Source organism: Pseudomonas sp. NBRC 111131, from assembly GCF_001320525.1.
Lineage (GTDB): Bacteria > Pseudomonadota > Gammaproteobacteria > Pseudomonadales > Pseudomonadaceae > Aquipseudomonas > Aquipseudomonas ceruminis.
Genome location: NZ_BCBH01000022.1, coordinates 1 through 97,922, shown reverse-complemented (window position 1 = coordinate 97,922; position 97,922 = coordinate 1). Strand labels below are relative to the sequence as shown.

83 protein-coding genes, 1 rRNA gene, 1 other RNA gene and 1 pseudogene are annotated in these 97,922 nt (G+C 62.2%); 24 read left to right on the top strand and 62 right to left on the bottom strand.

Annotated features, from left to right (window positions below; genetic code table 11):
- Nucleotides 1–43 precede the first annotated feature (43 nt).
- The 15 genes from APH34_RS19300 to APH34_RS19230 form a co-directional block, all read right to left on the bottom strand.
- Nucleotides 44–1,033 carry a sulfate/molybdate ABC transporter ATP-binding protein gene (locus tag APH34_RS19300; RefSeq protein ID WP_008093195.1) on the bottom strand — a complete coding sequence of 330 codons (990 nt, stop codon included), beginning with the start codon at nt 1,031–1,033 and terminating at the stop codon, nt 44–46.
- 3 nt (nt 1,034–1,036) lie between these two features.
- On the bottom strand, nt 1,037–1,909 hold the full coding sequence (gene cysW / locus APH34_RS19295; RefSeq protein ID WP_054902496.1) for a sulfate ABC transporter permease subunit CysW: 873 nt from the start codon (nt 1,907–1,909) through the stop codon (nt 1,037–1,039).
- Nucleotides 1,910–1,921: 12 nt separating this feature from the next.
- Nucleotides 1,922–2,740: a sulfate ABC transporter permease subunit CysT gene (gene cysT, locus APH34_RS19290; protein WP_051098159.1), complete on the bottom strand. Its 819-nt coding sequence runs from the start codon at nt 2,738–2,740 to the stop codon at nt 1,922–1,924.
- A 100-nt stretch (nt 2,741–2,840) separates the two neighbouring features.
- Nucleotides 2,841–3,848 (bottom strand): sulfate ABC transporter substrate-binding protein, encoded by a 1,008-nt coding sequence (locus APH34_RS19285; protein ID WP_054902495.1) that lies wholly within the window; start codon nt 3,846–3,848, stop codon nt 2,841–2,843.
- A 47-nt stretch (nt 3,849–3,895) separates the two neighbouring features.
- Entirely contained in the window at nt 3,896–4,078 is a 183-nt protein-coding gene (gene oscA / locus APH34_RS19280; RefSeq protein ID WP_054902494.1) for a sulfur starvation response protein OscA, read from the bottom strand.
- Nucleotides 4,079–4,321: 243 nt separating this feature from the next.
- Nucleotides 4,322–7,375 carry an efflux RND transporter permease subunit gene (locus tag APH34_RS19275; RefSeq protein WP_054902493.1) on the bottom strand — a complete coding sequence of 1,018 codons (3,054 nt, stop codon included), beginning with the start codon at nt 7,373–7,375 and terminating at the stop codon, nt 4,322–4,324.
- Nucleotides 7,372–8,439 (bottom strand): efflux RND transporter periplasmic adaptor subunit, encoded by a 1,068-nt coding sequence (locus APH34_RS19270; protein WP_054902492.1) that lies wholly within the window; start codon nt 8,437–8,439, stop codon nt 7,372–7,374. The genes APH34_RS19275 and APH34_RS19270 overlap by 4 nt, the downstream gene beginning before the upstream one ends.
- Nucleotides 8,436–9,524 (bottom strand): efflux RND transporter periplasmic adaptor subunit, encoded by a 1,089-nt coding sequence (locus tag APH34_RS19265; RefSeq protein ID WP_054902491.1) that lies wholly within the window; start codon nt 9,522–9,524, stop codon nt 8,436–8,438. The genes APH34_RS19270 and APH34_RS19265 overlap by 4 nt, the downstream gene beginning before the upstream one ends.
- A gap of 234 nt (nt 9,525–9,758) precedes the next feature.
- Nucleotides 9,759–10,652 (bottom strand): ABC transporter permease subunit, encoded by an 894-nt coding sequence (locus tag APH34_RS19260; protein ID WP_054902490.1) that lies wholly within the window; start codon nt 10,650–10,652, stop codon nt 9,759–9,761.
- Nucleotides 10,649–11,569, bottom strand: a complete 921-nt coding sequence (locus APH34_RS19255) for an ABC transporter permease subunit (protein ID WP_054902489.1) — start codon at nt 11,567–11,569, stop codon at nt 10,649–10,651. The genes APH34_RS19260 and APH34_RS19255 overlap by 4 nt, the downstream gene beginning before the upstream one ends.
- Nucleotides 11,566–12,708 (bottom strand): polyamine ABC transporter ATP-binding protein, encoded by a 1,143-nt coding sequence (gene potA, locus APH34_RS19250; protein ID WP_054902488.1) that lies wholly within the window; start codon nt 12,706–12,708, stop codon nt 11,566–11,568. The genes APH34_RS19255 and potA overlap by 4 nt, the downstream gene beginning before the upstream one ends.
- A 59-nt stretch (nt 12,709–12,767) precedes the next feature.
- Nucleotides 12,768–13,862 (bottom strand): polyamine ABC transporter substrate-binding protein, encoded by a 1,095-nt coding sequence (locus APH34_RS19245; RefSeq protein ID WP_054902487.1) that lies wholly within the window; start codon nt 13,860–13,862, stop codon nt 12,768–12,770.
- Between the two features lie 159 nt (nt 13,863–14,021).
- Nucleotides 14,022–15,119 (bottom strand): polyamine ABC transporter substrate-binding protein, encoded by a 1,098-nt coding sequence (locus tag APH34_RS19240; protein WP_054902486.1) that lies wholly within the window; start codon nt 15,117–15,119, stop codon nt 14,022–14,024.
- Nucleotides 15,120–15,288: 169 nt separating this feature from the next.
- Complete coding sequence (locus tag APH34_RS19235) at nt 15,289–16,650, bottom strand: aspartate aminotransferase family protein (protein ID WP_054902485.1); 1,362 nt, start codon at nt 16,648–16,650, stop codon at nt 15,289–15,291.
- A gap of 48 nt (nt 16,651–16,698) precedes the next feature.
- Nucleotides 16,699–18,057 carry a glutamine synthetase family protein gene (locus APH34_RS19230; protein ID WP_054902484.1) on the bottom strand — a complete coding sequence of 453 codons (1,359 nt, stop codon included), beginning with the start codon at nt 18,055–18,057 and terminating at the stop codon, nt 16,699–16,701.
- 574 nt (nt 18,058–18,631) lie between these two features.
- On the opposite strand from APH34_RS19230, the gene APH34_RS19225 reads away from it, so the two are divergent.
- Nucleotides 18,632–20,008: a glutamine synthetase family protein gene (locus tag APH34_RS19225; protein WP_054902483.1), complete on the top strand. Its 1,377-nt coding sequence runs from the start codon at nt 18,632–18,634 to the stop codon at nt 20,006–20,008.
- Nucleotides 20,009–20,084: 76 nt separating this feature from the next.
- On the opposite strand, the gene argA is transcribed toward APH34_RS19225, so the two are convergent.
- Both argA and argE read right to left on the bottom strand, forming a co-directional pair.
- Entirely contained in the window at nt 20,085–21,383 is a 1,299-nt protein-coding gene (argA, locus tag APH34_RS19220) for an amino-acid N-acetyltransferase (RefSeq protein ID WP_054902482.1), read from the bottom strand.
- 126 nt (nt 21,384–21,509) lie between these two features.
- The gene (gene argE / locus APH34_RS19215; protein ID WP_054902481.1) at nt 21,510–22,652 is read right to left on the bottom strand and encodes an acetylornithine deacetylase; all 1,143 of its coding nucleotides are present in this window, start codon (nt 22,650–22,652) and stop codon (nt 21,510–21,512) included.
- Nucleotides 22,653–22,767: 115 nt separating this feature from the next.
- Here argE and APH34_RS19210 point away from each other — a divergent pair, with 115 nt between their 5' ends.
- The gene (locus APH34_RS19210; RefSeq protein WP_054902480.1) at nt 22,768–24,144 is read left to right on the top strand and encodes an inorganic triphosphatase; all 1,377 of its coding nucleotides are present in this window, start codon (nt 22,768–22,770) and stop codon (nt 24,142–24,144) included.
- Nucleotides 24,145–24,218: 74 nt separating this feature from the next.
- Here APH34_RS19210 and APH34_RS19205 read toward each other — a convergent pair whose 3' ends face one another.
- The gene (locus APH34_RS19205) at nt 24,219–24,689 is read right to left on the bottom strand and encodes an Lrp/AsnC family transcriptional regulator (RefSeq protein ID WP_054902479.1); all 471 of its coding nucleotides are present in this window, start codon (nt 24,687–24,689) and stop codon (nt 24,219–24,221) included.
- Nucleotides 24,690–24,816: 127 nt separating this feature from the next.
- Between APH34_RS19205 and APH34_RS19200 the strand changes: the two genes are divergently transcribed.
- From APH34_RS19200 to APH34_RS19190, 3 genes are all read left to right on the top strand, one after another.
- Complete coding sequence (locus tag APH34_RS19200) at nt 24,817–25,122, top strand: hypothetical protein (RefSeq protein WP_054902478.1); 306 nt, start codon at nt 24,817–24,819, stop codon at nt 25,120–25,122.
- A gap of 102 nt (nt 25,123–25,224) precedes the next feature.
- Nucleotides 25,225–26,910 (top strand): GspE/PulE family protein, encoded by a 1,686-nt coding sequence (locus tag APH34_RS19195; protein WP_054902477.1) that lies wholly within the window; start codon nt 25,225–25,227, stop codon nt 26,908–26,910.
- Nucleotides 26,911–26,999: 89 nt separating this feature from the next.
- Entirely contained in the window at nt 27,000–27,314 is a 315-nt protein-coding gene (locus tag APH34_RS19190) for a DUF2388 domain-containing protein (RefSeq protein WP_054902476.1), read from the top strand.
- A 117-nt stretch (nt 27,315–27,431) separates the two neighbouring features.
- Here the strand turns inward: APH34_RS19190 and gcvP are convergent, their stop codons facing one another.
- From gcvP to APH34_RS19140, 10 genes are all read right to left on the bottom strand, one after another.
- The gene (gene gcvP, locus APH34_RS19185) at nt 27,432–30,305 is read right to left on the bottom strand and encodes an aminomethyl-transferring glycine dehydrogenase (RefSeq protein WP_054902475.1); all 2,874 of its coding nucleotides are present in this window, start codon (nt 30,303–30,305) and stop codon (nt 27,432–27,434) included.
- 130 nt (nt 30,306–30,435) lie between these two features.
- Complete coding sequence (gcvH, locus tag APH34_RS19180) at nt 30,436–30,819, bottom strand: glycine cleavage system protein GcvH (protein ID WP_054902474.1); 384 nt, start codon at nt 30,817–30,819, stop codon at nt 30,436–30,438.
- 47 nt (nt 30,820–30,866) lie between these two features.
- On the bottom strand, nt 30,867–31,949 hold the full coding sequence (gene gcvT / locus APH34_RS19175) for a glycine cleavage system aminomethyltransferase GcvT (RefSeq protein ID WP_054902473.1): 1,083 nt from the start codon (nt 31,947–31,949) through the stop codon (nt 30,867–30,869).
- 123 nt (nt 31,950–32,072) lie between these two features.
- Nucleotides 32,073–33,695 (bottom strand): iron ABC transporter permease, encoded by a 1,623-nt coding sequence (locus APH34_RS19170; protein WP_054902472.1) that lies wholly within the window; start codon nt 33,693–33,695, stop codon nt 32,073–32,075.
- Between the two features lie 105 nt (nt 33,696–33,800).
- Nucleotides 33,801–34,802 (bottom strand): extracellular solute-binding protein, encoded by a 1,002-nt coding sequence (locus APH34_RS19165; protein ID WP_054902471.1) that lies wholly within the window; start codon nt 34,800–34,802, stop codon nt 33,801–33,803.
- Nucleotides 34,803–34,899: 97 nt separating this feature from the next.
- Nucleotides 34,900–36,117, bottom strand: coding sequence for a 2-octaprenyl-3-methyl-6-methoxy-1,4-benzoquinol hydroxylase (locus APH34_RS19160; protein ID WP_176513847.1), 1,218 nt, complete (start codon nt 36,115–36,117; stop codon nt 34,900–34,902).
- A 9-nt stretch (nt 36,118–36,126) separates the two neighbouring features.
- A complete protein-coding gene (locus APH34_RS19155) occupies nt 36,127–36,609 on the bottom strand; it encodes a DUF4442 domain-containing protein (RefSeq protein ID WP_054902469.1) in 483 nt (160 codons plus the stop codon).
- Entirely contained in the window at nt 36,606–37,805 is a 1,200-nt protein-coding gene (gene ubiH / locus APH34_RS19150; RefSeq protein ID WP_054902468.1) for a 2-octaprenyl-6-methoxyphenyl hydroxylase, read from the bottom strand. The genes APH34_RS19155 and ubiH overlap by 4 nt, the downstream gene beginning before the upstream one ends.
- Nucleotides 37,802–39,136, bottom strand: a complete 1,335-nt coding sequence (pepP, locus tag APH34_RS19145) for a Xaa-Pro aminopeptidase (RefSeq protein WP_054902467.1) — start codon at nt 39,134–39,136, stop codon at nt 37,802–37,804. The genes ubiH and pepP overlap by 4 nt, the downstream gene beginning before the upstream one ends.
- A 22-nt stretch (nt 39,137–39,158) precedes the next feature.
- On the bottom strand, nt 39,159–39,713 hold the full coding sequence (locus APH34_RS19140) for a YecA family protein (protein WP_054902466.1): 555 nt from the start codon (nt 39,711–39,713) through the stop codon (nt 39,159–39,161).
- Between the two features lie 182 nt (nt 39,714–39,895).
- Here APH34_RS19140 and APH34_RS19135 point away from each other — a divergent pair, with 182 nt between their 5' ends.
- The 4 genes from APH34_RS19135 (at nt 39,896) to APH34_RS19125 (ending at nt 41,270) form a co-directional block, all read left to right on the top strand.
- Nucleotides 39,896–40,078: a TIGR02449 family protein gene (locus APH34_RS19135; RefSeq protein WP_033693939.1), complete on the top strand. Its 183-nt coding sequence runs from the start codon at nt 39,896–39,898 to the stop codon at nt 40,076–40,078.
- Nucleotides 40,075–40,395, top strand: a complete 321-nt coding sequence (locus APH34_RS19130; protein WP_054902465.1) for a cell division protein ZapA — start codon at nt 40,075–40,077, stop codon at nt 40,393–40,395. Before APH34_RS19135 ends, APH34_RS19130 begins: the two co-directional genes overlap by 4 nt.
- Before the next feature lie 17 nt (nt 40,396–40,412).
- A non-coding RNA gene (gene ssrS, locus APH34_RS28800) (6S RNA) lies at nt 40,413–40,592 on the top strand.
- Between the two features lie 57 nt (nt 40,593–40,649).
- A complete protein-coding gene (locus APH34_RS19125; protein WP_054902464.1) occupies nt 40,650–41,270 on the top strand; it encodes a 5-formyltetrahydrofolate cyclo-ligase in 621 nt (206 codons plus the stop codon).
- An 18-nt stretch (nt 41,271–41,288) separates the two neighbouring features.
- On the opposite strand, the gene APH34_RS29580 is transcribed toward APH34_RS19125, so the two are convergent.
- A complete protein-coding gene (locus tag APH34_RS29580; protein ID WP_176513816.1) occupies nt 41,289–41,438 on the bottom strand; it encodes a hypothetical protein in 150 nt (49 codons plus the stop codon).
- A gap of 178 nt (nt 41,439–41,616) precedes the next feature.
- Here APH34_RS29580 and APH34_RS19120 point away from each other — a divergent pair, with 178 nt between their 5' ends.
- The 4 genes from APH34_RS19120 to APH34_RS19105 all read left to right on the top strand — a co-directional run bounded on the left by APH34_RS19120 (nt 41,617) and on the right by APH34_RS19105 (nt 46,958).
- Nucleotides 41,617–42,066, top strand: a complete 450-nt coding sequence (locus APH34_RS19120) for an EVE domain-containing protein (protein WP_054902463.1) — start codon at nt 41,617–41,619, stop codon at nt 42,064–42,066.
- Between the two features lie 95 nt (nt 42,067–42,161).
- A complete protein-coding gene (locus tag APH34_RS19115; protein WP_054902462.1) occupies nt 42,162–43,121 on the top strand; it encodes an HlyD family secretion protein in 960 nt (319 codons plus the stop codon).
- The gene (gene rbbA / locus APH34_RS19110; protein ID WP_054902461.1) at nt 43,118–45,844 is read left to right on the top strand and encodes a ribosome-associated ATPase/putative transporter RbbA; all 2,727 of its coding nucleotides are present in this window, start codon (nt 43,118–43,120) and stop codon (nt 45,842–45,844) included. Before APH34_RS19115 ends, rbbA begins: the two co-directional genes overlap by 4 nt.
- 1 nt (nt 45,845) lies before the next feature.
- On the top strand, nt 45,846–46,958 hold the full coding sequence (locus APH34_RS19105) for an ABC transporter permease (RefSeq protein WP_054902460.1): 1,113 nt from the start codon (nt 45,846–45,848) through the stop codon (nt 46,956–46,958).
- On the opposite strand, the gene APH34_RS19100 is transcribed toward APH34_RS19105, so the two are convergent.
- Entirely contained in the window at nt 46,959–47,363 is a 405-nt protein-coding gene (locus APH34_RS19100; RefSeq protein ID WP_054902459.1) for a flagellar basal body-associated protein FliL, read from the bottom strand. It abuts the gene before it with no gap.
- Nucleotides 47,364–47,520: 157 nt separating this feature from the next.
- On the opposite strand from APH34_RS19100, the gene APH34_RS19095 reads away from it, so the two are divergent.
- Nucleotides 47,521–48,498, top strand: a complete 978-nt coding sequence (locus tag APH34_RS19095) for an NADPH:quinone oxidoreductase family protein (RefSeq protein WP_054902458.1) — start codon at nt 47,521–47,523, stop codon at nt 48,496–48,498.
- A 111-nt stretch (nt 48,499–48,609) separates the two neighbouring features.
- On the opposite strand, the gene APH34_RS19090 is transcribed toward APH34_RS19095, so the two are convergent.
- The 5 genes from APH34_RS19090 to trxA all read right to left on the bottom strand — a co-directional run bounded on the left by APH34_RS19090 (nt 48,610) and on the right by trxA (nt 53,963).
- A complete protein-coding gene (locus tag APH34_RS19090) occupies nt 48,610–49,260 on the bottom strand; it encodes a gamma-glutamylcyclotransferase (protein WP_054902457.1) in 651 nt (216 codons plus the stop codon).
- A 247-nt stretch (nt 49,261–49,507) separates the two neighbouring features.
- Nucleotides 49,508–50,476, bottom strand: coding sequence for a CDP-6-deoxy-delta-3,4-glucoseen reductase (locus APH34_RS19085; RefSeq protein ID WP_054902456.1), 969 nt, complete (start codon nt 50,474–50,476; stop codon nt 49,508–49,510).
- Nucleotides 50,476–51,942 (bottom strand): 4-hydroxy-3-polyprenylbenzoate decarboxylase, encoded by a 1,467-nt coding sequence (gene ubiD, locus APH34_RS19080; protein ID WP_054902455.1) that lies wholly within the window; start codon nt 51,940–51,942, stop codon nt 50,476–50,478. The genes APH34_RS19085 and ubiD overlap by 1 nt, the downstream gene beginning before the upstream one ends.
- A gap of 203 nt (nt 51,943–52,145) precedes the next feature.
- Entirely contained in the window at nt 52,146–53,405 is a 1,260-nt protein-coding gene (gene rho / locus APH34_RS19075) for a transcription termination factor Rho (RefSeq protein WP_003253661.1), read from the bottom strand.
- A gap of 228 nt (nt 53,406–53,633) precedes the next feature.
- Entirely contained in the window at nt 53,634–53,963 is a 330-nt protein-coding gene (gene trxA / locus APH34_RS19070) for a thioredoxin TrxA (protein WP_009684153.1), read from the bottom strand.
- A 243-nt stretch (nt 53,964–54,206) separates the two neighbouring features.
- Between trxA and ppx the strand changes: the two genes are divergently transcribed.
- Complete coding sequence (gene ppx / locus APH34_RS19065; protein ID WP_054902454.1) at nt 54,207–55,709, top strand: exopolyphosphatase; 1,503 nt, start codon at nt 54,207–54,209, stop codon at nt 55,707–55,709.
- On the opposite strand, the gene ppk1 is transcribed toward ppx, so the two are convergent.
- Nucleotides 55,696–57,933, bottom strand: coding sequence for a polyphosphate kinase 1 (gene ppk1 / locus APH34_RS19060; RefSeq protein WP_054902453.1), 2,238 nt, complete (start codon nt 57,931–57,933; stop codon nt 55,696–55,698). The two genes, ppx and ppk1, sit on opposite strands and share 14 nt — an antisense overlap.
- Nucleotides 57,934–58,149: 216 nt before the next feature.
- Here ppk1 and APH34_RS19055 point away from each other — a divergent pair, with 216 nt between their 5' ends.
- Nucleotides 58,150–58,794, top strand: coding sequence for a DedA family protein (locus tag APH34_RS19055; RefSeq protein ID WP_054902501.1), 645 nt, complete (start codon nt 58,150–58,152; stop codon nt 58,792–58,794).
- Here APH34_RS19055 and APH34_RS29990 read toward each other — a convergent pair.
- Nucleotides 58,791–58,913, bottom strand: a complete 123-nt coding sequence (locus tag APH34_RS29990; RefSeq protein WP_256215742.1) for a hypothetical protein — start codon at nt 58,911–58,913, stop codon at nt 58,791–58,793. The two genes, APH34_RS19055 and APH34_RS29990, sit on opposite strands and share 4 nt — an antisense overlap.
- A 140-nt stretch (nt 58,914–59,053) precedes the next feature.
- Here APH34_RS29990 and elbB point away from each other — a divergent pair, with 140 nt between their 5' ends.
- Nucleotides 59,054–59,719, top strand: a complete 666-nt coding sequence (elbB, locus tag APH34_RS19050) for an isoprenoid biosynthesis glyoxalase ElbB (protein ID WP_054902452.1) — start codon at nt 59,054–59,056, stop codon at nt 59,717–59,719.
- On the opposite strand, the gene APH34_RS19045 is transcribed toward elbB, so the two are convergent.
- From APH34_RS19045 to APH34_RS19005, 9 genes are all read right to left on the bottom strand, one after another.
- Nucleotides 59,720–60,172 carry a YaiI/YqxD family protein gene (locus APH34_RS19045; protein ID WP_054902451.1) on the bottom strand — a complete coding sequence of 151 codons (453 nt, stop codon included), beginning with the start codon at nt 60,170–60,172 and terminating at the stop codon, nt 59,720–59,722.
- A gap of 123 nt (nt 60,173–60,295) precedes the next feature.
- Entirely contained in the window at nt 60,296–62,221 is a 1,926-nt protein-coding gene (locus tag APH34_RS19040; RefSeq protein WP_054902450.1) for an FTR1 family protein, read from the bottom strand.
- A 298-nt stretch (nt 62,222–62,519) separates the two neighbouring features.
- Nucleotides 62,520–63,416: an RHS repeat-associated core domain-containing protein gene (locus tag APH34_RS28795; protein WP_256215745.1), complete on the bottom strand. Its 897-nt coding sequence runs from the start codon at nt 63,414–63,416 to the stop codon at nt 62,520–62,522.
- A 225-nt stretch (nt 63,417–63,641) separates the two neighbouring features.
- Nucleotides 63,642–65,060, bottom strand: coding sequence for an efflux transporter outer membrane subunit (locus tag APH34_RS19030; protein ID WP_054902448.1), 1,419 nt, complete (start codon nt 65,058–65,060; stop codon nt 63,642–63,644).
- Entirely contained in the window at nt 65,057–65,932 is an 876-nt protein-coding gene (locus APH34_RS19025) for an HlyD family secretion protein (RefSeq protein WP_054902447.1), read from the bottom strand. Before APH34_RS19025 ends, APH34_RS19030 begins: the two co-directional genes overlap by 4 nt.
- Nucleotides 65,929–66,141 (bottom strand): DUF1656 domain-containing protein, encoded by a 213-nt coding sequence (locus tag APH34_RS19020; protein ID WP_054902446.1) that lies wholly within the window; start codon nt 66,139–66,141, stop codon nt 65,929–65,931. The genes APH34_RS19025 and APH34_RS19020 overlap by 4 nt, the downstream gene beginning before the upstream one ends.
- Entirely contained in the window at nt 66,138–68,225 is a 2,088-nt protein-coding gene (locus APH34_RS19015; protein ID WP_054902445.1) for an FUSC family protein, read from the bottom strand. Before APH34_RS19015 ends, APH34_RS19020 begins: the two co-directional genes overlap by 4 nt.
- A complete protein-coding gene (locus tag APH34_RS19010) occupies nt 68,222–68,674 on the bottom strand; it encodes a MarR family winged helix-turn-helix transcriptional regulator (RefSeq protein ID WP_054902444.1) in 453 nt (150 codons plus the stop codon). Before APH34_RS19010 ends, APH34_RS19015 begins: the two co-directional genes overlap by 4 nt.
- 151 nt (nt 68,675–68,825) lie before the next feature.
- On the bottom strand, nt 68,826–69,620 hold the full coding sequence (locus tag APH34_RS19005) for a tetratricopeptide repeat protein (RefSeq protein WP_054902443.1): 795 nt from the start codon (nt 69,618–69,620) through the stop codon (nt 68,826–68,828).
- 206 nt (nt 69,621–69,826) lie between these two features.
- Between APH34_RS19005 and APH34_RS19000 the strand changes: the two genes are divergently transcribed.
- On the top strand, nt 69,827–70,384 hold the full coding sequence (locus APH34_RS19000) for a WYL domain-containing protein (protein WP_054902442.1): 558 nt from the start codon (nt 69,827–69,829) through the stop codon (nt 70,382–70,384).
- Nucleotides 70,385–70,435: 51 nt separating this feature from the next.
- Here APH34_RS19000 and APH34_RS18995 read toward each other — a convergent pair whose 3' ends face one another.
- The 13 genes from APH34_RS18995 to bcsE form a co-directional block, all read right to left on the bottom strand.
- Nucleotides 70,436–71,299 carry an ABC transporter permease gene (locus APH34_RS18995; RefSeq protein ID WP_054902441.1) on the bottom strand — a complete coding sequence of 288 codons (864 nt, stop codon included), beginning with the start codon at nt 71,297–71,299 and terminating at the stop codon, nt 70,436–70,438.
- Nucleotides 71,300–71,313: 14 nt separating this feature from the next.
- Nucleotides 71,314–72,177, bottom strand: a complete 864-nt coding sequence (locus tag APH34_RS18990) for an ABC transporter ATP-binding protein (protein WP_054902440.1) — start codon at nt 72,175–72,177, stop codon at nt 71,314–71,316.
- Nucleotides 72,178–72,183: 6 nt separating this feature from the next.
- Complete coding sequence (locus APH34_RS18985) at nt 72,184–73,203, bottom strand: ABC transporter substrate-binding protein (RefSeq protein WP_054902439.1); 1,020 nt, start codon at nt 73,201–73,203, stop codon at nt 72,184–72,186.
- A gap of 16 nt (nt 73,204–73,219) precedes the next feature.
- Nucleotides 73,220–74,119 (bottom strand): TauD/TfdA family dioxygenase, encoded by a 900-nt coding sequence (locus APH34_RS18980; protein WP_054902438.1) that lies wholly within the window; start codon nt 74,117–74,119, stop codon nt 73,220–73,222.
- 210 nt (nt 74,120–74,329) lie between these two features.
- Complete coding sequence (gene bcsC / locus APH34_RS18975; protein ID WP_054902437.1) at nt 74,330–77,851, bottom strand: cellulose synthase complex outer membrane protein BcsC; 3,522 nt, start codon at nt 77,849–77,851, stop codon at nt 74,330–74,332.
- Nucleotides 77,839–78,951 carry a cellulose synthase complex periplasmic endoglucanase BcsZ gene (gene bcsZ, locus APH34_RS18970; protein ID WP_054902436.1) on the bottom strand — a complete coding sequence of 371 codons (1,113 nt, stop codon included), beginning with the start codon at nt 78,949–78,951 and terminating at the stop codon, nt 77,839–77,841. The genes bcsC and bcsZ overlap by 13 nt, the downstream gene beginning before the upstream one ends.
- Nucleotides 78,952–78,953: 2 nt before the next feature.
- Nucleotides 78,954–81,233, bottom strand: coding sequence for a cellulose biosynthesis cyclic di-GMP-binding regulatory protein BcsB (gene bcsB, locus APH34_RS18965; RefSeq protein WP_054902435.1), 2,280 nt, complete (start codon nt 81,231–81,233; stop codon nt 78,954–78,956).
- Nucleotides 81,233–83,842, bottom strand: coding sequence for a UDP-forming cellulose synthase catalytic subunit (gene bcsA, locus APH34_RS18960; protein ID WP_054902434.1), 2,610 nt, complete (start codon nt 83,840–83,842; stop codon nt 81,233–81,235). The genes bcsB and bcsA overlap by 1 nt, the downstream gene beginning before the upstream one ends.
- Nucleotides 83,839–84,555 (bottom strand): cellulose biosynthesis protein BcsQ, encoded by a 717-nt coding sequence (gene bcsQ / locus APH34_RS18955; protein ID WP_054902433.1) that lies wholly within the window; start codon nt 84,553–84,555, stop codon nt 83,839–83,841. The genes bcsA and bcsQ overlap by 4 nt, the downstream gene beginning before the upstream one ends.
- Nucleotides 84,552–84,770, bottom strand: coding sequence for a cellulose biosynthesis protein BcsR (gene bcsR, locus APH34_RS18950; RefSeq protein WP_054902432.1), 219 nt, complete (start codon nt 84,768–84,770; stop codon nt 84,552–84,554). The genes bcsQ and bcsR overlap by 4 nt, the downstream gene beginning before the upstream one ends.
- Nucleotides 84,767–86,377, bottom strand: coding sequence for a cellulose biosynthesis protein BcsG (gene bcsG / locus APH34_RS18945; protein ID WP_054902431.1), 1,611 nt, complete (start codon nt 86,375–86,377; stop codon nt 84,767–84,769). Before bcsG ends, bcsR begins: the two co-directional genes overlap by 4 nt.
- Nucleotides 86,370–86,555 carry a cellulose biosynthesis protein BcsF gene (gene bcsF, locus APH34_RS18940; protein WP_054902430.1) on the bottom strand — a complete coding sequence of 62 codons (186 nt, stop codon included), beginning with the start codon at nt 86,553–86,555 and terminating at the stop codon, nt 86,370–86,372. The genes bcsG and bcsF overlap by 8 nt, the downstream gene beginning before the upstream one ends.
- On the bottom strand, nt 86,552–88,042 hold the full coding sequence (bcsE, locus tag APH34_RS18935) for a cellulose biosynthesis protein BcsE (protein ID WP_054902500.1): 1,491 nt from the start codon (nt 88,040–88,042) through the stop codon (nt 86,552–86,554). Before bcsE ends, bcsF begins: the two co-directional genes overlap by 4 nt.
- 293 nt (nt 88,043–88,335) lie before the next feature.
- Between bcsE and APH34_RS18930 the strand changes: the two genes are divergently transcribed.
- Nucleotides 88,336–88,674, top strand: coding sequence for a hypothetical protein (locus APH34_RS18930; protein WP_054902499.1), 339 nt, complete (start codon nt 88,336–88,338; stop codon nt 88,672–88,674).
- A gap of 13 nt (nt 88,675–88,687) precedes the next feature.
- Here APH34_RS18930 and lapD read toward each other — a convergent pair whose 3' ends face one another.
- Entirely contained in the window at nt 88,688–90,634 is a 1,947-nt protein-coding gene (lapD, locus tag APH34_RS18925; RefSeq protein ID WP_054902429.1) for a cyclic di-GMP receptor LapD, read from the bottom strand.
- Nucleotides 90,635–90,644: 10 nt separating this feature from the next.
- Nucleotides 90,645–91,407: pseudogene (gene lapG, locus APH34_RS18920) on the bottom strand (cysteine protease LapG).
- Between the two features lie 199 nt (nt 91,408–91,606).
- Here lapG and APH34_RS18915 point away from each other — a divergent pair.
- The 5 genes from APH34_RS18915 (at nt 91,607) to APH34_RS18895 (ending at nt 97,698) form a co-directional block, all read left to right on the top strand.
- Nucleotides 91,607–92,296 (top strand): GntR family transcriptional regulator, encoded by a 690-nt coding sequence (locus APH34_RS18915; RefSeq protein ID WP_054902427.1) that lies wholly within the window; start codon nt 91,607–91,609, stop codon nt 92,294–92,296.
- Between the two features lie 85 nt (nt 92,297–92,381).
- Entirely contained in the window at nt 92,382–92,885 is a 504-nt protein-coding gene (locus APH34_RS18910; protein WP_054902426.1) for a sigma-70 family RNA polymerase sigma factor, read from the top strand.
- Nucleotides 92,886–93,845 (top strand): FecR domain-containing protein, encoded by a 960-nt coding sequence (locus APH34_RS18905; protein ID WP_256215739.1) that lies wholly within the window; start codon nt 92,886–92,888, stop codon nt 93,843–93,845.
- A gap of 230 nt (nt 93,846–94,075) precedes the next feature.
- On the top strand, nt 94,076–96,430 hold the full coding sequence (locus tag APH34_RS18900) for a TonB-dependent siderophore receptor (protein ID WP_054902497.1): 2,355 nt from the start codon (nt 94,076–94,078) through the stop codon (nt 96,428–96,430).
- Between the two features lie 83 nt (nt 96,431–96,513).
- Nucleotides 96,514–97,698, top strand: a complete 1,185-nt coding sequence (locus APH34_RS18895) for a PepSY domain-containing protein (protein WP_054902425.1) — start codon at nt 96,514–96,516, stop codon at nt 97,696–97,698.
- 54 nt (nt 97,699–97,752) lie between these two features.
- Here the strand turns inward: APH34_RS18895 and rrf are convergent.
- Nucleotides 97,753–97,868, bottom strand: a 5S ribosomal RNA gene (rrf, locus tag APH34_RS18890).
- Between the last annotated feature and the right edge of the window lie 54 nt (nt 97,869–97,922).

Sequence of the window (97,922 nt, the reverse complement as noted above, 5' to 3'; positions counted from 1 at the left end):
AAAAAACCCGGGACCATGCCCGGGTTCTTCATTGACCGACGAATCAGATATCCGCCACTTTCTGCCAGACTTTCGGCCTGAAGAACAGCGTCTCACCACGCGCCAGCCCGGTCAGGCTGTCGTGATCCTTGACCACCTCGGCCTCGATCAGCTCGCTTTGCCCTTCCACCTTCAGGGTTACGCGGGTCGTCGCACCCAGTGGGCGAATGTCACGCACCTCGGCCGCATGGTGGCCTTCGGTTTCATGGCGCGACAACGAGACCTCGTGCGGGCGGAACAACACGTGATGACCTTCGCTCAACGCCAGACGGTTGGAGTCGCCGAGGAAGTGGTAGACAAAGTCGTTGGCCGGCTTCTCATACACTTCGCCCGGCGAGCCAATCTGCTCGATCACGCCTTTGTTCATCACCACGATGCGGTCTGCCACTTCCATGGCTTCTTCCTGGTCGTGGGTGACGAACACCGAGGTCAGGTTGATGTCCTCGTGCAACCGTGCCAGCCAACGGCGCAGCTCTTTGCGCACCTTGGCGTCCAGCGCACCGAACGGTTCGTCGAGCAGCAGCACCTTGGGCTCCACCGCCAGGGCGCGCGCCAGGGCGATACGCTGGCGCTGGCCACCCGAGAGCTGCTCGGGGTAGCGGTCGGACAACCAGTCCAGTTGCACCATGTTCAGCAACTCGTGGACCTTCTCGGCAATCTTGCTCTCGCTCGGGCGCTCACCCTTGGGCTTCATGCGCAGGCCGAAGGCGACGTTGTCGAACACGCTCATGTGGCGGAACAGCGCATAGTGCTGGAACACGAACCCGACGTTGCGATCACGCACATCGTGGCCGGACACATCCTCGCCGTGGAACACGATGCTGCCATCATCCGGCGTTTCCAGGCCGGCGATGATGCGCAGCAGGGTGGTTTTGCCGCAGCCGGACGGGCCGAGCAAGGCCACCAGCTCACCGCTGTGGATATCCAGGTTGATGTTGTCCAGGGCCTGGAAGCTGTTGAAGCGCTTGCTGACGTTACGAACTTCGATCGACATGAGTTATTCCTCCGCTGCGCTTTGGCGCAGGCGGTTAATACGGTTCTCGCTCCACTGCTTGAGCAGCAGGATGAAGAGCGCCAGGATCAGCAGCAGGCTGGCCACGCTGAAGGCTGCGACGTGGTTGTACTCGTTGTAGAGGATCTCCACATGCAGCGGTAGGGTGTTGGTCACGCCGCGGATGTGGCCCGACACCACCGACACCGCGCCAAACTCGCCCATGGCTCGCGCAGTACATAGCACCACGCCGTAGATCAGGCCCCATTTTATGTTCGGCAAGGTCACGTGCCAGAACATCTGCCAGCCGTTGGCGCCGAGCAGCCGCGCGGCTTCCTCTTCCTGGGTGCCCTGCTCCTGCATCAGCGGAATCAGCTCACGGGCAACGAAGGGCACGGTGACGAAGATGGTCGCCAGCACGATGCCAGGCAAGGCGAAGACGATCTGGATATCGTGATCCTGCAGCCAAGGCCCGAACAGGCCCTGCGCACCGAACATGAGCACGTAGACCAGGCCGGCAATCACTGGCGACACCGAGAACGGCAGGTCGATCAGGGTGACCAGTACACTTTTGCCGGGGAAGGTGTACTTGCTTACGCACCAGGCGGCGCTGACGCCGAACACCAGGTTCAGGGGCACGGAAATGACCACCGCCAACAGCGTCAGCTTCAGCGCCGACAAGGCATCGGGCTCGAAGATCGCCTCGAAGAAGGTACCGAAGCCGTTTTTCAAGGCCTGCGACACCACGATCACCAGCGGCAGCAGCAGGAACAGCGCGAACACCAGCCAGCCAAGGCCGATCAGGATGCGTCGCGAAGTGGCACTGCCACGGCGGGCTGCATTGGCGGCGGCGGTAGCGCTCAGGGATGAACTAGACATGACCGGCCTCCTTCAAGGGGTTTCGATGCGGCGCTGCAGCAGGTTGATCAGCAGCAGCAGGATGAAGGAAACCACCAGCATCAGCACGCCGATGGCAGTCGCGCCGGTGTAGTCGTACTGGTCCAGCTTGACCATGATCAGCAGCGGCAGGATCTCGGTCTTCATCGGCATGTTGCCTGCGATGAAGATCACCGAACCATACTCGCCGACGCCGCGGGCGAAGGCCAGGGCAAAGCCGGTGAGCCAGGCAGGCAGCAAGGCCGGTGCCAGCACATGGCGGAACACCTGCAGCGGTTTCGCGCCCAGGCAGGCGGCGGCCTCTTCGACTTCACGCGGGATGTCGGCCAGCACCGGCTGTACCGTGCGCACCACGAACGGCAAGGTGACGAAGGTCAGCGCCAGGGTGATACCCAGTGGGGTATAGGCGATCTTGAAACCCAGGTCGGTGGCGAATTGACCGACCCAACCCGCCGGGGCGTACAGAGCAGTCAGGGCGATACCGGCAACGGCTGTGGGCAGGGCGAACGGCAGGTCGATCATCGCATCGATGATCTTGCGCCCCGGGAAGGTGTAGCGCACCAGCACCCAGGCCAGCAGTGTTCCGATCACACCGTTGATGATGGCGGCAAACAGCGCTGTACCGAAACTCAGCTTGAGCGCGGCGAGCACCCGCGGCGCACTGATGATGTTCCAGAACTGCTCCCAGGTCAGCTGAGCGGCATGCACGAACATGGCTGCCAGCGGTATCAGCACGATCAGGCTGAGGTACACCAAGGTGTAGCCCAGCGTCAGCCCGAAGCCGGGTATGACGGGGGAAATGCGACGTGACATAAATATCCCTGGTTGAACGCACGAAGCCCGGGATCGATCCCGGGCCGGTGCAGGCTACTGAAGGGTGTTGCTCCTGAGGCTGCACAGCAGCCCCTGCGTTCTACTGTGCCTGGTAGATCTGGTCGAACACACCGCCATCGTTGAAGAACTTGGGTTGTGCAGTCTTCCAGCCACCGAAGTCTTTGTCGATGGTTACCAAATCCAATTTCGGGAATTGCTTGCCGAATTCGGCAGCGACTTTCTCGTCACGTGGGCGGTAGAAGTTCTCGGCAGCAATTTTCTGACCTGCCGGGCTGTACAGGTACTTGAGGTAGGCAGTAGCGATTTCCGTGTTGCCCTTCTTCTCGGCGTTCTTGTCGACCACGGCCACCGGTGGCTCGGCAAGGATCGACAGCGAAGGCACGACGATGTCGAACTTGTCGGCGCCACCGTCTTCCTTCAGCGCCAGGAAGGCTTCGTTTTCCCAGGCCAGCAGCACGTCACCCTGGCCGTTGTTGACGAAGGTAATGGTCGAACCGCGGGCACCGGTGTCCAGCACAGGCACATGCTTGAACAGCTCCTGCACGTATTCCTTGGCCTTTTCTTCACTGCCGCCTTGTTTCAGGCCATACGCCCAGGCAGCAAGGAAGTTCCAGCGGGCGCCGCCGGACGTTTTCGGGTTGGGGGTAATCACCGAGACATCTTTCTTGATCAGGTCGCCCCAGTCCTTGATGCCTTTCGGGTTGCCCTTGCGCACCAGGAACACGATCGTCGAGGTGTAAGGGGTGCTGGCATCCGGCAGGCGCTTCTGCCAGTCCTCTGGCAGGGTCTTGCCGAGCTTGGCGATTTCGTCGATGTCACCGGCCAGGGCCAGGGTCACCACGTCGGCGCGCAGGCCGTCGATCACGGCGCGGCCCTGTTTGCCCGAGCCACCGTGGGACTGCTGGATCTTCACTTTGTCGTCCGGATGAGCTTGCTGCCAGTGCTTGATGAACTCGGCGTTGTACTGCTGGTACAGCTCGCGGGTCGGGTCATAGGACACGTTCAACAGTTCGTAGTCCTTGGCGATCGCGGAACCGGCAAAAACGGCACTGGCCAGGGCGGCGAGCGCATAACGGCGGATGGACATGGTGAAGCTCCCGATTGGCATTTTTCTAATTTTGGTGTGATGCGGTATCAGCTGGACTTGTTGCCGGGCTGCTGCAGGCGGAACTTTTCCTTGCGCTCGATCTGCACGACCTGAGCGTTATGCACGGTAATCTCCACCGCACCGAAACGCAGATCGCGCAGGGCGCTCTGGATCTCACGCAGAATGGTGGCTTCGTCCTGACCGTCGATGCTACGCAGAGATGCACTCATGCTCGTTCTCCTGTGAGTGAAGTGCCGGGCAGAGGTTTGAAGGGGATTTGCGCCTGGCTTGAGGGCAATAGTAGTGAGGCGCGGATATTCTTAAAAATACTGTTTAAGAATGTTTATATAACTAATTTAATCATAGGGCCCGATGGCCCTGTCGCGGGCAACCCGGCTCCTACAGAAACCACACCGTTATCACGCCGTGTGGTGTATGCGGAGCCGGCTTGCCGGCGATAGATCCAGTGAGCGTCAGCGTTGTTGCTGCGGCTCTTGGATCTTGTACCAGGCCACATAGAGCGCCGGCAGGAACAGCAGCGTCAGCAGCGTTGCACTGATGATGCCGCCGATCATGGCGTAGGCCATAGGCCCCCAGAACACTTCGCGGGCAATCGGGATCATGCCCAGGCTGGCCGCTGCGGCGGTCAGCAGGATCGGTCGGCGCCGGTGGTTGGTGGCTTCCATCACTGCATCCCATGGCGAATAGCCTTGGGCTTCGAACTCGTCGATCTGCGTCACCAGAATTACCGAGTTACGAATGATGATGCCGGCCAGGGCCAGAATCCCGAGGATCGCCACAAAGCCCATCGGAGTGCCCGTGGGCACCAGCGCCAGCACCACCCCGATCAACCCCAGGGGCGCTACGCTGACGACCAGGAACAGCTTCTGCACGCTTTGCAGCTGGATCATCAGGAAGGTCGCCATCAGGAACAGCATCAGCGGGATGACCTTGGCGATCGGGCCTTGCGCCTTGCCGCTCTCCTCCACCGTACCGCCGGTGGCCACTTCGTAGCCAACGGGCAACTTGCTGGAGAACTCGTCGATCTTCGGCTTGAGCTGCTCCACCAAGTCAGTAGGCTGCAGGTCTCCGTTGACCGAGGCCTTGATGGTGATGGTCGGCTTGCGGTCGCGGCGCCACACCAGCGGCTGCTCCAGCTCGTAACGCACTGTGGCGAAGGCCAGCAGCGGTATCGAGGTGCCACTAGGAGTGACGATCTGCAGGTTCTGCAGGGTGTCGGGCGAACCTCGCTCGCTGTCCACGGCACGGGCGATGACATCGACCAGGTAGATGTTGTCGTTGACCTCGGTGACCGGCGCACCGCTGACGATGCTGTTCATCACGTTGGCCACGTCCTCGGACGACAGCCCCAACTGGCGCGCCTTGTCCTGGGCGATTTCCACCCGCAATACCTTACCGGGCTCGTTCCAGTCGTAGATCATGTCGCCGATGTGTTCGTTGCTGTTGAGCATGGTCGCCAGGTCGATGGCGTGCTTGCGCACCTGGTCGATGTCCTTGCCACTGACCCGGTACTGGATCGGCCGCCCCACTGGCGGGCCCATTTCCAGCGACTGAACGTTGCTGCCGATGCCGACGAACTCCTCGTGCAACAGCTTCTGCAGCCGACCGATCAGGGCGCCGCGTTCCTCCAGGCCTTTGCTGACGATCACCAGCTGAGCGTAGTACGGGTTCTGCAACTGCTGGTCGAGCGGCAGGTAGAAGCGGATGGCCCCCTGGCCAATGTACGTGCTCCAGCGCACCAGGTCCGGGTCGTCCTTGATCTTGGCTTCCAGGCGGTCGACGACCTTGCGCGTCTCTTCGATCGAGGCGTTCTGCGGCAGGTTGAGGTCGACGAGGATTTCTGGCCGGTCGGACGACGGGAAGAACTGGTTCTGCACGAAGCGCATGCTGAACAGCGCCAGGGCGAAAAGCACGATGGTGCCGATGATGGTCAGCCAGCGGTGGCGCATGCACCACACCAACCCGCCTTCGAATGCCCGCCCGACTCGCCCGGGCTCGGCATCATGCGCTTTGAGCTTGTCGACCTTGAGAATATGCACGCCCAGCACCGGGGCGAAGAACACCGCCACCACCCAGGACACGAGCAGCGCCACGGCGATCACCGCGAACAGCGTAAAGGTGTACTCGCCTGCGGAACTGGCATTGAGCCCGATGGGCACGAAGCCGGCCACGGTCACCAGGGTCCCGGTGAGCATGGGGAAGGCGGTCGAGGTATAGGCGAAGGTGGCCGCCTGCTCCTTGCTCTCGCCCATTTCCAGGCGTGTGACCATCACTTCGACCGTGATCATCGCATCGTCCACCAGCAGCCCCAGGGCAATGATCAGCGCGCCCAGGGAAATCCGCTGCATGGTGATACCGCTGTACTCCATGAACACGAACACCATGGCCAGCACCAGCGGGATCGAGCAGGCCACCACCAGGCCCGCGCGTACCCCCAGGCTGACGAAACTTACCGCGAGCACGATCACCACAGCCTCGAACAAGGCACTGGTAAAGCCACCAACCGCCTCCTTCACCACCACCGACTGGTCAGACACGGTGTGCACGCCTACGCCCACTGGCAATTCGCTGACCACGCTGTCCATTTTCTCTTTCAGCGCGGCGCCGAACTCCTGGATGTTGCCGCCCGCCTTCATGCCGATTGCCAGGCCGATCGCGGTCTGGCCGTTGTAACGGAACATCGGTGAGGGTGGGTCGACATAGCCACGCTCGATGTCGGCGATATCGGACAGGCGGAAGAAACGGTCATTGATGCGCAGGTTTACGGTCTGCAGGTCCTTTTCCGAGGCGAACTGCCCCGTGGTGCGCACCGAAATCCGCTCCGGGCCCGCCTCGATCACCCCGGCAGGGGTTACCGCGTTCTGTTGCTGCAAGGCCTGCATGACCTGGCGCTGGTCGATGCCCAGGGACGCCAGCTTGCGGGTGGAGAACTTGAGGTAAAGCACTTCGTCCTGGGTGCCTACCAGCTCGATCTTGCCGATGTTAGGGACTTCACGCACCTCGGCCCGGGCCTGCTCCACGTAGTCACGTAACTGGCGCAGGGTCAGGCCATCGGCGGTGAAGGCGTAGATCGAGCCGAACACGTCACCGAACTCATCGTTGAAGCCCGGCCCCTGGATACCCTGGGGGAACTCGCCACGAATGTCCTGGATCTTCTTGCGCACCTGGTACCAGATCTGCGGAATGTCACCCGCTTTGGTGGTGTCACGCAGGTAGACGTAGACCGTGGACTCGCCAGGGCGGGTGTAGCTCTTGGTGTAGTCGAGGGAGTCGAGTTCCTCGAGCTTTTTCTCGATGCGGTCAGTGACCTGGTAGAGCGTTTCGTCCTGCGTGGCACCCGGCCAACGGGTCTGGATCACCATGGTCTTGATGGTGAACGAGGGGTCCTCCTCACGGCCCAGGTTGAAGTAGGAGAAGATCCCCATCAACAGGCCAACGAACATCAGGTACCAGACGAAGGATTGGTGGCGCAGCGCCCATTCGGACAGGTTGAAGCTTCCTTTCATTGCCCTTCCTCGTCGAATGTGACCTTCTGGCCAGGCTTGAGACTATTCACACCGGCGGTAACCACCCGCTCGCCGGCTTTTACCCCGGAAGCCAGCACAATGCTGTCGCGCGTGCGCTCGAGCACGGCTACATCACGGGTGGCAACCGTCTTCTGCTGTGGGTCGACGACCCACACCTGGGTCTTGCCATCGCGCTCCAGCAGCGCACTCAGCGGCAATTCGCTGCGTGGGGTTATCGCCGAGGTCAGGGTGACGCTGATGGCAGTCCCCAGGTGGAACGCGTTCGGGGTACTGGCAAGGGTCAGCCGCGCACGCCGGGTGCGGGTGGCGGCGTCGGCCTGCGGTTCCAGTTCACGCAGGGTGGCGGTGGTGTTGATGCTGTTGTCCAGCTGCGAGGCAACGGTGAAGGTGAGGTCTTTGGTCAGTTGTTCGGCAACGCTGATTGGCAGGTCGATCACCGCCTCCTTGACGTCTGGCCGGGCCAGAGTCACCACGGCCTGGCCGGCGGTGACAGTCTGCCCGGCCTCGGCCTGCCAGGCGGTGATCACCGCCGCGTGGTCGCTGCGCAGGGTGCTGTAGTCGAGTTGGTCGCGGGCCTGGCTCAGCGCCGAGCGGGCTTGCTCAAGGCTGGCGCCGGTGGTTTTCAGGTCGGTCTGGGCGATGTCCAACTGGGCCTGTGCGCCGACGCCGCGGTCATACAGCTGCTGCTGGCGACGGGCGTTGGCCTGGGCATTGATCCACTGCGCCTGAACCCTGGCCAGGTCGCCTTCGGCGGCGCGCAGCTGGTTTTGCTGGTCGGTAGGGTCAAGGGTGGCCAGGGTATCGCCGGGTTTCACCTGGGCCCCTACATCCAGCCAGCGGCGGGCAATACGCCCGGACACCCGAAAGCCCAGGGTGCTTTCGTAGCGTGCCTGGACAGTGCCGGCGAAACGGCCCAACTGCGACTGCGCCTGGGCCTCGACCAAGGTCGAAAGCACGGGCCGCACGGCTTCGGGCTGCTCTTCTTCACTGCCACAGGCGGTCAACAACAGGCCAGCCGCACATATCATCAGCATTCGTTTCATGGCGCGGCACCTCCATCCTTGGCATCGACCTTTTCAACCTGCATGCCTGGATGCAACAGCTGGCCGCCACTGACCACCACGGTCTCGCCGTCCTTGATGCCCTGGGCGACCACCACCTTGCCGGTGAGGTAGCGAGCGACCTGGACCTTGCGCAGTTCCACCTTGTCGCCCTCGCCCACCACCCACACGGCCGGCTCATGCAATGCTTTGGTCAGGGCTGCCCAAGGCAACTCGATACTTGGCCGCCCCTGGGCATTGGCGGTGGCGGTCACCGGCGAACCGAGCTGCATGCCTGCCGGCACGTCGCGCAGGGCCACCTTGACCTGCACCGTACCGCTCTGCGCCGACACGGTCGGGGTGATTTCACGGACATGGCCCTGGGCCTGGACCTTGGGGTTGTCGAGCAGGCTGACGATGACGCCGGCGTCACTGGGCGGCGCCACCAGCAAGGATTCGTACACGTTGAACACTGCATCGCGGTCGCCATCGCGGGCCAGGCTGAAAATCGGCATGGTCGCCTGCACCACCTGGCCAACCTCGGCCTGACGCTCGGTGATCACCCCATCGGCCTCGGACACCAGCGCGGTGTAGCTCAATTGCTCGTTGGCATTGGCCAGCTGTGCCTGGGCAGCCTTGAGCGCGCTCTGGCTGCTGCGCAGTGCAGCCTGGGCAGAATCGTATTCGCTTTGACTGGTGTAGCCCTTGGGCAACAGTTTTTGCTGGCGGACGAAGGCCGCGCTGGTCTGGGTGACCCGCGCCTGGGCGGCAAACACCTCGGCCTTGGCCGAGTCGACATTGTTCTGCAGGTCTTTCGGGTCCAGCCGTGCGAGCACCTGGTTGGCCTTGACGTGATCGCCCACATCGACGCTGCGCGAGATGATCTTGCCACCCACGCGGAACGACAGGTCAGTCTGCACCCGCGCCTGGACGTCACCGGTCAGGGTGACCTTGGCAGCAAAATCGGTGGGTTGAACCTGCAACACGCCGACCCGCGGCATGACCTCGGGGGTTTCTTCCTTGCTGCAGCCTGAGAGCATGCCAAACAGCCCCAAGCCTACGACCAACAGTGAACGCGTCACCCTCATGCAGGCTCCTAGCTTGCGCACAAATGATTCGTGGGATGCGACTGTTAGCGTAGATCAGGGTTCAGAAAAAACACTGATGAGGCCCGTTGGATAACCTCTGAGGCACTTCCTCCAAGGAAAGTACTTACGGTGAGTAGGCCCTTGCACGGGCAAGCCCGCTTCCACTGAGTACTGTGCAGACGTCATGATCTGCGCAGTACCTGTGAAAGCGGGCTTGTCCGCGAGCAGGCCGGGTCAGGCCGACGCAGCGACCTGCGTCGGGCGCTTGACCTGTGGTTGCGACACGTTGGCCGCGGCACCCTCTTCGATCGCCTGCTGGATGGCCTTGCGGCGACGCTCTTCTGCACGGCGGCTGAAGAACCAGACCAGGAAGGTGACCAGCGACACCGACAGCAGGATCAGGCTGGCCACGGCGTTGATCTCTGGCTTCACACCCAGGCGCACGGCAGAGAACACTTCCATGGGCAAGGTGGTGGAGCCAGGGCCTGACACGAAGCTGGCCAGTACCAGGTCATCGAGCGACAGGGCGAACGACATCATGCCACCCGCCGCCAGCGACGGCGCGATCATCGGGATGGTGATCAAGAAGAACACCTTCCACGGCTTGGCGCCCAGGTCCATCGCCGCTTCCTCGATCGACAGGTCCAGCTCACGCAGGCGCGCCGACACCACCACCGCCACGTAAGCAGCGCAGAACGTGGTGTGGGCGATCCAGATGGTGACGATGCCACGCTCCTGCGGCCAGCCGATCATCTGTGCCATGGCCACGAACAGCAGCAACAGCGACAGGCCGGTGATGACCTCGGGCATTACCAGCGGCGCGGTGACCAGGCCACCGAACAGCGTGCGGCCCTTGAAGCGGGTGACCCGGGTCAGCACGAAGGCCGCCAGGGTGCCCAACGCAACCGCTGCCACCGCCGTGTAGCAGGCGATTTCCAGCGAGCGCATCACCGACCCCATCAGCTGGGTGTTGTCGAGCAGGCCGACGTACCACTTCACCGACCAGCCACCCCACACGGTCACCAGCTTGGAGGCGTTGAACGAGTAGATCACCAGGATCAGCATCGGCAGGTAGATGAACAGCAAGCCGAGCACCAGCATCAGCTTGGAAAAACTGAAGCGCTTCATGCCCTGCCCTCCATTTCTTTAGCCTGGCTGCGGTTGAACAGCAGGATCGGCACAATCAGGATCGCCAGCATCACCACCGCCAGGGCGGATGCCACCGGCCAGTCGCGGTTGTTGAAGAACTCCTGCCACAACACCTTACCGATCATCAGGGTTTCCGGGCCGCCCAGCAGTTCAGGGATGACGAACTCGCCCACCACCGGGATGAACACCAGCATGCAGCCGGCGATGATGCCGTTCTTCGACAGCGGCACGGTGATTTTCCAGAAGCTGTTGAAGGCTCTCGAACCGAGGTCCGATGCGGCCTCGAGCAAGCTCGGGTCATGCTTCACCAGGTTGGCGAACAGCGGCAGGATCATGAACGGCAGGTACGAGTAGACCACGCCGATATAGACCGCCAGGTTGGTATTGAGGATCTGCAACGGCTGGTCGATCAGCCCCGTCCACATCAGGAAACCGTTGAGCAGCCCGTTATTGCTGAGGATGCCCATCCAGGCATAGACGCGGATCAGGATCGCGGTCCAGGTCGGCATCATGATCAGCAGCAACAGCACGGTCTGGGTTTCCTTGCGGGCGTTGGCAATGGCGTAGGCCATGGGGTAGCCAATCAGCAGGCAGAGGATGGTGCTGAAGAAGGCCATCTTCAGCGATCCCAGGTAGGCCGAGATGTACAGCTCATCCTCAGTCAACAGGCCGTAGTTGGCCAGGTTGAGCACCAACTGGATCTTGTCTTCGACGTAGCTGTAGATTTCGGTATACGGCGGGATGGCCACGTCGGCTTCAGCAAAGCTGATCTTCAACACGATGAAGAACGGCAGCATGAAGAACAGGAACAGCCAGATGAACGGCACGCCGATCACCAGGTGCCGCCCCTGCGGGGTCAGGCGCTGGAAGGCTCGCTTGAGCTTGCGCAGTTTCATGACCGCAGTACCACGCCGCTGTCGTCTTCCCACCACACGTACACTTCATCACCCCAGGTAGGGCGTGCGCCCTGGCGCTCGGCGTTGGCGACGAACGACTGGACGACCTTGCCACTTGGCAACTCGACGTAGAACACCGAATGGCCACCCAGGTAGGCGATATCGTGGACCTTGCCGCGCGACCAGTTGTGCTCGAACTCCGGCTGCGTGGTGGTCACCAGCAGCTTTTCCGGACGCAGGGCGTAGGTGATGTGTTTGTCTTCCACCGAGGTGGTGATGCCGTGGCCGACGTAGATCTTGCGCTCCAGTTCCGGGCTGGCAATGATCGCATGGCCTTCGGCGTCGTCGACCACGTCACCCTCGAACAGGTTGACGTTGCCGATGAACTCACACACCAGGCGGCTGGTGGGGGTCTCGTAGATGTCCACAGGCGAACCGATCTGGGCAATCCAGCCCAGGTGCATGATGGCGATGCGCTGGGCCATGGTCATGGCCTCTTCCTGATCGTGGGTCACCATCACGCAGGTCACGCCCACGCGCTCGATGATCTCGACCAGCTCCAGTTGCATCTGCGAGCGCAGCTTCTTGTCCAGCGCCCCCATCGGCTCGTCGAGCAGCAGCAGCTTGGGGCGCTTAGCCAGCGAACGGGCCAGGGCCACGCGCTGACGCTGGCCACCAGAGAGCTGGTGCGGCTTGCGCTTGGCGTACTGGGTCATGTGTACCAGCTTGAGCATCTCGGTCACACGGGCGTCGATCTCGGCCTTGGGCATCCGGTCCTGCTGCAGGCCAAAAGCGATGTTCTGCGCCACAGTCATGTGCGGGAACAGCGCGTAGGACTGGAACATCATGTTGATCGGCCGCTCGTAGGGCGGCATGTCGGTGATGTCGACGCCATCGAGGAAGATCCGCCCTTCGGTCGGGCGTTCAAACCCGGCCAGCATGCGCAACAGGGTCGATTTGCCAGAACCGGAGCCACCCAGCAGGGCGAAGATCTCGCCTTTGCGGATTTCCAGGGACACATCGTCCACAGCTACCGTTTCATCGAACTTTTTCGTGACCCGGTCGATCTTGACCAGCACCTGCTTGGGTTGCTGGCCACCCTCGAGGGCTTTCTTATAGGCACCGGAGGCAACTGCCATGAGTGAAACTCCCAACAAGATTTGTGTGCCCGCCCTACGTTTGCGGCGGGCCTGGATTGTTACTTGCCCGACTTGACCTTGGTCCAGCTGCGGGTCATCAAACGTTGCACCTTGGGTGGCAACTCACTGTTGACGAACATCTTGTCCAGCACTTCCTGCGGTGGGTAAACCGCGGCGTCAGTCCTCACGGCCTGGTCCATCAGGTCGCCAGCCTTGGGGTTCGGGTTGGCGTAACCGACGTAATCACTGACCTGGGCGATAACCTCAGGTTTCAGCAAATAGTTGATGAAGGCGTGGGCCTCCTTGACGTTCTTGGCGTCCTTGGGAATCGCCAGCACGTCGAACCAGAGGTTGCCGCCTTCCTTGGGAATCGCGTAGGCCAGTTTCACGCCCTTCTTTGCCTCTTCGGCACGGGCCTTGGCCTGGAATACATCACCCGAGAAACCTGCCGCGACGCAGATGTCGCCGTTGGCCAGGTCGGTGATGTATTTGGACGAGTGGAAGTAGGTCACGTACGGGCGTACCGCCAGCAGCTTCTTCTCGGCCTTTGCATAATCCTTGGGGTCGGTGCTGTTGGGGTTCAGCCCCATGTAGTTGAGCACCGCCGGAAGCATCTCGTCGGCCGAGTCGAGGAACGCCACACCGCACTTGGAGAGCTTCTTCATGTTCTCGGGCTCGAACAGCACAGCCCAGGAATCGATGGTGTCCACGCCCAGCGCCGCCTTTACCTTCTCGACGTTGTAGCCGATGCCATTGGTGCCCCACAGGTAAGGCACGGCGTATAAGTTACCCGGGTCGTTCTTTTCCAGGCGCTTCATCAACGCCGGGTCCAGGTTGGAATAGTTGGGCAGCAGGCTCTTGTCGAGCTTCTGGAACGCGCCCGCCTTGATCTGCTTGCCAAGAAAATGGTTGGACGGCACCACCACGTCATAGCCGGTGTTGCCCGCCAGCAGTTTGCCTTCCAGGGTTTCGTTGGAGTCGAACACATCCTGCACGGGCTTGATGCCCGTTGCTTTCTCGAAGTCCGCGAGTGTGGTCGGGCCGATGTAGTCGGACCAGTTGTAGAGATGCACCGTAGGCGCCGCTTGGACGCTGCATGCCAGCGTCAGGCCCGCTCCAGCCAACAAGGCTTTGCGCAATACAGAAATAGACAAGTGGGTGGTCCTCAAATCAGTGCCTTGGTAACGGCGCAATGCTGCCGCGCACGCAAAACCGGCGCGCAACTTACCTTCGCAGCTTCGATGCCGCAATCATCAATTGCCATTCATTGCCTCTGGGCCGAAAAACCCCGGCCCAGAGGTGCTGCATCGGGCTTATTTACCCGACTTGATCTTGGTCCAGCTGCGGGTGATGAGGCGCTGGGCAGACGCTTCCGGCGCGGCGATCGCGTACAGGTGCTTCTTCACATCGGCAGGCGGATAGATGCTTGGGTCGCTGGTGATGTCCTTGTCCACGAACGGCGTGGCCGCCGCGTTGCCATTCGGGAAGCGCACGGCGTTGGTGATCTCGGCCATGACTTCTGGCTGCATCAGGAAGTCCATGAACTTGTAGGCGGCTTCCTTGTGCTCGGCATCCTTCGGAATGGCGACCATGTCGTAGAAGGTACCTGCGCCCTCTTTCGGAATGATGTACTCGACCTTGACCTTGTCGCCGGCTTCGTGAGCACGCGCCTTGGACTGCTCCAGGTCACCCGAGTAGCCGACGGCCACACAGATGTTGCCGTTGGCCATGTCGCCGATGTACTTGGAGGAGTGGAAGTAGGTGATCGACGGACGAATCTTCAGGAACAGGTCCTCGGCCGCCTTCAGGTCTTCCTTGGTGGTGCTGTTGGTCGGCTTGCCCAGGTAGTGCAGCGCGGCCGGGATCATCTCGGTCGGTGCATCGAGGAAGCTTACGCCGCAGCTTTTGAGCTTGGCGATGTTCTCAGGCTTGAACACGGTATCCCACGAGTCGATCTTGTCCACACCCAGTGCAGCTTTGACCTTTTCCGGGTTGTAGCCGATGCCGATCGAGCCCCACATGTAGGGGAAGGCATGCTTGTTGCCCTGGTCGCTGGCATCACCGACGGCCTTTAGCAGGTCTTCGTCGAGGTTCTTCCAGTTCGGCAGTTTGGAGCGGTCCAGCTCCTCGTAGACGCCGGCTTTGATCTGCTTGGCCAGGAAGTTGTTGGACGGCACGACGATGTCATAGCCGGACTTGCCTGCCAGCAGCTTGGCTTCCAGGGTTTCGTTGCTGTCGAAGACGTCGTATTTGACCTTGATGCCGGTCTGCTTCTCAAACTTCGCGATGGTGTCCGGAGCGATGTAGTCCGACCAGTTGTAGACGTTCAGCACCTTGTCTTCAGCCTGTACAGCGGTGGCCATGGCACCCATCAGGGCGGCGGCCAGCAACGTCTTGCCCATTTTCTTCATGCGTCATGCTCCAGAATTTTTATTTAGCCATCTGTTCAGCAGCCAGGACCTACGGTGCAGAGCGCCGGGCGACTGGAACAGCCGCTAGTCTGGCAAGTTACAAGGCGCTGTTTCAAGGAAAGCAGCCCCTTGTAACGACTTAATGTCACATCGCTAGCCTAGCAGGCGCTCAACGGATCGCTTCGAGGGTCAGGTCCAGGCACTTGCGCGCCTTTGCCACCAGCTCGTCGACCTCCGCATGGGTGATCACCAAAGGGGGTGCAATGATCATGGTGTCGCCCACCGCGCGCATGATCAGGCCGTTGTCGAAGCAGAAGTTGCGGCACACCATGCCCACCCCTTTGCCTTCGTAACGGCTGCGCGTGGCCTTGTCCTTGACCAGCTCGATCGCACCGAGCAGGCCCAGGCCGCGTACCTCGCCCACCAGCGGGTGGTCCTGCAGCTCACGCAAACGTTTTTGCAAGTACGGTGCCACTTCCGTGCGCGCCTTCTCGACAATCTTTTCGTCGCGCAGAATGCGCAGGTTTTCCAGACCTACCGCGGCCGCTACCGGGTGGCCGGAATAGGTGAAGCCGTGGTTGAAATCGCCGCCCTCGCTCAGCACCTTGGCTACCGTGTCACGCACGATCACACCGCCCATAGGGATGTAACCGGAGGTAAGCCCCTTGGCGATGGTCATCAGGTCGGGCTTGAGGTCGTAATAGTCGGAGCCGAACCATTCGCCGGTACGGCCGAAACCGCAGATCACTTCGTCGGCGACGAACAGGATGTCGTACTTGGCGAGGATCTCCTTGACCTTTGGCCAGTAGGTTTCTGGCGGAATGATCACCCCGCCGGCGCCCTGGATGGGCTCGGCGATGAAGGCGGCGACATTGTCCTCGCCCACTTCCAGGATCTTCTTCTCCAGTTGCTCCGCTGCCCACACACCGAACGCGTCCGGAGTCATGTCACCGCCTTCACCGTACCAGTACGGCTGCGCAATGTGCACGATGCCGGGGATCGGCAGGCCGCCCTGTTCATGCATGCCGCTCATGCCGCCCAGGCTGGCACCGGCGACGGTGGAACCATGGTAGCCATTGATCCGGCCGATGATGGTCTGCTTCTGCGGCTTGCCCTTGAGCGCCCAGTAGTGGCGGACCATCCGCAATACGGTGTCGTTACCTTCGGAGCCGGAGCCGGTGAAGAACACGTGGGTCATGCCCTGCGGCGCCACCTCGGTGATGGCCTTGGCCAGCTCCAGCGCAGGCGGGTGGGCGGTCTGGAAGAACAGGTTGTAGTACGGCAGTTCGCGCATCTGCTTTTGCGCGGCCTGCACCAGTTCTTCACGGCCGTAACCGACCGCAACGCACCACAGGCCGGCCATGCCGTCGAGGATCTTGTGCCCCTCGCTGTCCCACAAATGCACGCCCTGCGCCTTGGTGATGATGCGCGGCCCCTTCTCCTTCAGCTGCTTGTAGTCACTGAAAGGTGCAAGGTGGTGCTCGCCGCTCAGGGTTTGCCATTCACGGGTTTGCGGGTTGTTGACGCTCATGTGCTTCTCCATGGTCCGGTGGCCGCCGGGGGGCGGCCTCAGGGTTGATCACACAGCAAATAGCAGGAACTCACGCTCCCAGGAGCTGATGACACGCTTGAAGTTCTCATGCTCGGCGCGTTTGGTGGCGACGTAGCCGGTGATGAATTTCTTGCCCAGGTACTGGGTCAGCGCGCGGCTGACCTCCATGCGCTCCAGGGCATCTTCGATGGTCAGTGGCAGGCGCAGGTTGCGCCGTTCGTAGCCGCGGCCCTGCACCGGCGCGCTGGCGGCAATGCCTTCGACCATGCCGATGTAGCCGCACAGCAAACTGGCGGCGATGGCCAGGTACGGGTTGGCGTCGGCGCCTGGCAGGCGGTTCTCGACACGGCGGTTCTGCGGGCCGGCGTCCGGCACGCGCAGGCCGACGGTGCGGTTCTCTTCACCCCACTCGACGTTCACCGGTGCCGAGGTGTCAGGCAGGAAGCGGCGGAACGAGTTGACGTTGGGGGCGAACAGCGGCAGCGCTTCGGGGATGAACTTCTGCAGGCCACCGATGTGGTACAGGAACAGCTCACTCATGCTGCCGTCTTCGTTACTGAAGATGTTCTTGCCGGTGACCGCATCGACCACGCTCTGGTGCAGGTGCATGGCACTCCCCGGCTCGCCGGTCATGGGCTTGGCCATGAAGGTGGCGGCCACGTTGTGCTTGAGCGCGGCCTCGCGCATGGTGCGCTTGAACACCAGAATCTGGTCGGCCAGATGCAGGGCATCGCCGTGACGGAAGTTGATTTCCATCTGCGCGGTGCCGTCTTCGTGGATCAGCGTGTCGAGGTCCAGCTGCTGCAGTTCGCACCAGTCGTAGACGTCCTCGAACAGCGGGTCGAATTCGTTGGCGGCCTCGATCGAGAAGGACTGCCGGCCGGTTTCCGGGCGGCCCGAGCGGCCTACCGGCGGTTGCAGCGGAAAGTCTGGGTCTTCGCTGCGCTTGGTCAGGTAGAACTCCATCTCGGGGGCGACGATCGGCTGCCAGCCCTTGTCGGCGTAGAGCTTGAGCACTTTCTTCAAGACGTTGCGCGGTGACAGCTCGACCGGGTTGCCCTTCTTGTCGTAGGTGTCGTGAATGACCTGGGCGGTCGGCTCGATGGCCCATGGCACCAGGAACACGGCGTTTTCATCGGGGCGGCAGATCATGTCGATGTCGGCCGGATCGAGCAGTTCGTAATAGATGTCGTCGTCGACGTAATCGCCCGTCACGGTCTGCAGCAGCACGCTCTCGGGCAGGCGCATGCCTTTTTCGGCGATGAACTTGTTGGTCGGCGAGATCTTGCCGCGGGTGATGCCGGTCAGGTCGCTGATCAGGCATTCGACTTCGGTGATCTTGTGCTCTTTCAACCAATCGGTGAGCTGGTCGAGGTTGTTACTCATAGATACCTCAGGAGGTAATGTGGTCCGCGCATTGATTCTGGATGGAGTAGATTGCTAAAGCAAAAACCCCCATGCAGGAGCACAGTGGATACACTGGAAACACGCGTGTCCGTAATGAGTTCGAAGGGCAGGAATACAAGAAGGGAAGCGAAACGGCGCTACGAAGGGTGGTCCAGCTGGGCAAAACGTCAATTATTGCGGCCAGGGCGACCACAGCGCGATTGAGGCTTGCTGCAACGACAGGGATACCCGAGCGCACTGCACAGGCAGCGCTTTCAGGTCGCAAAAAGCGGACCATGTGACCCTCGTATTATTGTGTTCTGGGTTGAGGCCGAGCTTAGCCTTGTTCATTTTTTTACACAACACCTCCGTAAAAAATAAAACACGGCATGTCGGAGATAGCCCTTCAGCAAGGAAATAGCGGATAATGGCACGCCCCGATATGCAGCAAATCTGCCGTCGATGTGCCATTTCAGGGCATCATGGGGTTGGCTTGACATCAGTATGTCTTTTCGATTGACTGGACCTGCAAGCCCCCCTTGATTGATATTTTTAACAACAAAGGTGTTGCATCATGTCGGTACCCCCGCGTGCCGTTCAGCTTAACGAAGCGAACGCGTTCCTTAAGGAACATCCTGAGGTTCTCTACGTTGACCTTCTGATTGCAGATATGAATGGTGTGGTGCGCGGCAAGCGCATAGAGCGCACCAGCCTCCACAAGGTTTACGAGAAAGGCATCAACCTGCCTGCCTCCCTTTTCGCCCTGGACATCAACGGTTCCACCGTCGAAAGCACCGGGCTTGGCCTGGACATCGGCGATGCGGACCGTATCTGCTACCCGATCCCTGGCACCCTCTCCAACGAACCGTGGCAAAAGCGCCCAACCGCGCAATTGCTCATGACCATGCACGAACTCGAAGGCGAGCCGTTCTTCGCCGACCCGCGCGAAGTGCTGCGTCAGGTGGTGAGCAAGTTCACCGATATGGGCCTGACCATCTGCGCCGCGTTCGAGCTGGAGTTCTACCTGATCGACCAGGAAAACGTGAATGGCCGCCCGCAGCCACCACGCTCGCCGATCTCGGGCAAGCGCCCACAGTCGACCCAGGTGTACCTGATCGACGACCTCGACGAATACGCCGACTGCCTCCAGGACATCCTCGAAGGTGCCAAGGAGCAAGGCATTCCGGCCGACGCCATCGTCAAGGAAAGCGCCCCGGCGCAGTTCGAAGTCAACCTGCACCACGTGCCGGACCCGCTCAAGGCCTGCGACTATGCCGTGCTGCTCAAGCGCCTGATCAAGAACATCGCCTACGACCATGAGATGGACACCACCTTCATGGCCAAGCCCTACCCGGGCCAGGCAGGTAATGGCCTGCATGTACACATTTCCGTGCTGGACAAAGATGGTAACAACATCTTCACCAGCGAGGATCCCGAGCAGAACGCCGCGCTACGTCACGCTGTCGGCGGTGTGCTCGAGACCCTGCCCGCGTCCATGGCGTTCCTCTGCCCGAACGTCAACTCGTACCGTCGCTTTGGCGCGCAGTTCTATGTGCCGAATGCGCCGAGCTGGGGCCTGGACAACCGCACCGTGGCACTGCGTGTACCAACCGGCTCGCCGGACGCCGTACGCCTGGAGCACCGCGTGGCGGGTGCCGACGCCAACCCGTACCTGATGATGGCCGCCGTTCTGGCAGGCGTGCACCACGGCCTGACCAACAAGATCGAGCCAGGCGAGCCGATCGAAGGCAACTCGTACGAGCAGTTGGAGCAGAGCCTGCCGAACAACCTGCGTGATGCCCTGCGTGAGTTGGACGACAGCGAGATCCTGAACAAGTACATCGATCCGAAGTACATCGACATTTTTGTCGCGTGCAAGGAGAGCGAGCTGGAGGAGTTCGAGCACTCGATTTCCGACCTCGAGTACAACTGGTATCTGCACACCGTGTAAACGAAAACGCCGCCCTCCGGGGCGGCGTTTTTCATTGTGGGAGCGCAGTTGCCCGCCAAGCGGCCATCACCATCACTCAGATCGCCTTCTCGAAAATCTTCGAATTGCGCTGGTAGTTGTAGAGCGATGCCCGCGCCGCCGGCAGCCGCTCCACGCCACTGGGCGCAAAGCCACGCTCGCGGAACCAGTGGGCAGTGCGCGTGGTAAGTACGAACAGGGTATTGAGCCCCAACTGCCGCGCCCGGCTCTCGATGCGCTCGAGCAACTCATCCCCGCGCCCGCCATGGCGGTACTCCGGGTTCACCGCCAGACAGGCCAGCTCCCCGGCCTCGGAATCGGCAATCGGGTACAACGCCGCACAGGCGATGATCATGCCTTCGCGCTCGACCACACTGAACTGCTCGATCTCCCGCTCCAGCACCTCACGCGAGCGACGCACCAGGATGCCCTGCTCTTCCAGCGGGCTGATCAGTTCCAGCAAGCCCCCTACGTCCTCGATGGTCGCCTCGCGCACCACTTCGAATTGCTCCTGCGATACCAGCGTACCGCCACCCCCCCGGGTGAACAGCTCGGTCAGCAACGCGCCATCTTCGGCATAGCTGACGATATGGCTGCGCGCCACGCCGCCCTTGCACGCCTCGGCGGCAGCATCGAGCAGCTCGCCCTGGTAATCGCTGCCCAGGCGCTGCAGATGCGGGGCAACCTGCTGCGGCCGCAGTTCGCGTACCAACTTGCCATCGGCATCCAGCAGGCCCGGCTCAGCCCCGAACAGCAGCAGCTTGTCTGCGCCCAGCTCGATGGCGGCGCGGGTGGCCACGTCTTCGCAGGCCAGGTTGAAGATTTCCCCGGTGGGCGAGTAGCCCAGCGGCGACAGCAGCACGATGGAGCGCTCGTCCAGCAAGCGGCTGATACCCTTGCGATCGACCCGGCGTACTTCGCCGGTGTGGTGGTAGTCCACCCCTTCGAGCACGCCGATCGGCCGCGCCGTGACCAGGTTGCCGGACGCCACGCGCAAGCGCGAGCCCTGCATCGGCGAAGCGGCGATGTCCATCGACAGGCGCGCCTCGATGGCCAGGCGCAAGGCGCCGACAGCATCGATCACGCAATCCAGGGTGGCGGCATCGGTAATGCGCATGCCACGGTGGTAGTGCGGTGTCAGCCCACGATCAGCCAGGCGGCTTTCGATCTGCGGGCGTGAACCATGCACCAGCACCAGGCGCACGCCCAGGCTGTGCAACAGCACCAGGTCATGGACGATATTGCCGAAGTTCGGGTGTTCCACCCCATCGCCGGGGAGCATGACCACAAAGGTGCAGTCGCGATGGGCATTGATGTACGGGGAGGCATGACGTAGCCAGTTGACGTATTCGGGCATGACGGGGCCTGTGGATAAAGTGGACGGAGAACGGTGGAATCACACGGCGTTCAGGATCATCGTCGGAACAGGCTTGCGGTCACGCGCGGTCTCCTCTAGGCAAGAACGAATCAACAGGGTGGACGTTTAATGGAGGCAATAGTGCCTGATCAGGTCACGCAATAGACGCACGGTAGGCTCGATTCGTGACATTTCAAGGTATTCGCCAGGCTGGTGGGCGCAGGCTATGTCGCCAGGGCCGAGCACGATGGTCTGGCAACCGAGCTGCTGAAGATAAGGCGCTTCGGTGCCAAACGCCACCGCTTCGGCGCGATGCCCAGTCAGGCGTTCGGCGACTTGCACCAGCTCGGCATCGGCAGCCTGCTCGAACGGTGGCACCTCGGGGAACAGCGGTGCGTAATCGATGCGCACTTCATGGCGCTCGGCCACAGGGCGGAGTTTTTCACGAATGGCCGCACGCAGTTGCTCGACGTCCATGCCTGGCAAAGGCCGCAGATCGAACTCCAGCGCACATTGCCCGCAGATGCGGTTGGGGTTGTCGCCACCGTGGATGCAGCCGAAGTTCATCGTCGGCGTGGGCACGGTGAACTGTGGGTTGCGATAGGTTTCCTGCCATTGCCGGCGCAGGCCCATCAGCTCACCCATCACCGCGTGCATGGCCTCCATCGCACTGCGGCCCAGGCTTGGGTCGGAGGAATGGCCGCTACGGCCGAGAATATCGATACGGTCCATGAGGATGCCCTTGTGCATGCGGATCGGCCGCAAGCCCGTCGGCTCGCCGATAACCGCTGCACGGCCAAGCGGCTGCCCAGTCTCGGCCAGGGCGCGAGCACCGGACATCGAACTTTCTTCGTCGCAGGTGGCAAGGATCAGCAGCGGTTGCTTGAAGTCATGCTCCAGCAGTGGAAGCACCGCTTCAATGACCAGTGCGAAGAAGCCTTTCATGTCGCAGCTGCCCAGCCCTACCCAACGGCCATCGACTTCGGTGAGCTTCAGCGGGTCGCTGGCCCACAGCTGTTCGTCATACGGTACGGTATCGCTGTGCCCGGCCAGCACCAGGCCACCTGGGCCGGTGCCACGGCTGGCCAGCAGGTTGAACTTGCCTGGGCTGACCTGCTGGATATCGCAACTGAAACCCAGGTCAGCCAACCAGCCGGCCAGCAGGTCAATGACCTGACGGTTGGACTGGTCCAGCGCAGCTTGGGTGCAACTGACCGAGGGCGCGGCGATCAAGGCGGCAAACTGGTCTTTGAGCGGTGGCAACGGCATGCGCAAACTCCTCGGAAGCGTTGCCCATCATAGGGCCATCCGCCGTAAGGAATAAACCGTTGCCGGCCTAGTCCTGTAGACTGCACGGCAATCACGCCCTCCCTTCGAGCCTGCGATGCACAAAGAAACCGAACTCAAGCTTCGCGCCAGCCGCGACACCCTGGCCGCACTGCGCGAGCACCCTCTGCTGAAAAAGCGCAACAAGTCCGGCTGGCAGACCCGCGAGCTGCTCAACCAGTACTTCGACACCCCAGAGCGCGACCTTTCTGCTGCCCGTGTCGCGCTGCGCCTGCGCCGCGATGGCGAGGAGATCATCCAGACCCTGAAGTGCCGCGGCCAGAGCGTCGCCGGCCTGTCCGAGCGCAACGAATTCGAGTGGCACCTGGACAAGGTCAAGCTCGACCTGAAAAAGCTCGACGCCACCTGCTGGCCCGAGCAGCTGGCCGCGCTGGACAAGAAAACCATCAAGCCGCTGTTCACCACCGATTTCACTCGCGAGTTCGCTGAAATCGCCTGGGGCCGTGGCAAGACCAAAGTGGTGATCGAAGCCGCCCTGGACCAAGGCTTCGTCATTGCCGGCAAGCGCAAGGAAGAGATCTGCGAGCTGGAACTTGAGCTGCGCGAAGGCGACCCGCAAGCCCTGTTGGAACTGGCGGCTGAGCTGGCTGCCAGCCTGCCCCTGATGCCGTGCGACATCAGCAAGGCCGAACGCGGCTACCGCCTGCTGGAGCCGGACAGCTACGAGCTGGGCTTGCCCAGCACCGAGCTGGACGCCGAAATGGCCTTGGACGACGCCTTCACGGCCCTCGCCTGGCAGTTGCTGGGCAGCAGCCAGCGCCTGGCCGAACAGTACCGCCACAACGGCCACTGGCGCCTGTTGCAGGACTGGGTGCAGTGCCTGGCCGAACTGCGCGCACTGGTTGCCAGCCTGGGCCAGGCCGCGCCACGGGCAACGACCCGCGAGCTGCGGGCCAGCCTCGATGCGCTGCTGGAAGACTGGCGCCCGCTGGTGCAGGCCGGCAACGATGACGAAGACATCCGCCGCGCAGCGCCTGAGCAGTTCCTGGAAGAGCTCGAGGATGTACGCTGGGGCCAGTTCTCTCTGGAGACTTCGCGCTGGCTGCTCGCCCGCGCCTGGACCGCAGAGCGCAAGGGCCGTGGCGAGCGCCAGGGCAAGGCACAGCTGGCCAGTTGGTTGGCTCACCTGCTGGCCGAAGAGGGCCGCGCGCTGAAGTTGCCACTTTACACCCAGCGCCCGGAAGACCTGGCTGAACAACTGCCGCGCATCGAGCAGTTGCTGGCCTGGCTGCACCATGCGCGCCAGGTCCTCGAAGCGCCGCAGATGGACCGCCTGTATGGCGACCTGAAAAAACTGCACGAGCTGGCTGAGCTGCCGCTGTCGCAAGAGCCTGGCGAGCTGCTCGAAGCCCGTGTCGAGCAGGCCCGTGCGATCGATCAGAGCCGGGGCTGGAAGCATCTGCTCAAGGCTTGAAGCGCGTCGCGGGTAAACCCGCTCCCACAGAACGGTAGTTCGGATCCTGGGGAGTGGGCTTGCCCGCGAATGCTTCAGCGCGCCAGTGGCAGGCTGGTGGTGGACTTGATTTCCGACAGTGCCACAATCGAATTCACCTCCTGAATTCCCGGCACGTTCGACAGCTTTTCGAAGAAGAACCGTTCATAGGCTTCAATATCCTGCGTGACGATTCGCAGCAGGAAGTCCACCGACCCCATCAGTACATAACACTCCAGCACTTCCGGAAAGCCGCGGATCGCCTCGGTAAATTCAGTGAAGTTGGAGCGACCGTGGGCGTTGAGTTTCACCTCGGCAAATATCTGAGTGTTCAGGCCGACCTTTTTGCGGTCGAGCAGGGTCACCTGCCCGCGGATCACCCCCTCTTCCTTCAAGCGCTGAATGCGCCGCCAGCACGGCGACTGCGACAGCCCGACACGCTCGGCGATCTGCGCGCTGGACAGCGAAGCGTCCTCTTGGAGCAGTTCGAGAATGCGACGGTCGTAGGCATCCAGCTCGCTGTGCATTATTGATTCTCCTATTGAATATTTTGCGAATTGATCAATTTGCAAATAGAACGAAATAACCGAATCATAGCGAAAAAATACCGCGAACAACGTGCAAGAATTTCTCCCACATTTTGCGGAGACGAGCATGAACCCACAGCCCCGTACCGACGCCTGGGCCGCCAACAATGCCCACAGCACCGTGCACTATCGCCTGCAGGCCGAGGCCGAGCCCGACAGCCTGTGCCGGGTGCTCAACCTATTCGCCCTGCAATTTCTGACTCCGCACAGCGTGCAGGTCAGCCAGCAAGATGATTGGCTGGATATCGAGGTTGGCATCGGCGGGTTGAGCTGGCACCGGGCGCAGGTGATTGCGCAGAAACTGCGTAACCTGGTGTGTGTGGGTGAAGTGAGCCTGACCAACCTGCAGCGGCTGGAATTGGCGGCTGTCTAAGCGTTTACCGGCCCCAGCAAAATCCCGAAACCCTTCAACTTCGGTAACCCTCGCCCCTCCGGCTAGCCTTGATCAGCACTCCCTCAGGCACGGATGCCAGCCATGCACACCCCCGACAACCCGGCACTCGACCTCAAGCGCGTGCTCCAGGCCTTGCTTGCAGACCAGCACCTGCAAGCCAACGACACCCTTCAAGTGCTCGAATACGCTGCTGCTCACCCCACCGGCCACCCGCTGGAGCAAATCGCCGACTGCCGCCTGGAAAACCGCCAGCAGCCCGGCCAGCCCCTGGACCTGAACTACCTCTGCCAATGGCTGGCCAACAAGGTCGGGCAACCCTTCCTGCGCATCGACCCTATGCAACTCGACCTACCCCAGGTCGCCGGCCTGATCTCACCGGCCTTTGCCCAACGTCATGGCATCCTCATCGTCGCCGCCGACGCATCCAGCATCACCGTTGCCAGCGCCCAGCCCTACCAGGATGACTGGCAGGCAGACCTGGCCCGTAGCCTGGGCCGATCCATTCGTCGCGTACTGGCCAGCCCGCTGCAGATCCGTCAGTCAGGGCAGTCGTTCCAGCGCCTGGCCCAGTCGGTAAAGGGCGCGCAACACCAGCAGTCGGCCAGCCTTGGCGAACTCGATCAGTTGCTGGAGCTGGGCAGGCACCAGGGTGAGGCCGCTGCCACCGACGCCCACATCGTGCACATCGTCGACTGGCTGTTGCAGTACGCAGTCGAGCAGCGTGCCAGCGATGTTCATCTGGAACCGCGTCGCGAGCAGGGCCGGCTGCGCTACCGCATAGACGGGCTGCTGCATACGGTTTACGCCTTCCCCGCCAGCGTGACCCTGGCTGTCGTCAGCCGCCTCAAGCATCTGGGCCGCATGGATGTAGCAGAGAAACGCCGACCGCAAGATGGTCGTGTGCAAAGTAGCCTGCCAGGGGGGCGCGAAGTGGAACTGCGCCTGTCGACCCTGCCGACCCCATTCGGCGAGAAGCTGGTGCTGCGGCTGTTCGACCCGCAGCAGTTACGTGAAGACTTCGATCATCTGGGCCTGCAAGACGAGCAGCTGGCGCAATGGCAAGCCCTGCTGCAGCGCCGCCAAGGCATGCTGCTGGTTACCGGCCCCACTGGCTCGGGCAAGACCAGCACGCTGTACGCCAGCCTCAAGCTACTGGCCACGCCGGAGGTCAACCTTTGCACCATCGAAGACCCTATCGAGCGGCTGGAGCCAGCGTTCAACCAGCTTCAGGTTCAGCCGGCCCTGGACCTGGGTTTTGCCAATGGCGTGCGCGCGTTGCTGCGCCAGGACCCTGACATCATCATGATCGGTGAAATACGTGACCGCGAAACCGCGCTGGTGGCGGTGCAGGCGGCACTGACGGGGCATCTGGTGCTATCGACCCTGCACACCAACGACAGTTGCAGCGCCATCACCCGCCTGCAGGAGCTGGGCGTGGCCAATTACCTGATCACCGCCACCCTGGGCGGGGTCATGGCTCAACGCCTGGTGCGCCTGCTGTGCGCTCAATGCCAGGGTTCGCCATCGAGCGCCAGCGGCCAACCCTGCCTGACCTGCCGGGGCACAGGCTTCCATGGCCGCACGGGCCTGTTCGAGCTGCTGATTCCAAGCGAAGGGATGCGCGACCGCATAGCGGCCGGGGCGGATGTTGCCAGCCTGCGGCACCAGGCGCGACAGGAAGGGTTACAAGACCTGCGCGGTTGCGGGGAAGCCAAAGTGGCCCGCGGTCTGACCCGCCTGGAAGAGGTGCTACGCGTCTGTGCCTGAGCAAAAAACCGTTGTTTTCAAGGAACTTGGGCCTGCCTGACAGGATCAAAGCGGGCATCATCAGCCCTCACCCTTCGAGGTGTTTCATCATGCGTCTTAAAACCGCCATCGCAGCCGCTGCCCTGCTGTCGCTGCCTATTGGCTCCGCCATGGCCGATACCTTCTGGCGCAATGTGCTTTCTTCCGGCGCAACCACCGGGTCCACCTACCTGACGTCCAGGGACCACAAGCTGGTGCTCGCGGCGCAGGAGGATGCGGGCAGCTTCGTGGCCAGCGACGGCGCCATTCGTGGGCCGTTCCTGGAGTCCGCGATGCGCCAGGTGCGGGCTGAGCACCCCGGCCTGCAAGCCAGCGACATGGAATTGGCCAACGCCATCCTGGCCAGAAATGCAGTAACCGAATAACCGCGTCGTGCTTTTCGCGGGTAAACCCGCTCCCATAGGGATCGCACCGCGCTGCCAGCGGCGCAGCACCTGTGGGGGCGGGTTTGTCTGCAACGCCCCCATAGCCGCTCTGACGCCCTAGCGATACGCCTCCACCGGCACACACGCACAGAACAGATTCCTGTCCCCATACACATTGTCGACCCGGTTCACCGCAGGCCAGTACTTGTGCTGGCGCACGTGAGCACTGGGGGCGACCGCCTCCTCCAGGCTGTATGGCCGGCTCCACGGTGCAAGCACATCGGCCAGCGTATGCGGCGCATGCTTGAGCGGGTTGTCCTCCGCCGTCCAGTTGCCCTGCTGCACCTCGCCGATTTCTGCGCGGATCGCCAGCATCGCCTCGACGAACCGGTCCAGCTCGGCCTTGGACTCGCTCTCGGTCGGCTCGACCATCAGCGTACCTGGCACCGGGAACGACATGGTCGGCGCATGGAAGCCGTAATCCATCAGGCGCTTGGCCACGTCCTCTTCCGTGATACCGGTCTGCGCCTTGAGTGGCCTGAGGTCGAGAATGCATTCATGCGCCACCCGCTGGTTACGGCCGCGATACAGCACCGGGAAGGCCCCGCCCAGCTGACTGGCCAGGTAGTTGGCCGACAGGATCGCCACCTCGCTGGCATCCGCCAGCTGCGGGCCCATCATGGCGATGTACATCCAGCTGATCGGCAGAATGCTCGCGCTGCCCCAGGGTGCTGCACTGACTGCGCTGTTGTTCGGGTCCAGGCCGGGCACGGGCACCACTGGGTGGCTGGCGACAAACGGCGTGAGGTGGGCGCGAATGCCAATCGGCCCCATGCCAGGGCCACCCCCACCGTGGGGGATGCAGAAGGTCTTGTGCAGGTTCATGTGCGACACGTCGGCACCGATGTCCGCGGGCCTGGCCAAACCCACCTGGGCATTGAGGTTGGCGCCATCCATGTAGACCTGGCCGCCGTGCTGGTGCACGACCTCACAGATTTCCCGAATGCCCTCCTCATACACGCCATGGGTCGATGGGTAGGTGACCATCAGGCAGGACAATCGCTCGCCTGCGGCACTGGCTTTGGCCTTGAGGTCGCCAAGGTCGACGTTGCCGTCGTCATCGCAGTCGACGATCACCACCTCCATGCCCGCCATTTGTGCCGAAGCCGGGTTGGTACCGTGGGCCGAGGAAGGGATCAGGCACAGGGTGCGCTGCGGCTGGTGGCGGCTGCGGTGATAGCGGGTGATGGCCATGAGGCCGGCGTATTCGCCCTGGGCGCCGGAATTGGGTTGCATGCAGATGGCGTCGAACCCCGTTATGGCGCATAACCAGCGTTCCAGTTCGTCGATCATCGCCTTGTAGCCCGTGGTCTGGCCCGCAGGCGCGAAGGGATGGAGCTGGGCGAACGCAGGCCACGTAATGGGAATCATCTCACTGGTGGCGTTGAGTTTCATGGTGCAGGAACCCAGCGGGATCATCGACTGGTTCAGTGCCAGGTCCTTGTTCTCCAGTTGTTTGAGATAGCGCAGCATCTCGGTTTCGCTGTGGTGCAGGTTGAACACCGGATGGCCGAGAAACGGTGTGCGCCGTGCCAGTGCCGCGGGAATGCCTTCCGGCAGGACCTGCTGGTCAAGGCCGGGCACCTCCAGGCCATGGTCCACTCCAAGGAAGATGTCGAATAGCCGCAACACAGTGTCTTCGCTGCAGGTCTCGTCCAGGCTTACACCCAGCTGGCCACGCCCCAGAATGCGCAGGTTGATCCGCGCCGCCTCGGCGCTTTCGATGATCGCCGCCTGGGCGCCGCCCACCTCAAGGGTCAGCGTGTCGAAGAAATACTGGTTGAGACGCTTGATCCCCTTCGCCTCAAGGCCCGCGGCCAATACGACGGTGAGCCGGTGGACGCGCTGGGCGATGCGCTGCAAGCCTTCAGGGCCGTGGTACACCGCATAGAAGCCGGCGATGTTGGCCAGCAGCACCTGGGCCGTGCAGATGTTGGAGTTGGCCTTCTCACGGCGGATGTGTTGTTCACGGGTCTGCAAGGCCATGCGCAGCGCGGTGTTGCCACGGGCGTCGCGGGACACGCCAATGATGCGGCCCGGCATGGCCCGCTTGTAGTCGTCGCGACAGGCGAAATAGGCTGCATGCGGGCCGCCGTAGCCCATAGGCACACCGAAGCGCTGGGTCGAGCCAAGCACCACATCGGCGCCAAACTCGCCGGGCGGTGTCAGCACCACCAGGCTCAGCAGGTCCGCCGCCACGCAGGCCAACGCCTGTTGGCTGTGTAGCTGGTCGATGAGGGGGCGCAGGTCGCGTACCTCACCCTGGGTGTCCGGGTACTGCAGCAGCGCGCCGAATACCTGATGCTGGGCAAGGTTATCCACAGAGTCGACGATCAACTCGAAACCAAAGCCTTCGGCACGGGTACGCAGCACCGAGAGCGTCTGCGGATGGCAGTGCTCGTCGGCGAAGAACGCGTTGCGCTTGTTACGCGTCACGCGCTTGGCCAGCGCCATGGCTTCGGCAGCTGCGGTGGCCTCGTCGAGCAGCGAAGCATTGGCCAATGCCAGGCCGGTAAGGTCGATCACCATCTGCTGGAAGTTGAGCAGGGCTTCGAGCCGGCCTTGCGCGATTTCAGGTTGGTAAGGCGTGTAGGCGGTGTACCAGCCCGGGTTTTCCAGCACGTTGCGCAGAATGACAGTGGGTGTGATGGTGCCGTGGTAGCCCATGCCGATCAGGCTTGTCCACAGCTGATTCTGCTCGGCGTAACTGGCGAGCCTGGCCAGTGCGGCCTGCTCATCCAAGGCCGGTGGCAAGTCGAGGGCGCGGTTCAAGCGGATGCCCGGCGGCACGGTCTGCTCGATCAACTCGCTGCGGCTGTTGAGGCCCAGCGCGCTGAGCATGGCCTGCTGCTCCGAGGCATCGGGCCCCAGGTGGCGGCGCAGGAACGGGTTGAGCTCTTGCAGTTGCTGCAGGGATGGCGACTGGGACATGACGACGCTCTCTTCCTGGACCAGGTCTCATGGAGACTTATAAGTCTAGGAAGGATTGCCGATACTGCGGGAAAACTTGTCTGGGCAATACCGGCCTCATCGCCGACAGGCGGCGATGAGGCGCGGACAGTTACTCGCCGATAGCCGCTTTGTAACCCGCTGCATCCAGCAGCTTGTCCAGTTCGGCCTGGTCGCTTGGCTTGAGCTTGAAGATCCAGGCAGTGTAAGGCGCTTCGTTGAGCTGCTCCGGGCTATCGGCCAGTGCTTCGTTGACCTCGATCACTTCACCGCTGACCGGGGCATAGATATCCGAAGCGGCCTTCACCGACTCGACCACACCCGCCGCATCGCCAGCCGCGAACACCTTGCCCACTTCTGCCAGTTCAACGAACACCACATCACCCAGGGCCTGCTGGGCGTGGTCGCTGATGCCCACGGTCACTGTGCCATCGGCTTCAAGGCGTGCCCACTCGTGGCTTTCGGCAAAACGCAGATCGGCGGGGATATTGCTCATGTCTTGTATTCCTCGATTGGGTCAGCGGTCGGCCCGCCGTTAATTGTTCAGATCAGAATCTTGCCGTGGCGCACAAAAGTCGGTTTGACCACCCGCACCGGGTACCACTTGCCGCGAATCTCGACCTCGGCACGGTCTCCGGTGGCCATAGGCACCCGGGCCAGAGCAATGGATTTGCTCAGCGTAGGAGAGAAACTACCACTGGTGATCTCCCCTTCGCCAATCCCGGCAACGCGAACCACCTGATGGGCGCGCAAAACGCCGCGTTCTTCCAGTACCAGGCCGACCAGTTTGTCCTGCACGCCGTGCTCGATTTCTGCCAGCAGGCTGGCGCGGCCGATGAAGTCGCGCTCTGCCGGTTCCCACGCGATGCTCCAGCCCAGATTGGACGTGAGGGGGGTGTGGTGTTCATCGATATCCTGGCCGTAGAGGTTCATGCCGGCTTCCAGCCGCAGTGTATCGCGGGCGCCCAGGCCACTGGGGGCGATACCGGCACCCACCAAGTCGTTGTAGAAGGCCACCGCCTCCCTGCCCGGCAGGATGATCTCCAGGCCGTCTTCACCGGTGTAGCCGGTGCGGGCAATGAACCAGTCACCGTCGGCAAGCCCTTCGAACGGGCGCAGTTCACGGATCAGCGCCGCGCGCGAGGCACTGAGCAACGCGGCTACCTTTTCCCGTGCCTGAGGCCCCTGGATGGCGAGAATGGCCAGGTCGGGTCGCACTTCGACACCCACCGAGAACCCCGCGCTCTGGGCTTCCAGCCAAGCCAGCACCTTGGCCCGTGTGGCAGCGTTGGTGACCAGGCGATAGCCATGTTCCGTGCGGTAGACGATCAGGTCGTCAATGACCCCTCCCGCTTCGTTGAGCAGCGGGCTGTACAGTGCCTTGCCTACGCCCCCCAAGCGGGCTACGTCGTTGGCCAGCAAGCGCTGCAGCCAGGCAGTGGCATCGCTGCCATCGATGTCGATCACTGTCATGTGGGAAACATCGAAAACCCCGCAATCGCTGCGTACCTGATGGTGCTCCTCGACCTGCGAGCCATAGTGCAGGGGCATGTCCCAGCCACCAAAGTCGACCGTCTTGGCGCCGAGCGCCAGGTGCAGGTCGTATAAAAGCGTGCGCTGTCCCATGGGTTTCTCCTTCCGGGCGTGGCGAAGCGGCGGCGGTCGATGACGTTCAGTCGTCAGCTTTTCTTGTAAGACCCGCCGCGCGAATGCCGCGCATTGTAGCCGCAAGGGCGAAGGCTGGCATCCTCAGTGACTGTGACCGGGGCGTCGGGCGGAACGGCGAATCAGGCCGATGACCGGCAGCAGGCCCACCAATACAAGGGTCAAGGCAGGCAACGAGGCGCGCGCCCACTCTCCCTCGCTGGTCATCTCGAACACCCGGACTGCGAGGGTGTCCCAGCCGAAGGGGCGCATCAGCAAGGTAGCCGGCATTTCCTTGAGCACATCGACGAACACCAGCAGCGCAGCGCTGAGCGCCCCCGGCACCAGCAGTGGCAGATACACCTTGAAAAACAATCTCGCGCCACCGACGCCAAGGCTGCGAGAAGCCTCTGGCAAGGACGGGCGAATACGCTCCAGGCTGCTTTCCAGTGGCCCATAGGCGACGGCGATGAACCGCACCAGGTAGGCCAGCAGCAAGGCAGCCACACTGCCCAGCAACAGGGGCTTGCCGGCGCCCCCCAGCCAGCTGGACAGCGGTATCACCAGGTGGTTGTCCAAGTAGCTGAACGCCAGCATGATCGACACCGCCAGCACTGAGCCGGGTAAGGCGTAGCCCAGGTTCGCCAGGCCGACCCCGGCACGAATACCGCCGGTCGGCGCCTGGCGCCGGGCAAACGCCAGCAGCAAGGCCACACACACCGTGATCAATGCCGCCATGCCACCCAGGTAGAGGGTGTGCAGCACCAGGCCGACATAACGCTCATCCAGATCATGCCGGCCCCGCTGCCAGCACCATACCAGCAGCTGCAACAGCGGAATGACGAAGGCACAGGCAAACACCAGCAGGCACCAGCCACTGGCGAGCAGCGCCTTGACTCCGTGCAAGTGATACAGCGCCTGCCCCCGTGGGCGTTCGTTGCCGCTGCGCGTCGCACCCCGGGCGCGGCGCTCGCCGTAGAGCACCAGCATCACCGCCAGCAGTAGCAAGCTCGCCAGCTGAGCGGCGCTGGAAAGGCTGAAAAAACCGTACCAGGTCTTGTAGATGGCGGTGGTGAAGGTATCGAAGTTGAATACCGCTACCGCACCGAAATCAGCCAGGGTTTCCATCAGGGCCAGCGCGATGCCGGCGCCGATCGCAGGCCTTGCCATAGGCAGGGCAACCCGCCAGAACGCTTGCAAGGGCGACAGGCCGAGCACCCGCGCAGCTTCCATCAGGCCTTTGCCTTGGGCGAGGAATGCGGTGCGCGCAAGCAGGTAGACGTAGGGGTAGAACACCAGCACCAGCACGATGATCACCCCACCGGTGGAGCGCACCCGCGGCAGGCGCATCGGCCCGAATACCTCGCGCAAGGCACTTTGCACGGGGCCGGCGAAATCCAGCAGGCCGACGAAGACGAACGCCAGCACATAGGCGGGGATCGCAAACGGCAGCATCAGCGCCCAGTCCAGCCAGCGCCTGCCAGGAAACTCGCACAGGCTGGTGAGCCAGGCCAGGCTGACACCGAGCACGGTGACGCCAAGCCCCACGCCAACCACCAGGGTCAGGGTATTGCCGAGCAGGCGGCTCATCTGGGTGTCGAGCAGGTGGGACCAGATCTGCAGGTCGATTGATTGCCAGGACAGCAGCAGCACGCTCAGGGGGAGCAGCACCAAGGCGGCGATCAGGCAGACCGGGAGGTACCAGCGACGTTGGGGGGTGTGGGGCAAATCGGATTTCTCTGTGGCTGGTTGCGACCGCTTTGCGGTCGTTCGCGGGCAGTGCCTGCCCCGCGAAAGGGCCCTTGCGGGCCCCAGAAGGATAAAGCCTGCCGCTTAGTTGTAGCCAGCCCGATCCATCAGGCGAATGGCTTCGGCCTGGCGCTTGCCGGCCACTTCGACAGGGATGCTGTCAGCCTTGAAGCTGCCCCAGGCCGCGACTTCGTCCGATGGCTTGACCTTGGGGTTGGCCGGAAACTCCTGGTTGATGTCAGCGAACAGCTTCTGCGCCTCCTCGCCGGTCATCCACTCCACCAGCTTCTTGGCTGCCTCCGGGTGCGGTGCGTGCTTGGTCAGGCCAATCCCCGACAGGTTGACATGCACACCGCGGTCGCCCTGGTTAGGCCAGAAAATCTTTACCGGCAGGTTCGGGTTCTGCTTGTGCAAGCGCCCGTAGTAGTAAGTGTTGACCACCCCCACGTCGCACTGGCCCGCCTCGATGGCCTGGATCACCGAATTGTCGTCGGAGAACACGTCGGTCGACAGGTTGTTTACCCAGCCTTTGACGATTTGTTCAGCCTTGGCTTCGCCGTGGTTCTCGATCAGCGTGGCGGTCAGCGACTGGTTGTATACCTTCTTCGCCGTGCGCAGGCACAGGCGACCCTCCCAGTGCTTGTCGGCCAGTGCTTCATAGGTGCTCAGCTCCGTCGGCTTGACCCGCTCGGTGGAGTAGACGATGGTCCGCGCACGCAGGCTCAGGCCGGTCCAGTCATGGGACGAGGCGCGGTATTGGGACGGGATGTTCTGGTCGATGATATCCGACTTGATCGGCTGCAGGATGCCCATTTGCTCGGCCTGCCAGAGGTTGCCGGCATCGACGGTCAGCAGCAGGTCGGCCACCCCGTTCTCGCCCTCGGCCTTGATGCGTTGCATCAGCGGGGCTTCCTTGTCGGTAATGAACTTGATCTTGACCCCGGTCTTGGCGGTGTAGGCGTCGAACACCGGCTTGATCAGCTCGTCGATGCGCGAGGAGTACACCACCACTTCGTCCGCCGCCTGGGCCGTGCCGCCGAACAGGGTCAGGGCCAGGGCGGCCAGTAGGGGCTTGCGTGGCAACATGGAAAGCACTCCTCGGATCGTATGAGAGGCGCAAATGGTAGTGAATCCCATTTTGCGGCTCATCCACCGAGCAGTTACCGGATGTTGCAAAGCCCCCTCAAGGCTTGGCCAGTTCTGGCAGATCGCCTGTCAGGCCCAGTGCCTGGCGCACGAACAAGGCCTTGGCTTCCGGCATCTTTTCCACGATTTTCAAGCCGCTGTTACGCAACCAGCGCAACGGCAGCGGGTTGGCCTGGAACAGCCGCTCAAAGCCTTCCATCGCCGCCATCAACGCCAGGTTGTGCGGCATGCGCCGACGTTCGTAGCGGCTCAGTACCTTTTCATCCGCCAGCCGCTCGCCGCGCTCGCAGGCATTGACCAGCACCTCGGCCAGTACGGCGGCATCGAGAAAGCCCAGGTTGACGCCCTGCCCTGCCAGCGGGTGAATGGTGTGCGCCGCGTCACCAATCAACGCCAGGCCTTCGTCCACGTAACGTTTTGCATGGCGCTGACGCAACGGCACACAGACGCGCGGGTCGGCCTCCAGCACGGCGCCCAGACGCCCTTCGAATGCGCGTTCCAGCGCTTTGAGGAAGGCTGCGTCATCCGATGCCATGAGCTGTTCGGCGTGCTCGGGGGTGGTCGACCAGACGATCGAGCACCAGTCCTGCTTGCCGTCACGCGACAATGGCAGGAACGCCAGCGGGCCTTCGTCGGTGAACCGTTGCCAGGCCGTGGCCTGGTGCGCCGCGCTGCACCGTACGCTGGTAACGATGGCGTGATGCAGGTAATCCCACTCACGCGTCTGGCAGCCCGCCAGGCGTCGCACCGCCGAATTGGCACCGTCGGCAGCCACCACCAACGGCGCGCGCAGGCGACGACCATCGGCCAGGGTCAGCAGCCACTCGTCACCCGAGCGACGCAGCTGTTCCAGGCGGGCATTGGGTAACAGGCCGATATCACTGTCGTGCAGACGCTCCAGCAACCCGTCCTGCACCACCCGGTTTTCGACAATGTGGCCCAGCGCCTGGGCATGCACGCTGGCTGCCGAGAAATGGATCTGCCCCGTGCCGCTGCCGTCCCATACCTGCATGTCCGAGTACGGCGAAACGCGCCGCTTCTCGATGCCCTCCCACGCGCCCAAACGCTCGAGAATGCGTTGACTGGCAGCTGAAAGGGCACTGACCCGTGGCTCGAACGGCGCATCGCCATCAAACGGTTTGACCGACAGCGGGCCACCATCGAGCAGGAGAATGTTCAGGCCACTGTGGCGCAATGCCAGGGCCAGAGCGCTACCGACCATACCGGCACCGACAATCAACACATCTGCGCGCATGTCCATGCCTTACGCCTGCCTCGCTTGCGGCTTGAGCCGCACGTATAGGGTTTTATCGACCCGCGCCACCAGTTCACCGGCGCCATCGCGGATATCGACCTGCAATCGTGGCAGGTACTTCTTGCCGGTGGCGGTCTGCTGGCGAATTTCGTTCAGCAGTGCGTCATCGACGTGAAACTCGGCATACACCGGCCCTTTGCCAGGGGCGATGAAGTCGATGCTGGCAGCCTTGTCCCAGACGATGTACTCCCGGCCCAACTGCTCGATCAGCAGCAGCATGTAGAACGGGTCGACCATCGAATACAGGCTGCCTCCGAACTGGGTGCCGACGTAGTTGCGGTTCCAGCGGGTGAGCTTCATGCACACCTTGACGCTGCGCATGTCGGGGCTGATGTGCTGGATGCGAATACCGGCACCGAGGTACGGCGGGTAGAAATTCAGCAGCCAGCGCAACATGCGCGCCCGGCGCGCCAGCTTGCGAGGGTTGCTCATGCCTGGCCTCGCGGATCAGGCCGGGTACCCAGGCCCATGGCCTGGCGGGCGAACCAGCTTTTTGCCGGTGGCAACAGGTCGAGCCCGAGCAGGCCAATGTTGCGTCCGGCCGCCAGCAGCGGCTGGTTGCTGCCGAACAGGCGGGTGACCTGGTCGGAAAAGCCGATGGTCAGGGCCTGGTCGAGCCGTTGGCGGTGATGGTAGGCCTGCAGGGTCGCCAGGTCGCCTGGCTGCTGTGGGCCTGCCAGCAGCGCGTCGGCCAGCGACTGCACATCACGCAGTGACAGGTTGAACCCCTGACCTGCAATCGGGTGCAGGCTGTGCGCGGCATTGCCCAGCACGACCAGATGCGGGCGCACCTGCTCCTGGGCTTCGACCAACGCCAGCGGGTACAGATGCCGTGCGCCCACCTGACGCAGCGCGCCGAGGCGGTAGCCGAATGCGCCTTGCAGCTCACGCAGGAAGCTGCGCTCGTCGATATCGGCCAAGCGCCTGGCGTCCATGCCCTGCCGGGTCCAGACCAGCGCGCACCGGTTCTCGGGCAACGGCAGCAGGGCCATGGGGCCTTGCTCGGTAAAACGCTCGAAGGCTTGCCCACGATGGGCTTCGCCAGGGGTGATATTGGCAATCAGCGCGCTTTGGTCATACGGGGTGCGGCGCACATGGATGCCCAACTGCTCACGCAACCCGGAACGGCCACCGTCGGCCAGCACCGCCAGGTCGCACTCCAGGCTGGTGTCATCGTCAAGCTGCAAACGGTAGCCGCCGGCAATCGCCTGCATTGCCTTGACTTCGGCCGGGCAGCGCCAGCTCACCACGTCGCGGTCCAGCCCTTGCCATAGGCACTGGCCCAGCCAGGCGTTCTCGACAACGTAACCCAGTGCGGGCACACCTTCCTGTGTGGCGTCCAGGCGGGTAGCACCAAAACGCCCGCGATCGGATACCTGGATCTGGCTGATGGGCTCGGCACGCGGGCTGATAGCCTGCCACAGGCCAAGGTGGTGATAGATCTGCCGGGTACCGAACGACAGCGCCGAGGACCGGGCGTCGTAGCTGGGCTGGAAGCTGTCACCCGGGGCAAATGGCTCGATCAACAGGATCTTCCAACCTCGCGCCTTGGCGCCTGCCTGCAGGGCCAGGGCCAGGCTCGCGCCAACCAGGCCGCCGCCGATGATTGCCAGGTTGACCCGGCTCATGCCGCGTCCTTGCGCGCAGCCTGCATCAAGGCCTCGATCTCGGCGACCGTCTTGGGCACGCCTGATGTCAGAATTTCACAACCTTGCCGGGTGACCACCACGTCGTCCTCGATCCTTATGCCGATGCCGCGCCATTTCTTTGCAACCTGCTGGTTGTCGGCGGCAATGTAGATGCCAGGCTCGACAGTCAACGCCATGCCGGGCTCCAGCACACGCCACTGACCACCGACCTTGTACTCGCCCACGTCGTGCACATCCATGCCCAGCCAGTGCCCGGCGCGGTGCATGTAGAAGGCGCGATACGCCTCGTTGTCGATCAGCGCCTGCACCTGGCCCTTGAGCAGCCCCAGCTCCACCAGCCCTTCGGTGATGACCCGCACAGTCGCCTCGTGGGCGTGGTTCCAGTGCTTGCCAGGGGCGATCTCGGCAAAAGCGGCTTCCTGGGCCTTGAGCACCAGCTCGTAGATGGCCTTCTGCTCTGGCGAAAAACGCCCGCTGACCGGGAAGGTGCGAGTGATGTCGCTGGCATAGCAGTCGATCTCGCAGCCCGCGTCGATCAGCACCAGATCACCATCCTTGAGCAGGGCATCGTTCTCCTGATAGTGCAGGATGCAGCCGTTGCGACCAGCCGCGACGATAGACCCGTAGGCCGGCATCTTCGCGCCGCCCTTGCGAAATTCGTAGTCCAGCTCCGCTTCCAGGCTGTATTCGTGCAGCCCGGCCCGGCAAGCCTGCATCGCCCGCACATGGGCCCGTGCGGATAGGGTTGCCGCCGCACGCATCACTTTCACTTCTGCCGCCGATTTATACAGACGCATGTCGTGCAGCAGGTGATCCAGCGCAACGAACTCGTTCGGCGGCTGGGCACCGAGGCGCGCCTTGGAGCGAATGACGTTGATCCAGTCCATCAGTCGACGGTCGAATTCGGCGTTGCTGCCCATGGCGCTGTAGACCCGCTCGCGGCCTTCGATCAGGCCAGGCAGGATCTCGTCGATGTCGGTGATCGGGAAGGCATCGTCGGCACCAAAGTCGCGGATTGCCCCTTCCTGCCCGGCCCGCAGGCCGTCCCACAGCTCCCGCTCTGGGTTGCGCTCTCGGCAAAACAGCACGTATTCGCCATGCTCGCGGCCAGGGATAAGTGCAATGACCGCTTCTGGCTCAGGGAAGCCACTGAGGTACTGAAAGTCGCTGTCCTGGCGGTATACGTGCTCGACGTCGCGATTGCGGATGGCGACCGCGGCAGCCGGCAGAATGGCAATGCTGTTGGGGACCATCTGCGCCATCAGCGCCTTGCGCCGGCGGGCATACTCGGCCTTGGGTATGTGGCTCATGGGCAGAACGACCCCCGGTTGATCAATGCAACGATGGTTTTGGTGCAGGCGCGACTGGCGCTGCCAGTTCCGTGTACAGCAGCAACGGAGCGACCCGCAGGTACTCCATGACTTCCATGTAGTCGCTTTCGCCGTCTTCGGACTCTTCCAGTGCTTCCTGGACCTGCGAAATGGCCACCAGGTCCTGGAGCACCTCTTTGGCATCGGTGGACAAGTCCTTGCCACCGGCATTCAGGCCAAAGCCCGTGATGAAGCCCTGGCACCACTGGCCCAGCGCTGTGGCACGCTCGGTGAGTGGCGTCTCGTCCCCTGGCAGCAGCAGGACAATGGCGATGTCTTCGCCGGTCAGCTCGGCCTTGACCATCTCCTGCAAGCCGAGCAGTGCGGCACGCACAGAGTCTTGCGGCTCGTTTTCCAGCACCCCGGCGGCGTCGGCCAGCCATGCATCGGCATCGAAGCCGACACCGGCGCAGCTGCGGCCGATGAGCAGGCCGTGCAGCTCGGCAGGGGATACTGGGTGGCCGTTGCTCGAGAGCAGCGCGGCGAAAGCGGTGTAAGGCGATTGGGTATTAGGCATGGGCGGCTAGGCGCCAGACGGCGCATTTGACTAGAATGAAGACCTTGTATCCTAGCACCGGCAGGCGCGCCAAGACCATCGGCACTGGCCGTCGCCGTACAGGGAGAGGCATCATCGCCGGGTGAAACATTGATGGAGCGAAGCGAGTGCAACCCACGCAAGAGAACGACCTGCAAGCGCTGATGAGCCGATTCGAGTTGCTGATCGAACGCGTCGAGCAACTAAAACGGCAAAATGCACTCCTAGTAGCTCAGGAAAAATCCTGGCGCGAGGAGCGCGCCCACCTCATCGAAAAAAACGAGATCGCAAGGCGCAAGGTCGAGTCGATGATTTTACGCCTCAAGGCCCTGGAGCAAGACTCATGAGTTCAAGCAATAGCGTCACCGTGCAGATCCTCGACAAGGAATACTCGATCATCTGCCCGCCGGAAGAGCGCAACAACCTGGTCAGCGCCGCACGCTACCTGGACAGCAAGATGCGCGAGATCCGCAGCAGCGGCAAGGTGATCGGCGCCGACCGCATCGCGGTCATGGCTGCTTTGAACATCACCCACGAAATGCTCCATCGCCAGGAAGATCGTACTGACGCACCTGCCGGCAGCACCAACCGCGAACAGGTCCGTGACCTGCTCGATCGGGTCGATAAGGCGTTGTCCGACGATGCGGATACCAAAATCAGCTGAAATTGGTATACTGGCGCCACTCCCTGGGGGATGCGCCAGTCGGTTATGTCCCTGAGCCGATACGCACAACCACGGGGGTTGCACGCTGGGGCCGGTGTGCATGTCCGCTCGACGGAAAGCCTTAACGCCCCCTGCAATCTCCACCTTGAACTTTCGGGTTCAAGGGCTACACCGATAGCGGTCTTATCGGGGAGCCTGATTTTTCTTGCCCACCCTGCGCGGTGGGCAATTCGACACCTGGGACAGCCAGTGCCATGACCGACGCCAAGCCCGAATCTGCGCCGCTCACCCGCCCCCAGCTTCGTCGCCTGCTTCGCAAAGCCCGCCGTGCCCTGAGCCCCGCCCAACAGCGGCAGGCCTCGCTTGGCCTGTATCGACAGCTGGCGCAAAACCCGCTGTTCCGCCGCGCCCGGCACATTGCCCTGTACCTGCCCAATGACGGTGAAATCGACCCGCGCCTGCTGCTGCGCGAGGCCCAGCGCCGGGGGAAACGTACCTACCTGCCGGTCCTGCATGCCTGGCCGCGCACGCGCATGGTGTTCCAGCGCTTTGAACCGGGTGAAAAGCTCAAGCGCAACCGCTTCCGCATTCCAGAGCCCCTGACCGACCGCAGGCGCCAACGGCCAATCTGGTCGCTGGACCTGATCCTGCTGCCACTGGTGGGGTTCGATGAAGCCGGGGGGCGGCTGGGCATGGGGGGTGGTTTCTACGATCGCAGCCTGGCTTATCAGGCTCGCCGCAAGACATGGAAAAAACCACTGCTGCTGGGGCTGGCGCATGAATGCCAGAAGGTCGAGCGGCTGGCGCAGGCCAGTTGGGATGTACCGCTGCAGGGCACGGTCTCGGACCGTGACTGGTATCTGGCGCCGAGTTGAGCGGCGTCAGCAGAAGGGTCAGCGTTGCGGTTGGCCGGCGTCCACCGGGGCCTGATAGGCGGTGTCCAGCTTGCGCTCCCAAATACCCTGGGCATAGCCGGTGGTGACCACACCCAGGCCAAAAATGAAGACCAGGATCCAGAGCAGATCCGGTTTGCGTTGATTCATCGAAGCATGCCCCCTAAGCAAACTGTTCAGGCTCGGCGACCTTCTTGGTGCCGCCGGAGCGTCTAGCTTTAAAATCGGCGCATTTTCCGACAACCTGAGTCGACACGCAAACCTTGACGCCAACCGGCTGTCGGTTTCGTGCAACAGGTTATTTCAAACCTTTTCAGGAGCACCCTCCATGGCCTATTGGCTGATGAAATCCGAGCCCGACGAGCTCTCCATCGAAGCCCTTGGGCGCCTGGGTGAAGCACGCTGGGACGGCGTGCGCAATTACCAGGCGCGCAATTTCCTGCGAGCCATGAGCGTTGGCGACGAGTTTTTCTTCTATCACTCCAGCTGCCCAGAGCCGGGCGTTGCCGGCATCGCCAGAATCACTGCAGCGGCCTACCCGGACCCGACCGCGCTGGACCCAGAGAGCCATTATCACGACCCCAAGGCCACTGCCGAGAAGAACCCGTGGAGTGCCGTTGATGTGGCGCATGTGAGGACCCTGCCCAAGGTGCTGAGCCTGGGGTTGCTCAAGCAGCAGGGTGCTCTTGCCGAACTGCCGCTGGTGCAAAAGGGAAGCCGCCTGTCGGTGATGCCGGTTACGCCCGAGCAATGGGCGGCAATAGTCGCGTTAAGTTGAAAGTGCGCTAGGATCAGGGGGTTTGACCGATATCAATACGCCATGGATTGCCGCACGTCACGATGAAGGTGCGCATTAAGCAGGGACGCTGACTGATGAACCGATATGCCCCCAGGATCTTCGCCACCGCGCTGATCGTTCTACTGGCGACCGCTGCTGGCCTGGGTTACTGGAAGTCGCTCCACGACCAGTTACCCGAAGGTTTGAGCATGGGCAACGGCCGCCTCGAGGCGACCGAAGTTCAGATTGCCAGCAAAGTCCCTGGGCGCTTGGCCGAAGTGCGGGTCGACGAAGGCGACAAGGTTACCCGCGGCCAGCTCCTTGCCCGTATCGACACCCGCACCATGGAAGCTCAGCGCAGCCAGGCCGAAGCCGAAGTGCTGCGTGCCCGGGAAAACTACGCGGCGGCCCAGGCCAGTGTGCAACTGCGCCAAAGTGAGCTGCTGCTGGCCGGGCAGGAGCTCAAGCGCGTGCGTGAGATCTTCCAGCGCAAGTACGCCAGCCAGCAGTTGCTCGATCAGCAGCAGGCCCGCTTCGACACGGCCAACGCGGCAGTGGTCGCTGCGCGTGCCCAGCTGGCGGCAGTCAAAGCTGCCATCGGCGCTGCTCAGGCCCAGGTGGCTCAACTCACCAGCGAAATCGACGACAGCAGCCTGCGTGCGCCCATCGACGGCATCATCCAGCTGCGCCTGGCCGAACCGGGTGAAGTGCTGGGCGCTGGTGGTCGGGTACTGATGCTGATCGACCCGAGCGACCAGTACATGAACCTTTACCTCCCCGCGTCCACCAGCGGCCGCCTGACCGTAGGCGATCAGGCGCGGATCGTTCTCGACGCCCTGCCAGATCAGGCCTTGCCGGCGAAGGTAGCCTTTGTCGCGGCCAAGGCACAGTTCACCCCGAAGCAGGTCGAAACCCGTGACGAGCGGCAGAAACTGGTGTTTCGCGTCAAACTGCGCTTGAGCGACCCCAGCGCTGTGCCCCAAGCCAAGCCGGGCATGCCGGGTGCTGGCTACGTACGCACGGCGGACGTGGACTGGCCGGCCAACCTGCAATGAACACGCCAGCGCTGCTGGCCGAAGGTATCAGCCACCGCTATGGCGATCTGGTCGCCTTGCACACGCTGGGGTTCAGCCTGCCTGCGGGCACACGCTGCGCACTGATCGGCCCGGACGGGGCCGGTAAATCGACCCTGCTCGGGTTGATCGCCGGCGTGAAGCGCCTGCAACAGGGCGAACTGCAGGTGCTGGGCGGCTCCATCCGGCAGCGTCGCCACCGCGCCGCGTTGTACCCAAAAGTGGCATTCATGCCGCAAGGGCTGGGCAATAACCTTTATCCCGAACTGTCGATCAGCGAGAACATTCGCTTTTTCGCCACGCTGTTTGGCCTTGGCCGCAGCGAATGCGAACAGCGCATGGCCAGCCTGCTGCATGCCACCGACCTGCAACGCTTCGCCGAGCGCCCGGCCGGCAAGCTGTCGGGGGGCATGAAACAGAAACTGGGCCTGTGCTGTGCCTTGATCCACGAGCCTGACCTGCTGATCCTCGATGAACCTACGACGGGCGTCGACCCGCTGTCGCGGCGGCGCTTCTGGGAGCTGGTCGAGCAGGTACGCGCGCAACGCCCACAATTGACGCTGCTGGTAGCTACCGCCTACATGGAGGAGGCCGAACAGTTCGAACACTGCCTGATGCTCGATGGCGGCCGGCTGATTGCCGCGGGCCCCAGCCAGACGCTTTGCGCCGTTACGCCCAGCGGCAAGCTGGACGACGCGTTTACCCACTTCCAGGGCGCAGGCACGGCCCAACACGCGCCATTGAGCATCCCACCACGCACGGCCGATGACAGCCCGGTCGCCATCGAAGCGCACGACCTGACGCTGCGCTTTGGCGATTTCACCGCCGTCAACAAGGTCAGCTTCGCCATTGGCCGGGGGGAGATTTTCGGTTTCCTGGGCTCCAACGGCTGCGGCAAGACCAGCACCATGAAAGTGCTCACCGGCCTGATGCCCGCCAGCGAGGGCAGCGCCAAGCTGCTCGGACGCCCGGTGGATGCCAGCGACCTGGCCACGCGCAAGCGGGTGGGTTTCATGTCGCAAAGCTTCTCGCTGTATGGCGAGCTCAGCACCCTGCAGAACCTGACACTGCACGCACGTCTGTTCGACCTGCCCAAGGCCGAAAGCGCCCAGCGAATCACCGAACTGATCGAACGCTTTGACCTGGGCAGTTTCGCCGACCAGCCATCAGGCGCCCTGCCCCTTGGTCTGCGCCAGCGTCTGTCGCTCGCCGTCGCGGTGCTGCATCGCCCTGAGGTGCTGATCCTCGATGAGCCGACGTCCGGCGTCGACCCGGCCGCCCGGGACGACTTCTGGCGGCTGCTGGTGGAGTTGTCCCGCGAGCAGGGTGTGACTATTTTCCTGTCCACCCACTTCATGAACGAAGCCCAGCGCTGCGACCGTATTTCGCTGATGCATGCCGGCCGAGTGCTGGCCTGCGACACACCTGACGCACTGCAGCGCCAGTACAACGGTGAAACCCTGGAAGACGCTTTCGTCCGCTGCCTGGAACAAGCGCAGACGCCCGAGCCCCAAGCCCCGGACAGCAGCGTACTGGAGCAGCCCGCCGCAACCACGGTCACGCCGCCGTTGCGTCAGGGCTTCAGCCTACGGCGCCTGCTGGCGGTGGCCAGCCGGGAAGGCAAGGAGCTGCTGCGTGACAAGGTACGCCTGGCCTTCGCCCTGCTCGGCGCAGTGTTCATGATGGTGATCTTCGGCTATGGCATTTCGCTGGATGTGGAGAACCTCGCCTTCGCCGTTCACGATCAGGATCAAAGCCCGCAGAGCCGCGCCTACCTCGAAACCTTTCGCGGATCGCGCTATTTCGCCGAACAGGCGCCGATCCGTGATACACGCGAGATGCACCAGCGCCTGCAGCGCTCGGAAATCAAACTGGCCCTGGAGATCCCGCCCGGCTTTGGCCGTGACCTGCACGCAGGTCGCCAGCCGGTGGTGGCGGCCTGGCTCGATGGCGGCATGCCGTTCCGTGCCGAAACCAGTCGTAACTATGTGGAAGCGGTACACCAGGCGAACCTCGAGCAGCTTGCCGCGTCCAGCCAGCAGGCCGTGCAGCGCCAGGCGCCAGTGCGCCTGGAAACGCGGTTTCGCTACAACCAGGATGTGGTCAGCGTGAACGCCATCGGCCCAGGGGTGATGGCACTGATCCTGGCCTTCATACCGGCCATGCTCACCGCGCTGGGCATTGTCCGCGAGAAAGAGCTCGGCTCCATTACCAATTTCTACGCCACGCCCCTCACCCGCCTGGAGTTCCTGCTTGGCAAACAGCTGCCCTACCTGGCCGTGAGCCTGGTCAACCTGGCCCTGCTGGTGGCGATGAACCGCTGGCTGTTCGCCGTGCCGCTCAAGGGCAGCGTCCTGGCCCTGGCGTGCGGAGGCGTCTGCTACCTGCTGGCAACCACCAGCCTGGGCCTGTTGATATCGGCGTTCACGCGAACCCAGATCGCGGCCATCCTGGGCACCATGATCATCACCAGCTTGCCGACCATCCAGTTTTCCGGCCTGATCGTGCCACGCTCGTCGCTCGATGGCGCTGCGGCCGTGATGGGCCAGCTGTTCCCGGCAGGCTATTTCCTCGACATCGCGGTCGGCACCTTCACCAAGGCGCTGAGCCTGCGCGAGCTGTGGCCGCAGTGCCTGATCCTGCTGAGCTTCTTTGCTGTGTTCACCGGCCTGAGCCTGGCCATGCTCAAAAAGCAGGAGGCCTGACATGTCGCGCCTGAACCACACCTTGCGCCTGGGCCTGAAAGAACTGACCAGCCTGCGTCATGACAGTGTGCTGCTGCTGTTTCTGCTGTACGCCTTCAGCGTGGCGATCTACATGCCTGCGGCGGGCTCGGTGATCGGCGTGCACAACGCCAGCGTCGCCGTGGTGGATGAAGACCACAGCCAGCTTTCACGCAAACTCACCGAGTCGCTTCAGCCACCGGAGTTTCAGCCTGCGGTCCCCCTGCCCCCAGACCGCCTGGACCAGGCAATGGACAGTGGCCAGTACACCTTCGTGATCAATGTGCCGGTTAATTTCCAGAGCGACCTGCTGGCCGGGCGCTCGCCGGAGTTGCAGGTCAATGTCGATGCCACGGCCATGAGCCAGGCATTCATGGGGGCCGGCTACATTGGCCGGATCTTTGAACGTGAGCTGCTCGACTATGCCCAGCGCACCACGGCGCAGGCCCCGGTCCTGATCAACCCCAAGGCACTGTTCAACCCCAATCTGGAGGGCGGCTGGTTTCTGGCCGTGATCCAGATCGTCAACAACATCACGATCCTGGCGATCGTGCTCACGGGCACCGCGTTATTGCGTGAACGCGAACATGGCACACTCGATCACTTGCTGGTGCTGCCGCTGAGCGCGCTGGAAATCATGCTGGCGAAAATCGCCAGCAACGCGCTGGTGGTGGTGATCTGCACCTGGATTTCGCTCATCGTCGTGGTCAAGGGCGCCCTGGGTGTACCGCTGGCCGGGTCCATGGGGCTGTTCCTGGCTGTGACCGCACTGTACCTGTTTGCCAGTACCGCGCTGGGGATCTTCCTCGCCACCTTGGCGCGTTCGACGCCTCAATTCGGCCTGCTGGCGATCCCGGTCATCATCCCGATGCTGTTGCTGTCAGGCGGCAGCACGCCGCTGGACAGCATGCCGCAGTGGCTGCAATGGGTGATGCAGGCCTCGCCGTCGACGCATTTCGTCAGCCTCGGCGCCGCAATTTTATTCCGCGACGCCGGGTTTGCAGTGGTGTGGCCAGACATCCTGGCCCTGGCCGTGATCGGCCTGGTGTTCTTCAGCGTGGCGCTGGCGCGTTTTCGTCGCAGCCTCGCCTCCTGATCACTGCACGATCAGGTTGTTGAACAGCAGGTCCTCGACGATCGGCTTGCCCTCTTCCGACTCCATCACTTGCTGCACCTGCTTCAGCGCTTCCTGGCGCAGTTTTTCCTTGGCGTCGACGTTGCTGAGGTTATCCACACCCTGCTGGGTGAACAGCGCCACCAGCTGGTTGCGAATAAGCGGCTCGTGGTGCTTTACCGCCGCCGCCGCAGCGTCACCGGTCACGCGCAGGGCCACATCGGCCTTGTATACGCGCAGCCTCGGGCCACCGTCGAGCGCATAGTTACCAACGAAAGGCGGGCTCAGGCTAATGTAGGAGACCTTCTGCCCCCCGTCCTTGGCTTCCTCGGCCATCGCCGCCGCAGGCAGCATCAGGGCCAGCAACATCAAGATCCACGCTTTCACGAATTCGCTCCTCAATACAATTGGCGCCAGCTTACCCAGCACGCCGCTCAAACCCAAGCCCAGGCTTATGCCGGCCCATCAGGGTGGGCCATGCTCGTTGACCCGGCAGGCGACCCTCCTAAACTTATCGGCCACTACACGCAAAGGAATAGCCCCGATGAAAGCTGTGTTGTGCAAGACCCTAGGCCCGGCACGCGACCTGGTGCTGGAAGAGGTGGCCAGCCCGGTGCCGAAGAAGAATGAGATTCTGCTCGAGGTCCAGACAGCCGGGGTCAACTTCCCCGATACCTTGATCATCGAAGGCAAATACCAGTTCCAGCCGCCGCTACCGTTTTCGCCGGGTGCAGAGGCCGCCGGTGTAGTAGCTGCTGTCGGCGAAAAGGCGGGAGCGTTCAAGGTGGGCGACCGGGTGATGGCCCTGACCGGCTGGGGCGCGTTCGCCGAACAGGTTGCCGTACCGCACTACAACGTGCTGCCCATCCCCAGCAGCATGGATTTCACCACCGCAGCCGCCTTCGGCATGACCTATGGCACGTCCATGCACGCACTCAAGCAGCGCGGCCAGTTGCAGCCTGGAGAAACGCTGCTGGTACTGGGTGCCTCAGGCGGCGTTGGCCTGGCCGCAGTGGAAATTGGCAAGGCCATGGGCGCTAGAGTGATCGCCGCTGCCAGCAGCGCCGAAAAGCTGGCGGTGGCCAAGGCTGCGGGCGCGGACGAGCTGATCGACTACAGCCAAGCCAGCCTCAAGGACGAAATCAAGCGCCTGACGGGCGGCCAGGGCGTGAACGTGATCTACGACCCGGTCGGCGGCGAACTGTTCGAACAGGCCGTGCGCGGTCTGGCGTGGAATGGCCGGCTGCTGGTCGTGGGCTTTGCCAGCGGGGCCATACCGCAGGTGGCGGCGAACCTGTTGCTGCTCAAGGGCGCTGCGGTGCTGGGGGTATTCTGGGGGGCGTTCACCCAGCGTCAGCCGGAGGATAACGCAGCTAACTTCAGGCAGCTGTTTGCCTGGCACGCGCAGGGCAAGCTGAAGCCGCTGGTGTCGAAAACGTATCCACTGGCCGAGGCGGGGACAGCGATCGAGCAATTGGGCCAGCGCAGAGCCGTGGGCAAACTGGTGGTGCTGGCGAGGTAAGGCACCGTAACCGGGCTGCGTGCATGGCCTGTTCACGCCCACAGGTACTCCTGGCAGGGTGCCTGTGGGGTCAGCTTTATCCACAAAGGGTCGGCAATGCCAAGGGCCGACTCAGACCTCACGCAGGTTATGGCAGCGCCTGAACCGTGCTTCCAGGTTGCGATCCGGCATCTGGTGCGTGCGCAGCGCATTCAAGGTCTGCTCGACATAGTCGCGCGTGGTGCCATAACGCCCTTTGGCGCTGGCCAGGATCTGGCTCAGCAATGTGTCCGGCAGGTTGCCGGCATAGCACGGCAGATGCCGTTCCAGCACGAAGCCAAGCGCCTGTACTTTGCTGCCATCACCCAACCGGCAACTCAGCCAATGCGGTCGATAGGCCGGGTACGGCATCTCCCGCTGCCACAGGGCCATGAGCGAGTCATCGAGGTTGCTCTCATCCAGGCGGTAGGCGAACCCACTGCAGGAGCCACCACGGTCCAGGCCAAACACCAGCCCTGGGGTTTCCGGTGTGCCCCGGTGCTCGTGCGACCACAAGTAAAGCCCACGGTGATAGCCATGCACACGGGCACGTTGGCGTTCCACAGAGTTGCACTCCGGGCGCCAGATCAACGAACCATAGGCAAACAACCAAACGGGCCCACCCTCATGACGCGACATCGTCATTTGCATGGAGTTGAACAGTTGCTCGTGTGTCAGTTGCTGACCGAAGTCGAGTGATGGAGGATAAGCAACTTCCCAGGATAGACTTTCAAGTGCCGACATAAGCTGCCGCCATTATTCCCTGTGAACTACGGATGATGCGAGAGCCGCTTGCTGGCAGGGGCTGCGCCGCCGCGGGCCCTGCGCATGCACTAACCTTAGGATAGAAAGTGGCCAATGCTCAACCCCTCGCGCCTAAGTTTCACGCAAACTTCCGACGATTGGGGGAGATTGTTCCGAACACAGTGAAAGTTATTGGCCAAGGCGGTAACAATTACCGCCTTATACCCACTCGCTGAAACTTCGGTTATTAACCGCGGGGGGCGTAGGCGAACACATCGGCGCGCATGCGGTGGGGATCCATACCGGCCTCCACCAGGGCGTCGAGCGTGGCATAGACCATGTTCGGCGAACCACTGGCATAGACATGCGCCGCATTGAGGTCTTTCACGTCCTCGCAAACCGCCTCGTGCAGCATGCCGCAACGGCCCTCCCAGCCGCACAGGTCGCTGACCACCTTGTGCAGGAACAGATTGGGCAGGTGCTCCCATGCGTCCCAGTGCTCGATGGTGTAGAAGTCTTCAGGGCGGCGTACCCCCCAGTACAGGTGCACCGGATGCTTGAAACCCTGGGCACGGCAGTGTTCGACCAGGCTATGCATCTGGCCCATGCCTGTGCCGGCAGCTATCAGCACCAGCGGGCCATCAGGCAACTCGGCCAGGTGAGTGTCACCGAACGGCATTTCGATATGCGCCATGCCGTTGCGTTGCAATTGCGCCAGCAACTGCTGTGCACTCTCTTCACGCACCAGCACGTGCAGCTCCAGATCACGCCCGGAATGAGGGGCCGAGGCCAGCGAAAACGCGGCCGGCTTGCCGCCGTCGCGGTCGATCATCAAGTACTGCCCGGCGTGATAGCGTGGCGGCTTGCCCGCTGGCGCGCGCAGGCGCACCCGCCAAACGTCGCCACCGACTTCGACGCACTCGCTGACGGTGCAGGCCAGTTTGCGCACCGGCAGCTCGCCCGGGGCCAACACACCATCCCAGAGCAAAACGCAGTCCTCCAGCGGCTCGGCGATGCACGTGAACAGCTCGCCATGATCGCGAACCTCACCGTCCTGACGCACGCGCCCTTCGACCAACAACGCGGCGCAGACATGGCAATTGCCATTGCGGCAGCTGTTCGGGCAGTCATAGCCCAGCCGCCGTGCTCCATCCAGGATCCGTTCCCCGGGTTCGAGCGCCAGCACCGCCCCGGACGGCTGCAACGTTACCTGCATCAATCTATTCCCAACTGGTCCCACAGCTCATCGATACGGCGGGTGACGGCCTCGTCCTTGACGATGACCCGCCCCCATTCGCGTGTAGTCTCGCCCGGCCACTTGTGGGTGGCATCCAGGCCCATCTTCGACCCTAGCCCCGATACCGGCGACGCGAAGTCCAGGTAGTCGATCGGGGTGTTGTCGATCATCACCGTATCACGCTTGGGGTCCATGCGCGTGGTGATGGCCCAGATCACGTCGTTCCAGTCGCGGGCGTTGATATCGTCGTCGGTGACGATAACGAACTTGGTGTACATGAACTGTCGCAAGAACGACCACACACCCAGCATCACGCGCTTGGCGTGCCCTGGGTACTGCTTTTTCATGGTCACCACCGCCATGCGGTACGAGCAGCCTTCCGGCGGCAGGTAGAAATCGACGATTTCCGGGAATTGCTTTTGCAGGATCGGCACGAACACTTCGTTCAGCGCCACACCGAGGATCGCCGGCTCATCGGGCGGCCGCCCGGTGTAGGTGCTGTGGTAGATCGGTTTTTGCCGGTGGGTGATGCGCTCGACGGTGAACACCGGGAAGCTGTCCACTTCGTTGTAGTAGCCGGTGTGGTCGCCGTAGGGCCCCTCCGGCGCCATCTCGCCTGGGTGGATCACACCTTCGAGAATGATTTCGGCGGTGGCGGGTACCTGCAGGTTGCTGCCACGGCACTTCACCAGCTCGGTACGGTTACCGCGCAGCAACCCGGCAAAGGCGTATTCGGACAACGTATCCGGCACCGGTGTGACGGCACCCAAAATGGTGGCCGGGTCTGCGCCCAGGGCCACGGCGACCGGGAACGGCTGGCCCGGGTGCTTCTCGCACCACTCGCGATAATCCAGCGCACCGCCACGGTGGCTCAGCCAGCGCATGATGACCTTGTTGCGACCGATCACCTGCTGGCGGTAGATGCCGAGGTTCTGGCGGTCCTTGTTAGGGCCGCGAGTGACAGTCAGGCCCCAGGTGATCAACGGTGCCACGTCGCCTGGCCAGCAGTGCTGAATCGGTAACTGGCCCAGGTCGACGTCATCACCCTCGACGACCACCTCCTGGCACACCGCATCCTTGACCACTTTCGGCGCCATCGACACGACTTTCTTGAAGATAGGTAGCTTGGACCAGGCATCCTTCAAGCCTTTCGGCGGCTCCGGCTCCTTGAGGAAGGCCAGCAACTTGCCGATCTCGCGCAACTCATCGACCGACTCGGCGCCCATGCCCATGGCCACCCGCTCCGGGGTGCCGAACAGGTTGCCCAGTACCGGTATGTCGAAGCCCGTGGGCTTTTCGAACAGCAGCGCAGGGCCTTTGGCGCGCAGGGTGCGGTCGCAGACCTCGGTCATTTCCAGGACAGGGGAGATCGGAACCTGGATGCGCTTGAGTTCGCCGCGCTGCTCCAGGCCGCGGATGAAGTCGCGCAAATCGCGATACTGCATGCATGAGCCTCGTATTGGCCGTATCGGTCGGGGTGCAGAGTGTAGCGCCGAACGGCGTTCAATGGCCAAAAATGACTTGGGGCCGCTTCGCGCCCCATCCCTTGCAAACCAGCTCCCACAGGGATCGCAGAGGACCAGTGGGAGCCGGCTTGCCGGCGATGGGCTGCGAAGCAGCCCCAATCATTACTTACCGATCTAACCGCTTACTTGCGCTTCATCGACAGGAAGAACTCGTCGTTGGTCTTGGTCTGCTTGAGCTTGTCGACCAGGAACTCGATGGCGGCAATCTCGTCCATCGGGTGCAGCAGCTTGCGCAGGATCCACATGCGTTGCAGTTCGTCGTCGGCGGTCAGCAGCTCTTCACGGCGGGTACCGGAGCGGTTGATGTTGATCGCGGGGAACACACGCTTCTCGGCAATGCGACGGTCCAGCGGCAGCTCCATGTTGCCGGTGCCCTTGAACTCTTCGTAGATGACTTCGTCCATCTTCGAACCGGTTTCGACCAGCGCGGTAGCGATGATGGTCAGCGAACCGCCTTCTTCGATGTTACGGGCAGCGCCGAAGAAGCGCTTTGGCTTCTCGAGTGCATGGGCGTCGACACCACCGGTCAGGACCTTGCCGGAGCTCGGGATCACGGTGTTGTAGGCACGCGCCAGACGGGTGATGGAGTCGAGCAGGATGACCACATCCTTCTTGTGCTCAACCAGGCGCTTGGCCTTCTCGATCACCATCTCGGCAACCTGCACGTGACGGGTCGGCGGCTCGTCGAAGGTCGAGGCGACCACTTCGCCGCGCACGGTGCGCTGCATTTCGGTCACTTCTTCCGGGCGTTCGTCGATCAGCAGAACGATCAGGTGGCACTCGGGGTTGTTGCGGGTGATGTTGGCCGCGATGTTCTGCAGCATGATCGTTTTACCCGCTTTCGGCGGAGCGACGATCAGGCCACGCTGGCCCTTGCCGATCGGGGCGCAGAGGTCGATGACGCGGCCGGTAAGGTCTTCGGTGGAGCCGTTGCCGGCTTCCATCTTCAGGCGCTTGTTGGGGAACAGCGGCGTCAGGTTTTCGAACAGGATCTTGTTCTTCGCGTTTTCCGGGCGATCGAAGTTGATCGTGTCGACCTTCAGCAGGGCGAAGTAACGCTCCCCTTCCTTCGGCGGGCGGATCTTGCCGACGATGGTGTCGCCGGTACGCAGGTTGAAGCGGCGGATCTGGCTGGGCGAGACGTAGATGTCGTCAGGGCCGGCCAGGTAGGACGCATCAGCCGAACGCAGGAAACCGAAACCATCCTGGAGAATCTCCAGCACGCCGTCACCCGAGATCTCTTCGCCGCTTTTCGCGTGTTTCTTCAACAGGGCAAAAATCACGTCCTGCTTGCGCGAACGGGCCATGTTTTCGATGCCCATCTGTTCGGCCATTTCCAGCAGATCGGTAATCGGCTTTTGCTTGAGTTCAGTCAGGTTCATAAGGGGAGTGACGTAATCATGTAAGAAGGGAGAATTAAGCTTCTGGCTTAATGAAGCCGCGCCGCTAGATGGCGACAGGATCGCGTACTGATTCGAATTAGGGATGCGTCGGCGACGGCGTGCAGAGGGCACTGAAGAAGCAGTGCGAGGCCGAATGTAACACTTGCTTTTTTCGGCGTCTAGTGGATTGAAAAAGAAAAACCCCGGAATTTCCGGGGCTTTTTCACATCACAGGTGGGCGTCGAGGAACGCGGCCAACTGCGATTTGGACAGTGCGCCAACCTTGGTGGCCTCGACATTGCCGTTCTTGAACAGCATCAGGGTCGGGATACCACGCACGCCGTGCTTGGCCGGGGTTTCCTGGTTGTCGTCGATGTTCAGCTTGGCGACGGTCAGTTTGCCCTCGTAAGTGGAAGCGATGTCGTCCAGAACCGGAGCGATCATCTTGCATGGGCCGCACCATTCAGCCCAGTAGTCGACCAGCACCGGGCCTTGGGCTTGCAGGACTTCGGCCTCGAAGGTGGCGTCGGTGACGTGTTTGATCAGATCGCTGCTCATGGATATCTCCAGGGTCGTAAGCAAAAAACGTGGCCCATCATAGCCGCACCCACGCCCTACAGGAAGCCACGGGCGATTGAGTGTAACTATAGTTGTGCAAGACACCACGAATCGAAACTGTCATACAAGTGTCATAGCATCGAATGGCACATTGCCTTGCATCAAGCCTTGGCGTGCCGTGCGTTGGCGACAGCCTGCTAACGTGGCACGATTGCCAGGTTACCGACCGAGAACACTCAGATCATGCCGCATACCTCCGCGAAGAACCTGTCTCTGATCGCCGCCATAGACCTTGGCTCCAACAGTTTTCACATGGTCGTGGCCAAGGCTCACCACACTGAGATCCGCATTCTCGAGCGGCTCGGTGAAAAGGTTCAGCTGGCCGCCGGCATCGACGAAGACCGCAAGCTCAGTGAAGAGGCCATGGAGCGAGGCCTGGAATGCCTCAAGCGCTTTGCCCAACTGATCAACGGCATGCCGGCCGGCTCCGTGCGCATCGTGGGCACCAACGCCCTGCGTGAAGCGCGTAACCGCAACGACTTCATCCAGCGTGCCGAGGCCATCCTCGGTCACCCGGTCGAGGTCATTTCCGGCCGTGAAGAGGCCCGCCTGATCTACCTGGGCGTGTCCCATACGCTGGCCGACACTCCTGGCAAACGCCTGGTAGCCGACATCGGCGGCGGCAGCACCGAGTTCATCATCGGCCAACGCTTCGAGCCGCTGCTGCGCGAGAGCCTGCAGATGGGCTGCGTGAGCTTTACCCAGCGCTATTTCCGCGACGGCAAGATCACCCCGGCCCGCTATGCCCAGGCCTACACCGCCGCGCGCCTGGAACTGATGAGCATCGAGAATGCCCTGCACCGCCTGACCTGGGATGAAGCCATCGGCTCGTCCGGCACCATCCGCGCCATTGGCGCAGCGATCAAGGCCGGCGGCCTGGGCAATGGCGAGGTCAACGCAGAAGGCCTGGCCTGGGTCAAACGCAAGCTGTTCAAGCTGGGTGAGGTCGACAAGATCGACTTCGACGGCGTCAAGCCTGACCGCCGTACCATCTTCCCGGCTGGCCTGGCGATTCTCGAAGCGATCTTCGACGCGCTGGAACTGCAACGCATGGACCATTGCGACGGCGCGCTGCGTGAAGGCGTGCTGTTCGACCTGCTGGGCCGGCACCACCACGAAGACGTGCGTGAACGCACCCTCAATTCGCTGATGGAGCGTTACCACGTCGACCACGGGCAAGCCGCGCGCGTGGAGCGCAAGGCATTGCACGCCTTTGACCAAGTGGCCAACGCCTGGGACCTTGAAGATGGAAACTGGCGCGACCTGTTGGGATGGTCGGCGAAAATCCACGAAATCGGCCTGGATATCGCCCACTATCACTATCACAAGCACGGTGCGTACCTGATCGAGCACTCCGACCTTTCAGGTTTCTCGCGGGAAGATCAGCAGATGATGGCCCTGCTGGTGCGCGGTCATCGCCGCAACATCCCGAAGGACAAGTTCGCCGAACTGGGCGAGGAAGGGGTCAAGCTGTTGCGTCTGTGCGTACTGCTGCGTTTCGCAATCCTGTTCCATCACATCCGCGGCACCCAGCAGATGCCCAAGGTGCAGCTCAAGGCCGTCGACGACAGCCTGGACGTGGCCTTCCCCGAGGGCTGGCTGGAACAGAACCAGCTGACCCAGGCCGACTTCGCCAACGAGGCGGAGTGGCTGGCCCGGGTCGGCTTCGTCCTCAGCGTACGTTGAGGACCGGGTTGCTCAGGCGCTCCAGCAGGGTCGCCTGGGAACTGCGCGGGTTCTGGTTGCCGGTCGGGCTGCTGCGCACGTAGCGCCCGTCAGGCTGCAGCGTCCAGGCATGGGTGTTGTCGGTCAGGTACGCCTCCAGCTCCTTCTTCACCCGCAGCAACAGCTTCTTGCCTTCGACCGGGAAGCAGGTCTCGACCCGCTTGTCCAGGTTGCGCTCCATCCAGTCGGCACTGGACAGGTAGATTTGTTCTTCGCCGCCATTGAGGAAGTAGAACACCCGCGTGTGCTCCAGGAAGCGGCCGATGATGGAGCGCACCTGGATGTTGTGCGACACACCGGGAATGCCCGGGCGCAGGCAGCACATGCCGCGCACCACCAAGTCGATCTTCACGCCCGACTGGCTGGCCTTGTAGAGGGCCTTGATGACCTTGGCGTCGGTCAGCGAGTTGAACTTGGCAATGATGTGCGCGGGTTTACCTTCGAGGGCAAACTGCGTCTCCCGGGCAATCATGTCGAGCATGCCCTTCTTCAAGGTAAACGGCGCGTGCAGCAGTTTTTTCATGCGCAGCGTCTTGCCCATGCCGATCAGCTGGCTGAACAGTTTGCCGACGTCCTCAGTCAGGGCGTCGTCGGAGGTCAGCAGGCTGTAGTCGGTATACAGGCGGGCGTTGCCGGCGTGATAGTTGCCAGTGCCCAGGTGCGCGTAGCGCACGATCTCACCTTGTTCACGGCGCAGGATCAGCATCATCTTGGCGTGGGTCTTGAAGCCGACCACACCGTAGATCACCACCGCACCGGCAGCCTGTAGGCGGCTGGCCATCTGCAGGTTGGATTCTTCATCGAAGCGCGCCCGCAGCTCGATCACCGCAGTGACTTCCTTGCCGTTACGTGCCGCATCGACCAGGGCATCGACAATTTCCGAGTTGGCGCCGGAACGGTACAGCGTCTGGCGTACGGCGAGCACGTGCGGGTCCTTGGCGGCCTGGCGCAGCAGGTCGATCACTGGCGTGAAGGACTCGAACGGGTGCATCAGCAGGATGTCCTGCTTGCCGATCACGCTGAAGATGTTGTCGGCATTGACCAGCAGCTTGGGGATCGCCGGGGTGAACGGCGTGTATTGCAGTTCCGGGTGGCTGTCCAGGCCGGTGATGCTGAACAGGCGGGTCAGGTTGACCGGGCCATTGACCTGGTACAGCTCGCTCTCGCTCAGGCTGAACTGCTTGAGCAGGTAATCGGACAGGTGTTTCGGGCAGGTGTCGGCCACCTCCAGGCGCACTGCATCGCCGTAGCGGCGCGAGAACAGTTCGCCGCGCAAGGCGCGGGCAAGGTCATCGACCTCTTCGGAATCCAGCGCCAGGTCGGCGTTACGGGTCAGGCGGAACTGATAGCAACCCTTGACCTTCATGCCTTGGAACAGGTCGTCGGCATGGGCATGGATCATCGACGACAGGAACACGTAGTTGTCGCCTGGGCCGCCAACATCTTCCGGCACGCGAATGACCCGTGGCAGCAGGCGCGGCGCGGGAATGATCGCCAAGCCCGAGTCGCGGCCGAAGGCGTCGACACCTTCGAGCTCGACGATGAAGTTCAGGCTCTTGTTCACCAGCAGCGGGAACGGGTGGGTCGGGTCGAGGCCGATCGGGGTGATGATCGGCGCGATCTCGTCGCGGAAATAGCGGCGCACCCAGGTCTTGAGCTTCGGCGTCCAGTAGCGGCGACGGATGAAGCGGATGGCGTGTTTTTCCAGCTCAGGCAGCAGCACATCATTGAGGATCGCGTACTGGCGCTCTACTTCGATATGCACCAGCTCGCTGATGCGCGCCAGCGCCTGATGCGGCTGCAGGCCATCGGCGCCGGCCTGTTCACGGGCAAAATTGATCTGCTTCTTCAGGCCCGCCACGCGGATCTCGAAGAATTCATCCAGGTTGCTGGAGAAGATCAGCAGGAACTTCAGGCGCTCGAGCAGTGGATAGGACTCATCCAGCGCCTGCTCCAGCACGCGTATGTTGAACTGCAACTGCGACAGCTCGCGATGAATGTACAGGCTGCTGTCGTCCAGGCTTGGAATGGCAATGGCCGGTGCCGGCGCGGCCGCAGGGGCTGGCGTGGCAGCCTCTACCACCGGTTCCGGGGCTGCAGGCAAGTCTGGTGGGGTCTGCACAATCTCTTCAGGGACGGCCTGGGCGTCCTTGATCGCGACAGGGGTGAGCACTTCATTATTCATCTGGACGTTCCTGGAGGACGTTAACGCCCTATCATCAATTGAGCGGGACGATAAGCGGCCATTATGACGCCTGTGTTACACCCGCAGGCAACCCTACGACTTGTGGCCGCAGGCATTGTCCTCGTAGGAATTGTTCACGTCGAGACACATTTGGACACTTTCACGAATGCGCGCGAAGGGGTAGGCTGCGCGTTCATTTCGCCAGCACCTCAGAAAATGCTTCAACAATTCCTGCAGGATTTCGGCTACTTTGCCCTTTTTCTAGGCACCTTCTTCGAAGGCGAGACCATCCTGGTGCTTGCAGGATTTCTTGCGTTTCGCGGGTACATGGACATCAGCCTGGTGGTTATCGTGGCGTTCTTCGGCAGCTATGCCGGCGACCAGTTGTGGTACTTCATGGGCCGCCGCCACGGGCGCAAGATCCTTGCGCGCAAACCCCGCTGGCAAGCCATGGGCGACCGCGCCCTGGAGCATATTCGTCGCCATCCCGACATCTGGGTGCTGAGCTTTCGCTTCGTTTACGGCCTGCGCACGGTAATGCCCGTGGCCATCGGCCTGTCCGGCTACCCGCCACGCCGTTATCTGCTGCTCAACGGCATCGGCGCAGCCATCTGGGCGCTTGCCCTTGGCGCTGCCGCATACCACTTCGGCGCAATCCTCGAAGGTATGCTGGGCAACGTTAAGAAGTATGAGCTATGGGTGCTCGGTGCCCTGCTGTTGCTGGGTGTCCTGCTGTGGTTGCGCCGCCGCTTCCGCACACTGCGCGCGGAGCGCAAGGCGGCGGCACAGGGCCAAGGCCCAGAGGCTGAAACGGCTGTCAGCCACGAGCGGGAACCAGACAAAGGGCGCGATCAACGCTAAACCGAACGCGCCGGCCGTAGAGCGCTGGCACGTTCGACAGCGGGCGCCCACTCCAGGTGTACGGCCGCGCGCTGTTCTTCCAGCGCCCCCAACACCAGACGATCCCAGATAATGAACACGCCGCCGTCGTTACGATCCAAGTAGGCAGGATTCTAAGCAGGGTGGACGCCGTGGCTAGGTGCTGTGTCCAAGCCCCTTCGAGCCAGCCACGTCTGCCAAACTAGAGGACAGTTAGCGCCTCGAAACTGGAGTAATGAGCATGACAAAAAAAGTAGCGGTGATTCTTTCCGGCTGTGGCGTGTATGACGGTGCCGAAATCCATGAAAGCGTGATCACCCTGCTGCGCCTCGATCAGCGCGGCGCGCAGGTACAGTGCTTTGCGCCGAACATCGCGCAGATGCATGTGATCAATCACCTGACCGGCGAGCCGATGCCGGAGTCGCGCAATGTGCTGGTGGAATCGGCGCGTATCGCGCGTGGCGACGTGAAAGATATCCGTGAAGCCAAGGTCGAGGACTTCGATGCGCTGATCGTGCCGGGCGGTTTTGGCGCGGCCAAGAACCTGTCCAACTTTGCCGTGGAAGGCACCGAGTGCACCGTGCAACCAGACGTACTGGCCCTGGCCGAAGCCTTTGCCGAAGCCTGCAAACCGGTCGGCCTGATCTGCATCTCGCCGGCCCTCGCGGCAAAAATCTACGGGCCAGGCGTGCTGTGCACTATCGGTAACGATGCCGATACGGCGGCGGCAGTGGTCAAGATGGGTGGCACCCACCAGGAATGCGATGTGCATGACATCGTCGAAGATACCCAGCGCAAGCTGGTGACCACCCCGGCATACATGGTGGCCAAGTCGATCAGCGAGGCGGCTGGCGGGATCTACAAGCTGGTGGACCGCGTGTTGGAACTGGCCCACGAGGGTGACTGATCAGCCCTTGCTCAGGCGGGTCAGAATACGGTCCAGCGCATTGGCGAACGCCTGCTTCTCGCGTTCGCCATAAGGCGCCTGCCCGCCGCCAACCTGCCCCTGCTCACGTAGCTCAGTGAACAGGTTGCGCACTGCAAGCCGGTCACCCATGTTGCGTTCGTCGAACTCACGCCCGCGCGGGTCCAGTGCTGCGACGCCTTTCTTGATCAGCCGGTCGGCCAACGGTACGTCGCTGCAGATCACCAGTTCGCCGGGCAAAGCATGCTCGACCAGGTAGTCGTCGGCAGCGTCCATGCCGCTGGGCACCACGATCAACCGCACCACGGCGAAGGCGGGCTTGGCCACGGCCTGGCCGGCCACCATGATCACCTCAAGCTTGCGCTTGAGGGCGAATTTGACGATCAGGTCCTTGGCTGCCTTGGGGCAGGCGTCGGCGTCGATCCATATGCGCATGTAGCAATCTCTTCTGTCAGAGCCGGCCTCTTCGCGGGACAAGCCCGCTCCCACAGGAACACCTCTGAGCCTAAGGCCTGTGGGAGCGGGCTTGCCCCGCGAAGAGGCCAGCAGCATCAACACCTAAACGGCAGCCCGGCGCTTCTCAGCCAGGCGACTACGGCCATAGAGCACCAAAATAGCCAGCAACGCCACCGCCTGTGCCGCCAGCGAGTACGCATCGGCATGAATTCCCAGCCAGTCGAACTCGAAGAACGCCACCGGCCGCGTGCCCAGCACACCTGCTTCCTGCAGCGCCTTCACGCCGTGCCCGGCAAATACCACTGATAGCGCACACAGCAGCCCAGCGTTAATGCTGAAGAACAGCGACAGCGGCAATTTGGCCGAACCGCGCAAAATCACCCAGGCCAGGCCGACCAGCAGCACCAGTGCGGTGGCACCCCCGGCCAGTACCGCCTGGTGCCCTGCCGGGCCAGCCTGCAGCCACAGGGTTTCATAGAACAGGATCACTTCAAACAGCTCGCGGTACACCGAGAAGAACGCCAGCATGGCAAAGCCGAAGCGCCCGCCGCCGCTGACCAGGCTGCTCTTGATGTAATCCTGCCAGGCGGCTGCATGGCGACGGTCGTGCATCCACACGCCAAGCCACAGCACCATCACGGCAGCGAACAACGCCGTGCAACCCTCAAGCAGTTCTCGTTGGGCGCCACCGACGTCGATCACATAGGCCGCCAGGGCCCAGGTGCCGAAGCCGGCGACCAGCGCGAGCGCCCAACCGATGTTGACGCTGCGCACCGCCGATTGCTGGCCGGTGTTGCGCAGGAAGGCCAGGATCGCGGCCAGTACCAGAATCGCCTCAAGGCCTTCGCGCAACAGGATCAGCAGGCCGGAGATGTAACTCAACGACCAGCTCAGGCCATCGCTGCCGAGCAGTTTCGCCGCCTGATCAAGCTTGGCCTTGGCCTCGGCCAGACGTTGTTCGGCTTGAGCAACCGGCAGTCCATCCTGCAGCGCCTGGCGGTAGGCCATCAAGGTTTTCTCGGTGTCCTTGCGCGCCTGGGTGTCGATGTTGTCCAGCGAGCTTTCCACCAGCTCGAAGCCTTCCAGGTACGCCGCTACCGACAGGTCGTAGGCCTGGTCATGGTCGCCTGTACGGTAGGCCGCCAGGCTCTTGTCCAGGGTGCTGGCGGTGTAATCGAGCAACTGCGCCGGGCCACGTTTGACCTGCGGCGGCTGGGCACGCTGGGCGCGGAATGCCTCCACGGCGCCAGGGCCTTCGTTGGCGGCGACTTCTGCCGGGGTCTGGCGGGCCAGGTCGGCCAGGTTCCAGGTCTTGTCACCCTTTGCAGCCTGCGGGTCGGCGGTGAAACTGGCGATGTAGGCGGCCACGTCCCAGCGTTGGCGTTCATCGAGCTGGTCGGCGAACGACGGCATTTCAGTGCCATCAATGCCCAGGTTCAGGGTGTTGTAGAGGTCGAACAGGCTCAGTTGGTCGAGGCGTTCAGTGTTGCGCAGGTTGGCCGGGGCGGGTTCCAGACCGACGCCCGCCGGGCCATCGCCGGCCCCTGTGTCGCCGTGGCAGATCGAGCAGTTTTGCGTGTACAGCGAGGCGCCACGGGCCGGGTCCGGGGTAATCACCGGCGCCTGGCTGACCTCATAGGCCACAGCCAGACGTGCGCCCAGCTGTCGGGCCTGCTTGGCCACCGCGGCACCGTCCTGGCGCTGGTCGATGGCCTGGCGCAAGGCTTGTACGCCCTGCTCAAGGGCGTTTTGCTCCGCGTTTGCCGGCAGGCCTTTGACCAGATCGGCCAACACCGCGCTGAACTCCTGCTGCTCACGGTATTCGCCGTCGTCGATCACCTTGCCGTCACGTACGGTCGGCGGGTAGTCCGCGCCGATGTAATCGAGCAGGTGCAGGGCCTTGCCGGCCTCGGCAGGGGATTCGGCCAGCGCCAAGGTGCTGCACAGCGCCAGCAAAGGCCACAACAGCCAGGCAAGACGGAAACGGGTATTCATGGGCAATCTCGAAGGGAATGCGAAAGAGAACATTGTTCACTTCCACTCAGCTTCGCTCAAGGTTTGCGGGCGGATTTCATGAAAAATCTTGAGACAAAAACCCGGCGCGGGCTCCGCCCTCGATCGCCGGTGGGCGTGCTCCCCCAGTATTTTTACAGGCTTCAAGGGGGCGCTGTACTTGTGGGAGCCGGCTTGCCGGCGATGGGCGGCGCAGGCCTGAGGGCTGTCCAACAGACGCCGCAGGATAATTCGACACAGAATCAGAACTGAAGCATTTTTTATATTCGGAGAACTCTTACTATTTCAGGCGTTAGGGAATATGTAGCGCAGGCTACGCATGCCCTCCTACCTGGCGGATGATCACGGTTTTATCTTGCACCTGAAAATGAACACGTTGACCTCCACTGAGGCGGAACTGATAAATCCCTAAGCGCTTATCAAAAACTTTGTAGTCGCTATCACCCAAACTCAATGCTGCGTCCCGAGGCGACAATCCCTCATGGTGAATCGCGTTTTGAAACTTGTCGAATTTTTCCTGCTCCACTTTTGTCAACACTGCTAAGTTCTTCCGCACCTCAACCTTGTCTAATTTCCAACCTTTATTTTCTTCTGAGATAGCGTTAAAGAATACAGCGTTTCTCGAACTGTGCCGGTCGCTTATGCCGGGAGTCGAAGGCGTCGAGAGGGGCGATGATAATGACGAATTGGAGGTACTCGAAATAGATCGATTCATCGCAGGTTTCGCAGGTTTCCTCGAACCAGGCGCCTGCTGCGAATTGGGAGGCATAATCAATGTTTTCGGCCTGTTCGTCGGTTCGGGCGATAATCGCTTAGGCATATGCCCGGTTGGATCACTGAAATTGACAGGGTCACCGGAGACATACGCATAGCAGTTGATCCCTCCCTGATCAAAGGGGCTCAACACATCCTGACTTAAGAATCGCATCAGAGCCGGGCTGTAACCACGAGCGCCGTTACCTAGCAGATACCAACCCGTGAGGGCTTCACGTGGTTGCCCGTTGAATCCAGGCAAGATGGGTGATTGAGGAAAGCTAAAACCATAAGGGCTGTAGCTAAGCGTTTCATGCCGCACTGCAGTCGCACCGCCCATAACCGTACGCATCGGGCCTGATAATAAAAGTGTGCTGCCTGACACCTCCCCAGCTCCGATTTGCGCAAGGTCCCCCGCTTCAGCCTTAACTATCGAACTCGCAGCACGCGCTCCCATCACCGTCACGAGCTCAGTGTTCCGGTAGAATCTTTTTTGAGAATAAACAGATTTCCCGCTCGGTGTAGCGCCCATAAAGACCTCACACGCACGCCACAATCTTGAACGAAGCGTGACAGAACCGTGCGAGCGGGAAAACTGACAAAAATATCAGTTGCAGGGCATTACGAATAACACCTTATATCGGCCTGCCCCGCCGACAGGCATCCAGCGACCCGGGCAATCTCAAGGCTTGGCGGCATCCTTCCAGCCGCCACCCAACGCCAGGAACACCCCAATCTGCCCCATGGCCACCTGGCTATTGGCCGCCGCCAGCTGCGCACGCATGTCGGTATACGTCCGCGTCGCCTGCAGGTCCGCCAGGAACGACTCACGCCCTGCCTGGTAATAGCGATGCGTCTGGTCCGCCGCTTCCTTGGCCGACTTCTCCGCCTCGGCCAGCGCATCGCGCCGGTCGAGCAGGGCGCTGTACTGGGCCAGGCGGGTCTGGGTCTCGCGAATGGCGTTCAGCACCACACCGTCGAAATGCGCCAGTGCCGCCTGTGTCGAGGCTTCGGCCATGCGAATGCGGGCGCGGGTGCCGTTGGTAGGGATGGTCCAGCTGATCTGCGGGCCGAAGCCCCAGCGGTTAGTCGAGGGTTCGCCGAGGTTTTCGAGGATACCGATGGTGCCGACCTGGGCGCCAAAGCTCACGTCCGGGTAGAGCGCGCCCGTGGCCACACCAATAGTCGCGGTGGCCGCTGCCAGTTGGCGTTCGGCCTGGCGCACATCCGGGCGGCGCTTGAGCAGCGCAGTGCCATCGCCAACCGGGACCAGTTGGTTCAGGTGCGGCAGCTCGGCGCAATCGGCGGTGCCGGCAGGTAGCTGGTCCACCGGCTTGGCCAGCAGCGCTGCCAGAGTGTACATGCCGGTCTCTCGTTCGGCCTTGAATCTGGGCAGTTCGGCGCGCAGGGACTTGAACTGGGTCTGCGAGCGGGTGACCTGGGTTTCATCGCCACGGCCGGCATCACGTAGGCGCTGGTTGAGCTGCACGCTCTGCTCCTGCAGGTCGAGCGACTCGCGGGCGATGTGGTATTCCTCGTTGGCCGAGCAGACCTGGGTGTAGGCCTTGACCACATCCGCCACCAGGGTGATGCGCGCAGTATCGGCGGCAGCCTGTACGGCGTCGGCATTGGCCTTGGCCGCTTCGGTGCCGCGCTTGAAGGTGCCCCACAGGTCGAACTGGTAGGAGGCGCTGATGATCGCTTCGCCGATGTTGGCCACCGGAACCTTCTCGGGCAGCAGGAAGGCCTCGCCGGACTCCTGCAAACGTTGCGCGCCTGCTTTGATGCCGCCGTTGAAACCACCCTGCGACTCGGCCACTTCGACCTGGGCACGGGCCTTGGCGATGTTGGCCGCCGCCACGCGCAGCTCGGTGTTGGCGCTCAGCGCCTGGCGTACCAGTTCGTTGAGGCGCTGATCCTGATACAGCTGCCACCAGTCCTCGGGCACCGGCGCCGACACCACGCTGTCAGCATCCTGGCGCAGCGGACCGTTGAGGTCGCTGCGCTGCACGGCTGCGTCCTTGGGCACTTCATAGTCCGGGCCGACCATCATGCAGGCACCCAGCGACAGGCAGAAACCCGCCAGGATCAGCTGTTTCATGGATGCTGACCCTCGATGATCGACACCGTGGCCGTCCGCCCGGCGATCATGCGGAAATCTGCCGGTACTTCATCGAAGGCGATGCGCACCGGGATCCGCTGGGCCAGGCGCACCCAGCTGAACGCTGGGTTGACGTTGGGCAGCAGGTTGGCGCCACTGCTGCGGTCGCGGTCCTCGATACCGGCGGCAAAGCTCTGCACATGGCCGCGCAGGCGGGTGTTGTCGCCCATCACGCGGATGTCCACCGCATCGCCGATATGGATGCCACCCAGCTTGGTCTCTTCGAAGTAGCCATCGACGTGGTACGAGGCGCTGTCGACCACCGACAGCACCGCACGGCCAGCGGTGACGAATTCATGGTTACGCGGTGCGCGGTCGTTGAGGTAGCCATCTACCGGGCTGCGTACCACCGAACGGTCAAGGTTGAGCTGGGCGGTGTCGACCGCCACCTGGGCCTCGCTGACTGCCGAGCGCGCGCGGGCTTCACGGGACTGGCTTTCCTCCAGTTGCTCGGCCGCCACCAGGTTGCCCAACTTGCGGTTGCGCTGCGCTTCGCGGGAGGCCTGGGCCAGGGTTTCCTGGCGCTCGCCGAGGGTGGCCTTGGCCTGGCGCAGCGCCAGGCTGAAGCGGTCCTGGTCGATGGTAAACAACACGTCACCGCGTTTGACGGTCTGGTTGTCGCGCACCTCGACCTTCTGGATCAGCCCGGACACATCCGGAGCGATCTGGATCACGTCGGCCCGGATGTGACCGTCGCGGGTCCAGGGGGCGAACATGTAGTACACCACCATCTGCCATACGAGCACGGCGGCGAAGGTCACTACCAGCAAGGTCAGGACCACACGGCCCAGGGTCAGCAAAGGTTTTTTCATGGCAGCATCAGGCTTCGGCAAAAATGGTCCACCGCGCCAAGCAGCACGGCATACAGGGCAACGTTGAACAGCGCCCGGTGCCAGACCAGGCGGTAGAAATGCAGGCGCACCAGCACCGCGTGCACCCCAAGGAACAGCAGGTAGGTGCAGAACATCATCACCAGCAGCGTGGGCAGGAATACCCCACTGATATCCAGTTCACCGATCACAGGGGCGCTCCGTCGAGGCCGGGGGGCAGTTGCGGTTGTTCGGCCGGTTCAAGCATGACCTCGACACCTGGCAACAGCGCCAGGCGCAGGCCGCTCAGGGCGTGCAGCAGGTGGGTGCGGGCGTCACCGCGCTCGTACAGTTCATCCAGGTTAAGCGCCAAGCGGGCGCGCTCCATATTGCGCAGCAGCGCGGCCGGGGCATGCAGGCGTTCGCCCGCGCGCAGGCAGGCCGCGTAGTGGCCGCCGACTTCCTCGATGACCGTTTGCAGGCGCTCGCGGGCCAAGGTGCCTGCGCGTGGCATGTAGGCCAGCAGGTCGAGCAGGTTCAGGCCCACACGCAGGTCGCGCAGCGCCACGCCGCTGTCCTGGCCGGTCTGGGACAGGCGCGGCAGGTGCTGCATCAGGCGGTCGAGCATCTGCACGCCAACCTGGCGGTGTTCGGCCAGCGTGGCCGGCTCGGTCATCTCAACGATGTCGCGCCAGGCGAAACGGGTCATGCGTTTGGCGGCCAGTTCCACGCCGAACGGGCGCATCACCAATGTCCAGATGAATGCGAACAACAGCCCAACCGGGCCGGCCAGGTTGGAGTTGAGGAAGGTGAAGAAGTCGGCGTCGTAGGCGCCCTGGATGCTGATGAAGGTCGAGGTGTTGACGATGGTCAGCAACGTGCCCAGGTAGAAACGCGGCTGCACGGTCAAAGTACCGATGCAAATGAACGGCACCGCGAAGGCCAGTACCAGCATCGGGAAATCGTGCAGGTTGGGCAGTACCAGGAACAGGTACAGGCTGGAGAAGATGACCGACATCAGCGTCCAGAAGAAGAACCGGTAGATCTGCGGCGCGGGGTCGTCCATCGCCGCGAAGAAGCTGCACGACACAGCGGCAAGAATCACCGCGCTGGCGCCGTCGTTCCAGCCCAGGCCAATCCACAGGCCGCAGGCAACGATGATGGCGAGCACGGTAGAGATCACCGAATAGAACATCAGGCCGCGGTCGAAGAACGGCGTCAGGCGGCCCAGGCGCCAGTGGCGGTACACCGCGCGCCAGGGCGTGGGGTCATCGGTGCGCAGGGCGTGTTGCAAGGTGCAGCAGTCCTGCCACAGGTCGGCCCATTCGGTCAGGCGGTAAAGGGCGTTGGACAGCAGCAGCTCGGCGCGCTGATCGAGCGCGGCAGCACCAGGCTGCAAGCGGTCGATCTTCTCGTGCAGGGCCGTCCAGCGCGCCACTGAAGCGCTGTCGGCGGTACCCTGAAGCCACTCGCGGGCGGCTTGCAGTACCGGTTGCAACTGGGCGAACTGCAACGGGGCGCGCCCTTGGAGGGCAACCAGGGCATCGTCGAGCGCATCGATCACCGGCAGCAGGTGGATCATCCTGCCGCGCAGTTCGCGGGCGTTCTTGAGGGTGTGAGGGCCAGCACCTTCGTGGCCGAGCTGGCCGATCATCATTTCCAGCGAGTTGAAAGTAGCGACCATCGCGCCGCGCATGGCACCCACTTTCTCGGCAGCGACATCGCGGGCCAGGTAGGTGTCGCTGTAGCGGATCGCATCAATGAACCAGTTACCGGTAGCGCCAACCACCACAGGTGCCAGCCGACGCGGCCAGAAGATCGCCCCGACCACCGCCGCGCAGACGATGCCCAGGCAAATCTCCTGGGCACGGGAAGAAGCCACGTCGAACACCGCCAGCGGGTTGTCGACCACGGCCAGGGCGATCATCGGCAGGGTGTAGCCGGCGAGCATCAGCACGTAGTTGTTGGCGGTGCGCAGGTTCAGCGAAAGGTACAGCAGGGTGCCGGTCCACATGGCAATGGCGACCGTCAGCAGCAACGGAGACTGCACCAACGGCGGCACCAGGAAGATCGCCCCGCCAGCACCGAGCAGCGTGCCCACGGCGCGATACAACGCCTTGGAACTGGTGGGCCCGACGAACGGGCTGGAGACGATGTAGACGGTGGCCATCGCCCAGTACGGGCGCGGCAACTGCATCAACAAGGCGATGTACAAGGCGATCATCGATGCAGCGAAGGTACGCACGCCATAGAACCAGTCACGGGCCGGTGGTACCGAGCTGAAAAAGCCGTTCATGCCACCCCGCCTGCGGTACCGAGGCCGGCGGCCTCGAAGGCACGCAATACGCGCAACGTGGCTTGCAGGTCGGCCTCGTCAATGCCTTGAAGCACGTCATGGCGCACACGCACCAGCTCGGCTTCGATAGCCTCAGCCAGGGCGCGCCCTTCGGCGGTCAGGCTCAGGGCCTTGGCGCGGCGGTCCAGTGGGTCCTCGCTGCGGCACACCAGCCCGGCCTTGCACAACTGATCGAGCAGGCGCACCAGGGATGGGCTTTCCAGGCCGGCGGCCTGGGCCACCGCTACCTGATGCACGCCATCGCCCAGGCGCACGATCATCAGCAGCGGTGCAGCGCAGGCTTCGGAAATGCCGTAACCGGTCAAGGCGGTATGGCAGATGCGCCGCCAGTGGCGTGCGGCAACGACCATGCCGCTGCTGACGTGCAGGCGCAGTGAATCAAGCGTCATGAGAGGAACCAAGGATATTCATAGTTTGCTAACTATCAATATACGCCTGGCCCTCCCCCTGTCGTCAACCGGAGGCGACAGAGGGAATGGATGAATTGTTGTTCATTTTGAGGGATTGAGGCTCTCTGCACCGGCCCCATCGCCGGCAAGCTCAGGGCTGGACCTGGTCTTCGAGCTTCATCGCCAACGCCAGTGTGCTGCCCATCTGCACCGCGCGGTCCCGCCAATCGAGGTAGCGTGCGCCGTCCCGCCTGCTGAAATGCACCGCCAGCTCCTCGGCGGCCTGCATCACCCCGGTCGCCGCCGCAAGTTCCAGCCAGTACAGCGCCGCCTTGGTGTCTGCCTCCACATGCAGCCCATGCAATAGCCGGTAGCCCACCTCGAACCGGCACCGCGCTTCGCCCCGTTCGGCGCCACGAAGGAACCACTGGTACGCCTGAGTCAGGTCTACCTGCCAGCCCAGTTCGGTGTCGCAGACTTCTTCCTCGAGCAGATCACCGAGCGCAGCAGCGGCGTGCAGCATGCCGCGGTCAAAGGCCTGCCGATAACATTGCGCAGCTTGCACGTAGGAGGTATCGATACCTTTGCCGAAGTAATGCTGCTGCCCCAGGTTGAACCAGGCAGCGGCACTGCCCTGCAAAGCGGCCATGCGCAGCAGGTGCCCGGCGAGCACGGTGTCGGCCCGCCAGTACTTGCCATTGAGCCAGATCCAGCCGAGGTCGTTGAGCGCTGCCACATTGCCGGCCAGCGCCTGCTGCCGCAGGTCGACGTACACCGCCTGCAAGTCTGGCGCTTCGTCCAGGCGGCTGACCAGCAGCGACTGCTGGCTCGGCAAGCCCACCCCGGCGAACAGCCGCTGGCGCCTCCCGGCGGGCGTCGGCGCGGCGATGACCTGCTCTGGCAGAAGATGGGCGAGCAGCGAATGGATATTGCTGGCAGCAGACATGTTCATCCTCATTGAACGACCCACAGGCCCGACCGTGGCTGTGATGAGGCGTGATTCTGCGCGACGTCACGTCAAAACCTGTCGCGAACGATTCGACAGCAGGCAACCAAATGGCAGTTCCTTGATCTGAACGGGTCGTGGCTAATTGCCATGACCCACGCTTGCCGCCATCCTGATGCGGCAAGCCTAGACAAGGACGTTATCTTTTGCCGTTCGCCACTACTCGCGCCACCATCAGCCGCCAGTGGGCACTGCTACGCCAGTTGCCCAACCGCTCGCCGGGCATTACCAGTGCCGAACTGGTATGGCGCCTGCGGGATGTGGGCTTCAACGTCAGCAAACGCACCGTGGAGCGCGACCTCAACGAGCTGTCGTTGATTTTTCCGCTGGAGCGCAATGACAAGAGCATCCCATTTGGCTGGCATTGGTCGGCGAATGTCGTCGGGGAGCTGCGTGGGCATTTCGATCTGCAGGGTTTTCTGCGCGGTGAAACGCTACAGCCGGGCCAGGAGGGTGGGCTGGAGCTGCAGGCCTGGGTCAGCGATCAGGTGGCGCGGCAGTTGCGCGATGCGCCCTTAAGCGCAGACATGCAGCTGACCCCGCTGGCGCAGGGGCATCTGCTACAGGCCACGGTCCAAGACGGTGGGGCGTTGCGCTGGTGGGTGTTGAGCCAGGGGGAAGGAGTAAGGGTGGAGCAGCCCGCCGGGTTGCGCAATGAGATCGCCAGGACCCTGAGCAATGCGGCTGCCAAGTATCAGGAGTAGTTGACTGCACCTGTCCTATCGCCGGCTTGTCGGCGATAGGACAGGTGAAGATCAGCGCTGCATCCCCCAGCGCCGCACAGTCAACCGCTCCAGGGTATTGAACACCAACCCCTCGACCAGCAAGCCAATCAGGATCACCACCGCCAGCCCGGCGAACACCTTGTCGGTGTACAACTCGTTACGGTTCTGGAAGATGTACCAGCCCAGCCCGCCCTTGCCACTGCTGGCGCCAAACACCAGTTCGGCCGCGATCAGCGTGCGCCAGGCGAAGGCCCAGCCGATCTTCAGCCCCGACAGGATCGACGGCAACGCCGCCGGCACCAGGATATGCAGCACCAGGCGCAGGCCTTTGAGCCCATAGTTGCGCCCGGCCATGCGCAAGGTTTCCGACACCCCGAGAAAGCCTGCGTAGGTATTAAGCGCCAGCGCCCAGAGCACCGAATGCACCAGCACGAAGATCAGGCTGTTGTCACCGAGGCCGAACCAGAGCAAGGCCAGCGGCAACAGGGCAATTGCCGGCAGCGGGTTGAACATCGAGGTCAGCGTGCCCAGCAGATCGCGCCCAAGTTGGGTCGATACCGCAAGGCTGGTCAGGCCGAAAGCCAGGACGATGCCCATCAGGTAGCCCTTGAGCAGGATCACCAGCGACACGCCGACTTTTGCCGGCAATTCGCCGCTCACCAGGCCGTCCCACAGCGCTGCTGCGGTCTGCAGGAAGGTCGGCAGCAGCAGGTCGTTGCCCTGGTAGCGGGCGATGGCCTCCCACAACGCAGCGATCACCACGAGGATCACCGCCTTGCGCAACCATCCATGCTGCCAAAGGCGCTGGGCCAGTGGCAGGTTGCGCTCCAGAGGCACACTGAGCAGCGGCTCCAGCTGCACCTCGTATTCCTGGCGTACAGGTGTAGTGGTCATGGCTGAAGCTCCTGTCAGTAAGCGATGCGGATGTCGTTGAAGCCCAGGTCGTCCGTTTGCTCGGGCACATCGACCTCGTCGAACAGCAGGCGATGGATGCGTCGTGCGCTGGCCTGGAAGTCACTGGCGCCGAGGCTGCCCAGGTCGTACTGATGGCTGTGCACCTCGGCCCTTACCCGCCCCGGGTGGGGCGACAACAGCAAGATGCGGTTACCGACCACCAGCGCTTCTTCGATGGAGTGGGTGACGAACAGCAAGGTAAAGCGCACCTCCTCCCACAGCAGCAGCAGCTCTTCCTGCATCTTGCGCCGGGTCAACGCGTCGAGCGCGGCAAACGGCTCGTCCATCAACAGGATCTTCGGTTGCGTGGCCAGGGCGCGGGCAATCGCCACGCGCGCCTTCATGCCGCCCGACAGGGTGTGCGGATAGGCGTCGGCGAAGGCGGCGAGGCCGACCTTGTCCAGGTAGTGCAACGCACGCTCTTCAGCCTCGGCACGCTTGAGCTGGCCAGACACCAGCAACGGGAACATGACGTTCTGCTTCACCGTCTTCCACGGTGGCAGCTGGTCGAACTCCTGGAACACCACGATGCGGTCAGGGCCGGGGCCGCTGACTGGCTGGCCCTGCAGCAGGATCTGCCCTTCCTGGGGGCTGATAAAACCTGCCACGGCCTTGAGCAGGGTGGACTTGCCGCACCCCGAAGGGCCGAGCAAGACAAAACGGTCGGCACGATCGACTTCGAAGCTGACCTGGTGAGTGGCCCGCACCACGCGCTGCGCGGTGCGGTATTCAAGGCTCAAATTGTCCACCTTGAGCAAAGGCGCTGTAGCGACACGGCTCAGGTTGCTGGCCGTGTGGCCTGGCAATGGGGCGGTCATGGTCGGTCAGCTCCCCTGCAGCGGGCGTTCGTCCTGGAAGAAGTAGTCCTTCCACGATTCCGGCTTGTGCTTGATGGCGCCGACCCGGTACAGGAAATCAGCCAGCTTGTAGGTGTTCTTCGGTGTGACAGTGAACTCGTACTGCGGATTGTCGATCAGCTTGATCAGCGCATCGCGGTCGATCTTGGCCTTGGTCACACGGATATAGGTGTCGGCAGCGGCTGCCTTGTCCTTCTGGGCAAAGTCCGCAGCCTCGGCCAGCGCATCGACAAAGGCCTTGTAGGTCTTGGGGTTGTCATTGCGGAATTTTTCGGTGGCGAACAGCAGGGTCGGCGAGTTGGGGCCGAGCAGGTCATAGCTGTTGAGCACCACGTGCACGTCCTTGTTGGCCAAGGCCTGGTCCTGGAACGGCGGGTTGGAGAAGTGCCCGTTGAGCTCAGTACCACCCGCCAGCAACGCAGCAGTGGCGTCCGGATGCGGCACGGCCAGGGTGTATTTGTCGAGGCGGTTGTATTCCTTGTCTCCCCACTGCTGGGCAGCAGCGTACTGCAGGAAGCGCGACTGCACCGAGACGCCCACTGCTGGCACGGCTATACGGTCCTTGTCGGAAATGTCGGCGATGGTCTTCACGTTCGGGTTGCTGCTGAGCAGGTAGTACGGGAAGTTGCCCAGCGAGGCCACGGCCTTGACGTTCTGTCGGCCTTTGGTACGGTCCCACACGGTCAGCAGCGGGCCGACACCGGCGCCGGCGATGTCTACCGAGCCGGACAGCAGCGCGTCATTGATTGCCGCGCCACCAGAGAGCTGGGCCCAGTCGACCTCGATGTCGATGCCCTGCTCCTTGCCGTGTTTCTCGATCAGGTGCTGGTCACGTACCACGTTGAGCAACAGGTAGACGATACCGAACTGTTCGGCGACGCGGATCTTGCCTTCGGCATGTGCCGCGGTGGGCAGCGCAAGGCTACCGACGACCAGGCTGGCGCCCAGGCCAATGCTTGCCGCCAGGCGGCTGATGGAGTTGCGCATGATGTTTCCTCAGTCGTCAGAACGGGGCATCGCCCTGGATGGTGGTACGGAACAGTTTGCGCCGCAGGTGCGCAGGGCAGCCGGTGGCCAGGTGGATGAGCGAGCGGTTGTCCCAGAACACCATGTCGTGGGGTTGCCACTGGTGGCGATAGATGTTCTGTTCCAGCACGCTCAAGGCGTAAAGCTGCTGCAGCACGTCGCGGCTTTCATCGTCCGGCAGGCCGACGATGCGGGTGGTGAAACCTTCACTGACGAACAGCGCTTTGCGGCCGTTCTCCGGGTGGGTACGCACCACCGGATGGATGACTTCCTGCACCTGGGCCAGTTGCTCGGCGGTCAGGGTGGGGCGCCAGTTACCTTCGAATTTGGTTTCGGCATAGCGAGCGGTGTAGGAGTGAGCGGCACTACGGCCTTCGACCACCTTACGCAGGGCTTCGGGAACGGCGTCCCAGGCTTTGTGCATATCGGCGAACAGGGTATCGCCACCTTCGCTGGGCAGCTCCTGGGCGTGAAGCATGGAACCCAGGCTTGGGAGTTCTTTGTAGGAGAGGTCCGAGTGCCAGAACTTGCCGGCATCACCCAGGCCGATGTTCTGGCCGTTCTCGATGATGTTGGAGACGATCAGGATCTCAGGGTGGCCAGCAAGCAGGAACTGCTTGAGCACATGGATCTGCAGCTCACCGAAACGGCGGCTGAAGCTGATCTGCTGTTCAGGGCTGATGCGCTGGTCGCGGAACACCAGCACATGGTGGTCGAGGTGGGCGCGATGAATACGGGAGAAATCCTCGGCGTTGACTGGTTTGGCCAGGTCCAGGCCGATGATCTCGGCGCCGACGGCACCAGAGAACGGGCGGATTTCGAAGGTTTGCGGCTGGGCGCTGTCGATGGACGACAAGGCGTTCGAGGCGGCGGACATTGTTCACTCCCACGCAGTGCGCGACTTCAAGACGCGCAACGATCAGAAACGCACGGGGATTACCCGTGTGGGTTCAAGTCGTGCGGCGCATCGATTGGTCGATGGGTACGCAGTCGGGCGAACTATAAATGCATAAGAAGAATATTTTAAATATCTTTAACGAATATCCATATGATGCAGTTCATTGCAGTGTGTAGGCACCAAACGCCGCTAACGCCACTCGCTATAAGGCTCCAGAGACGTTACTGGCAACGCCAGGTTACCCCGCCATGGCTCGAACAGATAACGCACATAGAACACAGCATGGCTGGGTGCATAGTCATCGCTATGCTGCCAGTCGAAACCGGCCCCCATTGCCCAGTGATCGCTCAAACGCCGCTCAACGGCGCCATGCAGGCGATACCCCAGTCCGGTGCTGTCGCTGGCGTCGACCGTGGCATCAATGTTGGACTCGACAACGTCATAGCGCGCCAGCAACTTGCGGTTGATGCGCGAGTCCGGGTAGAGACGGCTGCTATCGCTATGGGCGCGCGACCAACTGACCGAGCCCTCCACCAGGAACGACCAGTCGTAGTTGCGCCAGGCGTAACTGACTGGCACACCCACCGACTGGTAGCGCTGTGGGCTGTAATACCCACCCTGGCCGAGGCTGTAACCACCCAGATCCTTATCATAACGCCAATGCATCAGGGTAAGGCCGACCCGCATGCGCTCATCCGCCGTTTCTATCGCTCGGTAGTAGTATCCCGCCATGGCGCGAGTGCGTTGGTTATCGGCAACATTCTCACCATAGAGCCAATGGTGCCCCAGACTGGCCCACACCCCATGATCACCACCCTGGTCCCAGCTCAAACCCAATGTCGCGCCATTGGCCGTCACGCCACCCCAGCGCACGCCGGTAGCAGGATCACGCGCTCCGGCGAACGACAGCAGCGAATTGCTCATGGGCCTGCGCGAGGCCGCCAGCGACCACCCCACCTGCCCCAGGTCGCCATTGACGATGGCGCCACCCAGCCAGTTGTTGACCTCGTAACCTTGAGTGGTGCCCAGGTCAAAGCCCCAGCGATCATTCTGCCAGCCCAACGCCAGCACGCCGCCGTCAGCCGTTTGCGAACCACCGCGACAGGTTGGCAGGGCCGCGCCGTTACGGGTTACGCCTTCAAACTGGCAGGTACCGAAATCGGCCGTATTGCGCCCATCTTCGTTCAGGTCGAAGGAACCTGCATCCATGCCAATGCGTTCCACGCGGGCGAACGCCGTGCCGTCGTCCCATGGGGTGTCGACATGCAGCAAGGTCGATTGGGTGCTCAACCTGGAAATACCTGGCGTACCGTCGTTCTTGCGCCAGCCGTAGTCATGCATGAGCGTGACATGGGTGTTGCGCTGGCGGTAGAGCTCATCCACATCACTGCGCAGGCTGCGCACCAGCCAATCATCCGCATCGTTGGCACGGCTGGCCAAAGTCATTGCCCGGTCATCCCGCGGCGAGAGCGCCGAACGACCGAGCAATTGCGCATCGGCCATCGCCGCTGCATAAAGGTCCAATGCGCGCTGCGGATCGTCTGCAGCGACTAAGCGCGCAGCATCACGGCGCAGCAAGGGGTCAGGCTGGGGCTGTTGTGCAGCAATGCGCTCCAGCAGCCTGGCAGCTTTTTGTTTTTCCCCCAACGCCACCCAGACCTCCGCCAGACGCTGCTGGCCCCCCACCGTCAGGTCAGTCAATTGCAACGGTTGCGTGGCCAATGCCTGGCGCACACGCGCCAGGTCGCCTTCGGCAATCCAGCTTTGCATCATGCCGAGGCGGGCTTCCGGGCGCTTGGGCTGAGCCTGCAATACACGCTGGTAGTAACCACGCGCCTTGCTGTGATCGCCCCGCTCTGCCGCCCAGTCCGCCATCAACAAGAGGTCGTCAGGATCACCCTCGCCCTGGGCCTGGACGGCTTCCAGCACTGCGGTCGCCTCATCGGTACGGCCCTGGTCCTGCAGACGCTGCGCCTGGGCCAGGGTCATGCGCCGACGCAGCCGTTTGTCCAGCGACCGCATGTCATCGGTCCAGGCACCTTGTGGCACGGCGCGCAAGGTCTGCTGGGCGAGCACATCACGGTCACTGGACTCTAGATAAAGCCCATGGGCATAGCGGGTGGCGGGATCCGCCGACTGACGCTGCAGTACTTGGGCGAATGCGGCGTCTGCCTCGGCGTTACGCCCCTGTTGGCGAAGGCTGCTGGCCAACTGGTAAACCAACCATGGCTCATCGGGGGCCAGCTCGACAGCCTGCTCCAGTACTCGGCTGGCAGTGAGCCAGTCCTCATGGCGCAATGCCACATCAGCCTGCTCGCGCAGGCGGGCAAGTTGCAGACTTTGCCGCAGGCTGGCGAACTGGGCCTGCTGAGCCGGCGGCAGGCTTTCCAGATACGCTTGGGCCTTGTCCATCGATTGAGCTTGATAGATCCGCATCAAGCCGCGTAGCGCACTTTCATTGCCTGGTGCTCTACCCCGTACGTGCAGGTACTGCCGCTCGGCGCTAGCTGCATCACCTTCGGCCAGCGATACATCAGCCAGCCCGAGCAAGGCAAATTCATCCTCGGGGCGTTGCTGTCGCGCCTGCTGATACAGCGTGCGAGCGGTGCGCAGGTCCTGCTTGGCCAGCGCGTTGTCCGCCCGTTGCAGCAACCCCCAGTACTGGCTGGAAGCCTCAAGGTCTTTCCATTTGCTCATCAAGCGTGTGCTCTGCTCGATCGCAGCAGCCTGGCGGAACGCAGTGTTAGCCTCTGCGTAACGACGCTGGCGCATCAGTGCGACACCCAACGCACCGTGCAAACTGGCATCGTCCGCATAGTGGCGCAGCGCCAGGCGCAGCTGCGCTTCGGCTTGAACATTACGTTCCTGTTCGAGTAGCACCTTGCCGCGTTGCCCTGCCTGCCAGGCGGGGTCGGCCACCAGTTTGCGCTGCTGATTGAGGTTTTCGCCGGCCAGGGTCAGCAGAGGCGAGGCTGGGTAACGCTGCACGAACTTCTGCCAGGCTGCAACGCTGCTGCCACTTACCGGCTGCTCGGACAGGTAGTCGAATTCGCGCTGTGCGGCAGCATCTCGCGCTGCCGGGTCACGCGACAGTTGGTCCAGCACCTGCAATGCCTCGCTATCGCGGTCTTCGCTGAACAACCAGCTGGCCAGGGTCTGGCGCAGGCCAGCATTGCCAGGGTACTGACGATCAAGCTGTTGCAACTGACTGATTGCTTGCGGCCGTTGCCCGACTAGATTGCCCCGCACGCGCCAGTAATCCAGGGCCATGTCCAGGCTCGGGGGATCCCCGGCAAACAACTGGTCATAGGCGATCAGGGCTTCTTCATAGCGTCCGGTGACCGCCAGCAGGCGGGCCTGCTGCAGCCGCTGCGCCGGCTCCGGTTGTTGCAGTTGCAGCAAACGGCGAGCCCGCCGGTCCTGATTGCTTCCAGGCGCCACTTGGCTGATCGTTGCACTCAGTTGTTCCGCCTCTTGGGGCTTCTGTTCCCGCAGAGCCAGGCTCAACGCTGCCAGCAACGCATCAGGGTCGCGTGGTTCCAACAGCCTCAGCTTGGCCAGGGCGTTATGCACCAGGTCATCGCGGTGCAACGCTTCACCGACACGGACCTGTTCGAGCAGCCATTGGCGCTGCTCATCGCGATCCTTAGGTTGTGCGGCCACTGCACATGACAACGCTGTCAAGGTCAGCACACCGATCATTCGGAACATGGTGCGCTCCAGGCAGGCAGCAGTCGGCCGTTGTTGTCGAAGCGATAACGGCCCTCATCCCAGCCCTGGCCGAACAGGGCAAGCACCTGGTTGTAATACGCGCGCGGCTCGACGGGCTGCTCGTGCAGGCGTTTACGCTGGGCTTCAAGCGCAGCGTGGCCGCCCGGGGCAGTGGCCAACAGCGGCAGGAGTGCTGCAGAGAAGCCCACGGGGCCATGGCCGCTGACCTTTGCGCTGAGGGCGTCGACGCTTTCCGGTGGCTGGCCGCCGCGCATGGTCAGCGCCACCATCGGTGCAAAATGGTGCAGTAACTCATCACGCTGCGCCGCCCCGTTGGCCAGCATTCCCAACCACAGGTACACACGAATGGCGTCATAGTCCCCGGCACTGCCGTGCTCGGGATCGGGCTCGACGGCGGCTGCAGGTGTCCACAACAACCAGTCCGGCGCGAAGCCCTTGGGCGACGCCTCTAACCAGACACGGCGGACATTGCCAGCCATCTCCGCCCATAAGGGATCTACCAAGGCGAAGCGGTCGAACAACTGCGGGGGCAGGTAGCTGGGATTGAGCCGCCAGCCACGATCGTTTTCGAAACCGTAGTCGCCAGGCAATATCATCACACCCAGACCAGGCAACTTGCGCACGGTCTGCGCGGCAATGCGCCAAAGCATCTGCTGGCCCAACTGAGCGTAGGTGGGCTCATCCCACAGCCGCCCCGCTTCGAGCAGGCTGTAAGCGATCCACAGATCAGCGTCGCTGGCATTATTGGTGTCCAATACTTGCCATTGTTGCTGGCTGTTGCGCCCCCATAGCCAAGCCGGCAAGTGCCGTGCAAGGTCACCCTGGGCTAGGTTGTTGCTGGTCCAGCGCAGCACGTGAGCAAAGGCCTCGCGATCATTACCGACCAAGGCGAAGAACAACGCATAGCTCTGCCCTTCGGAGGTGGTAACCAGACGCTCGTCACTGCGATCAAGAACTCGGCCATCCGCACTGACCATTTGGATCTTGAATCGCTCCCAGGCCGGCCACGGACACGCCGTCGACGCCGCAGCGACGGCGGGCATGCACAGCAGCGCCAGTAATGCCAACAGCTGTCGCATGTTCAATCAGCCTCGCCCAAGCGACGACGCGCGGCCCAACGCAGCGCACGCCACAACAGGAAGGCGAACAGCAGCACGCTGACGGAGGCGACTACCGCGATCAGCGCCGGATAGTCGGACAGGTGGAACCACAGCAGCAGCCACCACGGCAGTTGGCCAACAAAATAGTGCTCGCCGATGAACTGGCTGCTGACACCACTGCTGCGCACCAGGGCGACGGAACCTGCCACCGCCTCCAACTTACCCGAGTCCGCCAGCACCTCACGCAACAACGCGAAATCGGCATCAGAATTGGCCAGCAGAGCAACGACACTGCGCTGCTCATGGAACGGCGATTTCAGCCCTGTGATAGCGGCGATCGGCGCCTGCGCACTAACCGCGACACGGCTATTGGGTTCAACCGGCGCGGTCGTGAAACGTTGATTACCCTGCGATGCCAGGGTCCGGCCCTGCACCATCCAATCTCGTTGTTGATCGAGCATCAGGCCGAGGTTAGGAGCATCGCGCAGCCCTTCAGGCATACTACCTATCAACAGCAGATCGGCATCAGCTTGCGCTGCCTGTTCCCAATCGTCGGTCAGCCGCACGTTAAGAGCCGGGTAGCCAGTCTGCCCAGCCACGCTGCTGACTGCATCGAGCAGGGTACCGACCTGCATCTGTGTCGGTTTGCCCGGTACCAGGATCACTGTTTCGGACAGATCGGCCATACGGCTGTAGGGGAAGCCACTGCGGGCAAAGGCACGCAGATCAGGCATTGCCATGTAGTGGTAATAGCCGGACAGGTCGATGGTCGAGTTCTCGTCGATAGCGGCTCGTACGTCCACCGGCAGCGAGGTTTGGCAGTGGTCGCGCTGGGCGCTCCCCAAGGTGCTGGCAAAGCTGAAGTCGAAGCGCAGGCGATTTCGCGCACCGATCTTCAAGGCAGGTACCAGCGACTGTTCGGTCAATGCCGTGCTATCGGTGGACAGCACGTTCAGGCGCATTTCTTCGAGCGTGCCGCCGCGGCGGTCATTACCCACCAGGGGCATGCTGGTGATGTATTGATCGTTGACACTGATGCTCAACCGCGATTCGTCGGTAACCGCCGGCGGTGTATAGCGATACAGGGTCTGCAGCGGTATACCCTGGTTGCGCCAGACAAACAGGTCTGGCGGCAAATTCACATCGAGGGTGATCGGCCGCGGCTGCAAGCCGCTTACCTGAAGCTGCTCGGGATAATCGAGCAGCTCAGAGAAGCGCACCGGCCGATCCGTACGTGTCCAGTTCGGCGCATCGTATGGCTTGCGCGGTTGCAAGGCCGTCATCTGCTCGATTTTGACCCGTGCCCCTCGGAACAAATCGCTGCCAACGGCCAGCGCGGATGCCGCCTTTACCAGGTCCTCGTCATCGCGACCGAGCACCAGCAGCACTTTGCTCCAGCGATCGGTCGGGTGATCGATCAGTTGCACTACCGGGCCATCGACCTTCGGAAATTTCTCAAGGTCACCGAGAAACGCCGGGCGACGCTCGTTTGTGGCGAAAACGATGACCGGATTTGACCTGTCACCGCTGGCTGGCAGCGTGTTGAACGACACCGGGAAAGTCGCTTTGCGCCACCCTGCCTTGCTGCCGAAATAGGATGAAAGGATAGCGGCTGCGCGCTGTTCCCCCAGTGTTGGCGCGTCGGCGAACACCACCGGTAGCTCGACCTTGCTGGTATCGCGCGCATCGAAGAACGGCAGCGGGAAGTAGGCAAGGTCATTTTCCAAGGTCAGCGGCTGCTCAAGCAGCCTGACCTGACTCTTGCGATTGAGGTTCAGCCACAGGCCGCTGTTCGCAGGGTCTTCACAGATGTCGGTGTAATGCCCGACGAACTCCAGGCGTACTCGGTTGAAGTCGCTGATGAGTTTCGGGTCCAAAGGCAACTGGCGCCGCACGCGCTGGCCGAGCTGGTCCTTTTCTACCGGCACCACACCCATCAATTCATCGTTGAGATAGACGCGCAGATGCGAAATGTTCGGAAGCAATGCCGGCGAAGGGGTGTAGTCCAGTTGCAGGACCGCCTCCGTCGCCAGGCGATCTCGGCGCACACCGAAATCGATGTTCTCGCTGCCACGCACACCCAGTAAAAGGCTGTCAGAAGCACGGCCTAGCTGCTCGAATGTTTTGCTAACGGGCCAATTGGGCACTGCTGACTCGCCAGGTACGGCAACGGGAGCAACAGCGGCGACGGCAGCGTTCTGGAGAAGGGAGGCAAGCAGCGCCATCGCCAAGCCCCAGGTGCGCGCGGGATAACGAGTCATCATGCGTCTCGGTCAACAAGGTTCGTGGATGGAGTGGTTCGTGGCGTACGGGGCATGTAGCTACCCAGCCAGCACGCTAGGTGGCACACGGGCTGCAGCCGTTCGCGGAGCCAACCTGGGGTGTGTTCGATCAAACGCCGGTAGCCTACGCCGCCCAGCTTGAGTACACCGACCAGGCTGCTAAGCGGGCGATCGACTTCGTGCTTGTCCTGCCAACCCAGCCACGCATCGGCCCGGGCGAAGGTGCAGTGCACCAGATCAATCCGCTGTTGCTGGCTGAGGCTATCGAAGGTCAAGCCCACATGCTGGCCGACGCTACGGGTCACCCGTGCAGCAAAGGCAAACTCGCGCTGGCCGCGGCTCAGCAGCAGCCGCACCCGCTCCCCAGGTCGGGGGGCAGTGACCTCACCCAACTGCAAGCCGATACCTCCATCGGAGTAATCGACCAGCGTGCAGGGGTAGCCGTGGCCACTTTCCAGCAGCAGGGCGACCGGCAGATGCATCTGCACGCGGTGAGCGCGACGAACCTGACGCACTTCGGCCGCGACCGCGCAGGCGGCGCCGAGGATCAGCAGGTTATAGATCACCCACAGCGAACTGACGATTACTGTGCCTATCTCAGCTACCGGCCCGTAAATCAGTCGCCAAACGGCAAAACCCAGGCCAACCACGTTCAGCCCGGCGAGGAACAGATATGGCTGGGCGATTCGCCAATCGAACTGCCCTTGCTCCATCAGCCCACCCTTGGCAGTGACATTGAAGGTCCCTTTCTTTGGCGCGAACAACGCAACCGTGGTGGGCCTGGCGATGTACCAAGCCAGCACGGTCTCGTAGACCTCACCCCAAAACGTCTGCCGGTATTTGCCCTGCATGCGTGAGTTGGTAAGGCTGGCATGAATCATGTGCGGCAACACGTAGAGCAGAATCATCAACGCGGGTGCGTAGATGATGTAGGCATGCAGCAACAGGAATGCCAGCGGCGCAGTGAGGAAGATCAACCGGGGTAGGCCAGCGAGGAAGTGCAGCATGGCGTTGGCGTAGCAAACCCGCTGGAACAAACTGAGCCCGCGACCGAACAGGGGGTTGTCGGTCCGGAAGATTTGCACCATGCCACGCGCCCAGCGAATGCGCTGGCCGATGTGGGCCGACAGGCTCTCGGTCGCAAGACCTGCTGCCTGGGGGAGGCTCAAGTAGGCCGAGGTCCAGCCCTGGCGGTGCATGCGTAAGGCAGTATGGGCATCCTCGGTCACTGTCTCGACCGCGAATCCGCCGATGCTTTCCAGCGCGGTGCGCCGTAGCACGGCGCACGAACCGCAGAAAAAGGCAGCGTTCCACATGTCGTTGCCGTCCTGGATCAACCCATAGAACAACTCGCCTTCATTGGGGCGGCGGCGGAAAGACCCCAGGTTGCGCTCGAACGGGTCGGGCGAGAAGAAATGATGGGGCGTCTGCACCAGTGCCAACTTGGGGTCCTTGAGGAACCAGCCGACCGTCATCTGCAGGAAGGAGCGCACCGGCACGTGGTCGCAGTCGAAAATCGCAATCAGCTCGCTGTCAGTAACGCCCAGCGCATGATTGAGGTTCCCTGCTTTGGCGTGCTTGTTGTCCGAGCGCACGATGTAGCCCACACCCACTTCGTCGGCGAAGGCGCGAAACGCCTCGCGCCGACCATCGTCAAGAATGTAGATGCGCAGGCACTCGCGGGGCCAGTCCAGGCCCAGGGCGGCGAGCACAGTGGTGCGCACCACCGACAGGTCCTCGTTGTAGGTAGGGATCATCAAGTCGACTGTCGGCCAGTGCTTCAGGTTTTCCGGGAGGCTCACCGGTTTGCGTTGCAGCGGCCAGCAGGTCTGGATGTAGCCAAGGATCAGCACAAACCAGGAATAGGTTTCTGCAGCCAGAAGGATCACGCCACAGACCAGGTCTAGTGTATCGTTCCAGTTCAATGTCGAGGTATAGCGCCACCACAGATAGCGACAGGAAATGATCGTCGACAACACGATCAGCATCAGCGTCGGGAAACGGCCGGGCATGTAGCGCACCAACATCGCGATGCCCCACAACAGAAAAATGAACACCAGCTGCGCCAGGTAACCGAACGGCTCGGTCACACAGAGCAATGCCAGAAGGACAGCGCAGCAGGTGAGTACGGTGTAGAACAGTCGGCGGCCAAAAACGCTCAGACGACGCAAACGCCTGGCGGAATCGCGTTGAAGCTGGCTGTCGCGAAAACGTGCAGGTACCTGGCGCATGGTTTCTGCCAGCCGAGCTCGAAGCCGTCGCACCCCCTCCCAGGCAGCACCCAATGGGCTTGCCAATGCAGTCCGGACGCCAGGTAGCCAGCCCAGCTTATGCTGCTGCCGATCATGCCGCAGCAGCAGCCAAACGCACTGGATCAGCAGGCGCACCGGGTCCCCCAGTGTCGGCCGCTTGCCGACGAACTGCGGGAACAACCGCTGGCGGTCGGCCAGTAATGCTTGCCAGGCTGGCGATTCAAGCCGCAGCAACAGGTACGCCAGCCACACGCACAGGGTAAACACCAACGCGACCGGCTGACGGGCGCCGCGAGCAGTAAAGTGGCCGTAGGCTGAGAGAGGCGTCACGCTCACGCTTGCCGCCTCGCCAGACAGCGCACTGCCAGGCTCTGCACATCCCGGGATGCCAGGCTCTGCGGCGCGTAATGGCCTACGGGTGCCTTACAGGCAAAGGCCTCGGCAAAGGCTTCGTCACGGTGCACCAGTTGCAGGGGCAAACGGTTTCGATACTGGTCACGCCAAACCATCAGCACATCGCCTTGCAAGCTGCTTGCAGGGTCGAAACGGTTGACCAGCATGAGGTCGTAACGCTCCAACTGCTGACGACCGAGCAGCACATGGCTGGTCATCTCCGCCTCTGCCACCAATATCTGCATATCGGTTTTAAATGCCCGTGTCCTTTCGGCACTGACGGGGTGAGGAAGGTCGAACAGCAACCAGTCGAAATGCTCGGCCAACGCGGCTTGTCGAGTGCGCCAAATATCAGGGTCGAAGTACCCGCTCAGGTCCTTGATCTGACCTTGGGCAACCTCGCCAAAAGGCATCAGACACAGCCCGTCGAGCACTTCATACAGGGGTTCGCCGAACGGCCGTCCTTGCAGTTGCGAACGTGCCCAGCCGTCACGCTGGTCAAGGGGCAAGTTATAGTGCAGGCCCAGCAGGTTTTCCGGGCACAGGTCGATCAGCAGTACCCGCTCGCCAAGCTCTCGCAAGGCGTAACCCAGTGCTGCCACCAATGCGCTGCGTCCCAGCCCACCGCGCAAACCATGCAATGCCAGGGTGATCATGGGGTGACTGCCTCCGGCAGTACTACCCGATCCGCAGCGGCTTTCTCGGCCCGTGCCCTGTAACTTTCACCCAGCAACGGCCAGCGCTGCAATGCCTGCTGCACGCCGACCATCATGGAGATGTCCTGATAGCTCAGGGCAGGCAGGGCCAGGTGCTGACGAAGCTGGGCGATATCGTCACTGCGATCGGAGGGGTCAGCCTTGCCAGCCATCATGGGCTCTCCTTGGGAACAGGCTGCCAATTCGGCTGCCCTTGCAGACGCATGTAGGTGCGCCCTTGATAGTCGAGGACCTGGGCACCAGAGGTTTCCGAAACACGCTCGGTGGTCGGCAGGTCGGTAAGCAGGCTGGGCAGGTCGAGCGTCTGCCCGGCACCCAGGCCGGCGTAAACGCGCGATACCAACTCGGACAAGGCCAGGAAGCTGGTGGGTGAGGTCACTCTCAACGGCTCGCTGCGTACATGCTGGCCCATGCCAATGAACTTCAGGCCGACCGGTACATGAGTAATGGACGGTGTCGGGATTTCGCGCATGCCGGACAACTGCATTCGGTCACCGTGCAAGGCCGCGCCATGTTCAGGAACGATGGCCACCACCACGCGACGGCCACTGCCCTCGAGATCGTCCAAAAACTTGCCCAGGTCGGCGAAAAGGCGGTTGGCCCGCGTGGCGTAATCGGCCGCGCGCGTGCCGCCGTCGGCGGTCACGACGCGGTTACCATCATGGAGGCTGATCGTGTTGTAAAACAGCGAGACATGCTGAGCTGCCAGGTTTTTGCGCTGGCCCCACCAGCCACGTAACACATCCAGATCCCCGGCGATTGGCGAGCCATCGAAACTGACCAGCGCCCTGGGGAAGTCGCTGGCACTGAGGCCAGGCTGAGGCATGTGCTGGCTGGTAATGTCGCCAATGAAGTTGTCGAACCGCCCGCTATGGTTTAGCAAGGTCTGGCTTTGGAAGCCGAGCTTGTCCAGGTTCTGGAACAGCAGGCACTGCTCGGGAGCCGGCTGGTACAGACCGGAATGAGACGATTGGCCACAGCTGGCCCTGAGCACGCGTATTGCGGCAGGCCCGCTGTAAGACGTGGCGGAGTTGAACTGATCGAAAACCACGTCCATGCGTGAGAACAGCGCATTATCGTGCATGCCAACAGCCGATAGATCATCCCAGGCCAAGGAACACACGTTGATGATCAACAGGTCGAAGGGCTGCTCGTCTGGTTTGACTACAGGGAACGAGGTCACTCGCTGACGCTCGCTGGCGAAGAAGCGCTCGAGCCAGGCATTGAGGGTCGCATTGTCGGCTACCGCAGCGGTAGACGCCGTGGCGGCAACGCCGCCCACGGCCTGCTGGCCGCCGGGGGCGCTCAGCGACGGTAGCCCACCGAGCGTAAGCCATGCTAGCCCCACCAGGCTGAGCGTGCTCAGACGCAGCCAGTGACGCAAGAACAGGTAGCCCACTAGCAGCAGCACGAGGGCTCCCATCAGGTTCCAGTTGACGAACCTGGCCATCAGCTCCAGCAGGTAATGCCACGAAAAATCGAACACACCTGGTTGTTCCAGCAGGCGACGGAACGGGGGTAGCCAAGTGTCGTGATAGAACAACGCGACGCCCAGCGGCACCGCCACGACCTGACGAACAATTCGCACCCACCTCAAAGGCAAGGGCACTAACAGAAATGCTGCGAACAACAGATTCGGCAAAGCCTGAAAATCAAGCGTGCCGATGGCCACCAAAAGAAATTTGGCCAGGAAGTAGAGGTTCCACGCACCCAGGCCGCGCCAAGCCGCTGCCCCAGGTACGGTATGGGTCAAACTAGTCATGATCGGGACTCTGACGCACTACACGGCGGCGTACGCCAACCGGCTTCAGGTAACGGGGCCGCAGACGGCGGCTGAGCCAACCCAACACCACGGCTCGTGCACGTATCACGAATAGAACCAGCATCAAGGTGACCAGCGCACTGATCCCGATCACCTGCAGCAGTTGTTCGAAGTTCATACCGCTCCCTCAAGGCGCAGCCTGATCTGACGTGGAGTCAGCACCGGCCTCTTCTGCGCCGACGGCAGCGCAACTGAATCCGCGAGTGGTAGCTGCGGTTTAGTGGCGTCGAGGAAGGCAGGGGTTGCCAAGCTGTCGAGGCTTACCAGCACATCCTGGCTGATAAACAGCTCTTTCCAGGACAACTGGAATATATGGTCCAGCGCCTGTTCGACACCTTCGGAACGACAAGCGAACAGGAACAGGAACAGCACTTCACCGACCACACAGGCGATATCACCATCGCGGCGGAACATTGTGCGTGAACACGCCTGCAGCGGGCTCAGGCCAGGCGCAGGGCGCAGTACCAGCAACTGGTGCACGATTTCACCGTTTCGATGACCGTGCCACATCTGTTGGACGGCCTCTGCAAAGGCGCGCGGGGCGACCAGGCCACAAATAGGTAACGGTCGAAGGCGCGCGAGCAAGGCATCAAAATCGGCCGGCAGATGTCGACGCCAGACATAGCCCTGGATGCTGTCGACCATGGTCAGAAATCGCGAAAGGCTCGCGCCGAATGGCACGATTTGGCTGGCACCGCATGCCAGCAGCAACTGCTCGTCCTGATAGCGGAGGGTGGGGGCCACTTCACGCACCACCAGCTTGAGTGCATTACCACGCAGTTGTCGCAAGGTGTGAAGCTGCAGGGCCAGCACATCAAGACGCTGCCCACCGTCCATGGCAAAAATCACAGTTGCCGAGACAGCCCGGCTCGCCTTGGCCCCTAACTCGCTGATGCTGTCGAACACCTGCCAATGCTCGGACAGTGCTGGCGCCCCTTCAAGCACTTGGCTCTGTGCCAGGCATTCCAACTCATCACCGCCCGCATCGGTCAACGGCACAGCACGACCGGCAAATACCAAGCCATCAGCGTGGCGCGCCAGTTCGAAATCCTGTGGGCCGGCTACGCCCAGCCTGTTGCTCCAGAAATGTTGCAGATAGCGGACGCTGCCCTGCCCACGGTAAAGCTGGGCGAGCCCGTCGATAGACTGATTGAATGCTCGGAGACGCTCGACCAGCGAAGCACTCTGCCCCTCACTGATGACCACGATCAGCGCACCGGCAGCCAGTGCCGCTTGGCGCAGGGTTTGACACCAGTGCTCGACCTTGCCGCTTTCCCAGGCAGACGTCGGCACGAGCGCCATCAGCACGCGGCCAGGCAGGTCTATGCGAGGCAGATCATGCATGAGGTGCAGGACGGCTCGCGTGTCACTTTCGTACAGTGCCAGTTCGACCGGGCCGCAATTCGAATCCAGCCCACCAAGCGTCTCACGCAACGCGCGCGCATCGCCCAGCAACGCCGCCCGGGTTTGTTCAGGCATGCTGGCGATCAATTGACGGCAGAGTGTAGAGGCGTTTTCTGTGGTGTCACAGGCCAACCAATACAGGCCTTGCTCATGAAACTGGCTATGCTCGGCACTCAAACCGGGAATAGCCAACAACGGAATACTTTTCGTCAAAACGATGACTCTGAATTCGATATCGAAGCTGATTCTTGGCGAGAGGGCCTTGCACGCAGGGAAGGCTTTTTTGACGTGCCTTGGCGTCAAAAAGTCGACTAGCACAGTCGCGCATTGATATAAATCGTCAATTCTACAGCACCAAGGCAAAATAGTGTCAAGATGATGTTTTCACCGCTTGTCGCAAATCCCTCCCAGCGCGACTGGCAGGCGCAATAGCGCAACATTGCCTATGCTGGCCTGAGCCGGCAATCAATGGCCAGGTGAGGAGGATGGATGCCATGTTCTACGTGCAACGCGACAACAAGGGGCAACTGCAGCGGGTGGAAGCTGCACCCTACGCCGAATACACGCAAATCCTGCCGGACGACCATGCAGACATCCAGGCATGGTTTGCTGACGACGTGGTCGAGACCAGCCTGCAGCAACTCAAGCAGAGCGACCTGGACATGATCCGGGTGCTTGAAGACGTGATCGAGGTGCTCACCGCCAAAGGCGTGTTCAGCATCACCGACCTGCCGCCAGGGGCTCAGGCCAAGTTGCTCAGCCGCTCCACCGCACGTAAGGCACTGGGCAGCTTGAACAACCTGATCGGCGAAGAAGATGGCGGATTGATCTGACCCCCTTGCGCGGTCAACGCCAGGGCGCAGGTTCACCGACCAGCTGCCCCTGAATCCCTTCAACCCCCATTTGCGCCAGCACAAGGCGCTCCCCTTCCGTCTCGACCCGTTCGGCTATCAACGGCAAGTCGATACTGTGGGCCGCGCGTTGAATCGCCTCGATGAACAGGCGTTTATCCTGTTCGTGGTCAATGTTGCGAACGTAACTGCCGTCGATCTTCAGGTAGGCCAAACCCAGGTGCACCAGGTTGCCAATCCTGTTGAAACGCCCGCCAAAACGCTGCAACGCCAGCCCGAAGCCAAGCCCGTGCAGGCGCCGGGCCAGGTGTTCGAGTACAGCCTGCTCGGGGAGCTGCTCTTCGCCGATTTCCAGGACCAAGCGCGGCCCCAGCGCGATGTGTTGGCCCAGCAGTTCGTAAACCCGTTGCAACGCCTTGGGGTCAGCCAGGGTTGCGGCCGACAGATTCAGCGCAAGCACCTGATCATGACCCTGCAGATGCGTCAGCACTTTTTCCAGCACCAGGACATCTAGCCGCGGCATCCAGCCGAAACGCTCCAGCCAAGGCAGGAAGCGGCCAGCCGGCAGAGCCTCGCCCTGGCCGTCGTGCAAGCGTGAAATGACTTTGTGGTGGCGCACGCGTTGCGGTGCCTTGCAATCCACCACCGGCTGGAAGAACAGTTCGAACTGGTCTTTGAGGAAGGCCTGATCCAGCCGCGCTCGCCAGTCATGATGGCTTTCGCCAGCGATCGCCTGAGCCCCCTGCTCCAGGCACATCCAACCTGGCGCCAGCTGGCTCTCGGCGCGCGCCAGGGCCTCATCGGCAAGATGCAAGAGCGCCTGCGGTGCGTCGCCGGGGCGAAAGGGTACAAGGCCAATAAAGGCAACCGGATCAACGTCGGTGGCACCGGTCTGGTGCAGGCTCTGCAAGGCCGCTTCTAGCGCCTGGGCAAGGTGCACGGCATCTTCCTGCACCATGCCCGGTGCCAGCACCGCAAACTCGCCGCCCCGACTGCGAGCGATCAGGTTTCTGGTTGCCGGGTAGGCGTCACAGGTACGGCACAGCTGTTCGCCCACCGCTTGCAGCAGCTGGTCGGTACGTTGGCCCCCCAGGCGGGTGTTGAGCCCTGACAGGTCGCGCACGCGCAGCAACAGCAAGTAGCCTGCTCGCCCTTCCTCCCGGTGGCTTACGCAGGCATCGAGCTGCATGTCGAAGTAGCGGCGGTTGGCAAGCCCGGTCAAGCTGTCCTGATAAGACTCGGCACGCAGCCGCTCGCTGCGTTCGGCCTGTTCGTTGAACAGGGCCTTGAGCTTCTCGACCATCTGGTTCATCGCCTGGACCACACGGCGCAGCTCGGGCGTGCGGGGCAACTCGGGCAGGCTGAGGAACTCACGGCGGGCAATGGCACGGGATTGTTCGACCAGGTAGTCCAGCGGACGCAACTGGCGTCGCAGCAACAAGGCTCCCAGCACCGCACTCGCCCCGCCGCAGAGCAGCAGCCAGCCCAGGCTGCCCAATGCACTCTGCCAGAGCTTGGCGATGGCGAACATCGGATGGCTGATTACCTCGACTCGGGCGGCCTGTTGCCAGCCACGGCTGACGATCGCATCACCGCCGGCCGCTTGCAGTCCGATCAAATGGACGAACCAGGCTGGCACACCGCCGGGGTCTGGCTCGGCGTGGCGCTCGACCAGTACCGCGTTGGATGCCTGATCGATGACTTTGATGCTCGTGTAATAGCCACTGTCGAAGATCGAACTGACCATGAGCTCGACCATGGCTGGGTCGTCGATGTTCGGCGTCAGCGCCAGCGCCAACGCGGTGGCTGCGTCCTGGGCGTGGGAGCGCAACTGATTGACGTACTGGCTGCGCGAGCTTTCCAGGCTGACCATGAAGCTGCCGCTGAACGCGACCACCAGGAACAGGCAAATGGCCAACAGCAATTGTTTGAACAGTGACATTGGCGCTCCTTCAGTAAACCGGCTCGGCCGGGAACCCTTCGGCCTGCATTTTTTTCAGCACGTCCTGCCAGCGTGACAGGCGCTTGGTGTCACCGACTTTCCTGTTGCCCGTGGCCCCGGCGAGCCACAGGCCTTCACCATTGAAGGCGTAGACCGGCAACAGGTCGGTACGTTGGCTGGCTGGCTTGATCGCATCCATCAGGCTGTCGAGCACCAGTGGCTGTGCTTGTGGGCTTGAATAATAGGTCAGCACCATATGCGCGCGATTCTGGCGCAAGGCCTTGACGTAGGTAATACGCAGCTTCTCGCTGGAAATGCCCATGCGCCGCAGGCTGAAATACTTGGCGATGGCATAGTCTTCGCAATCACCGGCACCCTTGATCAGCGACTGGATCGGTGTGGCCCAGTAATCGACCTCGTGCCACAGGTCGATGTCTTCGACATAGCGCAGCTGCTGGTTGAAAAACAGATTGACCACCTCCAGGCGCTGAAGCTCGGTGCGTTGGCTTTGCGTGGCCATCAACGTTTGCCAGGCATCGATGCGGCTTTTGCCGGCACCCAGCGGGCCATACAACGCCTGTGACTTGCGACTGATCTCGGCAAAATCCCAGTCTGCGTGCAAACCGCCCAGTGGCAAGCCCGCCAGCAGCAGCGCCAGGCCGATTCGTTGTATGGCAGCGTTGAGCGTCCCGGGTATCGCCACGGCGAAGACCTGTTCAGACCTTTTTGAATGCAGCGATGGTGGGGCCTGACCATTTAAAAGACAATGGCACCCTGCAATCACGGCACCGGTTGTCGGGCTGACCCTACTTTATGGTTATCACTTTGTGTGTTCGCTTCCTTTGGCTCGCGTCTTCATCCACCATACTTGAAGTATTGATTCACCCCCCTCAACGCATCCGGGTTTGACAACCGGTCTTGCCTGTCACTAGTTTCATTGGATCCAACTTTCGTCATCGAGGCAGACTCCGCGTGGCCGAGAAAATCAAATTGAGCAACGTGTTGGTAAGCGAACAGGTGCCCGCCCACCTAGCCCGTGGCGTGATCGAAGAACGCTTGCGCAGTGCCATCCTCGACGGCCGCCTGCCACCGGGTACTGCCGTGCGTCAGCAAGAGCTCGCCACCCTGTATGGCGTCAGCCGTATGCCGGTGCGTGAAGCCCTGCGCCAACTGGAGGCGCAATCGCTGCTGAAAGTGGAAATGCACAAAGGCGCGGTTGTCGCGCCCTTGATCGGCGAAGATGCGGTCGACACCTACGCCCTGCGGGTGTTGCTCGAGTCCGAAGCGCTGCGCCAATCCATTCCTCTGCTAGAGGCCGAAGACATCGCCCGCGCGCGTGGTTACATCCGGCAATTGGAAACTGAAACCCGGCACGCGGAAATCGGCCGCCTCAACCGCCTGCTCCACATGGCGCTGTACGGCAAGGCGCAGAACCAGAAGCTGCTGCGCCTGATCGAGAACGAGCTCAATGAAGAGGAGCGATTTCTACGATTCCATCTGTCTTCGATGGGGCTGGGCAAGCTGACCCAGGACGATCACAACGCGCTGGTGAATGCGGCCAGCGACAAGCGGGTGGATGAGGCGATCAGGGTGCTGGAGCAACATCTGAACAATGGGGCGCGCGTGATCAGGAATTACTTGGACAAGCAGGCGGCCCAGTAGCAGGGCAAAACAGCAAATCACGGTTGCAAACGTCCGCGCCCCGGCAAACAATGAGACTAATTATCATTTATGCCGACAGCCCGTCATGCCTTCCAACAATTCCGTGCACACACTCTACAGTGATCATCACAACTGGCTGAATACATGGCTGCGCAGCAAGCTGGGCAACGCTGCCGATGCCGCAGACCTGGCACAGGACACGTTCGTACGCTTGCTGCAACGCCAGGAGCACATGCAACTGAACGCGCCACGAGCCTTCCTGCGGACCATCGCCCGTGGCCTGGTGATCGATCACTGGCGGCGTGAAGCGTTGCACCGCGCCTATCTCGATGCCTTGGCGCAGCTGCCTGAGGCGCAAGTACCGTCTGCCGAAACCCGCGAGCTGCTGCTGGAGTTGCTCGAACGCATCGCACGGATGCTCGATGGCCTCAAGCCCAAGGTTCGCCGGGCGTTTCTGCTGGCCCAGTGCGAGGGGCTGAGCCACAAGGCAATCGCCGAGCAGATGGGAATATCGCTCCGTTCGGTCGAGCGCCATGTGGCCGACGCGCTCTACCATTGCTATCTGTTGCGCTACGAAGAGGCGCATTGAGTGGTGCCCTCCGCCAAGGCCGTGAAGCAGGCCATTGAGTGGATGCTTTGCCTGCGTGAGCGTGGAAACGACCCCAGGCTGTTGCAGCAATGCGAGCAATGGCGCAACGCCGGACCGGAACATGAACTGGCCTGGCAAAGGGTGCTGGCGCTTCATCACGACCTCGACCTGCGCGCCGTTCCAGGGGCCAGTGTTGCCCTGCAGACGCTGGAAACCAGCCAGCGGCGGCTGCGACGTCGCCAGGCCCTCAAGCTGCTGGGTGGAGTGGCCCTGGTGGGCACGGCTACCTGGCTGACGAAAGACCTCGACAGCGTCAGCGCATGGACCTCCGACTACGCCACCGCAACCGGCGAGCAACGCAGCGTCGGGCTGCCCGATGGCTCGTTGTTGCAACTCAATACCCGCAGCGCCGTGGACCTGGCCTTCACGGCCCAGCAGCGCATGATCCACCTCAAGCACGGTGAATTGATGCTTACCTGTAGCCAGGCAGCCGACCAGGCACGACCGCTATTGGTACAAACGCGTGATGCCCTCCTCGAGGGTTTCGAGGGGCGCTTCACTGTCCGACAGGACGATGACTGCACAAGGGTCAGCGTCAGCCAAGGCACCGTTGCGATACATCGTCCCAGCGATGGCAACCTGCAGTGGATCGGCAGTGGGCAGGACTGGCGGCTGGACTCAGCGGGTGCCCAGCGCCTCGAACAGGTGGACATGGACGCCGCAGCCTGGACGCAAGGGCTGATCGTCACCCGTGACATGCGCCTGGCCGATTTCCTCGCGCAGGTGAGCCGTTATCGTCATGGCTACCTGAGCTGCACTGGCGACATCGCAGACCTGCGTTTGTCGGGCGTATTCCGCCTGGAGGACCCGGAACGGCTGCTGCAATTGCTACCGCAGACGCTGCCAGTGCACTTGCGCCAACGCACACGCTGGTGGATTCGGCTGGAGCATGTTGCCTGATTTCAATATTCGGTAAATATTTTGGCGGGTGTTACGTAGGCATCCGGCTAGGACAGTAAGCGACGCTTTCTGCCCTTAACGATCCGACGGACTTCCCCATGCCCATTGCTTCACGCTCAGCACGTGCCACAACCGAGAATGATTTTCGACCTGTCTTGAATTCAGCCATGCTTGGCAAAGCAGTCCGCGCCGCGCTATTCGGCACCGCGCTTGTCATAACCGCTGCGCCAATGCTGGCACAGGCAGCCGAACCGACGCCGCTCGGCCAACAATATGCGATTCCCGCTGGCCAATTGAATGACGTGCTCAACCAGTTTGCCCGTCAGGCTGGCATCACACTGTCGAGCACGCCGCAATTGACAGGTGAACTGAAGTCCAATGGCTTGCAGGGCCACTATGCGACCGACCAAGCGTTACGCCAGTTGCTCCATGGCACCGGGCTTGAGGCCGTCAGCCAGGATGGGCACAGCTACGTCCTACGTGCACAGCCACAAGAGGCCGCCCTCGCACTCCCGGACACCGATGTTCGCAGCTTCACCCTGGGTAACGCGTTAGGCAGCATGGAGGGCTACAACGCGACCCACAGCCAGGTCGCGACCAAGACCAGCACGCCGCTGGTGGAAACCTCGCAGTCAGTGTCGGTGGTGACCCGTCAGCAAATCGATGACCAGGGGTCGCAGACTGTCGCCCAGGCCATGCGCTACACCCCGGGTGTGCTGACCAACCCCTATGGCGCCACCCATCGCTATGACTATGTGGCGATGCGTGGCTTCAACGATGGCTCGGTGGACAACATCTACGTCGATGGCCTCAAGTCCATGGGCGACAACGGCACCTACAGCACCATGCAGGTAGACCCTTACTTCCTGGAGCGTATCGACATCCTCAAGGGCCCCTCCTCGGTTCTCTATGGCCGCAGCTCCCCTGGTGGCCTGGTGGCACTGACCACCAAGAAGCCTCTGTTCGAGGCCTACCACCAGGTACAAGCTACCGTGGGAACGCAAGGGCAACGTGGCATGGGCTTCGACTTCAGCGGCCCGCTGGATGATGACAAACGCATTGCTTATCGCCTGACTGGCCTTGCAGATGCTTCCGACACGCAGTTCAACCACACCAAGGAAGAACGCTACGCCATTGCCCCGTCGATGAGTATCGACTTCACCGAAGATACGTCGCTTACTCTCCAGGCTTACCTGCAGCACGACCCCAATGGGGGCTATCACGGTGGTAACCCGGCAGACGGCATGCTGCACAAGCGTAACGGGCAGCGGCTGTCCGACCACTTCTTCGAAGGCGAGCCGGGGATCGACAATTACGAACGGACCCAGCAATCGTTCAGCTACCAGTTCGAGCATCGCTTCAACGACGTCTTCACTGCACGGCAGAACTTCCGCTACCAGGATTCCGATGTGTCGATGGACCAGGTGTACTCAGCGGGCTGGGCCGATGCCGACAGCAATATCCTCAACCGCGCCTATACCGGTGGTGACGAGCGTCTGCATTCGTTCATCATCGATAACATGCTGCAGGCGGAGTTCTTCACCGGCACAGCGAAACACACGCTGCTGCTGGGCACCGACTACCAACGGCGCAAGGCCGATGTAGAGTGGCGCTACGGTACGGTCGACCCGCTCGATGCCGGGAATCCGCATTATGGTAATGGCAACCTTCATGTACTGGGCGAAAACCGCTACCAACGTCGCTTGCAGCAGACCGGGGTGTATCTGCAGGACCTGGTCGAACTGGACCAATGGCGCTTCTCGCTGGGGCTGCGTCAGGACTGGGTGAAGGTCTCGGAAGAGAACCGTGACAGCGACAGCAAGGTCAGCGACCAACGCTCCAAGTTCACCACGCGCGCCGGTGTGTTGTATCTGTTCGAGAACGGTATTGCGCCCTACGTCAGCTATTCGGAATCGTTCAATCCCAATACGGTTTCCGACCAGGACGGCCGCCCGCTGGCACCAACCGAGGGCACTCAGTGGGAAGCCGGTATCAAGTACCAGCCACCGGGTAGCGACAACCTGTTCACTGCATCGGTGTTCCGCATCGAGCAGGAGAACCTGGCATCCAAGCAGCCGAACGAAGACTTCTATCGCCCAGTAGGTGAAGTGCGCTCCCAAGGCCTGGAGCTGGAAGCCCATGTGCAGGTGACGGATAACCTCAAGCTGTTGGGTGGTTACACCTTCACCGATATCGAGTACTCCAAGTCGATGCCGAGCCTGGTGGCAGGCAACCTCGACAACAGGGGTAACTCGCCGACCCAGGCACCGAAGCAGATGTTCTCGCTGTGGGCCGATTACAACTTCCGCCAGGGCCCGCTCGACGGTCTGCGTCTGGGTGGGGGGGTACGGTACGTGGGATACAGCTGGGTGGATGCGGAAAACAGCATGAAGGTGCCCTCCTACACCTTGTTTGACGCCTCGGTCGGCTACGACCTTGGCAAAGTCGGGCTCAAGGGTGTGGATGTACGCCTGAATGCCAACAACCTGACCAACGAGACCTACATCACTTCGTGCGCCAGCCTGAATTACTGCTACATGGGTGAGGAGCGCAATGTCAGCGCTACGGTCAGCTATCAGTTCTGAGCCTGCCTGCCTTCGCTACGAAGCCAGCGCCTGATACCAGGTGCTGGCTTTTTCGTTTCTGGTGATTTTGGGAGTTTGCTCAGATGCGCCAATTGTATGTCTTGCTGCACCGCTACCTGGGCCTGGTGATTGCCGCGTTTCTTGCCCTTGCCGGGCTCACCGGCAGCCTGCTGGCGTTTCATCATGAACTGGATGAATGGCTGAACCCAGGCTTTTACGAGGCGCCATCCGAGGGTGTGGTCCAGCAGCCGGGTGCGCTTGTGGATAAGTTGCAGGCGGAACATCCGCGCTTGCAAGTCTGGTACATGGAGTATCCGCAGGAGGCAGGCCATTCCGCCTTGCTGGCAATGGTCCCGCGTAATGACCCGCAGTCGGGCGAGCCCTATGCCGAGAAGAACACCGTGTTCTACCTTGACCCCGTCACTGGGCAGACCCTGGGCCAGCGTTATTGGGGTGAGTGCTGTTTCTCGCGGGAGAACTTGATGCCGTTCATCCTGGAGCTGCACTACAGCCTGGCCTTGCCGGGCAATTGGGGCCTGCTGCTGATGGGCGTGGTGGCCATCCTGTGGGTTGTGGATTGTTTCATTGCGCTAGTGCTGACGCTACCCAGAGGGCGCCCGTTCTGGCGCAAGTGGGGGACGGCGTGGAAGATCAAGGGCGGCCACGCCTATCGGCTTAACATGGATATCCACAGGGCTAGCGGACTGTGGCTTTGGTTATTGCTGTTGCCCATCGCCATCAGCAGCGTTGCGATGAACCTGCCGGCGCAGGTCTTCAAACCGGCGGTGTCGTTGTTCTCACCGGTTGAGCCGAGTGTGTATGAGGCGCGTGGCGCGTTGCCGAAGGAGGCCCTTGGGGTAACCAGGCTTAACTACCAACAGGCCTATCAGCGGGCACAGGAGGAAGGCTCGCGGCTAGGGCTGATGGCCCCAATCGGGGAGCTGTACTACAGCTTCGAATACAACTTCTATGGTGCCGGGTTTGGTCAGCATGACACCGATGCCCATGGCAAGTCCTGGCTGTTCTTCCATGGCACCGATGGCCGCTTGCTAGGCCAGGAAATCGCCGGGCAAGGCACGCTGGGTGAACAGTTCTACCGACTGCAACTGCCCATACACGGCGGTCGGATCATCGGCATGACCGGGCAGATCCTTATCGCGATACTGGGTGTTGTGATTGCAGTGCTTTCCTTTACCGGCGTGTACATCTGGTGGCGCAAGCTGCAGGCACGACGGATGGGCAAAGCACGCAAGGTCGCAATGCAATAACCCAGAAAGGACAAAGCCCCTGTCTGCAGCGCAGACAGGGGCTTTGGGTTTGAATCTTGACGATGACCTACTCTCACATGGGGAAACCCCACACTACCATCGGCGATGCATCGTTTCACTGCTGAGTTCGGGATGGGATCAGGTGGTTCCAATGCTCTATGGTCGTCAAGAAATTCTGTGTGCCGGCCCGTCCTGCGGACGTACCCGCGAATCTCTGTAGTTCC

What these genes read in the sequence shown, in the direction of transcription:
- APH34_RS19300 (WP_008093195.1), bottom strand. Translation starts at nt 1,033, where the DNA reads ATGTCGATCGAAGTTCGTAACGTCAGCAAGCGCTTCAACAGCTTCCAG.
- cysW (WP_054902496.1), bottom strand. Translation starts at nt 1,909, where the DNA reads ATGTCTAGTTCATCCCTGAGCGCTACCGCCGCCGCCAATGCAGCCCGC.
- cysT (WP_051098159.1), bottom strand. Translation starts at nt 2,740, where the DNA reads ATGTCACGTCGCATTTCCCCCGTCATACCCGGCTTCGGGCTGACGCTG.
- APH34_RS19285 (WP_054902495.1), bottom strand. Translation starts at nt 3,848, where the DNA reads ATGTCCATCCGCCGTTATGCGCTCGCCGCCCTGGCCAGTGCCGTTTTT.
- oscA (WP_054902494.1), bottom strand. Translation starts at nt 4,078, where the DNA reads ATGAGTGCATCTCTGCGTAGCATCGACGGTCAGGACGAAGCCACCATT.
- APH34_RS19275 (WP_054902493.1), bottom strand. Translation starts at nt 7,375, where the DNA reads ATGAAAGGAAGCTTCAACCTGTCCGAATGGGCGCTGCGCCACCAATCC.
- APH34_RS19270 (WP_054902492.1), bottom strand. Translation starts at nt 8,439, where the DNA reads ATGAAACGAATGCTGATGATATGTGCGGCTGGCCTGTTGTTGACCGCC.
- APH34_RS19265 (WP_054902491.1), bottom strand. Translation starts at nt 9,524, where the DNA reads ATGAGGGTGACGCGTTCACTGTTGGTCGTAGGCTTGGGGCTGTTTGGC.
- APH34_RS19260 (WP_054902490.1), bottom strand. Translation starts at nt 10,652, where the DNA reads ATGAAGCGCTTCAGTTTTTCCAAGCTGATGCTGGTGCTCGGCTTGCTG.
- APH34_RS19255 (WP_054902489.1), bottom strand. Translation starts at nt 11,569, where the DNA reads ATGAAACTGCGCAAGCTCAAGCGAGCCTTCCAGCGCCTGACCCCGCAG.
- potA (WP_054902488.1), bottom strand. Translation starts at nt 12,708, where the DNA reads ATGGCAGTTGCCTCCGGTGCCTATAAGAAAGCCCTCGAGGGTGGCCAG.
- APH34_RS19240 (WP_054902486.1), bottom strand. Translation starts at nt 15,119, where the DNA reads ATGAAGAAAATGGGCAAGACGTTGCTGGCCGCCGCCCTGATGGGTGCC.
- APH34_RS19235 (WP_054902485.1), bottom strand. Translation starts at nt 16,650, where the DNA reads ATGAGCGTCAACAACCCGCAAACCCGTGAATGGCAAACCCTGAGCGGC.
- APH34_RS19230 (WP_054902484.1), bottom strand. Translation starts at nt 18,057, where the DNA reads ATGAGTAACAACCTCGACCAGCTCACCGATTGGTTGAAAGAGCACAAG.
- APH34_RS19225 (WP_054902483.1), top strand. Translation starts at nt 18,632, where the DNA reads ATGTCGGTACCCCCGCGTGCCGTTCAGCTTAACGAAGCGAACGCGTTC.
- argA (WP_054902482.1), bottom strand. Translation starts at nt 21,383, where the DNA reads ATGCCCGAATACGTCAACTGGCTACGTCATGCCTCCCCGTACATCAAT.
- argE (WP_054902481.1), bottom strand. Translation starts at nt 22,652, where the DNA reads ATGCCGTTGCCACCGCTCAAAGACCAGTTTGCCGCCTTGATCGCCGCG.
- APH34_RS19210 (WP_054902480.1), top strand. Translation starts at nt 22,768, where the DNA reads ATGCACAAAGAAACCGAACTCAAGCTTCGCGCCAGCCGCGACACCCTG.
- APH34_RS19205 (WP_054902479.1), bottom strand. Translation starts at nt 24,689, where the DNA reads ATGCACAGCGAGCTGGATGCCTACGACCGTCGCATTCTCGAACTGCTC.
- APH34_RS19200 (WP_054902478.1), top strand. Translation starts at nt 24,817, where the DNA reads ATGAACCCACAGCCCCGTACCGACGCCTGGGCCGCCAACAATGCCCAC.
- APH34_RS19195 (WP_054902477.1), top strand. Translation starts at nt 25,225, where the DNA reads ATGCACACCCCCGACAACCCGGCACTCGACCTCAAGCGCGTGCTCCAG.
- APH34_RS19190 (WP_054902476.1), top strand. Translation starts at nt 27,000, where the DNA reads ATGCGTCTTAAAACCGCCATCGCAGCCGCTGCCCTGCTGTCGCTGCCT.
- gcvP (WP_054902475.1), bottom strand. Translation starts at nt 30,305, where the DNA reads ATGTCCCAGTCGCCATCCCTGCAGCAACTGCAAGAGCTCAACCCGTTC.
- gcvH (WP_054902474.1), bottom strand. Translation starts at nt 30,819, where the DNA reads ATGAGCAATATCCCCGCCGATCTGCGTTTTGCCGAAAGCCACGAGTGG.
- gcvT (WP_054902473.1), bottom strand. Translation starts at nt 31,949, where the DNA reads ATGGGACAGCGCACGCTTTTATACGACCTGCACCTGGCGCTCGGCGCC.
- APH34_RS19165 (WP_054902471.1), bottom strand. Translation starts at nt 34,802, where the DNA reads ATGTTGCCACGCAAGCCCCTACTGGCCGCCCTGGCCCTGACCCTGTTC.
- APH34_RS19160 (WP_176513847.1), bottom strand. Translation starts at nt 36,117, where the DNA reads ATGCGCGCAGATGTGTTGATTGTCGGTGCCGGTATGGTCGGTAGCGCT.
- APH34_RS19155 (WP_054902469.1), bottom strand. Translation starts at nt 36,609, where the DNA reads ATGAGCAACCCTCGCAAGCTGGCGCGCCGGGCGCGCATGTTGCGCTGG.
- ubiH (WP_054902468.1), bottom strand. Translation starts at nt 37,805, where the DNA reads ATGAGCCGGGTCAACCTGGCAATCATCGGCGGCGGCCTGGTTGGCGCG.
- pepP (WP_054902467.1), bottom strand. Translation starts at nt 39,136, where the DNA reads ATGAGCCACATACCCAAGGCCGAGTATGCCCGCCGGCGCAAGGCGCTG.
- APH34_RS19140 (WP_054902466.1), bottom strand. Translation starts at nt 39,713, where the DNA reads ATGCCTAATACCCAATCGCCTTACACCGCTTTCGCCGCGCTGCTCTCG.
- APH34_RS19135 (WP_033693939.1), top strand. Translation starts at nt 39,896, where the DNA reads ATGAGCCGATTCGAGTTGCTGATCGAACGCGTCGAGCAACTAAAACGG.
- APH34_RS19130 (WP_054902465.1), top strand. Translation starts at nt 40,075, where the DNA reads ATGAGTTCAAGCAATAGCGTCACCGTGCAGATCCTCGACAAGGAATAC.
- APH34_RS19125 (WP_054902464.1), top strand. Translation starts at nt 40,650, where the DNA reads ATGACCGACGCCAAGCCCGAATCTGCGCCGCTCACCCGCCCCCAGCTT.
- APH34_RS29580 (WP_176513816.1), bottom strand. Translation starts at nt 41,438, where the DNA reads ATGAATCAACGCAAACCGGATCTGCTCTGGATCCTGGTCTTCATTTTT.
- APH34_RS19120 (WP_054902463.1), top strand. Translation starts at nt 41,617, where the DNA reads ATGGCCTATTGGCTGATGAAATCCGAGCCCGACGAGCTCTCCATCGAA.
- APH34_RS19115 (WP_054902462.1), top strand. Translation starts at nt 42,162, where the DNA reads ATGAACCGATATGCCCCCAGGATCTTCGCCACCGCGCTGATCGTTCTA.
- rbbA (WP_054902461.1), top strand. Translation starts at nt 43,118, where the DNA reads ATGAACACGCCAGCGCTGCTGGCCGAAGGTATCAGCCACCGCTATGGC.
- APH34_RS19105 (WP_054902460.1), top strand. Translation starts at nt 45,846, where the DNA reads ATGTCGCGCCTGAACCACACCTTGCGCCTGGGCCTGAAAGAACTGACC.
- APH34_RS19095 (WP_054902458.1), top strand. Translation starts at nt 47,521, where the DNA reads ATGAAAGCTGTGTTGTGCAAGACCCTAGGCCCGGCACGCGACCTGGTG.
- APH34_RS19090 (WP_054902457.1), bottom strand. Translation starts at nt 49,260, where the DNA reads ATGTCGGCACTTGAAAGTCTATCCTGGGAAGTTGCTTATCCTCCATCA.
- APH34_RS19085 (WP_054902456.1), bottom strand. Translation starts at nt 50,476, where the DNA reads ATGCAGGTAACGTTGCAGCCGTCCGGGGCGGTGCTGGCGCTCGAACCC.
- ubiD (WP_054902455.1), bottom strand. Translation starts at nt 51,942, where the DNA reads ATGCAGTATCGCGATTTGCGCGACTTCATCCGCGGCCTGGAGCAGCGC.
- rho (WP_003253661.1), bottom strand. Translation starts at nt 53,405, where the DNA reads ATGAACCTGACTGAACTCAAGCAAAAGCCGATTACCGATCTGCTGGAA.
- trxA (WP_009684153.1), bottom strand. Translation starts at nt 53,963, where the DNA reads ATGAGCAGCGATCTGATCAAACACGTCACCGACGCCACCTTCGAGGCC.
- ppx (WP_054902454.1), top strand. Translation starts at nt 54,207, where the DNA reads ATGCCGCATACCTCCGCGAAGAACCTGTCTCTGATCGCCGCCATAGAC.
- ppk1 (WP_054902453.1), bottom strand. Translation starts at nt 57,933, where the DNA reads ATGAATAATGAAGTGCTCACCCCTGTCGCGATCAAGGACGCCCAGGCC.
- APH34_RS19055 (WP_054902501.1), top strand. Translation starts at nt 58,150, where the DNA reads ATGCTTCAACAATTCCTGCAGGATTTCGGCTACTTTGCCCTTTTTCTA.
- elbB (WP_054902452.1), top strand. Translation starts at nt 59,054, where the DNA reads ATGACAAAAAAAGTAGCGGTGATTCTTTCCGGCTGTGGCGTGTATGAC.
- APH34_RS19045 (WP_054902451.1), bottom strand. Translation starts at nt 60,172, where the DNA reads ATGCGCATATGGATCGACGCCGACGCCTGCCCCAAGGCAGCCAAGGAC.
- APH34_RS19040 (WP_054902450.1), bottom strand. Translation starts at nt 62,221, where the DNA reads ATGTTCTCTTTCGCATTCCCTTCGAGATTGCCCATGAATACCCGTTTC.
- APH34_RS28795 (WP_256215745.1), bottom strand. Translation starts at nt 63,416, where the DNA reads ATGGGAGCGCGTGCTGCGAGTTCGATAGTTAAGGCTGAAGCGGGGGAC.
- APH34_RS19030 (WP_054902448.1), bottom strand. Translation starts at nt 65,060, where the DNA reads ATGAAACAGCTGATCCTGGCGGGTTTCTGCCTGTCGCTGGGTGCCTGC.
- APH34_RS19025 (WP_054902447.1), bottom strand. Translation starts at nt 65,932, where the DNA reads ATGAAAAAACCTTTGCTGACCCTGGGCCGTGTGGTCCTGACCTTGCTG.
- APH34_RS19015 (WP_054902445.1), bottom strand. Translation starts at nt 68,225, where the DNA reads ATGAACGGCTTTTTCAGCTCGGTACCACCGGCCCGTGACTGGTTCTAT.
- APH34_RS19010 (WP_054902444.1), bottom strand. Translation starts at nt 68,674, where the DNA reads ATGACGCTTGATTCACTGCGCCTGCACGTCAGCAGCGGCATGGTCGTT.
- APH34_RS19005 (WP_054902443.1), bottom strand. Translation starts at nt 69,620, where the DNA reads ATGTCTGCTGCCAGCAATATCCATTCGCTGCTCGCCCATCTTCTGCCA.
- APH34_RS18995 (WP_054902441.1), bottom strand. Translation starts at nt 71,299, where the DNA reads ATGACCACTACACCTGTACGCCAGGAATACGAGGTGCAGCTGGAGCCG.
- APH34_RS18990 (WP_054902440.1), bottom strand. Translation starts at nt 72,177, where the DNA reads ATGACCGCCCCATTGCCAGGCCACACGGCCAGCAACCTGAGCCGTGTC.
- APH34_RS18985 (WP_054902439.1), bottom strand. Translation starts at nt 73,203, where the DNA reads ATGCGCAACTCCATCAGCCGCCTGGCGGCAAGCATTGGCCTGGGCGCC.
- APH34_RS18980 (WP_054902438.1), bottom strand. Translation starts at nt 74,119, where the DNA reads ATGTCCGCCGCCTCGAACGCCTTGTCGTCCATCGACAGCGCCCAGCCG.
- bcsC (WP_054902437.1), bottom strand. Translation starts at nt 77,851, where the DNA reads ATGTTCCGAATGATCGGTGTGCTGACCTTGACAGCGTTGTCATGTGCA.
- bcsZ (WP_054902436.1), bottom strand. Translation starts at nt 78,951, where the DNA reads ATGCGACAGCTGTTGGCATTACTGGCGCTGCTGTGCATGCCCGCCGTC.
- bcsB (WP_054902435.1), bottom strand. Translation starts at nt 81,233, where the DNA reads ATGACTCGTTATCCCGCGCGCACCTGGGGCTTGGCGATGGCGCTGCTT.
- bcsQ (WP_054902433.1), bottom strand. Translation starts at nt 84,555, where the DNA reads ATGATCACCCTGGCATTGCATGGTTTGCGCGGTGGGCTGGGACGCAGC.
- bcsR (WP_054902432.1), bottom strand. Translation starts at nt 84,770, where the DNA reads ATGATGGCTGGCAAGGCTGACCCCTCCGATCGCAGTGACGATATCGCC.
- bcsG (WP_054902431.1), bottom strand. Translation starts at nt 86,377, where the DNA reads ATGACTAGTTTGACCCATACCGTACCTGGGGCAGCGGCTTGGCGCGGC.
- bcsF (WP_054902430.1), bottom strand. Translation starts at nt 86,555, where the DNA reads ATGAACTTCGAACAACTGCTGCAGGTGATCGGGATCAGTGCGCTGGTC.
- APH34_RS18930 (WP_054902499.1), top strand. Translation starts at nt 88,336, where the DNA reads ATGTTCTACGTGCAACGCGACAACAAGGGGCAACTGCAGCGGGTGGAA.
- lapD (WP_054902429.1), bottom strand. Translation starts at nt 90,634, where the DNA reads ATGTCACTGTTCAAACAATTGCTGTTGGCCATTTGCCTGTTCCTGGTG.
- APH34_RS18910 (WP_054902426.1), top strand. Translation starts at nt 92,382, where the DNA reads ATGCCTTCCAACAATTCCGTGCACACACTCTACAGTGATCATCACAAC.
- APH34_RS18900 (WP_054902497.1), top strand. Translation starts at nt 94,076, where the DNA reads ATGCTGGCACAGGCAGCCGAACCGACGCCGCTCGGCCAACAATATGCG.
- APH34_RS18895 (WP_054902425.1), top strand. Translation starts at nt 96,514, where the DNA reads ATGCGCCAATTGTATGTCTTGCTGCACCGCTACCTGGGCCTGGTGATT.